This window comes from Nocardioides marmorisolisilvae (genome assembly GCF_031656915.1).
GTDB lineage: Bacteria > Actinomycetota > Actinomycetes > Propionibacteriales > Nocardioidaceae > Marmoricola > Marmoricola terrisoli.
On record NZ_CP134227.1, the window covers coordinates 736,874 to 849,702 of the forward strand.

Below are 112,829 nucleotides of genomic sequence, written 5' to 3' on the forward strand. Positions count from 1 at the left end.
GCCCGGAGCTCAGCGACCCGCGCCATGATCCAGTCGTGGTCGTTCATCGGGGCACCTTGGGCAGGCCCAGACCGAACATCGCGATGAGCTCGCGCTGCACCTCGTTGACCCCGCCCCCGAAGGTGAGCACGAGGTTGCGCTTGGCGGTGCGGTCCAGGTAGTCGAGCAGCTCGGCAGTGGCCGGCTCCGCCGGGTCACCGTACGACGCGACGACGTCCTGCAGCGCCAGTCCGAGTCCCTGCACCTCGTCGGAGGCGAACACCTTGGAGGCCGAGGCGTCGGCGATCGCGGCAGTGCCCGTGGCGGTCGACGCGGCGACCTGCCAGTTCAGCAGCTCGTTGATCCGGAAGGAGGCGGTGACACGGCTGAGCACCTGACGCACCGACGGCACCTCGAGCAGCGGCGTCCCGTCGGGCGCCGTGCGGTCCCTCGCCCAGTCGATGACCAGGTCACGCAGGCCCTCGAGCCGTCCGGCCGGGCCGAGCATGACCCGCTCGTGGTTGAGCTGCGTGGTGATCAGTCGCCAGCCCTCGTTCTCCTCACCGACCAGCATGTCGGCCGGGACCCGCACGTCGTTGTAGTAGGTGGCGTTCACGTGGTGCGAGCCGTCGCAGGTGATGATCGGCGTCCACGAGTAGCCGGGGTCACGAGTGTCCACGATCAGCACCGAGATGCCCTTGTGCTTGGGGGCGTCGGGGTCGGTGCGCACCGCCAGCCAGATGTAGTCCGCAGCATGCCCGCCGGTGGTCCACATCTTCTGCCCGTTGACGATCCAGTCGCCGGTGCCGGGATCCTTCCGCGCGGCGCATCGCAGTGAGGCGAGGTCGGTGCCGGCATCGGCCTCGGAGTAGCCGATTGCGAAGTGCACGTCGCCGGCCAGGATCCGCTCGAGGAACATGTCCTTCTGCTTCTCGGTGCCGAACGCCTGCAGGGTCGGTCCGACCGTCTGCAGGGTCACCGCCGGCAGGTGCACGTCCCCGCGGGCGGCCTCGTTGGCGAAGATCTGCTGCTCGATGCCGCCCAGACCCTTGCCGCCGTACTCGGTGGGCCACCCGACGCCCATCCAGCCGTCGCTGCCCATCTGCTTGATGATCCGGTGGTACGCCGGACCGTGTCGGTCGGTGAGCATCTCGAGCCGGTCCTCGCGGGTGACCAGACCGGCGAAGTAGTCACGCACCTGGCTCTTGAACGCGCGCTGGGCCTCGGTGAGCTCGGCGTTCTTCGCCTCGCGCTCCTCGATCGGGGCCGCGGTGAGGGTCGCGGCGGCCCCGCCGAGCAGCCGACTGATGTCCTCGATGCGTGCGAAGTAGCGGGCCAGCGGGTAGGTCTCATCGACACCCATGCCCCCATGCAGGTGGTGGCAGGTCTGCAGCGCCCGAGGCGCGCGGTCGCACACGACGTACGCCGCCACCGCCAGATCGTCCTCGACCTGCTGACCGGCGTCGATCCGGCGGACCACCTCGGCGGCCGCGAGCGAGATCGTCCGCGAGGCGATGTAGACGTCCGCGACCTGCAGGGCGACGGCCTGGAACTCGGCCAGCCGGCGCCCGAACTGCACCCGCTCGCGGATGTAGCCCGCGGTGAGGTCCCGGGCCCCGGCGAGCAGGCCGTCTGCGTGCAGCAGCAGGCCGGCGATCGCATGGGCGCGCAGCACCCCACCTGACCCCGCACCCAGGACGTGCACCGCCGGTGCGGCGTCGAAGCGGTACGTCGCCTCGGGGCGACCCGCCGAGCCGGGCGTCTCCGTGCGGGACACACCCGGGCCCGCGGGGTCGACCAGGACCGCCCCGCCATCGGTGGACACGATCAACAAGCCGGAGGGAAGCATCGGCACCCGGATCTTGGTCCCGGTCACCGAGCCCGCCGCCAGCCGGGTGTCCGGCTCGACCGGCATCGCCCGACCGGGCTCGTCGAGTGCGGGGGCGATCAGCAGGCTCCCGGCGGCGATGTCCGGCACGAGGGTGTCCTGCTGGGTGGGGCTCCCGCAGCGCACGACCGGCAGCAGGCCGCACGCCAGCGTCTCCCACAGGGGCAGGTCGACGGCTCGGCGGCCGGTCTCGTGCATCAGCACACCGAGAGCGTCGAGGCCGAGTCCCTCGCCGTCGTACCGCTCCGGCGCGGCCAACGACAGCAGCCCGGCCGCCGCCAGGTCGGACCAGATCCCGGGGCCCTTGTCGAGCACGTCCGTCACGACTGTTCGGATGTCGGCCCGGATCTCCGACCCGATGTCGGAGCCGAGGTCTGACGCGTCGGTCACCGGCATGCCTCCTCATTTCTGGAACCTGTTCTAGTCTAGCCACATGAGCTTACGGACGGGCCCACCCCAGCTGCTGGAGCGTCTGCGCGAGCTCGCGCGGGTGCCCCAGGTGCAGATCCCCGAGGGGCGCTGGCTGGACCTCCCCCGCCGCGGCCGGGTCTGGCTCACCGACGTGCCAGGGCCGGCTGCGGACGCTCCGTCCGTGGTGCTGCTGCACGCGGTCGGATGCACCGGCATGCTCACCTGGTTCCCCGTGGTCGAGGAGCTCTCCCAGCGCTACCGGGTGATCACCTTCGACCAGCGCTGGCACGGCCGCGGGATGGTGTCGGAGCAGTTCTCCCTGCACGACTGCGCCGACGACGTGGCCGCCGTCATCGACGCGCTCGGGCTCCTCGACCCGATCGTCGCCGGCTACTCGATGGGCGGGGTGATCGCCCAGCGGGTCTGGCGCCAGCACCCCGCCTCGGTCGGCGGCCTCGTGCTCGCCGCCACCACCGACCGCTTCCGTACGACGGGCAGCGAGCGCGCCTTCCACCAGGGCATGGAGTGGAGCATGGCGGCGCTGCGGACCCTGTCCCGCTCCAAGGTCGTCAGCGCCACCACCCGACGCACCGCGGAGGCACTGCAGGTGCCGCCGACCGACACCGGCCAGTGGGCGCTGCAGGAATGGCGGAGCACCAGCCCCTGGGCGGTGGCGCAGGCGGTCGCGGCCCTCGGTCGACATCACTCGACACCCTGGCTGTCCCGGATCGACGTCCCCACCGCCGTGGTGGCCACCACCCGCGACCGCGTGATGCCGGTGGAGCGGCAACGCGCGATCGCGGCGCGGATCCCGGGCGCGACCGTGCACGAGGCACCGTGTGGTCATGCCGGCTGCGTGCTGCAGCCGGAGGCGTTCGTCCCCGCCTTCCTGCAGGCCGTGCACACCACGCAGGCCCGGATCCGCGACCGGGTCAGCCCACCGTGAGGGCGTACAGCGCGTCGAGCTCCTCGGTGAAGTCCGCGGCCAGATCCCAGACCAGCGGGATCGACTCCCGGCAGCCGATGATCCCGACGTGCATCCGGCCGTTGCTGCTCATCACGGTGATGTTCAGGCCGGCGCCGTGGAAGATCGGGCCCAGCGGGTAGAGCGCGTCGATCCGGGCGCCGAGCAGGTAGAGGGGCACCGGCGGCCCGGGCACGTTCGAGATCACCAGGTTGTGGATCACCGGGCCGCGGTCGGCCAGGCGCAGACCTGCAACCATCCGGACGGCGAGGCCGAAGGTCCGCGGTGCGGCGAACTCGGCCCAGTCCTGCAGGGTGTCGGCCGGGATCGCCTTGTGGTGGGCCTTGGCCCGCGCATTGCTCACCGCAAGCTGGTGCAATCGCTCGAGCGGGTCGGCGACGTCTGTGCCCAACCGGGTGAACAGCGACGAGACCTTGTTGCTGCCGCCGGTACGGCGGGACTCGGCGCGCACAGACACCGGCACGCTGGCGAGAAGCGAGGACTCCGGCAGCTCGCCCCGGTGCTCGAGGTAGCGACGCAGCGCTCCCCCGCTCACGGTGAGAACCACATCATTGACAGTGGCACCGTCGACGGCGTTCTTGATCTCCCGGACGCGCTCCAGGGACATGTCGACGTAGGCCACCGACCGGTGCCCGGTGATGGTGCCGTTGAACGACGTACGGGGCGCGGTCAGCGGAGCGGCCATCGCCGTACCCGAACGGGCGAGGCCGACAGTCTTGGTGATCAGGTCGGTGGTGGGTGCCATCAGCCTCGCGAGGTGCAGGGGCTTGCCGAGGTTGCTCACCAACCCCCTGGCGACCAGAGCGAGATCGCTCGGCGGCGCGCTCGACGTGCCGGCCTCGGGATCCGCGGGCTCCGGTGCGGCTGCGGGGTCGAGGGTGCACAGGTGCGAGAGCATGTTCGCACCGCTGACCCCGTCAACGCTGGCGTGGTGCATCTTGAGCACCACCGCGACCTGACCGCTCGCCATGCCCTCGATCACCCACATGTCCCACAGCGGACGGGAGCGATCCAGGCCGATCCCGGCAAGGTGGCCGGCGATCTCGGCCACCTCCTTGTCGCCTCCGGGAGCAGGCACAGCCAGCCGGTGGACGTGCCGATCGATGTCGAAGTTCGGGTCCTTCACCCACAGCGGGTGGTCGAGGCCCAGCGGGACCTGGCGCAGCATCCGCACGAACATCGGGATCCGGGCGACCCGGCGCTCGATCTCGTCCTTGAACCCCTCGAAGGAGTAGCCGCCCGGCACGGTCGCCGGGTCCAGGAGCATCAGCCCGCACACGTGCATCAGCTGCTGCGGGGTCTCGAGGTAGAGGAAGCTCGCATCGAGCCCGCTGAGCCGTTCCATGGGGCGAAGTCTAGGGCGGTTCGTGGAACGTGTTCTAGTTGGGTAATCTCGAAGCCATGCCAACCGCCTTCACCGTGCGGCAGGCCGTCCTCGCCGCGCTCGCTGCCAACGCCGTCAAGCCGCTGAACACCGCGGCCACCGCCGTGCCTGCCTTCGCGGCAGGCTGGCTGACCAGCGAGCTCGCGCCACAGCTGCTCGTCGCAGCCACCGTCGACACCCTGGTGTCGTCCCGGCGGCACCGCGCATCCCGCACCGGCGTCGCGTTCGCGGCGGCGACGGCGGCGGGCCTGGCCTGGGTGATCACCCGCGCGCAGGGCACCGGCGCGATCGTCGAGACCAGCCTGCGCGAGGGCGCAGGCGTCGACTACCTGGATCTCCTCGACACCCGGCCCACCGCCGAGGACCTCAAGACCCCGCTGCGGACTCTCGCGCGGCCGTTCAAGATGGCCGACCCGGGCGTCGAGGTGCTCCGCGACATCGCCTACACCGCGGGCGGACGGAAGGCCAAGCTGGACATCTACCGACCCAAGGACGTGGACCTGCACGGCGCACCGGTCCTCATCCAGGTGCATGGCGGCGGCTGGACGATCGGCAAGAAGGAGGAGCAGGGCCTGCTGCTGATGAACCGGATGGCCGCGCGCGGCTGGGTCTGCGTCGCGATCAACTACCGGCTGGCGCCGAAGTACCCCTTCCCCACCCAGATCGTGGACGTGAAGCGCGCGATCGCGTGGGTCCGCGACCACATCGCGTCGTACGGCGGGAGCCCTGACTACCTGGTGCTGACCGGCGGCTCGGCGGGGGGTCACCTGTCCGCCCTCGCCGCGCTGACCCCCGGGGACTTCCAGCCCGGTTTCGAGGATGCGGACACCAGCGTCGCCGGCTGTGTCCCGTTCTACGGCGTCTACGACTGGGTCGGCGACGACGGCGACCGGTTCACCGTCGGTCTTCGCGACAAGTTCCTCGCCGGACGGGTCTATCTGCCGGATCCGAAGGCGCACCTGGACGAGTACCGCGCGGCCTCTCCCCTGCACCGGATCACGCCCGACGCGCCCGACTTCTTCGTCATCCACGGCGCCAACGACACCCTGGTCTCGGTGCGGCAGGCGCGGGCCTTCGTCGCCCGGCTGCGCGAGGTCTCGAAGGCCACCGTCACCTATGCCGAGCTGCCCGGCACCCAGCACGCGTTCGAGGTGTTCGGCTCGATCCGCAGCCACACCACCATCAAGGCCGTCCAGCGCTGGCTGGAGTGGCACCGCGCCACCTGGCTGCGCGAGATGGAACTGCGCTCACCTCTGACGGGTGGATGACCCATTCGGTCTATTGCTCCGCGAACCTGACCGCGGCGATCGTGGAGGGGTGAGGACGCGCACGGGTGCGGCCGGTTTGGCCCTGGCACTGGGGGTCGCGCTCGTGCCGGGGCTGGCGCAGGCGCAGCCGAGCGGCGGATCGACCGCGGGCGTCGTCGTGCGCCCGAGTGCGTCCGGCAGGACGATCGGGCATCACCGGCCGCGCGTGCGCACGGTCTCCGACCCTCCGACCGAGGCTCCCAGGAGGCTGTTGCTCACCGTGCGGGGGACCGCCTCCAAGGTCGCGGTCTACCTGAACTCACGACCCGGCCCGAGGGGTCGCGACGCCCTCCTGGTCACGCGCGCCGTACGGGTGCGACGACACAAGGTGCGGGTCAAGGTGCCGACGGCACTCCGACCGGGCGGGTGGTACGTGGTCGTGTGTCCCGCGCGGACCCGGCACCGCTGTGCGGCATCTCGAACCACCATGGCCAAGCTGCCCGGTGGCGGACACCTGAGTCCACCGGTGCGGGTGACCACTCGACCTGAGGCGGCGCAGGCAGTCACGAAGGCCATCGGCCATCGCGGCGGCACACTGACCACGACAGGTGCGGACGGCACGAAGTTCACCCTGGCGATCGCGGCCGGCTCCGTCCCGGACGGAACGGCGATCACGATGACACCGTTGGCATCGCTCACCGGATCGGGCTGGGCCGGCAAGCTGATCGGTGCGGTCCAACTCGAGCCCTCCGGACTCACCCTCGTGCACGGTGGGACTCTCACCATCACGCCGGTCCATGCGGTCCCGGTGGCCCACCAGGTGGCGTTCGGCTACGAGGCCGGCGGATCGGATCTGGGCCGCGTGCCCTTCGGGCCGACGCGCGCGATGAGGATTCCGATAGCCCACTTCAGCGGGGCCGGCGCGGCAGACGACGGCGGCACGGCACCGCCGAGCACAGGCAGCAGCATCGTCGACTTCTACGAGATCCTGATCGCCGACGTGATCCAGGACATCCGATCGGGACACCTCAGCGAGTCGTCCGGCTTCGACCAGGTCCAGTCGCTGCTCCTCGATGCGCTGGCCGACATCAAACGGGACGAGGTGCCGCCCGGGCTGTCGGGGGACGCCGCCGCCGACCAGGCGATCAAGGACCTGCTCGTGCTGGCCCGTCAGAGCCAGCTCGTGGGCGGCGGCGAGAGCATGTTCGAGAACGTCCGCCCGATCATCCTCAAGCTGCTCGAGGGCAAGTGGAAGCGCGCACAGCAGCGCTGCGCGGACAACAAGGACCTCGCAGAGATCGCCAACGTCGTCGGCGCCGACCGGTCCGAGCAGCTCCTCGGGTACGTCGGGCACGACCTGGCCGACGACTACCAGTGCGCGCGCTTCACCGTGCACTTCGACTCGCGTGCGACGATGACCGGGACCGGTGGCGTGAGCGGCACCATCCAGCTGGAGTACGCCGCCGACCCGATCGTGAGGTTCGACAGCTCGCTGACCCACCTGACCGGTGCCGCCGTGGGTGGCAGCTACAAGACGTGCTCGGGAAGCGTCTCGAACGCTGACGGAAGCTATGGTCCCAGCAGCTGTACGCCGGCCTCCTTCTCGGTGCAGAGTCTGGTCATCGACAATCTGTTGGGCGAGGGCGGCGCGAGCGGGGGCACGATCTCGGTGGACGTCGGCAAGCCGTCGGAGACCTACACCGCGGCGACGGCGCTGGGGTCGCGCGACTACCAGGCGTCGTACTGGCTGGGCTGCTTCCAGAACACCTTCGTCCAGCCGTTCCAGCTCACCGCCGGTAGTGGATCCACCGTGGTCACCGGAACGTCCACGGGTGACTACGCGAAGGGCGACTTGAGCTGCTCGATGGTCACCTCGATCGACGTCGAGCTGACCCCGCCGGCACCGCCCCGGTAGTCCCCATGGCCCGGGCAGCACGCTGCCGGGCCCGGACCGGACGGTCAGCGGGGCATGCCCAGGATGCGCTCGGCGGCGACGTTGCGGAGGATCTGGGTGGTGCCGCCGGCGATCGACAGGCACCGGGTGTTGAGCAGCTCCCACACGTCGTCGCGTACCTCCTCGTCGCCCACGACCGCGCGCTCGCCGTGCATCCTGACCACCAGCTCGGCACCGTCCTGGCGGTTCCGCACGCCGAGGAGCTTCGCGACGCTCGACTCCGCGCCCGGCCCTTGGCCGGCCAGCGACCGCAGCACCGTGCGCACGGCGAGCAGCGAGCACACCGTCGACAGCGCCACCGAGTGGCCGACCTGCACGCGCTGTGCCGCCGGCGTCGCGTCGTCCACCAGCGCCACGGCACGCTCGGTGGACTTGCTCAGCTTGTTGCCGGCCATCGCCACCCGTTCGTTGACCAGGGTGGTCCGGGCCAGTCGCCAGCCGTCGTCGACCTTCCCGACCACGCAGTCGTCGGGCACGAACACGTCGTCGAGGAACACCTCGTTGAACAGTGACTCCCCGGTGATCTCGCGCAGGGGCCGCACCTCCAGGCCGGGGCTGTTGCGCATGTCGACGAGGAAGTAGGTGATCCCCCGGTGCTGCGGGACGTCCGGGTTCGTGCGGGCCAGACAGATTCCCCAGTCGGCGCGCTCGGCGACCGAGGTCCACACCTTCTGGCCGGTCAGTCGCCAGCCGGCGCGCTGTCCTGAGCTCGGCGAGGGCTCGACCCGCACGGCGCGGGTGCGCAGCGAGGCCAGGTCGGAGCCGGAGCCCGGCTCGGAGAAGAGCTGGCACCAGACCAGCTCGCCGAGCAGCGAGGGCCGGACGAACCGATCCCGCTGCGCGTCGGTGCCGTGCTCGAGGATCGTCGGCAGCGCCCAGCCCGCGATCACGATGTCGGGCCGCACGACGCCCGCCCGGTCGAGCTCCTGATCGATGACGATCTGGGTCACGGGATCGGCGCCCACGCCGTACGGCGGCGACCAGTGCGGCGTCAGGTATCCCGCGTCCACCAGCGCCCGCCGCTGCTCGTGGTCGGGCGCGGCTGCGATCGCCTCGCAGCGGGCCCGCACCTCGGAGCGCACCGCCTCGTCGCGCCCCTCGAGGTCGAGGTCGATCCGCCGGCGTACGCCGGCCGCCGCCCGGCCGGCGAGCCGCTCCGCCGCCGCGTCAGCGTCCCCCACCAGCGCCCGGAGCGAGACGGCCCGGCGCAGGTAGAGGTGCGCGTCGTGCTCGAAGGTGAAGCCGATGCCGCCCAGCACCTGGATGCATGCCCTGGCGTTCTCGACGGCTCCGTCGAAGGCCACCGCCAGGGCCACGTCGGCGGCGAAGTCCCACTGCTCCTCGTCACCGACGGCGGCGGCGTTCGCGACATCCCAGCCCGCGGCGGTCACCGACTCGGCCGTCTCGAGCATCTCGGCGCACAGGTGCTTGATCGCCTGGAAGCTGCCGATCTTCTTGCCGAACTGCTCCCGGACCCCGGCGTACTCGACGGCAGTGGCCAGGCACCAGCGCGCCACCCCGGCGGCCTCGGCGGCGGCGAGGGTGACCGTCATCCGTCGTACGGCGGCATTGGCGAGTCCGTCGACCCGCACCGATCCGGCGACCGAGCCCGGCTCGATGACCTCATGGGCACCGAACCGCCTGGTGAGGTCAAGGCCGACGCGTGGCTCGAGGTCCACCGCGGCAGCCGGCACCAGCCACCAGCGGTCTGCCGGATCCGGCAAGAGGAGGTGGGTGGCGCTCGGCGCGTCCCACACCCGTCCGCGGGTCAGCCCGAGGCCGACCACGCTGTCCGGCGCCAGTCCCGCGCCTGCTGACGTACCGGAGAGCAGCAGCCTGGCCACGGTGCTGCCGAGCAGCGCACCGGGCACGAGCGCGTGCGCACAGGCCTCGAGCGCGACGGCGACGTCGAGGACGGAGCCATCGCCGCCACTGTCGGACTCAGGCAGCCCGATGGTCGCGACCCCCATCTCGGCGACGGCGCGCCACACCCCGCCGAATCCGGCAGCGGTCTCCGCCTCGGCAGCCCGGGCGCTCGCGATCCCGTTGATACCGTCGGCCCACTTGCGCAGGCTGGCCGCCAGCTCGACGTGCTCGTCGGAGATCCCGATCGACATGCGTGCCCTTCCGGTCGCGCCCAAAACTAGAACCTGTTCCAATGCTACTAGGCTGGCGCCGTGTCCGACATCCCCGCCGACCTGCACGCCCGTGCGCGCGCCGCCAAGGGGTTCATGCCCGAGGACGAGGGCGTCTTCTTGCACCGAACCGCCCTTGCCCACCTCGCCGACGGCCCAGCCCTGGAGATCGGGACCTACTGCGGGAAGTCGGCGATCTATCTCGGCGCCGCGGCCCGGCAGACCGACAGCACCGTCTTCACGCTCGACCACCACCGTGGCTCGGAGGAGAACCAGGCTGGCTGGGAGCACCATGACCCGACCCTGGTCGACGACGAGACCGGGCTGATGGACACCTTGCCGATCTTCCGCAGGACGATCGCCGCCGCCGGGCTGGAAGACCGGGTCGTCGCGGTCGTCGGGCGATCCACCACGGTCGCCCTGCACTGGCGCACCCCGCTCGCCCTTCTCTTCATCGACGGCGGCCACGCCGAGGTGCACGCCCAGAACGACTACTCCGGCTTCGCCCCCTGGGTCCAGCCGGGGGGCGCACTGGTCATCCACGACGTCTTCGAGAGCCCTGAGGACGGCGGCCAGGCGCCGTACCACGTGTGGCAGCGAGCAGTCTCGGGCGGCTCCTTCGAGCCGCGCGAGACCGTCGGGTCGATGCGGGTGCTCGAGCGGATCTCAGGAGCGGCCGGCGAGGACGTCGGCTGAGTCCTCCGCGTCGACGCACCCGCACTCGAGGGCGATCTCGCTGAAGTGGTTGGCCAACGTGTGCCCGCGCATGATCCCCGCGCCCGGCGTGGTTCCGGAGAGCTCGTCCGCGGCGAGAATCACCGCGGCCGCGGTGTAGGTGGTGTGCTCGACGGGCCAGTTGACATCGTCGGGGTAGACATAGCCGGTCCAGTAGCGACCGCCCTCGTCGCGCAGGTGCTGCATGTCGGCGAAGAGCTGCATCGCCCGCTCCCGCTCGTCGAGCGCGTCCAGCGCCATCACCAGCTCACAGGTCTCGGCACCGGTCACCCAGTTGTTGGTCTCCACGCATTTGATGCCCAGGCCGGGGACCACGAACTGCTCCCAGCGCTCCGCGACGAGCTCCAGCCCGGCCCGGCCGCGGACGGCGCCGCCGAGAATCGGGTAGTACCAGTCCATCGAGAACGTCGACTTGTCCAAGAACTGGTCGCGGTGCTCGCGCAGAGCGTGCCCGAGCCGGCCGCCGGTCAGCTCCCAGTCGGGCTGCGACTCTCCCACCAGGTCGGCGAGCGCCACCCCGGCACGCAATGACTGGTAGATGCTCGAGGACCCCGCGAGCAGGGCCTGCTCGTTGACCCGCGCCGGACGCCCGTCGTGCCATTCCTGGGACCATGCGATGCCGCCGAAGGGCAGCTGCATGCCCGCGACGAAGTCGAGGCCACGGCGTACGACGGGCCAGAGCCGCTCTACGACGGCGAAGTCGCGGCGGACCAGCCAGTGGTGCCACAGTCCGACGGCGAGGTAGGCCGACATGTTCGTCTCGCCGCTGGCGTCCTCGATCTGCCCGGCCACGACCTTCATCGCCCACGATCCGTCGGGGCGCTGGGTGCGCGCGCACCACTCTAGGGCACGCTCGGCGGCCTCGACCTGGCCCCCGACGAGAAGCGCCATCGCCGCCTCGACGTGGTTCCAGACGTCGGTGTGCTCGCCGGGCGTCCACGGCACCGCACCGCTCGGCTCTTGCATCGCAGCGATGGAGGCAGCGGTCTCGGCGACCTCCGCAGCGGTGAGGATGCCGTCGACGGATGGGATCGACTGCAGCATCGCGCGCTACTCCGGCTTGTGGAAGTACAGCACCATGCTCTTGCCGACCAGCGGGTTCAGCAGCTTCTCGGCGCCGCGGGTCAGGGTGCTCCAGCCGCGAGCGCGCATGATGTCCCACACCAGCACCTGGTGATAGGCCTTCACCAGCGGGTTCTGGTCGTTGGACACACCGACGGCGCACTTGAGCCACCAGTACGGCGAGTGCAGGCCGTGGGCGTAGTCGATTCCGTCGTACTCCAGGCCGGCGTTGACGGCCTTGCCGATCAGCTCCTTGTCGGAGTAGATCCGGATGTGCCCACCGGGAGTGTTGTGGTAGTCGTCGGACAGCTTCCAGCAGACCACCTCGGGCAGCCAGCGCGGCACGGTCAGCGCCATGGTGCCGCCCGGACGCAGCACGCGGACGAGCTCGTCGATCGCCCGGATGTCGTTCGGGATGTGCTCGAGCACCTCGGAGGCGACCACCCGGTCGAACTCACCGTCGGCGAACGGCAGCTCGAGCGCGTCGCCCTCCTTGATGTCGGCCTCGGCGCCGGCCGGCACCTCGCCGGCCTCCTTCATCGCGCCGAACAGGTCCAGCACCTCGGCAAGCGCATCTGCGTCCTGGTCGAAGGCGACCACGTCGGCCCCACGGCGGTACATCTCGAAGGCGTGCCTGCCGGCACCGCAGCCCATGTCGATGACCCGGTCACCCGGTCGTAGGCCGAGCCGGTCGAAGTCAACGGTCAGCATTACTGGCTCCTGATGGTTGGGGGGCTCCTGATGGTTGAGGGCTCCTGGTGGTCGAGCGCTCGAAGTCCTCGATGACACGTTCGTAGGCCGCGGCGGTCGCGACCGCGACGGCGCGCCAGCTGAACCGCTCCTGGGCCCGGGCCCGGGCGGCCCGGCCCATCCGGTCGCGACGCTCCGGGTCGTCCAGCAGGGCCGCGATGGTCGCGGTCAACTGGCCGACGTCGCCGGGGGCGACCATGTCCGCACACTCACCGTCCGGTCCGACCACTTCGGGTATCGCACCAGTCCGGCTGACCACAAGGGGGGTCGCACAGGCCATCAGCTCGGCGGTCGGCAGCGAGAATCCCTCGTAGAGCGACGGCACGCAGCCGATCTCGGCGGACCCCATCACCCGGACCAGCTCCTCGTCGCTGATCCCGTTGACGAAGCTCACGTCATCGCCGATGCCGAGCTGCTCGATGAGCTGCTCCGTGCGGCCGCCGGGCGTGGGCCGGGTGACCAGCAGCAGCTCCACCTCGCGTTCGGTGCGCAGCTTCGCGAAGGCCTCGAGCAGGGTCGCGATGCCCTTCATCGGCGCATCCGCGCTGGCCATCGCCACGATCCGGCCGGGCACCCGAGGCTCGAGCGGAGGCACGAAGCACTCGTCGACACCGAGCGGGATCACCTGCATCCGCTCCGGGTCGACGCCGAAGTCCTTGGCGACGTCGCGCTTCGAGGACTCCGACGGCAGCAGGATCCAGCGGGCTCGGCGGGCCACCGCGCCCTGCATCCGCAAGAAGCCGTACCAGCGACGCAGGGTCAGCCGCTTGCGCCAGGAGGTCGCCGCGGCGAGGTCCACCCGGCGGTCGAACGTGATCGGGTGATGCAGGGTGGTGAGCACCGGGAGCCCCAGCTCGCCCTCGATCCGGGCGATGCCGTGGGCCAGCACCTGGTTGTCGTGGACGACGTCGAAGTCGCCCGCCCGGGAGCGCAGGACCCGCAGCACCCGCCTGCCGAAGGTGCGCGGCTCGGGGAATCCTGCGGTGCACATGATGGCGAACTCCTGCGCATCGACCAGGTCGCGGAACTCCCAGGGCCAGACCATCCGGAACGGGTCGGGCTCGCGGTACAGGTCCAGGCTCGGCACCGGGGTGAGCGCGACGCCGGGGTCCAGCTCTGGGTACGGCTGGCCCGAGAAGACCTCGACCGTGTGTCCGAGAGCGGTGAGCTCGCGACTGAGGTGGCGTACGTAGACGCCCTGACCGCCGCAGTGGGGCTTGCTGCGATACGACAGGAGTGCGATGCGCAAAGGGAGCCCCTCCGGGAGGAAAACAGCCGCGGAGCGACTGGAACGTGTTTCTATTCTACCGAATCCGGCTGTTAGCCTAACCGTCGTGAGCACGGTGAACTCGTTGACGGCCGACGATCTCGGGTCGGCGGCCCAACGCGACCGTCGTCGCAGGATCCTGGATGCCACGACGGAGATCGCGTCGCGGGGCGGCTTCGACGCCGTACAGATGCGCGCTGTCGCCCAGCAGGCCGACGTCGCACTGGGCACGCTCTACCGCTACTTCCCGTCCAAGATCCACCTCCTGGTCTCGGCCCTCGCGGTGCGCTTCGAGACCAACCAGGCGGCGCTCGGCAGCCGGCCGATCCCCGGCGACACCGCGGCCGAGCGGGTGATCCAGGTGCTCAAGCGGGCCACCCGCGGCATGCAGGGCGACCCGCACCTGACCGAGGCACTGACCCGGGCGTTCATGTTCGCGGACAAGTCCGTGGCCGGCGAGATCCATGTGGTCGGGATGCAGCTGACCTCGATGCTGACCCGGGCGATGCAGGGATCTGACTACGTCGAGGGCGCCGAGCCCACCGAGGACGACATCGCGATCGCCCGGGTGATCAGCGACGTCTGGCTCTCGGCGCTGGTCTCGTGGGTGACCGGACGGGCCACGGCCGAGGAGGTCGCCGACCACATCGAGACCGCCGTCCGGCTGCTGCTGCGCGACTGACCGGCTAGCCACCGAACGCGTGCGTGGCGGTGGCTCCGCCGTCGATGGCGATCTCGGCGCCGGTGACGAAGCTCGACTCGTCGCTGGCCAGGTAGACGTAGAGCGGGGCGATGTCCGCAGGCGTCCCGACCCGCTTGAGGGCCACCTTCGACGCACCGAACTCCATCGCGGCGTCGCCGCCGTGCGGCCGGGTCATCGGAGTGTCGATCATCCCAGGGTGGATCGAGTTGACCCGGATGCCCTTCGGACCGAGCTCGAGGGCTGCCGCCTTGGTCATCCCACGGATGGCGAACTTGGTGCCGGCGTACGCCGTGCACATCGGCATCCCGGCCAGGCCCTCGATCGAGGAGGCGTTGATGATCGAGCCGCCGCCGTTCTTGCGCATCGTCCGCGCCACCGACTTCATGCCCAGGAAGCAGCCCATCGCATTGACCCGGAAGAGCAACTCGAACTCGGCCTGCTCCATCCGCTCCACTTCGGCGAAGCGCAGGATCCCGGCGTTGTTGGCGAGCACGTTGACCGGGCCGAAGCGCTCGTTGACGTCGGCGACGAGCGCGATCCAGGAGCTCTCGTCGCTGACGTCGTGGTGCCGGAAGTACGCCGCTCCCGGTGCCTTCTGCTCCAGGTCCTTGGCCAACAGCTCGCCCAGCTCGTCGGCGACGTCCGCGATCACCACCTTCGCGCCCTCGCCGACGAAGGCGCGGCAGATCTCCGCGCCCTGTCCCTGCGCACCGCCGGTGACGATCGCCACCTTGCCGTCGAGTCGTCCCATGGTCGTCTTCCTGCCTGTCGTGGTGTGACCTGTCGTGATGTTGATCGTGTCTCGCGCCGATGCGCGGTCAGTCGCGCGCGCGGAGCCTGCCGACCTCGTCGGCCGCGAAGCCCACCGCTGGGTCGCGGTCGGCGAAGTAGCTGCCGATCTGCTTGTCGAGGCCGTCGAGATCCCAGGTGTCCGCGCCGGTCAGGTCGAACCGCTCGGCCACGGTGGGAGCCGCCAGCAGCGCCACCATGCCGCCGTACACGACGAACACCTGACCGGTGATCCGTGACGCCGCCGGCGAGGCCAAGTAGGCGACCAGCGGAGCGACGTGCTCGGGGCTGTAGGGGTCGATGCCGTCGCCCGGCTCCGCAGCGCCGAACACGTCGGCAGTCATCGCTGTGCGCGCTCGCGGGCAGATCGCGTTGGCGCGGACGCCGGAGCGACCGAGCGCCCGCGAGGTGGAGAGGGTGAGCGCCACGATGCCCGCCTTGGCAGCGGCATAGTTCGGCTGGCCCGGCGGTCCGAAGAGGAACGCCTCCGAGGCGGTGTTGACCACGCTGGCGTTCACCGGCTCCCCGGTCTGCTTGGCGCGGTCACGCCAGTACGCCGCTGCGTTGCGGGACAGCAGGAAGTGGCCGCGCAGGTGGATGCGGACGACGAGGTCGAACTCCTCGTCGGTCATGTTGAACAGCATCTTGTCGCGGGTGACGCCGGCGTTGTTGACGACGACATCGAGGCTGCCGAACCCATCGACGGCCGCCGCCACCATCGCGTCAGCGGTACTGCGCTCCCCCACATCGCCCTCCACCACCCGTACGTCGCCGCCACCGGCCCGGATCTCGTCCGCGGCCTCGTCGGCCGCTCCGGGCAGGTCGTTGAGCACGACCCGGGCACCCGCGCGACTCAGCGCCAGGGCCTCGGCGCGCCCGAGTCCCGCGCCGGCTCCGGTCACGACGGCGACGCGGCCGTCCAGGTCGTGGGCTGGGGGCACGCTCACTCGTCCTCGACGATGCTCAGGGCGGACTTCGGGCATGCCGCGACCGCTTGCTCGATGCGAGCACGGTTCTCGTCGGTCACCGTCGGGTCGTCGACCTGTAGGTAGTCGTCGTCGTCGATCCGGAACACGTCGGGTGCCACCGCCTCACACAGGGCGTTGGACTCGCACAGGTCGTAGTCGACCTTCACCTTGGCCATCGATTCGCTCCTTGTCGTCATGCCCCGTTGTCATGCCTGGGCAGGGCCCCGTTCATCTTGCGGTGGTCCCAGCTGGCGACCTTGACGGGCTCGACGACGACGCCGACCCGCTTGCGCGCCTGGCCGTCGACGATCTGGTCGCCCAACTCGCCGAGGTCGGCGCCGCCGGCCATCGCCGAGACGACCCTCGTTCCGAGGGCGCGCACCTCGTCGAGCTCCTCGACGAGTCGCGCGGTCCCCTGGATGCTGACGCCGCGCAGCTCGGCGTACTCGGTGCCGTCCTCCACCAGGCAGCTGATCCGCGCGTCGCGGCGCAGGTTGGCGATCTTCTGGGAGCTGCGGTAGGTCCAGAACGCGATCCGGCCGTCGACGAGCGTGTAGAACAGCGTGGTCAGGTGGGGGGCGCCGTCCGGGCCCACGGTCGCCACCTGCACCTTCAGGTTGGCGGCGAGGAAGTCGTCGAGCTCCCGCTCGGTGAGCCGGACCGCGCTGCGTCCGCTGGCCATCGCTAGCTCCCCTCGCTGGAGTGACCGGGGAAGACGTGCGCCTCGGGGTCGATCACCACGGCGGCATTGTTGACCGCAGTGGCAACCTCACCGAAGCCGGTGGCGATCAGCCGCACCTTGCCCGGGTACTCGTTGATGTCTCCGGCGGCGAAGACCCGCGGAAGGTTGGTGCGCATCGCCGAGTCGACCACGATGTGCCGCTTGTCCAGCTCGAGGCCCCAGTCCTTCATCGCCGAGAGGTCCGCGACGAAGCCCAGCGCGGCGACGACCGACTGTGCGGGTCGGGTGAGCACCTCGCCGTCCTTGCGGCTGATCTCGACACCCTCGACCCGGCCGTCGCCCAGAATCCGGGTCACCTCGGCGTTGACCACCACCTCGGTGGGCCCCGCGAGGACCGCGTCGACGGTCGCCTGGTGGGCTCGGAACGCGTCACGTCGATGCACCAGGGTGACCGACTTCGCGATCGGCTGCAGGCTGTGGGCCCAGTCGAAGGCGCTGTCCCCTCCACCGACGATCACGACCTCGCGGCCGGCGTACTCGGCGAAGGACGGCACGAAGAACACCAGTCCGCGACCCTCCCAGCCGTCGCCGGCCGGCAGAGCCCGCGGCGTGAACTTGCCGATGCCGGCGGTGATGATGACGGCCTTGGCGGTGACGGTGGCGCCGTCGTCGAGGGTCATGGTCACCCCGGTAGCCGCGTCGGTCTCCAGGCCGACGGCCGTGCGCTCGAGGAGGTACGTCGGGTTCGCGCTGGCGGCCTGCTGCACCAGCTGCTCGACCAGCTCGCGGCCCTTGATCATCGGGAAGCCGCCGACGTCGAGGATCTCCTTCTCCGGGTAGAGGGCGGAGACCTGACCACCGAGCTCGGGCAGCGAGTCGACCAGGGTGACGCGGAAGCCGCGGAAACCTGCGTAGTACGCACCGAACAGGCCGGCAGGGCCCGCGCCGACGATCAGCAGATCGGTGTCGACCATCTCGCTCCTCATAGTAGAACAGGTTCTAATTTATCAGAATGCATCCAGCTTCGACATCAGCCACTGGCCATTGTCGCGGGTGAGGGTGACCACGACCCGGTTCTCGTTCAGCTGCTGGGTCTTGACCCCCTTCGCCGTCGTCGTCTGGTTGACGAACTCGAGGACCCGCGCCTCGTCGCTCGTCGCGCTGATGAGGGCGCTGGAGCGCACCGTCGCGTCGAGCACCAGCCCGCGCTTGATCACCTGGCTGCGCACCTTGGACAGGGTGCTGGCGTACTCCTTCTGCATCGACGCCGTCATCGACTTCTCTGCGGCCGCGGTGTCCTTGTCGAAGGTCTTCGCGTGGTAGGACAGCGCCGCCTTGGTCATCCGCGCCGCCTGGTCCATCAGCACCGCGCGAGTGGCCGGCGAGGTGATCTCGCCACCGGGCGCGGTGTCACGATGGTTGTGCCGGTAGGTGAGCACCAGGGCCACCGCGGCCACGACGATCGCCACCGACAGCACGACGGTCACCAGCGGATGAGAGGCGCGGGAGGCGGCGCTGGGTGCGTGCTCGGAGGGTGCCGGCTCGAGAGGTGCCAACTCGGGCGCTCGCTCGGGTGCCGGTTCGGGTGCCGGCTCGGGTGCCGGTGCCGCCTCGGAGGGTGCCGGTTCGGGTGCCGGTGCCGCGGCGAGGTCCGATCCGCAGTAACGGCACCGGATCGCGGCGGCCTTGATGACCTCCGCGCAGTACGGGCAGAGCTTCTCGTCCGGGGCCAGGTCGGGGGTGGTCATGAGACGAAGTCCAGTCCGCTCATCTTCCAGCCCTGGGCGGTGTGCGTCATCTCGATCTTCAGACGGTAGTAGCGGCACACCGCTCCGGCGTGCGGGCACTGCTTGGTTGCCCTCTGCTTGCCCGTGGAGCTGTTCTTGACCACCGCGTCCGCCGCGACGAACACCGTCGCTGTGCTCGCGCCGACGTCCGTGAGCCCGACCTGCCGGACCTTCCCGGTGGAGACCGACTTGGCCGCCTCGGCGGCAGCCTTGAGGTTCACCTTGGTGTGGGAGTACTGCGCGCGGAACTTCCCGGTCGCGCCGGCCAGCACCTTGGCGATGAGCGGGTCCATGTCTCGGTAGTCGACGTCGAGGAACGCCGCCACCTCCTTGCTGGTCGCGGCCTTGACCGCGGCGTACCGCTGCGATGCCCCGCGCGTCGCCTCTGCCTGCGGCGAGGGCCCCTGGACCAGCACGATGACCAGGGCTGCAACCACGCCCAGGAGGACAGCGCCCAGCACCAGGTTCACCGGGCCGAGGGTGCGCCCGGTGTCACGATCTCCAGTCACCGGGCCGCGCCCGACCTTCCCGCGCCCGACGCCACCGGACCGATCAAGAGCTGCTGCCACGCGTTGCTGCCGAACACCGAGTCCAGACCTCCCTGTGAGCTCACCCTGACCCGACGGCCGTTGCCGGCGTAGGCCACTCCCGTACGGGCATCGTACGGGGCGACCCGGTACGCCGAAGACGTCGACGCGTCGAGCCCCGGTGCCATGTTCACGCCTCGTTGCTCGATGGGGTCGGACCCGGTGTAACCCGGCTGCGCCCGCGGGTCGGTGCACTTGGCCGGGAAGAGCGGCAGGTCGCGCAGGTCGTTCCCGTTCGGCCAGTCCTTAGCCGGCATGTAGCCCTGGGTGCACGGCGGTGTGGTGTAGGAGTACTGCATGTTGAGGTGCCCGTAGCCGTCGCCCGGGGTGCCGGTGAAGCCGTTGGAGACCACAGCGGGGAAGGTCACCAGGGTCTGCTCCAGGGCAGGCAACCGGGCGGTGACCACCTGGTTCACCGTCACCAGGTTGCTGATGAAGACCGGCAGCACCGGCTCCAGGCCGGTGAGCAGGGAGTTGACCTCCCGCACCGCCGGGCCGCCGCCCTGCAGGATCGTGCGCAGCTGTGGGTCGGAGACCTTCAGCGTCTGGCTCAGCCGGGCCAGGCCGCGGGCGAACGACACGATGTCACCCTTGTGGGCCTGCTGGGTGCGGAGCACGTCCTTGCCGGAGTCGAGCAGCCTGATCGTGGCGTCCTGGTGCGCCCGCGCCTGTTGCACGAAGGTGCTCCCCGAGTCGACGATCCGGCCCAGGGCATCGGCGTTGCCCTGGAAGACCTGCCCGAGCTCCTTGACGACCGAGCGCAGGTCGTTTCCGTTGACCGAGCTGACGAACCTGGACAGCTTCGTGAGCAGGTCGTTCGTCGACTCCGGGAGGCTCGCACGGGTGCCGACGAAGGTGTGGCCGGCGCCGGCGTACGGGCCCTGCGACGAAGGCGGCTCGAAGTCGAGGTACTGCTCGCCTACCGCAGTCAGGTTGTGCACCGAGAACGGCGAGTCCACTGGAATGTGGGTGCCCTGCGCTAGCGACAGGGTCGCCCGCACGCCGTCACGGGTGACCTGCATGCCGGACACCTTGCCCACCTTCACGCCCCGGTAGTCGACCTCGCTGCCGACGTAGAGACCGCCGGAGCCGGGCAGGGTGGCATGCACGGTCAGCCCACGGCCGAGCACGCGGTCGACGATGCCGAGATAGCTGGCCGCGACGTAGACGATGCCCACGGCCGCGAGCAGCACGAAGGTGATCAGCCGGACCTTCACTCCCCGGGTCATCGGCCACCTCCCAGCAGCCCGAGCAGGCCGCCGGACGGAGCCGACGACCCGAGACCGAGTCCGCCGAGCAGACCGCCTGACGACGACCCGCTGCCCAGGCCGAGCCCGCCGAGGTCGATCCCCTTCAAGGGGTTGGACCGAGCCTTCGCGTGGGTCCTGATGCGCCGTGGCGTGCCCGATGTCGTGGTTGAGGCGCTGGACGCGGGCACCGGGGCGCAGAACAGGTTCACCTTGAGTGCGCTGCACAACGCCGACATCAGTTGGCCGCACGACTCCTGACCGGCGTAGACCGCACACAGCTGGCTGACGTTCGGCAGCCCCGTGTCACCGCCCTTGAGCGCTGCACTAAGGACCTTGTTGAGGTCGAAGTCCATCGCGAACAGTGCGTTCGAGTAGTCACCCTTGGCGAGTGACGCGGCCTCCTTGGGGAACGGGAAGCTCGCCATCATCATCACACCGCGGGGCAGGGAGTTGCCGGCATCGGCCAGCCGACGAAGCGTCGGCGCGAGATGGCGCAGTGTCCCCACGATGTTGGCCTTGCTGCGGTGGATCACCCGGGTGCCGACCCTCCCGAGCTCGTCGAGTGAGCGCAGCATCTTCATCAGAGCACCGTGCTGCTGGTTGAGCACCTTCAGCGCCGGCCCGAAGGAGTCGATGGCGGCGCCGACCGTCTTCTTCTCCCTGTTCAGGGTCGCTGTCAGCCGGTTGATCGACTCCATCGCGCTGATGATGTCGTCCTTCTGGCCGTCCAGCGAGGTAGCCAGCGCGTCGACCTGGCTGAGCAGGTCGCGGATGTCGGACTGTCGTCCGTCCATCATCTTGTTCAGCTCCGCGCTGATCGTCTTGAGCTGCCCGACGCCTCCGCCGGAGAGCAGGAACGACAGCGCGCCCAGCACCTCCTCCACCTCGGGGTTGCGAGTGGTGCGGGAGAGCGGGATGAAGGCACCGTCGGTCAACCGGCCGTCCTTCGCGACGCTCGCACCGGGCGGCTTCAGCAGCGCGATGTACTTCTCCCCCAGCAGGCTGGTCTGGCGTACGTCGGCCTCTGCGTTGCTCGGCAGCACGATGTCCTTGCGGACGGTCATCGTCACGCGGGCGTGCCAGCCGACCCGACGGACCGAGTCGACCTGCCCGACCGGGACGTCGTTGGCCATCACCAGCGTGCGCGGCACCACGTTGACCACGTCGTTGAAGTCGGCGGTGACCTGGTAGCCGTCGGAGCTGCTCACCACCTTGCCGGGCAGAGGCAGGTCGTAGGCGCCGTGGAAGCCGCAGCCGCTCAGGGCCAGCGCACCCACGGCGGCGAGGATCACGAGGGTCCAGTGCGCCCGCGGTCGCGAGGCGACGGCTCGGCGAGGGGTCCTTCGTGTCATCACAGACCTCCCCCGAGCAGCCCGCCGAGCCCGTTCGCCGGGGCGGCCGCCCCCATCCCACTGGTGCCCGGGGTCGGCGCCGACAGCAGCCCGGCACCGAGATCGGCGGCGTTGGGCAGCAGCGCCTTGAGCAGGGTGCAGGCCTGGTCTGCGTTGGGCATGTGGTTGACCTGGACCACGTTGCAGATCATGTTGCCGAAGTCGAGCGCGGTCGGACCGAGCTGCAGTCGGATCCCGACGGTCCCGGTCTTCGGGTCGAACGCCTCGGCCAGGTTGCCCAGACCGAGCGGTGCCAGCGTGAGCACCTTCGCCAGGGTCTGCTTCTTGCGGGCCAGCACACCGACGGTGGTGGTGAGCTGCTTGATGTCGCCCACGAGCATGCCCTTGTTGTCGTGCACGAAGTTGCGCACCGTCGAGAGCGCGTTCGCGATCGCCACCAGTGCCTTGCGCAGGTCGCCTCGCTCACCGGCGAGCTGGGTCGAGGCCTGGGACAGGTGGTCCATGAACCGGCCGACCACCTTGTCGTTGGCCTGCAGGGTCTGGGTGACGGACGCCAGGCTGTCGACGGTGTCGAACAGCTGGCCGGAGTTGTCGCCGAGCGTCTGCACCGCGCCCGCCAGGTTGGCCAGCATCTGGTGTCCGAGCCTGCCGTTTCCCTTCAACGCGTGCGCACCCGACCGCAGCAGCTGGTTGAGTGCGCCGGACTTGTTCGCCCCGTTGGGGCCGAGCGCGTTGGTCAGGTCCGCGAGGCTGGAGTAGATCTGGTCGAGCTCGACCGGGACCGCGGTACGCGAGATCGGGATGTCGCCACCGTCGGGCAGCGTCGCGCCGCCGCCGTACGCCGGGGCCAGTTGCACGAACCGGTCCGCGACGAGCGTCGGGGTGACCACCGCTGCCTTCACGTCGGCCGGCAGCCGGTACTTCGCGTCGTACTCGATGTCGACCCTGACGCTGTCGCCCTCGGGCACGACGGCGGTGACGCGTCCCACCGGCACTCCCATGATGTCGACGTCGGTGCCCTTGTAGACGCTGACCGCCTGCGGGAAGTGGGCGGTGACGGTCCGGGTGCCGGAGCCGCCGGAGAACGCGAGGAAGCCGGCAACCACTGCGAGGGCGAGTACGACGGCGGCGAGGACACGACCGTTGATCCGGGAGAGCATCACTTGTACGTCCTCTTCCCCGGCGCGAACTCACCGGTCGCGAGGTTCACCAGGTTCGGCACGTAGGCGTCGAACCAGGGGCCGGTCCCGATGATGTTGATCAGGATCGACGCGTAGGGACCGTAGTTCTTGATCGTGTCGCTCAGCTCCTGCTTGCGCTGGTTCAAGAACGTGAGGGCGCGGTGCAGCTCGTCGAGTGCCGGCCCGATCTGCTTCTGGTTGTCCGCGGCCAGTCCGCGCAGCTGTACGGCGAGCGTGCGGGCGTTGACCAAGAGCGAGTGGATGGCTGCGCGCCTGCGGATCAGCTCGCGGAACACCAGGTCGCCCTGCTTCATCAACGTGACCAGGTCGCCCTTGCGCTGGTCGATGAGGTGGGTGACGTGCTGGGCGTGGGTGAGGAGCGCGCTGATGTCACCGTCACGCGACGCGATCGTCCGGGACAGCCGCGAGAGACCGGTGAAGCTCGACCGCACCTGCGGCGCCGCCGCGTCGATGGTCGTGGCAAGCGTGCTCAGCGCCTTCGAGAGCTGAGGCTTGTTGATCTTCTCGGTGGTGTGGGTCAGCTCGCCGAGCGTGCCCACGATGTCGTAGCCGGCACTGGTCCGGTCCAGCGGGATCGTCGAGCCGCCCGATAGCGTCCCCGACCCCTTCGGCACGAGTTGGAGGTACTTCTCACCGAGGAGGTTGAGCACCTGCACCGAGGCCGTCGTACGGTCCCCGAGCTCGGCGTGATGGACGTCGAAGTCGACCACCACCTTGGTCCCCTCGACATGCAGCGCGTTCACGCGCCCCACGCGGATCCCGGCGATCTCGACGATGTTGCCGACGTGCAGCCCACTGGCGTCGGTGAGCTCGGCGTGGAAGCCGGTCCCCCGGAAGCCCGGGAACTTCTGCAGGTTGAACGAGGCGGCCATCGCCAGCGCCAGCACCAGCAGCGCGATGGCGCCCATCCTCATCAGGTGGCGGTCGGTACGGCGGGCCATCAGTCGCACCTCTTGGCCGTGCTGTAGACCGACATGTTCTCGTTGATCTGCTGCTGGAGCTTGACCATCATCTGGTCCAGCGGGGCTCCGGCGGCGCCGAGTCCGAGCAGCTGCCCGAGCTTGGGCAGGATCACCTTCCCGGTGAAGTCGCAGAGGTAGTAGTTGTACCAGGAGCCGAAGGTGCCGATCCTGGCCTGGCGACGAAGCGTCGTCGGCAGCCGCTTGAGGGTGTCCGACATCAGCTTCTGGTTGGCCGGTCGGTTCAGGATGCTCATCACCCGGCGCAGCTGGGCGATGTCCTGCTTGGCGTAGGGGCGCGCGCCGGTGACGAGGCCGGCGACCTCATGGGTCAGGCTCGAGACGTTCTGCAGCGACGCCCCGATCGCCTTCCTGTCGGTGGAGAGGTGGCCGAGCCAGTCCCGCAGCTGGACGACGAGCCGGGTGAGCTGTTGATGCCGGTCGTCGACGGTCTTCAGGGTCCCGGAGAGGTTGGAGATCACCTCGCCGACGAGCTGGTCACGGTCCGCCAGTGCGTTGGTCAGCGATGCGGTCCGGGCCAGCAGTCCCTGGATCGTGCCGCCCTCGCCCTGCAGGACCCGCACGAGGTTCATCGACAGCTTGTTGACGTCGGCGGGGGTGAGTGCCTGGAACAGCGGCTGGAAGCCGTTGAAGAGCGCGGTGAGGTCCAGCGCCGGGGTGGTCTGCGACATCGGGATCGTCGCCCCCGGTCGGAGCCTCGGTGCTCCGGGCTTGCCCTGGGTGAGTGCCAGGTAGCGATCGCCGACCAGGTTGAGGAACCGCACCTGGGCGCCGGAGGCGGTGGTCATCGGCACTCCGGACTGGACCTTGAACGTCACGATCGCGTGGTCACGGCCCTCGAGTGAGACGTCCTTGACCTCTCCGACCGAGACACCGGCGACGCGTACGTCATCGCCCTTCTTCAGCTCGCTCGCGCTCGAGAACAGCGCGTGGTACTGGCTCTGGCTGCCGAAGCCGAAGTGGCCCATGATCACCGCCAGCAGCCCCGTGACCAGGATCGACACCAGCGTGAAGATGCCCAGCTTGACCGCCGCGATCGCGGTCTTCGTGTTCCGCCCGCTCATGGCGCGGTCCCCGGCGGGTTGTCCTGCGGCGTACCGTCCTTGAGGGGTACGTACGGCAGAGGTGGACCCTGCTTGGGATGCGGCAGCCCGAGGCACCACGGCCCGTGCCCGACCTCGCCGTAGACCGGTCGGTCGGCGCGGCCGTACGCCGGGCGCTGGTCGCCGCTGAGGATCATGGTCTGGCTCACCCGGCTGTGCCGGAAGATCTGGTTGAGCCGGCCGGTGTAGCGGTCCAAGCCCTTGAGCAGGCAGGGGAACTCGGGAGAGTAGGTGTCCAGCAGCCCGGTCAACGGCACGGCCAGAGCGGCCTCCTCCTCGATCCCGGGGCCATTGCGGGACAGCACGCGGGTGGCGGTGTCGGACATCGTGGTCAGGTCGGTGAGGAAGCCGCCGAGCCTGGTCTGCTGGGTGGTGACGGTGTGCGCGGTGGTAGTCGCGTTGCGCAGCAGCCGGACCAGGTCGGGCGCAGCCAGCGAGTAGGTGTTCGCCACGTCGGCCAGCTCGCGCATGTCGGTGCGCAGCGTCGGCAGGTGGACGTTCATCGTGCGCAGGTAGGCGTCCAGCTCCTGCATCGTGCGGCCGATCTGGTTGCCGCGCCCGGTGAGCGCGGTGGCCAGCGCGTGCAGCGTCGTGTCCAGATCGGCCGGACGCACCGAACGCAGCAGCGGGAACAGCCTCGCCAGGATCGACTCGAGCTCGACACTGGTCTGCACCCGCGACGCCGGGATCACGGTGCCGTCGGTCAGCGGCTGGGCCGCAGGCACCTTGGGGTCGACGAACTCGACGTACTTCTGGCCGAACAGCGTGGTGGGCAGGATCTTCACCGACACGTTGTCCGGGATCTCCCTGGCCTGCGAGGGCTGCAGCCCGAGCTTGATCACCGCCTGATGGCCGTCCTGGGTGATCGACCGGATCTGGCCGACCAGCACCCCGTGCATTCGCACGTCGCCGAACCGCGCGAGCTGCAGACCGGCGCGATCGGCCTTGACCGTGACCATGGTGACGGGCGTGAAGACCTTCTGGTAGATCGCGATGGACAACCCGATCAGCAGCGCGACGACCGTGAGGTAGGCGACTCCGGCCACGAACAGTCGGGTGTGCTCGCGTCCCGTGTCGTGGGTGATGTTCACCAGCATCGGCTCAGCCCCGCCCGCTCATCCGGTGATCCGCACGGTGGTCGTCGAGCCCCAGATGGCGAAGCTGAGGAAGAAGTCGGCCACAACCACAGTGACGATCGAGGTCCGGATCGCCCTGCCGACGGCCATCCCGACGCCAGCCGGGCCACCCGACGCGGTGTAGCCGTAGTAGCAGTGGATCAAGATGATGGCCACCGCGAGCACGATCAGCTTGCCGAACGACCACAGCACGTCGCCGGGTGGCAGGAACTGGATGAAGTAGTGATCGTAGGTGCCTGGCGACTGGTGGTAGATCAGTGTGGTGATCAGCCGCGGCGAGAGGTACGACGCGCACAGCGCCACGATGTAGAGCGGGATCACCGCGAGGAACGCCGCGATCATCCGCGTGGTGACCAGGAACGGCAGCGACGGGATGCCCATCACCTCGAGGGCGTCGATCTCCTCGCTGATCCGCATCGCACCCAGGCGCGCGGTGTAGCCGCAGCCGACGGTCGCGGCCAGCGCGATCGAGGACACCAGCGGGGCCACCTCACGGGTGTTGAAGTAGGCGGAGATGAACGCGGTGAACTTCGCGACGCCGATCTGGCTCAGTGATGCGTAGCCCTGGATGCCGACCTCGGTCCCGGCGAAGAACGCCAGGAACGCGATCACGCCGACGGTGCCGGCGATCACGGACAGGCCACCCACCCCGAACGCGACCTCGGCCAGGGTGGCCCAGATCTCGCGGCGGTACCGGCGCACCGCTCGCGGGGTCCAGGCCAGTGCCTTGGCGTAGAAGAGCAGTTGGTCGCCGTACTGCTCGATGCGGTAGCGCTGCTCCTTGACGAGGGCGGCGCCGACCTCGGTCACCTGTGCCATCTCACAGCCCGTTCTGCGGGACGACCTGGAAGTAGATCGCCGTCAGGATCGAGTTGAGCAGGAACAGCAGCATGAACGCGACGATCACGGACTCGTTCACGGCGCGCCCCACACCACTGGGCCCGCCGCCGGCGTTGAGGCCCTTGTAGGCACCGACGACCGCAGCCAGGAAGCCGAAGATCCCGGCCTTGATCATCGAGATGTAGAGGTCCGGGAGCGTGGCAAGCGCGGTGAACGACGATAGGAACGCGCCGGCGGAGCCGCCCTGGACGATGACGGTGAAGAAGTAGCCGCCACCGATGCCGGCGGCGATCACGATTCCGTTGATCATCAGCGCGACGAAGAGGGTGGCCAGCACGCGTGGCACGACCAGGCGGGCGATCGGGTCGACGCCGAGCACCTCCATCGCGTCGATCTCCTCACGGATCTTCCGAGCCCCCAGGTCCGAGCAGATCGCCGAGCCGGCGGCACCGGCGATGATCAGTGCCGCTGCGATCGGCGCCGCCTCGCGCACCACGGCGAGGACCGCGGTCGCGCCGGCGAACGACTGGGCTCCGAGCTGACCGGTCAGGTTGCCCACCTGCAGCGAGATGACGGCACCGAACGGGATCGACACCAAGATGGTGGGCATCAGCGTCACGCTGGTGATGAACCAGGCCTGCTCGATGAACTCCCGGGCCTGGAACTTCGTAGTGAAGGCCGCCTTGGTGACGTCGACCACCATTGCGGCAATCTCCCCCGGCCCACGAACGACAGAAGCAGCGGAGACTGCCACTCCTACCCCCTTCGATGGCAGGGCCAACGCCGGACCGGCGCACGCTGACGGATCAATCTAGAACGTGTTCTCGTTTTCCACAAGCGGACACGCTCGCCCCGCCCAGCAAAACGACCCGCGCCGCGCGGAGGTCACGCGAGACCCCCTGCCATTCCTAGACTCGGTGCGTGTCCCGAACCCAGAACCCCCTCACCCAGCGCCTCGAGCGGCACCCCTCGGCGGCACTCCTGCTGGCCCAGCTGCTGGCCGTGGTCCTCAGTCCGTTCTTCGGCGACCACGGCGCGGGCAAGGCCGTCCTGGGAGTCGTGTCGACCCTGGTCGTCGGGACCGCACTCTACGCGGTACGGCGGACCCCGGCGCTCACCGTGGTCGCCCTCTGCCTCGGCGTGCCCGCGATCCTCTTCGTCGTCCTCGAGGCGATTCACCCGCACTCGGACTGGATCGTGTTGACCAACGCGCTTCTCCACGCGCCGTTCTACTTCTTCGTCTCCTACGGCCTGATCCGGTACCTCTATGACGACGACCGGGTCAGCACCGACGAGCTCTACGCGGTCGGCGCGGCCTTCACGGTGGTCGCCTGGGGCTTCGCCTACCTCTATGTCGCCGTGCAGGTGGTGTGGCCCGGTTCGTTCTCAGGTCCGGGTCCGGGTCCCTACTCGTGGTTCGTGCTGCTCTTCTTGTCGTTCTCGAACCTGACCAGCTGCGGGCTCTCCGACGTCCTGCCGGCGTTGGGCCAGGCGCGCGCGGTGATGATCATCGAGCAGGTGACCGGCGTCCTGTACATCGGAATGGTGATCTCCCGGTTGGTCGGCCTCGCCGTGCGGCGCAGCCAGGTGCCGTGACCCCTAGCGGGTCGCCTCGATCATCTGGCGGAGCTCCTTCTTCAGCTCGGAGATCTCGTCGCGCAACCGGGCCGCCACCTCGAACTGCAGCTCCGCGGCGGCCGCGTGCATCTGCTCGGTGAGCTGCTGCACCAGCTCGGCGAGATCGCTGGACGGCAGTCCGGCCAGGTCCGGAGCGGTGCGGCGGGCGTCCAGCTTCGACAGGCCGGGAACCGGCGCCTTCTTCGATCGGTCGCCGCGCGCACCGGTGCCCTGCCAGGTGGCGAGCAGCTCCTCAGTGGTCTCGTCCTCACGAGCCAGCATCTCGGTGATGTCGGCGATCTTCTTGCGCAGTGGCTGCGGGTCGACCCCGTGAGCCTGGTTGTAGGCGACCTGCTTGACGCGCCGCCGGTTGGTCTCGTCGATAGCCGAGGCCATGCTCGGCGTGATCCGGTCGGCGTACATCACCACCTGGCCGGACACGTTGCGCGCGGCCCGGCCGATCGTCTGGATCAGCGACTTGTCCGACCGCAGGAAGCCCTCCTTGTCGGCGTCGAGGATCGCCACCAGAGAGACCTCGGGCAGGTCCAGGCCCTCCCGGAGCAGGTTGATGCCGACCAGCACGTCGTACTCCCCGAGCCGGAGGTCGCGCAGCAGCTCGATCCGCTTCAGGGTGTCCACCTCGGAGTGCAGGTAGCGACACCGGACGCCGTTCTCGAGGAGATAGTCGGTGAGGTCCTCCGACATCTTCTTGGTCAGTGTGGTCACCAGCACCCGCTCGTTGCGCTCGACCCGGGTGTTGATCTCGTCGATGAGGTCGTCGATCTGCCCCTTGGTCGGCTTCACGATCACCTCCGGGTCGACCAGTCCGGTCGGTCGGATGATCTGCTCGACGGCGTGGTCGAACCCACCGGTCTTGGCCAGCTCGTAGTCCCCCGGTGTCGCGGACAGGTAGATGGTCTGGCCGATCCGGTCGAGGAACTCCTCCCACTTCAACGGGCGGTTGTCCATCGCACTGGGCAGCCGGAACCCGAAGTCGACCAGGTTGCGCTTGCGCGACATGTCGCCCTCGTACATCCCGCCGATCTGCGGGACGGCGACGTGCGACTCGTCGACGACCAGGAGGAAGTCCTCGGGGAAGTAGTCGAGCAGGCAGTTGGGTGCACTCCCCCGGCTGCGCCCGTCGATGTGCATCGAGTAGTTCTCGATCCCGGAGCAGGAGCCGACCTGGCGCATCATCTCCACGTCGTACGTCGTGCGCATCCGCAGCCGCTGCGCCTCCAGCAGCTTGCCCTGGCGCTCGAACGCAGCGACCTGCTCCTCGAGCTCGGCCTCGATGCCCCGGATGGCGCGCTCCATCCGCTCGGGGCCGGCGACGTAGTGGGTGGCCGGGAAGACGTAGAGCTCCTCGTCGTCGGTGATCACCTCGCCGGTGATCGGGTGCAGCGTCATCAACCGCTCGACCTCGTCGCCGAAGAACTCGACCCGGACCGCGTGCTCCTCGTAGACCGGGAAGATCTCGAGGGTGTCGCCGCGGACCCGGAAGGTGCCGCGGGTGAACGCGAGGTCGTTGCGGGTGTACTGGATCTCCACGAGCCGGCGCAGCACGGAGTCACGGTCGTGCTCCTGGCCCACCCGCAGGCGGAGCATCCGGTCGACGTACTCCTGGGGGGTGCCGAGACCGTAGATGCAGGACACGGTCGAGACCACGATGACGTCGCGACGGGTCAACAGCGAGTTGGTCGCGGAGTGCCGGAGCCGCTCGACCTCGTCGTTGATCGAGGAGTCCTTCTCGATGTAGGTGTCGGTCTGCGGGACGTAGGCCTCGGGCTGGTAGTAGTCGTAGTAGGAGACGAAGTACTCCACCGCGTTGTTCGGCATCAGCTGGCGCAGCTCGTTGGCGAACTGGGCGGCAAGCGTCTTGTTGGGCTGCATCACGAGCATCGGGCGCTGGAGCTGCTCGGCCACCCAGGCGACGGTCGCGGTCTTGCCGGTACCGGTGGCGCCGAGCAGCACAATGTCCTGGACGCCGCCCTCGACGCGCTGGGTGATCTCGGCGATGGCGGCCGGCTGGTCGCCCGAAGGCACGTAGTCGGAGATGACCTCGAACGGCGCCACCCGGCGCTCGAGGTCGGTCACGGGACGCATATGACGAGACTACGGGGCGCCACCGACACCTTTCCCGGTCGCGGACCTACCATCGGCGCCATGGCCCTGAACCCCGTCGCCGACGTGCTGAAGAAGGCCGGTCGCACGCTCGCGAACGCCGATGAGACGCTCACCACCGTCGAGAAGACGCTGACCACGGTCGACGGCACCCTGGTCGCCGTCGATACCAAGCTCGGCACGGTCGATACCACCCTCGCCGAGACCCGGGCGGTGCTCGAGCAGGTCAAGGGTCTGTTGTCCGATCTGGAGGCCGAGCTCGGGCTGCTCAAGCAACTCCCTGCGATGCAGCGCCAGCTCGCCGAGATCCACGCTGCGGTCACCGACCGCTGACCACCCAGACCGGTAGGTTTGCCGCGTGAAGCTGCTGAGGATCGTACGGCGGACGCTGCTCGCCGTCCTGGGCCTCCAGCTCGCGTTCGCCATCGGGCTCACCCTCGTCGACTCCTACCGACGGCGGGGCAAGAAGCCGAAGCCGTTCCCCACCCGACCCGCGAAGACGGTGCCGGTCGGAACGGGCACGGTCACGACGTATACGTTCGGCCAGGATCTCTACGAGGACATGCTCGCCGCCATCGAGGGAGCCAGCAAGCAGGTCCTGCTCGAGACGTACATCTGGAAGGGCGACGAGATCGGCGAGCGGTTCAAGCGGGCGGTCTCCGATGCAGCAGCCCGCGGCGTGGATGTGCACGTCATCTACGACTCGTTCGCCAACCTGGTCGTCTCGCCGCGGTTCAAGCGCTTCCCGGCCGGGGTGAAGGTGCTCGCCTATCCGGTCTATGCCGCCGGCTGGCGGTTCTTCGACCTGCGCCGCTACGGCCGGGACCACCGCAAGATCCTGGTGGTCGACGACGAGGTCGCGTTCGCCGGCGGCTACAACATCGGGTCCCCCTACGCGACCGAATGGCGTGACACCCACTGCCGGATCACCGGCCCGGCCGTCCTCGACGTCAAGCGCGCGTTCGCCGACTTCTGGAACCTCAACCGGACCAAGCGGTTCCAGATGCCTCGCCGCAGGGTGCAGCCGCTGCTCACCCAGACGACCACCACCTGGGAGCCGCAGATCCGGGTGCACCGCAACGTGCCGCGACTGTGGATGTTCCCGATCCGGACGATGTACATCGAGGCGATCAACAAGGCCGAGCGGAACGTGTGGCTCACGCACGCCTACTTCATCCCCGACGAGAACTTCATCGAGGCGCTGACCTCCGCGGCGGCGCGAGGGGTCGACGTACGCATCGTGCTGCCGGCGAAGTCCAACCACATCGTCGCGGACTGGATCTCGCGTGGCTACTTCACCGTCATGCTCGAGGCGGGGATCCGGATCTTCCGGTTCCACGACGCGATGGTGCACGCCAAGACCGCGACCATCGACGGCTCCTGGTCGACGATCGGCACCGCCAACGTCGACCGGCTGAGCATGACGGGCAACTACGAGATCAACATCGAGGTCATCGACAACGGGCTCGCGGCCGAGATGGAGAAGATCTTCGAGACCGACCAGTCCAACTGCAGCGAGCTGCATATGGACGAGTGGCGGATGCGCGACATCTACCGTCGCTTCACCGAGATGTTCCTCAATCCGCTGCGCCACGTGCTCTGAGCCTCACCCAGTCCCCACGCAGTCCGCAGGGGCAGGAATCAGGGCGCCGGCTCGGTGATCCGCTCCGTCTCGGGGCTCAGGCCGAAGCGGGTCACGTAGCGGTGCATGGCCGGGAGCGCCCAGACCGCCTCCGCGGTGTAGCCGTAGGAGCCGTACGTCGGGGGCGGTGTCGCGCGACCGCCCTGGCGCTGGCGTCGTACGAATCCTCGGATCTCCTCTCCCGTCTCGGGCGACACCGCAATGTCGAGCTGTTCGTAGGCGCGGACGACGGCGGCGACCGGGTCGGCCATCAGGTCGGGATAGCGCACGTTGACCACCCGGTCGGGGAAGGCGTCGGCAACGTCGACCATGGCGTCTGCGCAGACGAGCGGAATCCTGATCGCCTGGCCACGATCGTCACGTCCGGGGTCGCGGGGATCGACCAGCCAGGGGTTCTGGACGACGTCCTTGATGTGGCAGCTCGAGGTCACGATGCGATGGGGGTCGCGGTGGCAGAGGACCAGGCTGGCCTCGGGGAACGCCTCGAGGAAGGTCGCGGCCTGGTCGACGTCGGTGGGGCACTTGAGGACGAGTACGCCGTCGGCGGGCAGTGGGTTGTGCCAGAGCAGGAGCTGCACGAGCGCGCGGTACTCCTCGTAGGCCTGCCGGCGCGGTCGGCCCGGGAACACGGTGGCGGTCCAGGTGCTCATCAGGTCGGTGGGGCTGCGGCCCATGAGGCCGCTCAGGTCGAAGAACCCCCAGGCGCATTCCTCGGGGTCGGTCGCCTCGACCCAGTGCATGTGCTCCAGCTCGCTGCCGCGCAACGCATCCACCCCGCGCTGGACCTTGCCGATGCGCGGATCTGTGGCATAGGTGTCCGCCTCGGGCGGCGGGACCGGTGCGACGAGCTCCCAGCGGAGCAGGGAACGGGAGCCGGGCCGTCGTGCCATCAGGTTGTGCAGGAGCGTCGTCCCGGAGCGCGGGAACCCCATGATCCGGACCACTCGGGGCAGCTGCACGTCGTGGATCTCGGGGTGGCGCTCGAGCGTGTCGATGACTCCCAGGCGGACCTGCAGGTTCCGCTCCGCCTGCCGGGCCAGCTGCGAACGACCCGAGTCGGACAGCAACGGGGAGGTGAGGTCGTCGCACCATGCCTGAAGCACAGGCTCGAAGTGCGGGTCACCGAGGTCTCGGAGCTCGGTGGCTGCCATTGCGCGGTCGACCAGCCAGGTCGGGGTGACAACGGCATCCATCGCGATGACCTCCGCAAGGATCTTCCCGCCGCCGGCACGGCCTGGCAACAGATCTGCGCCCTAGCGCCTCACGACGCCGACTGGCCGACCGCTCCCGACTCGGATCCGGGCCGGACCACCTGGACCTCACCCTCGGCGTACCACTTCCGGATGACCTTCTTGTCGAACTTCCCGACCGAGGTCCGTGGGACCTGCTTGATGAAGGCGAACGCGTCGGGCAGCTGCCACTTGGCGAAGTCCTCGGCCAGGAAGTCGCGAAGCTCCGCGACGGTGGTGGTCGCGCCCTCCCGCAGGACGACGGAGGCCAGGGGCCGTTCCTGCCACTTCTCGTCGGGGATGCCGATCACCGCGGCCTCGACCACGTCAGGATGCGCCATCAACGCGTTCTCCAGGTCGACCGAGGAGATCCACTCGCCGCCGGACTTGATCACGTCCTTGGCCCGGTCGGTGAGGGTGATGTAGCCGAGCTCGTCGAGGGTCCCGACATCCCCCGTGCGCAGCCAGCCGTCGTGGAACTTCGCCGCGGCCTCGTCCGCGTCGGCCGCCTCCGGCCGGTAGTAGGCCGCGGTCACCCAGGGTCCGCGCACCTCGACCTCACCGACCGCCTCGCCGTCCTCGGGCAGCGCTGTCAGGTCGTCGCCGACGATGCGAGCCTCGACCCCGCACACCAGTCGGCCCTGGCCGCCGCGATAGCGCCACACCTCATCCCCCTCGACGCCCAGCGGTACGCCGGCCGCGGTGGCGACCGGCGAGGTCTCCGTCATCCCCCACGCCTGCCGCACCTCGATGCCGTGGCGTTCCGCGAGCGCCTTCTGCAGGCTGACCGGCACCGCGGATCCCCCGCAGAGGATCAGGTGCAGGCTGTCCAGCGCCACCTCGGGGTGCTGGTCGAGGTAGCCGAGCACGTCGTTCCACACCGTCGGCACCGCCCCGGAGATGGTGGGCCCGGTCTCGTTGATGAACCGAACCAGCGGCTCGGCCTGGAGCCAGCGGTCCGGCATGCACAGCGATGCCCCGCTCATCAGTCCGGCGTAGGCGAGGCCCCAGGCATTGGCGTGGAACATCGGCACGATCGGCAGGATCCGGTCATGGTAGGAGAGCCCCGCGACGGCGCCGGTGCATGCCATCTGGGAGTGCAGCCAGGCCGAGCGGTGGCTGTAGACGACGCCCTTCGGGTTGCCCGTCGTACCGCTGGTGTAGCACATCGCCGCAGCGTCCCGCTCGTCCACCTCCGGCCAGTCGAAGTCCTCGGGCTGGTCGGCGAGCAGGTCCTCGTAGAGCAGGACCTCCTTGCCGCTGGACCGGAGCGAGTCGAGGTCGGCGGCTGCCGCGTCGGGACCGGCCACCAGTACCTGCCGGACGGTGCTCATCGACGGCAGGTGCGGCGCGAGGAGCGGCACCAGCGAGTCGTCCACGATGACCAGCTGGTCCTCGGCATGGTTCGCGATGTAGACCAGCTGATCGGGAAACAGCCGGATGTTGAGCGTGTGCAGCACCGCGCCCATCGAGGGCACCGCGAGGTAGGCCTCGAGGTGCTCGACGTTGTTCCACTGGAACGTGCCGACGCGCTGGTCGCCGGAGATGCCGAGGCTGCGCAGCGCGTTCGCGAGCCGGGCGACACGGGCGCCCAGCTCGCCGTACGACGTCCGGCGCGAGCCGTCCGGTGTGGCGGTCACCACCTCGGAGTCACGGTGCACGGTCGTGCCGTGCCGCATGATCGAGCCGATGGTGAGCTGGGCGTCCTGCATCGTGCTGCGCATGGACCGATCTTGGCCCTAGGAGCAGTAGCCGGTCCAGAGGTCATCTCGCAGGGCACACAGATGTGACCGCGCCATCGCACGCACTACCGTGTCGCCATGTCCCGACGTCTGCGTCCTGCCCCCGACCGCGAGGTCTTCCTGACCGGCGCCGCCAGCGGCATCGGCAGGGCCACCGCCGAGCTGGTGGCGAGCCACGGCTCCCGGGTGCACCTGACCGACCGCAACGGCCCCCAGCTGGACGAGGTCGCCGCCGGCATCCGCCGTTCGGGGGGTCGGGTCGGCCTGGTCGAGACGGCCGACATCGCCGACCACGACGCGATGCACGCACTCGCGACGCGGCTCACCGCCGAGTACGGCGCCATGGACGTCGTGATGAACATCGCCGGCATCGCCGCCTGGGGGACGGTCAGCGCGATGCCCCACGAGACCTGGCGACGTCTGGTGGAGATCAACCTGATGGGCCCGATCCACGTGATCGAGGAGCTCGTCCCACCCATGATCGACGCGCGGCGCGGCGGACACCTGGTCAACGTCTCCTCAGCCGCGGGAATCATCGGGATGCCCTGGCACGCCGGCTACAGCGCCAGCAAGTTCGGCCTCCGTGGCGTCTCGGAGGTGCTTCGGTTCGACCTCGCCCGAGACCACATCGGGGTCAGCCTGGTCTGCCCGGGCGGCGTGGACACCGGCCTGACCGAGACGGTGGAGATCGCCGGCGTCGACAACGCCAGCCCGCGGTTCCGCAAGGCCCGGGAGCGCTTCCGCAGCCACGCCGTCAGCCCTGAGCAGGCGGCCGCGTCGATCGTGCGCGGACTCGAGCGCAACCGCTACTGGGTCTACACCTCGCCCGACATCCGGATGGCTCACCTGGCGCAGCGCTACTTCCCACCGGGCTACAGCGCGGCGATGCATGTGCTGAACCGCGCGGCGAACCGTGCGCTCCCCGACGTGCAACGGGCCCGCAGGCCGGAGGTCCAGGGGTGACCGGCCCCCGCATCACGCCCGGAGGTCTCCGCGAGAACGGCCCGCTGATCTGGGGCTTCGCCCAGATCGCCGGCAGGGTCACCGGCACCACTCCGCCGAACGTGTTCAGCACGCTCGGCCGGGGCCGTGGGCTGTTCTGGGGCTGGCTGCACTTCTCCGGCAAGCTGATGCCCGGCGGCAAGCTCCCCCGCCGACTCACCGAGCTCGCGATCATCAGGGTGGCCCATCTGCGCGGGTGCCAGTACGAGCTGGACCATCACGTCCGCCTCGGCCGACGGGCCGGGGTGACTGCAGAGGACCTCGAACGGGTGTACGCCGGCCCGGACACCGACGGTTGGACACCTGCCGAGCAGGCCCTGCTCCGAGCCGTCGACGAGCTGGTGCACGAGAAGGACATCTCCGACCCGACGTGGACGGCGCTCCGCTCGGCGTACGACGACCGCCGGGTGCTCGAGCTGGTGATGCTGGTGGGCCACTACGACGCCCTGGCCACCACTCTTCTCACGCTGCGCGTGCAGCCCGACCGCCGTCGCTGAGCGGCTATCCGCTGGAGTCCTCCAGCTGGACCGTGTCGACCAGCCAGCGTCCGCCGTCGTGGACCATCTGCATGCTGATCCGGGGCTCCTCGGTGTGCGAGCCCTTGGTGTCCCGCGCTGAGACCACCTGGTCCACGAAGAGCAGCACGCGGACATGTGAGGTGTCCCGCACCAGGGGCGCCGCCGCGATCACGCGGCCCCTGGCCGTCACGTGCAGGCTGCGGACCACGGCTGCCGACTTCGCTCCCACCGAGGCGAAGTAGCTGCGGAAGCGCGGCGTGCCCAGCGCTGCCACCCGGGCGTGGTCGGCCTTGACCGTCCGATAGTCGTAGGTGGTCAGGTCGACCGCGACCGTCCGAGCAGCCGCGGTGGCAGACGTGCCGGCGGACCGGAGAGCAGACTGGTGCCGTTCCGCGCGCCAGGCCAAGGCGAGCGCCACCAGGGCGGCGATCAGCACCACGGTCAGCACGACCACGACCGCCCGATGCCGGCGTACGGCGTCCCCCAAGTCAGCGCACCGGTCCAGGCGCGTGCATCGCGCCGCGCTGGAGGTACTTGCCGGGGTCGGCGCACCGACCGTTCGGGTTCATCGGCCGTCGCACGACGCTCTTCGGGTCCCGCTCGCTGGTGCCGTAGGAGCAGTAGTGGTCGCGCTGGCCGATGATGTTGAGCTGGAGCGACCTGCCCCGGATGGCCTTCGCGAGCACGCCCAGGCCCGGCGAGAAGTTCGCCAGCAGCGCCCGCAGATGCGGGTCGTAGGAGGCCAGCAACCCGGTCAGCTCGGCCCCCACGGAGAGGAACCTCGGCAGCACCGCGTCGGCGTCACGGACGATCCTGCGGATCTGAGCGATCTGGTCCGGAGCAGCCTTGAGGGTCCTGGTCAGCTCCGGGTTGTAGCCCTTGAGGAATGCTGCGAACGTCTTGAAGTCCCGCGAGAGCCGACGAATCCGTGCGGCGTTGTCGGTGCCGATGTCGAGCACCGTTCGCCCGTTGGTGATCAGACGGTCGGCCTGCGGCCAGTAGCGGTTCAGGTCGTTGACGAGCAGCCTGCCCTGGTCGGTGAGCTGCGCCAGGTCGCCGCTGGTGCCCGAGAACGCCTTGCTCGCCTCGTCGAGGACGGTGTGCAGCTTCTTCGGGTCGATCTGGCCGAGCAGCTTGTTGACCGCGATGACGGTGGTCGCCAGGGTCTTCGGGATGTCGGTCGACGTCGCCGCGATGGTGCTGCCGTCCTGAAGCCACGGGCCGTGGTCGTCCGGCGGCTGGAGGTCCAGGTACTGCTCGCCCACCGGGGACAACGAGCGGACGACGGCACGGGTGTCGCTCGGGATCTTCGTCGAGCTGGTCAGCTCGGCCGTCGCCTGGACGCCGGTCGGGGTGAAGTCGATGTGGGTCACCCGCCCGACGTGCACGCCCCGGTAGGTCACCGCCGAGCCCTCGAAGAGGCCGCCCGTCGCGGTCAGCTCGACCTTGACGTTGCGGGGCCGCGACGTCAGCGGAGTGCCCAGCACACCGCTGACGATGTACGCGACGCACAGGACGAACACCACGAACACGCCGACTGCGCTCACGAGCAGTTTGTTGGGAGCGAATCTCATTGGCCACCTCCGAGGAGCCCACCGAGCAGGCCACCGACCACGTCGGAGCCGCCTGACGTGGCACCGGACTTCGAGCCGGTCCCGCTGCCGGCCTTGCGCTGACCGCCGGTGAGCCCGGAGAGCAGCTCCTGGGCAACTCCGGTGCTGAGGTTGTTGGCCAGGTTCGTGCTGACCTTGGTGCCGAGGCTGCCCAGCAGGCCGCCGAGGAGTCCGCCGCCCGTGCCGGTGCCGCCCAGCAGCGTGCCGACGCCGATCGTCTTGCCTCCGAGGATGAACTGGTCCACGCGCAGGTGCGTGCCCAGGTTGAGGTAGTCGCCGGGTGCGACCCGGTCGATCAGCTTGCTCAGCGCGACGATGGCCTGCAGCGTCGCCGGGAACACGCTGCGGACCGAGACCAGCTCCTGAAGGATCGGACCCGCCTTGCGGATCATCGACAGCAACTGGGTCCGGGTCTGCCGGACCACGGAGTTCGCCGTCCCCCCGAACTTCTCCAGGCTGGACAGCAGGTTCGTGATGTTCGCCAGGTTCGCCCGCAGCACCCGGGAGGCAGGGCGTACGTCGACCAGGGCCCGATGGATGATCTGCCGACGCTGGTGCAGCATCAGCGACACACTGTTCAGGGCATTCAACGTGCGGTCGATGTCGCCCGAGGCGGCGTTGACCTGGGTCAGCATCCGACCAGACCGCTCCAGCAGGTCGCGGATGTTGTTCTCGTGTCCCCCCAGGGCCTTGTTTGCCTCGGTGGTGATCGTCTGCAGCTGGGACAGTCCGCCACCGTTGATCAGCAACGACGCCGAGGCCAGCGCGTCCTCGACGGTCGGTGCCGTGCTGGTGCTGTGCTCGCCGAGCACGGCGCCGTTCGTGAGCAACGCGCCCGTCGTGGGGTTGCGCAGGTCGACGAAGAGCTCGCCGAGCGGCGTGGTGTAGCGCAGTCGGGCCGTGGCGCCGGACCGCACCTTCGCGTCCGTGCGGATGTCCATGGTCACCCGCGCCTTGAAATCGTGGGCGGTGACCTTCGTGACGCGCCCGGCGTCGACGCCGTTGACGCGGACCGCGGCGCCGTTCGCGAGGTTGAGCGCCTCGCCGAAGTCGGCGGTCACGGCGATGGTCTTCCCGGACTGCCCGGAGCCCGGGAGCGGCAGCGAGGAGAACGTCGGGCCGGCGCAGCCGCTGAGCACCAGGGCCAGCACGCTCGACACGACGATCAGGATCGGAGCTCGGCGCATCACTTCGCACCACCTAGCAGGTTGCCGAGCACGTCGCTGAGCGCATTCGGATCCAGCCCGATCGCGTTGCACAGGTCACCGGGCATTGTCGTGCAGATCTGGCTCAGCAGCGGCCCGATCACCGGAAGCAGCTTGGTGATGTCCAGCCGCACCACCAACCGGTTCCCCGGTCCCAGCATCCGCTCGAGGTTCTGCACCGCGAGCGGCATCACCCGGAGTACTTCACCCACCGACCGTCTCTTGTCCAGCACGGTGCGCATCACGTCGTTGGTACGCCGCACCGTGGTGTTGATCTCGCCCCGGTTCTCCTTCGCGAACTGAGCCACCACCCGGATCATCCGAGTCACGGAGCGCAACGACGTGCGGAAGTTCTGCCGCTCGGAGGCCAGCAGCGAGCTCGCCGAGGCGACCTGCTTGATGAACTGGCGGACGGTGCCCTGGTTGGTCGCGAGGGTCTGGGTGAGCTTGTCCAACGCGACCAGCGAGGACGTCGCATTCTGGCGCTGCGCGGAGATTCCGTTGGCAGCCGCGGCCAGCGACCTTATCGACCGGTTGATCAGGTCACCCTTGCCCCTGAGAGCCGTGGACTGGGTGTCGAGCAGCCTCTTGATGGCGTTGCGGGTCGACGCCTTGCCGCTCAGCCCGTTCGCGAGCTTGCTCAGCGAGGCCAGCACCTCATCGAACTCGACCGGCGTCCTGGTGCGATCCACAGGGATCACCGCGCCGCTCTGCATCCGCGGACCGGATCGGTAGACGGGGGTCAGCTCGATGTAGCGGTCCGTGGCCACCGACCGTGGGACCACGACGGCGGCGGCCCCTGCCGGGATCGGCTGGTCACCGTCGACCTCCATGGTCACCTTGACCCGGGGGCCCTCCGGCACGATCGAGGTGATCTTGCCGATCGGCACGCCGAGCACTCCGACGTCGTTGCCGACGAAGACGCCCGCGGTGTCGGTGAAGTACGCCGTCACCTCCGTCTTCTTGCTGCCCACCGAGAACGTCCCGACCGAGCACGCAGAGGCGCACACCAGCATCACCAGGACCAGCACGGCGGCCCCGGCGGTTCGCGCACGGCTCATCGTCGCGGTCGCCATCAGCAGTTCCCCGCAAGCTTGCAGCCGATGCCGTCGTTGGGCGGGATTATCCCGGCGTTGTTGTAGGTGTGCAGGTCGCCGTACGGCGCGTTGCCGGAGGCGTTGGCGATGTATCGCACCGCCGGAGCCATCGTGTCCAGCACATGGCGCAACGTGCCGTCCTGACGGTGCAGCTCGGCGAGGGCCCCGTTGAGTGCCCGGAGTGCGGGGTGCACGTCGGCCTTGGTCTGGCCGATGACCGCGTTGACGTTGTGCGCCAGCCGACGTGCCTCCACGAGCAGCCGGTGGATCGCAGCGCGGCGGGCGGTGACCTCGGAGACCACGAGATCGGTCTGTTTCATCAGGCCGATCAGGTCCCCGCTGCTCGCCGACAGCTGTCCGGTCACGCTGCGCGCCGCCTTCAGCAGTGCGCCGAACTGGTCGCTGCGCCTGGCCACGTCGTCGGACAGCCTGACCACCCCCTGCAAGGCGGGGCCGAACTGCTGCGTCGACGGCGCGAGCTCCCGTGCCATGGTGGAGAACAGCTTCGCGAGCTTGGCGGAGTCGAGCTGCTCGACCCGATGGGTGCCCTGGTCGAGCACGTCCTGCAGATTGAACGGCACCGACGTCCGCGAGATCGGGATGGTGTCGTGGGGGAGGTTGCCGCTCCCCTCCGGCGTCACCGCGAGCAGGTGGGTCCCGAGCAGGGTGGCGACCTTCACCGCGGCCGTCGTGCGCGACCCGAGATGGATGCCCTTGTCGACGGTGAAGGTGACGTGGACGGCCGAGCCGACCAGCTTCACCGAGCGCACCTCCCCGACGCGCACGCCGCTGACCTGGACGTCCTCCTTCGCCCGCAGACCCGCCGACTGCTCGAGCACCGCGGTGTAGGTGCTCTTGCCGAAGGGGATCACCGAGATCAGGAGTACCCCGAGGCCGAGGACGACTCCGACGGCGATCGTGACCAGTCCCAGTCGGAACGGATCGCGGTTGGCGAGCGCCTTCATCGGCACGCCTCCGTCCAGGGCCCACCGGACTGGTGTCCGCTCAGGTTCACCTCGGGGCCCCCCAGCTTCAGCCACAACGTGCACAGGTAGACGTTGACCGCGTTGCCGTAGGACGACACCCGGCCCAGGTCGCCGAAGGCCACCCCGAAGCTCTTGAGCGCGGCCGTGAGCTGGGTCTTCTGATCGTCCAGGGTCTGTGCGACCTGACGGAACATGTGTGTGTTGGTAACCAGGGGGCGGCGCGACTGGGCGAGCAGGTCCGACGTCGAGCTGATCAACCGGCTCAGGCCGCTGATGGAGGTGCCGATGCTGGTGCGGTCCTTGGCCAGCCCGGTCATCAGCAGCCGCAGCTCGTGCACGGTGGACTTCAGCTCGCTCCCCTGTCCGCTCAGGTCGTTCAGCACGGGCGTGAGGTTGGTCAGCACCTTGCCGAAGATCGTGTCGCGGTCTGCGAGGAAGTTCGTCAGCCTGGTCGTCTGGGCGAGCAGCTGCTCGATCGAGCCGCCCTCGCCCTGCAGCACCTGGATGATCGAGGTCGCGAGCTTGTTCACGTCGGCTGGCTGAAGCACGTCCAGCAGTGGACGGAAGCCGTTCAGCAGCTCGGTCAGATCGAAGCCGGGGCTGGTGCGGGAGCGGGGTACGTCGGCGCCCGCCGCCAGGGGCGCACCGTGCCGAGCGCCCTGGACCAGCGACAGGTACCGCTGACCCAGAAGGTTCTGGTAGCGCATCACGATGTGCGTGTTGTCCAGCAGCGGCTGGTCGTCCTGCAGCTCGAAGGTCACCTTCGCCCCTCCGGGCACGATCCCGATGTCTGTCACCTTCCCGACCCGGACGCCGGCCACCCGGACGTCGTCGCCGGTGGCCAGTCCGCTGACGTTGGTGAACTCGGCGGTGAAGTTCCGGGTGTGCCCGGGGACGCCGTTGACCATCGTGTTGTAGAGCAGCGCGAGCAGCGCCAGCGAGATCGCGGCGAACAGCAGGAACTTCCAGAGGATCTGCCTGAACCCGGTGATCATCGGCCACCCCCGAGCATGCTGCCGACCCCGGCGCGTCCCAGTCCTGGGCAGTTGTCACCGCGCGCACTGCCGTAGCGGGGGCAGTCCGAGGCCGTGTAGTACGGCGGCGCCTGCCCCTGGATCACCAAGGTGTTGTCCGCCCACCCGTGATGCACGATCTGGGCGAGCTTGCGACGGACCTCGCGCAGGGTGGCGAAGCTCTGCGTGATGGCCTGGTGCCGCAGGTCGTAGTAGATGTCCTCCACGACGCTGGCGTTCTTCAGGAAGGTGACCAGGTCGGGACGGACCTTGGTGAGGAACGCGTTCGCCTCGTCGGTCACGCTCCGCCCACCGGTGAGAAGGGTGGCGATCGCTGCCTTCTGGGCGGCGATCGTGTGCAGCGTGCCCAGGCTGTCCCGGACCCCGTCGAGCAGGTCAGGCGCGGCGCTCCGCACCAGCTCGAGGTTCGAGGCGAGCTTGGCCAGGTCTGTCCGGATGGCGGGGATCCGGGGCTCGACCTTCCTGAGGAGCCGGTCGAGGTCGTCGATGATGCCGCCGATCTCCGCACCGCGGCCGTCGAGCGCCATCGCGATCGAGCTGAGCGTGGAGTTGAGCTGCGCCGGTCGCAACGCCTTGACCAGGCCGTCGATGTCGTCGAGGGCCTGCTGGAGCTCCAGGGTGCCCTGGGTGCGGTCGGGCGGGATGATGGCGCCGGCGTGCAGCATCTGGCTGGCGGACCGCCCGTGGGTGGTCAGGTCGAGGAACGACGTACCGAAGACCGTCGCCGGCAGGATCCGCGCGACGACGTTGTCCGGGATGTGGCCGAGCTCGCCGGAGTTCATCGACACCTTGATCCGCACCCCGCCGTGCGGTCCGGTGGCCAGACCCGCCACCCTGCCGATGATCACGCCGCGCATCTTGACGTCAGCGCCCTTGGCCAGCGAGCCGCCGGCGTCGGCGACCTGCGCGGAGACCGTCTCGGGTCCCCCGATGATGCCCTTGGACTTCGCACCCAGCAGCAGGAGGATCAGCGCGACCGCCAGCAGGGTCACCAGGCCCCGCTTGGCGAGCGCGTTGCGGGTCAGCTCGACCCGGACCTTCTTCGTCGACATCGCGCGCCTACCCCGAGACCCTGAAGCCGGAGTTGCCGCCCCACATCACCAACGTCATCACCATGTCGAGCACGACGATGCTGACGATGCTGGCCCGGATCGCACGACCGGTCGCCTCACCGACCGCCTGGGGGCCGCCGCCGGCGCTCATCCCGTACCAGCAGTGGATCAGCGAGATGGCAACCGCGAAGACGATGATCTTGATGACGGAGAACCAGATGTCGCGACCCTGGATGAAGGTGGAGAAGTAGTGGTCGTACTGCCCCGGCGACTGGTGGAAGATCAGCACCACCGACAGGTACGACGAGACGTAGGACCCGATCAGGCCGATCAGATAGAGGGGCAGGATCGCGAACGCCGTCGCCAGCACCCTGGTGGAGACCAGGTAGTGCATCGGATTGACGCCCATGACCGCGAGAGCATCGACCTCCTCGCTGATCTTCATCGAGCCGAGCTGGGCGGTGAACCGGCAGCCGACCTGAGCGCCGAGCGCCAGCGCGGCGATCAGCGGCGCCAGCTCACGGGTGTTCGCGCTCGCCGAGATGAAGCCGGTCAGCGGCGACAACCCGACGAGCTGCAGCCCGGTGAAGCCCTGGATGCCCAGCGAGGTGCCGGCCGCGAGGGACAGCAGCACCATGATGCCGACGGTGCCGCCTCCGACGATGAGGGCCCCGCTCCCCCAGGCGATGTCCATCAGCTGGCGCAGCGTCTCGTCGCGATAGCGCTTGAAGCTGTAGAGCACCGAGCCCAGGGCCTTGACCGAGAAGGTCCCGAAGTCGCCGATCTGGGCGAGCACCTCCATCACCTTGTCCAGCGACTTGACGCCGGCGTCGGCGATCGCGGACATCAGCTGATCCTCTGCGGGACGAGCATCACGTAGCCCTGGGTGATCAGCACGTTCGCCACCGCCAGCAGGATCACGCTCAGCACGACTGCCTGGTTGACCGCGTCCGCGACCCCCTTCGGGCCACCCTTGGCGGTCAGCCCCTTGTGGCAGCAGACGACCACGGCGAGAAAGCCGAAGACGAGCGCCTTCCCCTCCGCGACGATCAGATCGGTCGGGTGGCTGAAGGACACGAAGGATCCGATGTAGGCGCCAGAGGAGACCGTGCCGCCGCCGACGTTCATGACGTAGGCGGTGATCATCGCGGTCATCGCAACGATGACCGTGAGCAGGAACGCCACCACAAGGGCGGCGAGCATCCGGGGAGCGACCAGCCGCTGGATCGGCGAGATGCCCATCACCTTGAGCGCGTCGATCTCCTCACGCACCGTGCGCGCCCCGAGGTCGGAGGTGATCGCGGAGCCCACGGCGCCCGCGATCAGCAGCGACGTGACCAGCGGTGCACCTTGCTGCAGCACGCCCGCGCCGTTGACGGCACCGGTGAACGACGTCGCCCCGATCTGCGCGGCAACGGCGCCGATCTGCACAGAGATGATCACCCCGAAGGGGATCGACACCAAGATGGTCGGGAGCAGCGATACCCGCGTCATGAAGGAGCACTGGAGGATGAACTCCTCCCAGGAGAACCGTCGCGCGAGGATGTCGGTGAACAGGAAGCGGATGGTCTCGAGCGCGAGGACGGTGAGCCGGCCACTGGTCTCGACGCCCTGCCGGAGGCGCCCGACGAACTCGAGCGTTCCGGCACGTCCGAGTTGCGCGATCGAACTCATCCCCGATCCTCCCTACCGCCCGTCAGACCGAGAACGAAGCGGGCTCGCGAAGGTTACCGTTACCGGCGTTACAAGGTAAGTCTCATTTCGGAAGATGGACGCGCGGAGCCATCCGGGGGCCGCGCCGCGGGCGTCCGAGGCCTGCTGCGACCACCAGGCGCTGCACCCGGTGCCGGTGCGGCCGGTACTCCTCCAGCAGCTCCTCCAGTCCGTCATCGTCGACCTCGGCACCGGTCAGCGCCCAGCCGACGTCCCGAGCCACGTGATAGTCGCCGAAGCTGACCGCGTCCGCGTCCCCCTGCGACCGGACCCGCACCTCGGCGCTCGTCCAGCGGCCGATGCCGGGGACGCTGCACAGGGCGCGGTCGAGCTCGGTCGCGCCGCGTGCCCCGGCCCGCTCGAGCCCGTCCGCCACGCGAGCCGCCCGGAGGACCGCCGTCGACCGGGCCCGATCGACCGGCAGCCGGATCCAGTCCCAGCTCGCGATGCTGCGCAGGGTCGTCGGCGACGGCTGGACGAGCAGGCCGAGGTCCGCTCCGGGTCCCGGTGCAGGCTCGCCGAAGCGACGGACCAGGCCCCGATAGGCACCGAACGCCTCCTGACCCGTCACCTTCTGTTCGATGACAGCGGGCACCAGGGACTCCATCACCAGTCCGCTGGCACCGATTCGAAGGTGGCCGTGCCGCCGCCACGCGCGCTCGATCACGTCATGTCGCGGGCGGAACCCGCTGGGGTCGTCCTCCGCGCCGAGGAGGCGAGGCATCGTGTCCAGCGCCCACTCTGCGCCTGCACCCCAGGCCGCTCCGGACACCGTCCCGCCACCCTCGTCTGCCGAGAGGCGCAGCGTCGCCGTACCCACCGGTGTGCGGATGCCCCGCCAGTGCGCCCCGTCCGGTGCCACCCGGTAGGTGGGATCGCCCGCGCCGTGGCGGTACGGCGCCAGCGCCGCAGCCAGGGAGCACGGCCACCCGGGCTGCCAGCGGCGCTCGGTCGGAGATGTCACCGCACGAGCCTAGGCTGTCCGCGTGCTGTTGGAGGAGCTGGTCAGCAGGTCCGCGGAGGTCGCTGCGAGCCGGTCGAGGCTGGCCAAGCGCGACCTGCTCGCAGAGCTCCTCCGACGGGTTCCCGAGCCGGAGATCGAGATCGCCGCCGCGTACCTGTCCGGCAGCCTGGTGCAGCGTCGCACCGGCGTCGGGTGGCGCAGTCTCGGTGCCCTTCCCGAGCCGGCCGCCACCTCGACGGTCCATGTGGCTGACCTCGACGCGACCCTGGACCGACTGAGCCGGCTCGTCGGGCCCGGCTCCGCGACCGCCCGTCGCCAGGAGCTGGCCGACCTGTTCGGCCGGTTGACCCGGAGCGAACAGGAGCACGTCCGTGCGCTCCTCACCGGGAACCTTCGTCAGGGTGCGCAGGACGCTGTCGTCCTCGAGGCCGTCGCGCACGCGTCCGGGCTCCCGGTGTCGCTGGTCAGGCGTGCTGCGATGTTCAGCGGACCGACCGGTCCGGTTGCCCGTTCGGCGCTGTTCGGCGGGGCGCAGGCTTTGGCCCGCTTCACGTTGGTCGTCGGCCGACCGGTCCGACCCATGCTCGCCGGCTCGGCTCCCGACCCGGCCGGCGCCGTCGGCAAGGTCGACGGGCCGTTCACGGTCGACACCAAGCTCGACGGGATCCGGATCCAGGTCCACAAGGGCGGCGACAACGTGCGCGTGTTCAGCCGCAGCCTCGACGACCTCACCGATCGGCTGCCGGCCGTCGTCTCCGCCGCGCGTGCCCTGCCTGCGCAGACCCTCATCCTCGACGGCGAGGCGATGCTGGTCGATCGGTCGGGCCGGCCGCGTCCGTTCCAGGAGACTGCTTCGTCGTCCGCGAGCCTCGACGGCACGAGCGAGGTGCAGCCCTTCTTCTTCGACCTGCTGCTCCGCGATGGCCGCGCGCTCCTCGAACAGCCATTGTCGGAGCGACTCGAGCAGCTCGACGCCGTCGTCCCGGCGGCTGCCTCGGTGACGCGCGCCACCGGCACCACTGTCGAGCAAGCCGCGACCTTCTTAGACGCCGCCGTCGCCTCCGGCCAGGAGGGAGTCGTCGTCAAGCGGCTCGACTCGCCGTACGCCGCCGGCCGACGCGGGTCGGCTTGGGTGAAGGTGAAGCCGAGGCACACCCTCGACCTGGTCGTCCTTGCTGTCGAGTGGGGCTCGGGGCGCCGCCGGGGGCTGCTCTCCAACATCCATCTCGGCGCGCGGTCGGAGGACGGCTGGGTGATGCTGGGCAAGACGTTCAAGGGGATGTCCGACGAGATGCTGGCGTGGCAGACCGAACGCTTCCTAGCCCTCGAGACCCACCGCGACGGTCACGTCGTGCATCTGCATCCGGAGCAGGTCGTCGAGATCGCCTTCGACGGCGTGCAGCGCTCCACGCGATACCCGGGCGGCGTCGCGCTGCGCTTCGCCCGGGTCCTGCGCTACCGCGACGACAAGACCGCCGACGAGGCGGACACCATCGAGAGCGTTCGCGGCCTGCTGGTGCGTGGCTGATCCGCTCCCGGCGGGTCAGCGGACGGCGAGGGCCCGAGCCGTGGCGACCAGGAAGGAGCGCACCTGGTCGGGCGAGAGCGGGACGACCTCCGGGACGCCGGGTGCGGCCTCGCGCACGAGCATCCCGACACGCGCCAGCTGCAGGGCCCCGAGGCCGGAGGCATACATGTGGTTGGCGAGCAACGCGCTGTCGATCTCTCGGAACTCTCCGCGCCGCTGACCCTCGTCGAGGAGGGTGGTCAGCTCCTTGAGGCAGCCGGCGATCGCGCGGCCGAGCCGGAACATCGCGCCCTCCGAGATCTCGTCGAGCAGCTCGGGGCCCGTCCGCCGCATCAGCGCCTGTGCGCAGTCGACGAAGGCGGGATGGGCGACCCCGAAGTCGACGAACACACCGATCAGGTCGGCGAGCCGCGCGGCGGCGGCTCCGTCCTCGACCGAACCGTCCACTGGAGCGACGGCGTTCAATTGGGCGGCCAGCTCGTCCAAGTAGCCGACCAGGGTCAGCGCGAAGAGCTCCTCCTTGCCGGTGAAGTGCCGGTAGATGATCGCTCGGTTGACGCCGACGGCCCTGGCGATGTCCTCGATCTGGGCATCCCGCACGCCGTTGGCGTCGAAGAGCTCACGGGTCGCAGCGAGGATGTCGTGCTCCCGCTGGCGCCGTCGTGCGGCTGCCTGTGCCCGTGCACCGGTCATGGTGGGAGCCTAGTGCAACTCGTGTTTGCACGAGCCGTACAGATCAGCCACCCGCCGTCAGCGCTCGAGGATGGCGACGACACCCTGCCCGCCGGCCGCGCAGATCGAGATCAGTGCGCGGCCCGAGCCCTTAGTGGCGAGCAGCTTCGCGGCGTTGGCCACGATGCGGCCGCCGGTGGCGGCGAACGGGTGACCCGCGGCGAGGGAGGACCCCTTGACGTTCAGCTTCGCCCGGTCGATCGAGCCCAGCGGCGCGTCGAGGCCGAGGCGCTCCTTGCAGAACACCGGGTCCTCCCAGGCCTTCAGGGTCGAGAGCACCTGCGAGGCGAACGCCTCGTGGATCTCGTAGAAGTCGAAGTCCTGCAGCGACAGCTCATTGCGGGCGAGGATCCTCGCCACGGCGTACGCCGGAGCCATCAGCAGGCCCTCGCCGCCATGCACGAAATCGACCGCAGCGGTCTCGCAGTCGACGAAGAACGCCTGCGGCTCGAGTCCGTGCTCCTTCGCCCAGTCCTCCGAGCCGAGCAGGACGGCCGAGGCGCCGTCGGTCAGCGGGGTGGAGTTGGCCGCGGTCATCGTGGCCGCCTCGCCCTTGCCGAACACCGGCTTGAGGGTGGCGAGCTTCTCCAGCGAGGAATCGGCGCGCAGGTTGTTGTCGCGCTCGACACCGTGGAACGGGGTCACGAGGTCGTCCTGCCAGCCCTCGTCGTACGCGCGCGCCATGTTGTGGTGCGAGGCGACCGCAAGCTCGTCCTGCGCCTCGCGGGTGATCTGCCACTCGAGGGCGGTGAGGGCCTGGTGGGCACCCATCGACAGACCTGTGCGGGGCTCACCGTTCTGCGGAATCTCCAGGCCGATGTCTCCCGGACGGATGTCGGCCAGTGCCAGCAGCTTGCTCTTGGTGTCGCGCTTGGCGTTGACCTTCATCAGCTTCTTGCGCAGCCGGTCGGAGATGGCGACCGGCGCGTCCGAGGTGGTGTCCGACCCTCCGCCGACACCCGCGTCGATCTGTCCGAGAGCGATCTTGTTCGCGATGTAGTTGATCGCCTGGAGGCCGGTTCCGCAGGCCTGCTGGAGGTCCACGCCAGGGGTCTCCGGGGCGAGCTTCGAGCCCAGCACCGACTCGCGGATCAGGTTGAAGTCGCGGGCGTGCTTGAGCACCGCGCCTCCCGCGACCTCGCCGAGGCGCTCACCTTGCAGGTTGAAGCGGGTCACCAGGCCGTCGAGGGCGGCGGTGAACATCTCCTGGTTCGACGCCGTCGCGTAGACGGTGTTGGAGCGGGCGAACGGGATCCTGTTGCCACCGAGAACGGCGACGCGACGAGTGGTGGAGTGCATGCTCACATCCTTGCGCCCAAGGGGCGGGAAAGGAACGCTGTGAGGGGCACATCACGAAAATGGACGCTGAGTTACACCCGCAGTTACATTGGATAGCCCTAGCCTCGTCACCGACCCCCCTGTCATTCGAAGGAAGTTCCCATGAGTGATCGCTACCAGACCTTCACCTCCACCCCGGTCGGCAAGCTGCTGGTGAAGAACCTAGGCCTGCCCAACCCGGTCAAGCTGGAGCGCTGGACCGAGGGCGCCCCCGTCGTCGACGGAACGGTCGTCGTCGGCGGCGAGGGTCGGCTGCGCAGCTCCATCGCCACCGCGCTGGACAACCTGGGCGTGGCCACCACCGTCGTCCCCACCGAGGGCGAGAAGTACAAGGCGCTGGTCTTCGACGCGAGCGGGATCGCCAGCTCGCCGGATCTGGTCGCGCTCCAGGAGTTCTTCACCCCGCTGCTGCGCAGCCTGACGAGCTGCGCCCGCGTCGTGGTGCTGGGCACCGTCCCCGAGCTGACCGGCTCCGCTGAGGAGCGGGTCGCCCAGCGTGCCCTGGAGGGCTTCACGCGCTCGCTGAGCAAGGAGATCGGCAGGGGCTCGACCGTGAACCTCGTGTACGTCGCACCCGATGCAGCGAGCACTGTCGAGTCGACGCTGAGCTTCTTCCTCTCCCCCAAGTCCGCCTACGTGTCCGGCCAGGTCACCCGGATCGGCGCCACCGGCACCAAGAAGGCCCAGCCGGTGACCGACCCGGCCAAGCCGCTGACCGGCACCGTCGCGATCGTGACCGGCGCCTCGCGCGGCATCGGCGAGCAGATCGCCCGCGTGCTGCACCGCGACGGCGCGACAGTGCTCGGCATCGACGTACCGCAGGCCGCCAGCGACCTGCAGGCGCTGATGCGCGAACTGGACGGTGACCACCTCGCCCTGGACATCACCGGCAAGGACGCGCCGCAGCGGATTGCCCAGCATGTGAAGACGAAGTTCGGCCAGGTCGACGCCGTCGTCCACAACGCCGGCATCACCCGTGACAAGAAGCTCGCCAACATGGCCGAGGACCGGTGGTCCTCGGTGATCGCGGTCAACCTCACCGCCCCCGAGCGGATCACCCGCGAGCTGCTCGACCAGGGCCTGATCAAGAAGAACGGCCGGATCGTCGGGGTCTCGTCGATCGCCGGGATCGCCGGCAACCTGGGCCAGACCAACTATGCGGCCTCCAAGGCGGGAGTGATCGGGTTCGTCGACGCGCTGGCTCCGGAGCTCAAGGACGGCATCACCGTGAACGCGGTGGCCCCGGGCTTCATCATCACCCAGATGACCGCGGCAGTGCCGTTCGCGACCCGCGAGGTCGGGCAGCGCCTGAACGCGATGGCGCAGGGCGGCCTGCCGGTCGACGTGGCCGAGACGATCGCGTGGTACCTCAACCCGGGCTCCACCGCCGTCAACGGCAACGTGGTCCGGGTCTGCGGCCAGATGATGCTGGGCGCCTGATGACCGACGAGCGCACTCTCGAGACCGTCCCCGGCGGTCTGCCCACCATGCTCAAGGCAGCGCTCCCGGTGCTGCCCGGGGTCAACCTGATCCCCGGCGTGGCCAAGAAGGGCGGCCCGCTTCCCGATCTGGTCCTCCACCGCCGTGCGGTGTCCGTCGACGCCTCGCACGTCACGGCGTACGCCGGCGTCTGCGGGTTCGGACCGAGCGAGCACCTGCCGCTCCCCTATCTGCACATGCTGTCGTTCCCGCTGCAGATGGCGATCATGACCGACGCATCGTTTCCGTTCCCCGCGATCGGCACTGTGCACCTGGCCAACGTGATCCACCAGGTGCGGCCGGTCTCCGCGCGCGAACGCTTCGACGTCACGGTCCGGGCGGCCGACCTGCGTCCGCACCCGAAGGGCAAGGTCTTCGACCTGCTCACCTCCGTCGCCAGCGACGGCGACACCGTGTGGGAGTCCACCTCGACCTACTTGCGGCTCGGCAAGGGCGATGCTGCGGCCGAGACCGAGCGGGAGCCCTTCGACGTGGTCCCGGGCAACGGCGTCGAGTGGCGGCTGCCGGCCAACCTGGGTCGGCGCTACGCGGCCGTCTCGGGCGACCACAACCCGATCCACCTCTATCCGCTCACCGCGAAGGCGCTCGGGTTCAAGCAGCAGATCGCGCACGGCATGTGGAGCCTGGCTCGATGTGTCGCCGCGGTCGACAGTCGGCTGCCCGACGAGGCCACCGTCGAGGTCGAGTTCAAGAAGCCGATCTTCCTGCCGGGGAAGGTCGCGTTCGGCTCCCACCTCGTCGAGGGCGGCATCGACTTCTCGCTGACCAGCCCGAAGAACGGCGCGCCCCACCTGGTGGGCCGGAGCCGCTGACCGGTCACCGGGTCCGGGTGGGATCCACCTGCCGGATGAGGCCCTCCTGCGCGACGCTGGCCACCAGACGGCCGTCCTCGGTGAATACCCGTGCCATGGAGAGTCCCCGAGCCCCCGAGGCTGAGGGCGACACCTGGTCGTAGAGCCACCACTCGTCGGCGCGGAACGGCCGGTGGAACCAGATCGAGTGGTCCAGGGATGCGGCCTGCACCAGCGGCGAGGAGATGAAGACGCCGTGCGGGACCAGACTCGCGCCCAGCAGAGTCATGTCGCTGGCGTAGGTGAAGGCGGCCTGGTGCAGCAGCGGCTCGTCCGCCAGTCGACCGTTGACTCTGATCCACAGCCGCTGCCGCGCGGGCCGCTCGAGGTCCTCGAGCCCCCCGCCGGGTCGGGAGTCGCCCGCGAACCTCACCTCCAGCGCTGCCCACTCGCGCTCCCACTCCTCGTGGTCGCGGCCTGACTCAGGCGTCGCATCGACCAGGCTGCGGCACTGGTCCGGTGGGGGGACATCGGGCATCGCGTCCTGGTGGTCGAAGCCGCCCTCGTGCTTCTGGAAGCTCGCCGTGAGGCCGAAGATCGGACGCCCGTGCTGACGTGCCCGGACCAGTCGGGTGGCGAAGCTGCGGCCGTCCCGCACGTCGTCTACGTCGTAGACGATCGGCACCGAGGTGTCTCCCGGGTGCAGGAAGTAGGCGTGCAGCGAGTGCGCGGTGAAGCCTTGGCCGACGGTCCGCGCACCAGCCACCAGCGCGTGCGCGGCGACCTGTCCCCCGAAGACACGCTGCATCATCGTGTCGGGCTGGCGCCCGCGGAAGAGGTTGTCCTCGATCGGCTCGAGGTCCAGCAGCTCGACGAGCTCCCCGACGTCGTGGGGCATGCCTACTCCTTCTCGGGTCGGTACACGGGATCGCCGGGGCGTCGACCTCTGCGGTCAGTCGTCATCGCCGTGCTCGAGGCCGGCGAGGAACTGCTCGAACTGCGCGCCGATCTCGTCCCCGGACGGTAGCGGCTGCTCGTCGGCGAGCAGGCTGGACCCGTGTCCGGCATTGAACGCGTCGTACTGCTGCTCGAGCCCCGCGACGACGTCGCGCACCTCGGGAGACTCCGCGATCTGGGTGGCGATCTCGACCTGACGAGCCTCCCCCGCGGCGACCAGGGGCTGGAGGTCCCACTCGAGTCCGGTCACCTCCTCGACCCCCTCGAGCAGCGCGACGGCCGCCTGGGGATAGTCGAATTGGGCGAGGTAGTGCGGGATGTGCGCGACGAACCCCATCGCGTCGTATCCCCACTCACCCAGCCGCAGCTCGAGCAGGGCCTGCGCACTGCCGGGCACGCGGATCTCGCCGGACCAGATGTTCTCCCTGACCAGCAGCCGCTCGGCGGTAGCGTGGTTGGTGAGCTGGACCGGGCGGGTGTGTGGCACTGCCATCGGTACCGAGCCCATCGAGACGACCAGCCGCACACCGAAGGCGTCGACGACGTCGCGGACCGCACGGGCGAACGCCTCCCACCGCACGTCGGGCTCCGGGCCGGCCAGGAGCAGATAGGCCTCGCCGCGCACGTCCGTCATCAGGCGTACGGCGAGTCGCGGCGCATCGTAGGAGTGGTACCTGTTCTCGTGGAACGACAGCGGCGGGCGACGGGCCCGATAGTCGTGCAGCTCGTCGACCTCGAAGCTGGCCACCACCCGGCCAGGATCCGAGTCACCGAGATGGGCGACCGCGAGGGCAGCCGCGTTGCCCGCGTCGAGGAAGCCGTCGAGCTGGACCACGAGCACCGGCCCGCCTGCGCGATCCTCGAGCTCGGGCACCTCGTCGACGATGTGCACCAGACGCTGCTGACTCACGGGGTTCCTCCTGTTGCCTCGCCTCCAGCCTAGACGAGCACGTCAGCCGTAGATGCGTCGGATACGCGCCGCAGCGCGCTCGGCGAGCTGGTGGCTGTTCAGGCCGAGCACACGCTGGAGGACGGCGTCCTGTTGGTTGTCGCGGGTGCCGATCCCGCCGTTGTGGAACGCGTCCATCAGGGCCCACAGCGTCGACTCCCCGCGGGTCGCCGCGATGTAGTCGCACGCCATCCAGCTCAAGGCGTAGTGCCAGTCCTGGTCCGGGCCGTTGAAGCTCGACGACGCCGGCATCCCACCGATCGGCTCCCGTGCCCGGGTGAGCGCGACCGAAGCGATCCGTCGCTGGTCGCGCGGCAGTGGACGAGCGCCCATGTACTCGGCGATCCCCTCGGCGAACCAGACCGGCGCACCGTCGTCACGCGGGCCCAGCGCGACGTGGGTGAGCTCGTGGCGCACGATCCGCCCGAGGAACGGCTGCCCGGCGCCGAGCGAGCTCGGCAGCAGGGTGAACCGCATGCCGACGGTCCGTTCCCGCGACCCGTTCTCCGAGCGCACCGGGAAGGTGAGGGCACCGAGGTGTCCGATGTTGCCGCCCGGTACGCCGGCGAAGGAGTTCAGCACCACCCTGTTCTCGAAGCAGTACACGACGACCCGGCCGGGCCAGCTGAACGGCAGTCCGGCCTGCACATCGTGCACCCCCGCCGCGACGACGGGCAGGATCCGGTCGGCGTCGGCGGCGGTGCTCCGACCGAACACGCCGAGGACCCCGTGGCTGCGACGTACGACAACCCGGACGAGGTCCCAGGGAGCCGGATCGTAGCCAGGGAACAGCGCACCGGTCCGGGTCCGGTCCGCGACGATCATCAGCTGGCCGTGCCGTTGCGCGAAGACGAAGCCGGTGGTGCGACGTACCGGCCCGGTGTCGAACCCGCGCAGCTCGGTGACCTGCTGCACTCGTGGGATCCGTGCGCGTGCACCGAGCCCGGGCTCCGCCAGCCGGCCGGGCCAGGTTCGGTCGGTCACGACGTAGCGGAACCGTGCGAGGGGCAGCTGGACCATGTTGGCGAAGTAGCGCCGCTGGCGGGCGACGAACGCCTTGTCACCCCGCGCAACGCCCTGCATGAAGAGCGCCTCGTCATGGGTGCGGATGCCCTTGGCGCGTACGTCGAGGAGGTGCTGCTCCTGGGCCCGCAGCCAGCCCGGGTCGTTCGCCGGGTAGGGGCTATCCGACGCGCACGCACCCAGTGCCATCAGCCCGGGCAGTACCAACAGCAGCAGGAGCAGACGGCGCGACAGCTGCCCCCGCGCGGGACTGGGCACGTCGTTAGTCCAGATCGAGGAGCGCCGGGATGGTGCCCACCTCGTCGAGGGCGGTGACGTCCTCGACGATGCTGCGGGCGATGGCCTGGGCGGTCAGGCCGATCCGCTCCAGGATGGCGTCACGCTTCGCGTGGTCCAGGAACTCCTGCGGGATCCCGTGCAACCGGAACGGCGTGCGCACCCCGTCGTCGGTGAGCAGCTGAAGCAGGTTCGCCCCGAAACCGCCGACCCGGCCGTTGTCCTCGACGCTGACCACGAGGCGGTGCCGCCCGGCCAGGTCGACCAGCGCGTGGTCGATCGGCTTGATCCAGCGCGGGTCCACCACGGTGACGCCGATTCCCTGGTCGACGAGCCGGCCGGCGACCTCGACGGCCATCGCCACCATCGAGCCGGCCGCGACCAACAGCACGTCTTGGGCGCCCGTTCGGACCATCACGTCGCAGCCCCCGGCACGGTCCACCCGCTCGAGGTCCGGGTTCGGCGGGCCCTTGGGGAGCCGGAGCACCGTGGGGGCGTCGTCGACGCCGACCGCCTCCCGGAGCAGCTCGCGGACCCGAGCGCCGTCCCGAGGTGCGGCCAGGCGGATGCCCGGCACCACCTGCAGGATCGACATATCCCACATGCCGTTGTGGCTCGGGCCGTCGTCGCCGGTGACCCCCGCACGGTCCAGGACGAAGGTGACGCCGCAGCGATGCAGCGCGACGTCCATCAGCACCTGGTCGAAGGCGCGGTTGAGGAAGGTCGCGTAGATCGCGACCACGGGGTGCATACCGCCCATGGCCAGGCCTGCAGCGCTGGTCACCGCGTGCTGCTCGGCGATGCCCACGTCGAAGGTGCGGTCCGGGTACGCCGCGGCGAACCGGTCCAGGCCGACCGGGTAGAGCATCGCGGCGGTGATCGCGACGATGTCCTTGCGCTCGGCACCGAGCGCGACCATCTCCTCGGCGAAGAAGTCGGTCCAGGTGCGCCCCTTCGGCCGGGCCTCTCCGGTCTCGACGTCGAACGCGCCGACCTGGTGGAGCTGGTCGACCTCGTTGCGCTGAGCAGGGTCGTAGCCGAAGCCCTTCTGGGTGATCACGTGGACGATCACCGGGCCACCGAACCGCTTGGCCTGGGTGAGCGCCTGCTCCACGGCCACTCGGTCGTGGCCGTCCACGGGACCGACGTACTTCAGGCCGAGGTCCTCGAAGAGGCCCTGGGGGGCCAGCGCGTCCTTCATGCCCTTCTTCATGGCGTGCAGCGCGTCGTACACGGCCGGCCCGACGCCGCGGACGCCATTGAGCTTGGTCTTGACGAGATCGAGGACCTGCTCGTAGCGCGGGTTGGTGCGCAGCGTGGTCAGGTGGTTGGCCAGTCCCCCGACGGTCGGCATGTAGGAGCGGCCGTTGTCGTTGACGACCATCACCAGCTTGCGGTCCGGGGCGGCCGCGATGTTGTTCAGCGCCTCCCAGGCCATCCCGCCGGTGAGCGCGCCGTCACCGATGACCGCGACCACGTGCCGGCTCTCGCCGCGGATCGCGTAGGCCTTGGCCAAACCGTCGGCGTAGGACAGCGACGTCGATGCGTGCGAGTTCTCCACCAGGTCGTGCTCGGACTCGGCCCGGTTCGGGTAGCCGGAGAGGCCCCCCTCGGTGCGCAGCGTGTCGAAGTCCGCGGCACGTCCGGTGAGCATCTTGTGGACATAGGCCTGGTGACCGGTGTCGAAGACGACCTTGTCCCGCGGTGAGTCGAAGACGCGATGGATCGCGATCGTCAGCTCCACGACGCCGAGGTTCGGACCGAGGTGCCCGCCGCGGGGCGCGCACGTCCGGATCAGCTCGTCGCGGATCTCGGTCGCCAGCTCCTCGAGCGCGCGGTCATCGAGCCCGCGCAGGTCAGCGGGGCCCGAGATCTTCGCGAGATGCGCCATGGCACCACAGTTTAGTGGCCGGACCGTGCGCTCAGCGCAACTCGGTCACCGCGATGGCCGGCTCGACCAGGCTCCCGAGCCAGATCCGGCCCTGATGCTCCCTGACTCCGGTGACCATGTGGTAGCCCGACGGGTCGCAGTCGACGTCGTGCACCAGGCCCCCGTCGGCGTCGTAGGCCTGTACCCGCGCGGTCCGCTTCGGCTTGGGCTGCAACGGCTCCGGGATCCGGGTGACCATCCGGCGGACGCCGGCCGGAGCGCGGTGCTGGAGCACCTCCACCACGGGGTCGCGGGGGGAGGCGATCGTGACCCAGACCAGACCGTCGCTGCCCAGCGCGATGTTGTCCGGGTAGCCCGGCAGGTCCCGGGCCAGGAAGTCTCGCTCGCCGCTGCGCGGACCGCTCAGCCACAGGCGTACGACGGTCCGCGCGCCGGTCTCGGCGACCGCGACCCAGGACTCGTCCGGAGCCAGCGCGACCCCGTTGGCGAAGGCGAGCCCGTCGAGGTGGACCTCGACCTCCCCGCCGACCCGCCGGCACAGCAACCGGCCGGTGCGGGTGTTCTGGACGAAGTCGTCCTTCCACCGGTCGATGGAGTACTTCGTGCTGCTGTCGGAGAACCAGATGTCGCCGTTGCGTGCCACCGCGGCGTTGTTGCAGAACACCATCGGTCGCCCGGCAACCGTCTCGACGAGGCGTTCGACGCCGCCGCTTCGGTCCATCGCGAGGAGGCCGAGCCGGGCATCGGCGACCAGGATGCGGTCGTCGTACAGCTCGAGACCGAGAGGGCGGCCGCCGGTGTTGCCGATGCGGTCGATGCGACCGCCGTCGGCGCGCACCCGGAAGACATTGCCGTCCTCGGTGCCGGTCCATACGTCGCCGCGTGCGTCGACGACGACGTCCTCCGCGCCCGTGCCCGGCAGTGCTGTCACGGTGAGTTGGTGCATCCCGCCACGCTACTGCGTCGGGTGGGCGCCGTCGGCGTCCCGCAGTGCCCGGTAGAAGTCGGAGGCGAGGAACTGGGGCAGGAACTCGCGGGTGGAGTCGGCCAGGTCGAGGCCGGGGATGTCCTCGGGCGGGACGAACACGATCTGGCGGCCCTCGCCCACCACGATGTCGTCGTCGGTCAGCCGCGTGTGCGCGCCGTAGACGTGGTAGCTGCCGTGGTAGCCGTCGGGATAGGTGAACTCGGCCTCGATGCAGAGGGTCAGCTCGCCCGGTTGCAGCCGCAGGCCCGTCTCCTCCTCGAGCTCGCGGTAGGCCGCCGCCTCGAACTCCTCGCCGTCCTCGACGTGGCCACCGACCATTCCCCACTGGTCGGGGGCGCGGGGGGCGCCCTCGTCCCGCTCCTGCAGCAGGACGCTGCCGTGCTCGTCCACGAGCAGGATCACCGCGAGACGCTCCATCGCGCGTCTACTCGGCCGACGCTGTCGGGCCGGTGGCACGCAGGTGCTCCTCCACCCGCTCGACCTTCGCGGTGAGCTGCCCGGTGTCGTGGCCACGGCGCAGGTCGGCCTTCAGGACCAGCCCGACCCGGGGCGAGGTCTCGGCGACCTTGAAGACCGCCTGCTTGACGACCGCCATCACCTCGTCCCACTCCCCCTCGATGTTGGTGAACATCGCGTTGGTCTCATGCGGAAGCCCGGAGGCGCGGATCACGCCGACGGCCTCGGCCACGGACTCGCTGACGCCACCGGTCTCGTCGGCGCCGGAGGGACTGATGCTGATTGCCACGATCATGGTGCCACTGTGCCATCCCGCCACGGCACCGTCGGCTCACCCCTGGAGGAAGGACAGCCGGATCTCGCGCTCGGTGTTGTCGACGTTGAGGTCGACCAGGCAGATGCTCTGCCAGGTGCCGAGCTGGAGGCGACCCGCGAGCACCGGCACGGTCGCGTACGGCGGCAGCAGCGCTGGCATCACGTGCGACCGGCCGTGACCGCGTGAACCGTGCCGGTGCCGCCACCGGTCGTCAGCGGGGAGCAGCTCGCCGAGGGCGGCCAGCAGGTCGTCGTCGGACCCGGCGCCGGTCTCGATGATCGCCAGGCCTGCGGTGGCGTGCGGCACGAAAACGTGGAGCAGCCCGTCGGCACCCTCGGCCTCCTCAGCCAGGAAGCGCCGACAGCGGTCGGTCAGATCGATGACGACGTCGTCGCCTCCCGTGTGGGTGCGGTGGGTCTGCGACCTCATGGTCCCTCCTCACGCTCCCGGGCGACGGTCCGGCGGGAGCAGCTTGTGGGTGCCGTCGCACCACGGAAGGGTCCCACTCCGACTGCAGCGGCACACCGCACTGACCGGTCGCTCGGTCTCGTGGCGGCTGCCGTCTGCCGCCACGACGACGTGTTTCCCCCGCAGCAGCAACGGACCACCAGGGCAGACCTCGACCGTCGGCGCGACCGGCTGCTCCTCCCCGCCCGGCATCACGCGGACTCGCCCCACTGGGTGAGCATCCGGCGGGCGTAGCGGTCCTCCAGGTCCAGGCAGGTCTGCGCGCCGTGCAGGACCTGCCCCACGAGTGCGGGGGTCCGACCCAGGAGCGGCCCGCAGATCGACCGCAGCACCAGCTGCTCGTGCACGGCGTCCGCGACCACGTGCTCGTCGTAGTACTCGGCGGTCTCCTCCGGGAAGCCCAGCCGTCTCAGGCCCTGCGCCATCCAACGCGAGGGCAGCGAGCTGGTCATCTCGAAGGCGGCGAGGTGTCCGAGGGCGGCCCCACGCAGCCGCCGGTGCAGCCCGAAGAGCGACATGGCGTTGTTCATCTCGAGGATCTCGACCGGCGCCTCGTTGACGAACCAGCCGTACTCCGAGGGGATGCCCGCGGCCTGGAGTGCGCGGGCGAACAGGCCAGCGTGCAGGCGGGACGGGTCGCCGCCGCCGTACTCGTCGTACTGCAGCTCGACGAGCGCAGCGCGGCCCGCCACATCCAGGCGCGGGACCACCCAGGTCTGCGGGTCCGACTCCTTGAGGTGGTAGACCGACCGGTGGGCGAGCAGCTCGCGCACCTGCTCGACGGTGGCACTGCGCTGCACGTGGCGCGCGAGCGATGGACCCTCGTGCCCCTCGACGAGCTCGGTGAGCGTGGCGATGGGCTCGTCGCCCGGCTCGACCACCGCAAGCCGCTGCGCCAGTCGGCCCTCGAAGTCCTGCTCGAGCCGGCGGCGGACCCCGATCAGCCCCGGGTCCCACTCCCAGTGGTCGGCGACGTCCTCGAACCCCTGGTAGTGCAGCTCGTAGGCCGCCCAGAGCACGATCTGCTCGTCGTCGACGCCGTCGGGGCGCAGATCCTGCAGCCCGTCGAGGGAGGTGTCGGAGTGAATGCGGGCGAACACCTCGGCGCTCAGCGTGCCTCGCGGCTTCGGGGTCAGCACGGCGGCCCCGCAGCGTCGGCCGGCCGTTCGCGCTCCAGCCGGGCGACCACGCCGTTCGGGTCGAAGCGGCGTGTCTCCGTCACCCGGAGGACGCCGGACGACGAGCTCAGCCAACGCTGCAGCTCGGCCACCTGAGCCTCGTCCCCGAGCTGGAGCAGACAGCTGCCGCCCTCCAACAGGTGTCTGCCGGCCAGTGCGACGCACTGCCGGGCCACCTCCAGGCCGTCGTCACCACCGTCGATCGCCCCGACCGGGTCGAGCGGGAAGCGAGAGACCTGTGCGCGCGGTACCCAGGGTGGGTCGGCGACCACCAGCGCGAACCGCTCGTCGGGTGCCAGCACCGAGTCCAAGAGCCCGTGACGGACCTCGACCCGCGACCCGATGCCCGCTCGAACCGCGTTCCTCAGGGCGTACTCACAGGCCACGGGGTCGCGGTCGACGGCGACCAGCCGTCGGCCCCGCCGATGGAGCACCGACAGCAGGCCGATGTGCCCGGCGCCGGCGCACAGCTCCAACACCGGTCCCTCGGATGCGTCGTCGAGGAGCTCTGCAGCCCAGGCTGCCTGCGCAGCCGTCCACGGTCGGGGCTCCAGCAGCCCCTTCGCCCACTCGATCTCGAGCTCGCCTACCTGGACGCTCGGCATCGTCGTGGTGACCATGCTCGGCGGTTACCCGAGCCGCGAGCCGACAAACCGTCCGGCATCCTCTCCTCGGCGAGCGGGTACCTTCCGTTGCATGGCCATCACCACGACAGACCCGCGCACCGGAGAGGTGCTCAAGACCTTCACCGAGCTCACCGACGCCGAGATCGAGGACCGTCTCGCTCGGGCTGCGTCGGCTGCGGCGTCGTACCGGCTGACGACGTTCGAGCAGCGGGCCGGCTGGCTGCGCGCCGCAGCCGATGTCCTGGACCGCCGCACCGAGGAGGTCGCCACGCTGATGACCCTGGAGATGGGCAAGACGAAGAGGGCCTCGGCCGCCGAGATCGACAAGTGCGCCAGCGTGCTCCGCTTCTACGCCGATCATGCCGCGGGCTTCCTGGCGGACGAGCCGGTCGACGCCGACCAGGTCAATGCGTCCACCGCGTATGCCCGCTACCTGCCGCTCGGTGTCGTGCTCGCGGTGATGCCGTGGAACTTCCCGCTCTGGCAGGCCATGCGGTTCGCCGCGCCCGCGCTCGCCGCCGGCAACGTCGGCCTGCTCAAGCACGCCAGCAACGTCCCACAGACCGCGCTCTTCATGGAGGAGCTCTTCGGCGAGGCCGGCTTTCCCGACGACGTTTTCCAGACACTGCTGATCGGAAGCGCGAAGGTCGACGCCGTGCTGCGCGACGACCGGGTCGCCGCCGCGACCCTCACCGGGAGCGAGCCCGCAGGCGCCGCCGTCGCGCGTACGGCGGGCGAGGTGATCAAGAAGGTGGTCCTGGAGCTCGGCGGATCCGACCCGTTCGTGGTGATGCCCTCCGCCGATCTCGCGCAGGCGGCGAAGGTCGCGACCACGTCGCGCTGCCAGAACAACGGCCAGTCGTGCATCTCCGCCAAGCGGTTCATCGTGCACACCGACTGCTATGACGAGTTCGTCGACCTCTTCGTCAAGGAGATGGCCGCCCTCGTGGTCGGCGACCCCTTCGACGACGGCACCGACGTCGGACCGCTCGCCACCGAGGGCGGACGTCAGGACGTCGAGGATCTCGTCGCGGACGCGGTCGACAAGGGCGCCCAGGTCCTGCTCGGCGCGGACCGTCCCGACCAGCCGGGCTGGTGGTACCCGCCGACGGTGCTGGCGGGGATCACCGAGGAGATGCAGCTGTACCGCGACGAGGTCTTCGGCCCGGTGGCCCAGGTCCATCGGGTGGCCGACATCGACGAGGCGATCCGGGTCGCCAACGACACTCGCTTCGGCCTGGGCTCGAACGCCTGGACCAGCGAGCCCGAGGAGCAGGAGCGCTTCATTCGCGACCTCGACGCGGGACAGACCTTCATCAACGGCATGACCGCGTCGTTCCCGGCGCTGCCGTTCGGCGGCGTCAAGGCATCGGGGCACGGTCGTGAACTCGCGGCGCATGGCATCCGGGAGTTCACGAACATCAAGACCGTGTGGATCGGCTGACCCGGGGCCGACCACGCAGGTCGACCCCGAGGAGGCCGATCAGGCCTTGCGCAGGTTGCGCAGCACGTACTGCATGATCCCGCCGTGCCGGAAGTAGTTCGCCTCGCCCGGGGTGTCGATCCGGACCACGGCGTCGAACTCGACGTCGCCGGCCTTCACCTTCACCGTGCGCGGCGTGGGCCCCTCGCGAAGCGCGGTCACGCCCGTGACGGAGAACTCCTCCTCGCCGGTCAGGCCGAGCGAGTCGGCGCTCTGCCCCTCGGGGAACTGCAGCGGCAGCACGCCCATCATCAGCAGGTTGGAGCGGTGGATCCGCTCGTACGACTCCGCGATCACGGCCTTCACCCCGAGCAGCAGGGTGCCCTTCGCCGCCCAGTCGCGCGACGACCCGGAGCCGTACTCCTTGCCGGCGAGCACGACCAGCGGCGTACCGGCCGCAAGGTAGTTCTCGGAAGCCTCGAACACGGTCGTGACCGGCGCCTGGTCACCCTCGCCGATGGTGAAGTCGCGGGTGAAGCCACCCTCCGTGCCGGGCGCCAGCTGGTTGCGCAGCCGGATGTTCGCGAAGGTGCCGCGCACCATCACCTCGTGGTTGCCGCGGCGTGAGCCATAGGAGTTGAAGTCACGCTGCTGCACGCCATGCTCGGCGAGGTACCTGCCTGCCGGGCTGTCCTTCTTGATCGCACCCGCCGGGGAGATGTGGTCGGTGGTGACCGAGTCACCCAGCTTGAGCAGCACCCGCGCGCCCTCGATGTCGGTGACCGGCGTCGGCTCGTCCGGCATGCCGTCGAAGTACGGCGCCTTCCGCACGTAGGTCGAGTCCTCCTCCCAGGCGAAGGTGTTGCCCTCCGGGGTGGGGAGCGCCTTCCAGCGCTCGTCACCGGCGAAGACGTCGGAGTAGTCCGAGGCGAACATCTCGGCGGTGATCGCCTGGCCGATGACCTGCTCGACCTCGGTCGGCGACGGCCAGATGTCCTTGAGGAAGACATCGTTGCCCTCGGTGTCCTGGCCCAGCGGGTCGTTGAACAGGTCGACGTCCATCGACCCGGCGATCGCGTAGGCAACCACCAGCGGCGGGGACGCGAGGTAGTTCATCTTGATGTCGGGGTTGATCCGACCCTCGAAGTTCCGGTTGCCGGAGAGCACCGACACCACAGCGAGGTCATTGTCGTTGACGGCCTTGCTCACCTCGGGGATGAGCGGACCGGAGTTGCCGATGCATGTCGTGCAGCCGTAGCCGACCAGGTTGAAGCCGAGCTTGTCGAGGTACGGCGTGAGGCCGGCCCGCTCGTAGTAGTCCGAGACGACCTTCGAGCCCGGCGCGAGGGTGGTCTTCACCCACGGCTTGCTCTGCAGGCCCTTCTCTACGGCCTTCTTGGCGAGCAGTGCCGCCCCGATCATCACCGAGGGGTTGGAGGTGTTGGTGCACGACGTGATCGCCGCGATCGTGACGGCGCCGTGGTCCAGCTCGAACTCGGTGCCGTCGGAGTAGCGCACGTGTGCCGGGTTGCTCGCCCGACCGCCGTCGGACGGAGCACACGAGAGGTAGTCACGTCGCGGAGTCTGTCCATGCACGCTCTCGTGGGCCGCCGGGACGTCGGACGCGGGGAAGGACTCCTCGAGCGCCTCGTCGTACGCGCCTACCTTCGGAGCCGCCTCGTGGGTCACGTAGGTCTCGAGAGCACCGCGGAAGGACTGCTTGGCCTCGGTGACCTGGATCCGGTCCTGGGGACGCTTCGGGCCGGCGATCGACGGCACGACCGTCGACAGGTCCAGCTCGAGGCTCTCGGAGTAGCGCGCCTCGGGGCTGTCGGCGTCGTGCCACATTCCCTGCTCCTTGGCGTAGGCCTCGACGAGCGCGAGCTGCTCGTCGCTGCGACCCGTCATCCGCAGGTAGTTGATCGTCTCGCCGTCGACCGGGAACACCGCGATGGTGGAGCCGTACTCGGGGCTCATGTTGCCGATCGTGGCGCGGTTGGCCAGCGGTACGGCGGCAACTCCCTCGCCGTGGAACTCGACGAACTTGCCGACCACACCGTGCTGACGCAGCATCTCGGTGATCGTCAGCACCAGGTCCGTGGCCGTCGAGCCCTCGGGCAGCTCACCGGTCAGCTTGAAGCCGACCACCCGCGGGATCAGCATCGACACCGGCTGGCCGAGCATGGCTGCCTCGGCCTCGATGCCACCGACGCCCCAGCCCACCACACCCAGGCCGTTGACCATCGTGGTGTGGGAGTCCGTGCCGACCAGGGTGTCGGGATAGGCCTGGGTCACGCCCGACCCGTCCGCCGCCTCACGGGTGAAGACCACCCGAGCCAGATGCTCGATGTTGACCTGGTGCACGATGCCAGTGCCCGGGGGCACCACCTTGAAGTCGGTGAAGGCACCCTGTCCCCAGCGCAGGAACTGGTAGCGCTCGCGGTTGCGCTCGTACTCGATCTCGACGTTGCGCTCGAAGGCGTCGGGGCTGCCGAAGACGTCGGCGATCACGGAGTGGTCGATGACCATCTCGGCGGGCGCCAGCGGGTTGATCCTGGACGGGTCACCACCCAGGTCGCTCATCGCCTCGCGCATCGTCGCAAGGTCGACGACGCAGGGAACACCGGTGAAGTCCTGCATGATCACGCGGGCGGGCGTGAACTGGATCTCCTTGTCCGGCTGGGCGTTCTCGTCCCAGCTCGCGAGCGCCCGGATGTCGTCCGCGGTGATGTCGGCGCCGTCCTCGGTGCGCAGCAGGTTCTCGAGGAGAACCTTCAGCGAGTACGGCAGGGTCTCGACGGCGCCCTCCGGGACACCCTCACCACCGACCGCACCCAGCCGGAAGATCTCGTAGGCCCTGCCGCCCACGTCCAGCGTGCCCTTGGCTCCGAAGCTGTCGACACTCGCCATCTGCGCGTCTCCTCATCCATCTGTCTCTGTCGCGCCCATCTTGCCCATCCCGACGGGTCCGCGGGAAGACAGGCTGATCTAAGGGGTCTCGTCCAACTATCTTGATATCAAGATACATGAGATCGAGTAAAACCGCGAGCAGGCGCCCGCGGGGCTTCTCGACCCCCCGGAACTAGTCCTCCCGTGCCATGTCGGGCCGCGCGGTAGCGGCCTAGGCTCTGCGCCACCCCGCATCAGGAGGCGTCACGATGACGGCCGACTCGAACACCCCCCTCTCCCGGCCGCGTGGTCCGCGCTGGGCACTCCTCGCCCTGCTCGTCACCCTGGCGCTGACCGTCGCGACGTTCGCGCCGGGTGCCGGTGCAGCCCCCGCGCAGCCGAGCCCGAGCCGCCCCGCGACGAGCCGGATCCAGTACACGTCCAAGACCGTGCTGGTCCCGAAGAAGACAGCGCGACAGCAGCTGAAGTCGGTGTCGAAGGACGGCGCGACGTACACCTTCAAGAAGCGGACCGGCGCGCTGCGCAAGCTCAAGCCCGGCAGGGTCATGCTCCTGCCCCATCTGGCCGTGCGCGACGTGACCAAGGTGAAGAGGCATCACGGCCGGCTCGTGGTCCGCACCCGACCGGCCGCGATCACCGACCTGGTGAAGTCCGGCTCGATCTCCCTGAGCAGCCCGATCGACTTCAAGAAGGGCTTCGTCATCGGTCGGTCTGCTGTCCCACCAGAGGCACGCGAACGTGCCGGGTCGGTTGCCTCGAAGCTGGGCATGGTCCCGCTGTCCACCCCCGGAGGCGTGAAGGTCTCCGGGTCCGTGGAGGGCTATGACTTCGAGGCGACGTTCACCCAGGAGAAGAGCGCTGTCGCGGTCAGCATCACGGTCAGTCGCAAGACCCCGGTCAAGCTCGACGTCACCCTCACCGGCACCCTGGACAACCTTCGGACCGCAGGCAACGTCTCGGTCAGCAAGGGTCGGCTCACCCGGGCGAGGATGCTCGCCAACCACCTCCGGGGCTCGTTCAAGCTCGAGTACGCAGCTCAGCCGATCTCATCGTTCGGGCTCGGTCAGGCCGGAGGCATCAGGGTGGAGCTGCCGGCCGAGATCGTGGTTCCCTTCTTCGTCGGGCCGGTCCCCTTCTTCCTCGGCGTGCGGGTGGCGATCTTCGTCGGCGCCGGGTTCTCCAGCTTCGACCAGAAGCTCAGCGGCCAGTGGTCGATGACGTACGACGGCGAGGGGGGCATCACCGCATCCAGCTCCGGCGCCACCTCGCCGGCAGGGGTCCTCGACGGCCTGGGCAAGATCATCCTGAATGCGATCAACGCCGTGAAGACCGGTCCGATCACCTTCGTCTTCGGGGCTCAGATGCCCCAGCTCCAACTGGGACTCGGGGTCAAGGGCTTCAACGTGGCCGGCAACGTCACGCTGATCGGGAACACCGAGATCGCGACGTATGGATCGGGCTGCGACACCCGCAAGATGGAAGTCCTCGGCACCGCGGGAGCCAATGCCAGCTTCTTCGGGCTGTCCGCCGACTTCGGCACCGCGACGCTCTTCGACAAGACCGTCCGGGCGGCCTATCCCGCCGGGTGTGGAACCGCACCATGAGTCGCAGTGCGCGTCACAGAGACGTCAGCAGCGCGACGCATTCGACGTGATGCGTCATCGGGAAGAGGTCGAGGCAGCGCAGCGCAGCGAGCCCGTAGCCGGACGCGGCAAAGTAGGCCAGATCCCGGGCCAGTGCGGCCGGGTCACAGGCGACGTAGGCGACCGCGCGCGGCGCCAGGCCCGCGATGTCCTCGACGATCCGACGCTTCGCACCGGCGCGCGGGGGGTCGAGGACCACCAGGTCGACCGGCTCCTGGCCGCGGTGCAGCCACCGGTCCACCCGGTCAGTCACCACGGACGCCTGGGGTAGGTCGGCGAGGTTGCCCGCGGCGTACGCCGACGCCCGCCGGTCGCTCTCCACCGCGACCACCGAGCCGGCGGCCCCCACGGCGCCGGCGAGGAAGGCGCTGAAGAGCCCGACGCCGGCGTACAGGTCGAGCACCCGCTCCCCCGGGCGGGGCGCCAGCTGCTCGAGCACCGTCTCGACGAGCGCCCGCGGTGCACCGGGATGCACCTGCCAGAACCCGTCTGCGGCGACCCGGAACCGGCGGCCCAGGACCGTCTCGACCGCGTCGTCGGGATCTTCCGGCCTGCCGCCGACCGTCACCCTGCCATCGGGATGCTCGATCGGGCAGTCAACGACCTCCACTACGTCGTGCGAGCGGTGCTTGCGCAGCCCGCGCCGTCCGCCCGGGAGCGCGACGTACTGCATCCGGGTCCGCCAGCGCAGACCGTGGTCGTCGCCCGGCACCGCCTCGCACTCGACGTCGGCCTCGATTCCGGCGAGCCGCTGGAGCTGCTCGCGGACCACCGCTGTCTTCAGCCGACGCTGCTCGGCCACCTCCACGTGCTGGAAGTCGCAGCCGCCGCATCCGTCGGGTCGAGCCAGGGCGCACGGCGCCGACACCCGGTGCGGGGACGGCTCGAAAACCTCGATCGCGTCGGCGCGCAGGAACCGGCCGCCGCCTCCCGCCGGCTCCTCTGTGACACGTGCCCGGACCCGCTCACCGGTGAGTGCGTGCCGGACGAAGACCACCCGGCCCTCGTGCCGCGCCACGAAGTGACCGCCGTGCGCGACCGGACCGATCGTCAGATCGAGCTCGTCGCCCACCGCGGGCCCCGCCATCGGCTCGGAACCGCCGGTCACCGATTCGTCCGGTTGACCCGGCCGCGACGCACGTCGCCGGGACGGTAGCGGTAGAGCTCGCGGTCCTCGCGCAGCTTGCCCACCTCGCTGCCACGCAGCTGATAGGGCACCGACGTCACCATCACGCCCGCGGCGAACAGCAGCCGACCCTTGAGCCGGAGCGCGGTCTGGTTGTGCAGCAGCTGTTCCCACCAGCGGCCGACGACGTACTCCGGGATGTAGACGGCGACCACGCCGCGCGGGTTGGCGTTCCGGATCTCGAGGGCGTACTCGACGATCGGCCGGATGATCTCCCGGTACGGCGAGTGCAGCACCTTCAGCGGGATGTCGATGTGCTGGGCGTCCCACTCGGTGAGCAAGGCGTCGGTCACGACAGGGTCGGCGCCGACGTAGACCGCCTCGAGGACGTTCGGACGGGTCGCCTTGGCGTAGGCGAGCGCACGCATCGTCGGCTTGTGCAGCTTGGAGACCAGCACGATCGCGTGCACCCGGGTGGGCATCACCTGGTCCTCGTCACCGATGACGAGCTCCTCCTCGACGCGGTCGTAGTGCCGCCGGATCGCCTTCATCAGCGCGAAGAAGACCACCATGGCCAGGATCGCGATCCAAGCGCCCGCGAGGAACTTCGTGACCAGGATGACCACGAAGACGACGGCGGTCATGGCCAGGCCGATCGTGTTGATCACCCGCGACCGGATCATCCGCCGCCGCTCGCCCGGGTCACGCTCCGTCTTGAGGTGCCGGGTCCAGTGCCGGATCATCCCGAGCTGGCTGAGGTTGAAGGACACGAAGACGCCGACGATGTAGAGCTGGATCAACCGGGTCGGCTGCGCATCGAACGCGATGATGAGGACGATTGCGAAGCCGGCGAGGATCAGGATGCCGTTGCTGTAGGCGAGCCGGTCGCCCCGAGAGCCCAGCTGGCGTGGCATGAACCCGTCGCGGGCGAGGATCGAACCGAGCACCGGGAAGCCGTTGAAGGAGGTGTTCGCGGCGAGCACGAGGATGATCCCGGTGACCGCCACCACGAAGTAGAAGCCGGGCGAGAAGTTGCTGAACACCGCCCTGGCGATCTGCGCGACGACCGTGTGCTCGTCGAACGACGCGGGGAACGGCCGGTAGTGCGCGTCCCGCAGCCGGCTCATCGCGTCCGGATCGGTGGGGTCGACGTACTTGATGCCCATCTGGTGCGCCAGCACGATGATGCTCATCAGCATCGTCACGGCGATGGCGCCCAGCAGGAACAGTGTCGACGCGGCGTTGCGGCTCTTCGGCTTGCGGAAGGCAGGCACGCCGTTGGAGATGGCCTCGACACCGGTGAGCGCCGCACAGCCGGAGGCGAAGGCACGCGCGAGCAGAAAGATCAGTGCGCCCGTCGAGATCGCGTGGTCGTAGCCCGGCGCGGGCGTGATGTGGTAGTTCGCGCTCTCCACCTGCGGCAGGGTGCCGGTGATCGAGCGGATCGCGGCGTACACCGCCATGCCGATGATCCCGACCATGAACCCGTAGACGGGGATGGCGAAGGTCTTCCCCGACTCCCGGACACCGCGCAGGTTCATCGCAGCGAGGACGACGACGAGGACCACCGCACACGGCGCGGAGTGCTTGGCCATGAACGGGATCGCGGAGCCGGCGTTCTGCACGCCCGACGAGATCGACACGGCGACGGTGAGCACGTAGTCGACGAGGAGCGCGCTCGCCACGGTGACGCCGGCCGTCGGCCCGAGGTTGACCGTGGCGACCTCGTAGTCACCACCACCGCTGGGGTAGGCGTGCACGTTCTGCCGGTACGACGCCACGACGGTCAGCATCACCAGTGCGACGGCTATGCCGATCTTCCAGCTGAAGGTGTACGCCGAGGCGCCCGCCAGCGAGAGCATGATGAAGACCTCGTCGGGCGCATAGGCAACCGACGAGAGCGCATCGCTGGCGAACACCGGGAGCGCGATCCGCTTCGGCAGCAGCGTCTCCCCCAGCTGGGAACTGCGGAGCTTCTGCCCGAGCAGGATCCGCTTGGAGACGTTTCCCACACCCACAACGGATCAGGCTAGAGCAACAGCGACCGAATCGTGGCACGCGCCCGTCCGTCCCACCGGCGGATCTCTAGTAGCGTCTGGACCGTGCACGTCGTGATCATGGGCTGCGGCCGGGTCGGCTCGGCCCTCGCGCGCTCGCTGGAGGACCGCAACCACACCGTCAGCGTGATCGACACCGAGCCGGACGCGTTCAGGCGCCTCGGCCCGTCGTACAACGGGCTCAAGGTCACCGGCTACGGCTTCGACCGGGCGGTGCTGACCGAGGCGGGGATCGAGCGCGCCGACGCTTTCGCGGCGGTCAGCAGTGGCGACAACTCCAACATCATCGCCGCTCGCGTCGCCCGCGAGACCTTCGGGATCGAGCAGGTCGTGGCCCGGATCTACGACCCCGGCCGGGCCGCGGTCTACGAGCGCCTCGGCATCACCACCGTGGCGACTGTGCGCTGGACCGCCGATCAGGTGCTCCGTCGGCTGCTGCCCGCGGGAGCGGAGCCGAACTACCGCGACCCCTCGGGGACGATCAGGTTGGACCAGGTGCCGATCAACGAGGCGTGGATCGGCCAGCGCAGCGTCATCTTCCAGGAACAGTCCGGAAGCAGGATCGCCTGGATCGATCGCCTCGGGGAGGGCATGCTGCCCACCCGGGAGACGGTGCTGCAGGAGGGCGATCTGCTCCACCTGGTGATGCGCGAGGAGAGCGCCAGCCACGTGTACGACGTGTTCGGCGGCGGTCCGGAGGACGACTCATGAATCGCGCGACCCGTCCGATCCACGCACCATCCATGAGAGGTGAGCGATGAGGGTCGCCATCGCCGGCGCCGGCGCCGTGGGCCGCTCGATCGCCCAGGAGCTGATCGCCAACACCCACCAGGTCCTGCTGATCGACAAGGACCCCGGCTCGATCAAGCCCGATCGGGTGCCCGATGCCGAGTGGCTGCTCGCCGATGCCTGCGAGATGTCCTCGCTGGAGGAGGCCCGGCTTCAACAATGCGATGTGGTGATCGCCGCGACCGGGGACGACAAGGTCAACCTGGTCGCCTCGCTGCTGGCCAAGACCGAGTTCGGCGTTCCCCGGACGGTCGCCCGGGTCAACCACCCCAACAACGAGTGGCTCTTCACCGAGGCGTGGGGCGTCGACGTCAGCGTCTCCACCCCGCGGATCATGTCGGCCCTCGTCGAGGAGGCCGTCACGGTCGGCGACCTGGTGCGACTCTTCGAGTTCCGCCAGGGCAACGCGAACCTGGTCGAGATGACCCTGCCCGCCGACTCTCCGTACGTCGGCAAGCCCGCGGGACTGATCCCCTTTCCGGAGAACTGCGCGCTGGTGACCATCCTGCGCGACCGGCAGGTCTACACGCCGTCGGCAGAGCAGCCGGTCGAGGCCGGCGACGAGCTCCTGTTCGTCATCCCGGCAGAGGCCGAGGAGGAGCTGGAGTCGCTGCTCGCTCCCACCGAGCACCACTGAGACGCGCGTCGATTCGCTCGACGAGCCCTCAGCGCCGTAGACTGTGAGCAACAGCCCGCTCGGTCTTGCCGCGGGCCTGCCGCGCGGATCTTCGGTCCGCGCCCTCGCACCAGCGATGCGAGCACAACGCTTCCTCGTCCCGCCGCCGGCGGGCCAGCACGGTGAGACACACCACCGAAAGCGACATCCCGTTGCCCAGTTCCAGCTTCCATGACCTTGCCGTGCCCGCACGCCTGGTCTCCGTGCTCGCCGAGCGCGGCATCGACACCCCCACCCCCATCCAGTCCGCCACGCTGCCCGACTCGCTCAGCGGCCGCGACGTGCTCGGCCGAGGCCGCACCGGCTCCGGCAAGACCTACGCGTTCCTGCTGCCCGTGGTGGCGCGGCTCAGCGGCGGACCGTCCGCCCGCCCCAAGGCGCCTCGCGCCCTCATCCTGGCGCCGACCCGTGAGCTCGTCGGCCAGATCGAGGAGGCGCTGCGTCCGCTTGCCGACACCGCGGGCCTGACCACCCGCACCGTGTTCGGTGGAGTCGGTCAGAACCCCCAGGTCCAGGCGCTGCGCCGCGGGGTCGACATCGTGCTCGCCTGCCCGGGCCGGCTCGAAGACCTCATCGGGCAAGGCCACTGCACCCTGGCCGACGTGCAGGTCACCGTCCTCGACGAGGCCGACCACATGGCCGACCTCGGCTTCCTGCCCGCCGTACGACGGCTGCTGGGGCAGACCCCACAGGGTGGTCAGCGGCTGCTGTTCTCGGCCACGCTCGACCACGCCGTCGACGGGCTGGCCAAGCGGTTCCTGTCCAGCCCGGTGACCCACCAGGCCGACTCCCCGGGCTCGCCAGGTCTCGACATGGAGCACCACGTGCTGCACGTTCGCCACGACGACCGGATCTCGATCCTGGTCGACCTGGCCAGCGCGCCCGGCCGGACCGTCGTCTTCACCCGGACCAAGCGCGGCGCCCGCAACCTCGCCCGCCAGCTGAACAGCCGCGGGGTCACCGCGGTGGACCTGCACGGCAATCTGAGCCAGAACGCCCGGCAGCGCAACATGGCAGCATTCCACGCCGGCGAGGCCACCGCCCTGGTGGCCACCGACATCGCGGCCCGCGGGATCCACGTCGACGACGTCGCGCTGGTCGTGCACGCCGACCCGCCCGCCGAGCACAAGGCCTACCTGCACCGCAGTGGCCGGACCGCGCGCGCCGGGAACGCCGGAACCGTGGTCACCCTGGCCACCGACGACCAGCTGCGCGACGTACGGGTGCTGACGAAGGCGGCCGGGATCAAGCCCACGACGACCCGCATCGACAGTGCACGACACCCGCTGCTCGCCGAGCTCGCGCCCGGTGAGCGGGTGATCGTGCCCGGCGGCCTCGCGCTCGCCGAGCCCACCGCGCCCTCCCGCCCTTCGGGCTCGGGCAGCGCCCGCCGTCGCAGCTCCGGCGCGGGCAGTTCGCGCGGCAGGTCGGGGACGGCCGCACGATCGGGCGCCACGTCCAGCACGGACGGCAAGCCCGGCGGCAGGCAGACGAGCGGCAGGAAGACGAGCAGCGGCCGCTCGGGTGGCGGCGGCAAGGGCCGCCGCGGTGGCGCCGGAGGCTCGAGCGTCGCCTACTCGACATCCTCGTCCTCGCACAGCGCCGCCTCGTTCAGCTCCGGGCGGCGCTGAGCCGCGGTCAGTCAGCTCGGCAGCGCGGCCAGCGCCGCCGTGATCAGCGGCAGGTCGACCCCGCGCGCCACGTCGAGCCCGGTCAGCGCGGAGACGCGCCGCAGCCTGTTGTCCACCGTGTTCGGGTGCACGCCGAGCTGGTCCGCCGTACGGCGCCGGCTGAGCGCCTCGGCGAGGTAGGTGCGCAGCGTCACCAGCAGGTCGGGGTCGTCTGCCAGTGGCGCCAGGGCGGCCGCCAGCTTCGGCCGCGCGGGCGTGTGCCGGGTGAGCTGGTACTCAAGGGCCATGTCGTCGAGGCGGTGCACGCCGGGCCCGCGGCCGAGCAGGCCGACCAGCTCCAGCAACTCCTCGGCCAGGTGCGCCGCGTCGCCGACAGCATCGATGCCGGCAGGAACCGCTGCCACGGTCAGCCGGGCGCGAGCGACTCGCCCAGCGGTCCCCACCAGGCGCTGGAGCCGATCCCACTCCTCCTCGGCGGGGTCGAGGCGGTCGAGCGGCACCAGCACGACACCGCCGGTCTCGGAGAGCCGGCTCAGCACCGATCCGGGCAGGTGCCGGCCCAGCTCCTGGCGGATCTGGCGCGCCGTACGCCGGGCGAGCACCGCGATGTCGATCTCGGGGTCGGTCTCCAGCCGGAACCCGATGGCGAGAACGAAGTAGCCGACCGGAAGCCGCGCACCTGCACGGGTCGCGGCAGCGTCGACGTCATCGCCGGAGAGCAACGCGTCGAGCAGCGCGTGCCGACGCGCCATCTCGTCGTCGCGCAGGAGCTCGTGCGTCTCCGCGTAGCCCTCGGCGAGGGCCGCGGAGACCTCGCGCAGGAACCGCAGGCTGAGTCGCTGCAGGTCTAGCACGGTGGCGAGGTCCTCGGGCCTGGCAAGCTGCATCAGCCGGTCGTGGCAGATCTCGACACCGAGGCAGTACGCCGCCACCAGCTGGCCGAGCGGAACACTGTCCTCGGCTCGTCGTGCGGCGCCCCGACGGGCATGCTGCAGCGCGCGGTCGTCGAGCTCCCCACAGCGAAGGGCACTCGCGAACAGCCGGATCCCCCGCGTGCAGGCCCGTCGTACCTCTGCCTCGACGTGGGAGCGCGGCAGGGTGGCGTAGACCGGCAGGACGGCGGCCAGCCGGTCCAGGATCTCGGCGATCAGGTCGTCACGAAGCCGGTCGATCAACTCGTCGACCGGACGTCCCGACAGACGCGGGACGTTGTGATCCGTCACAGCATGCCCTCCCGAAATCACGCATCCCTCCCAGCGCCGGACCGCCTGCGCCGGACCAGAATCACACACGGGCACCGACTCGGGAACCGTTCACCAGAGGGAGAACCAGATGCGCATCAGAGTCCGAGGAGCCGCGATCGCGGCCACTACCGCCGCACTCCTGGCCGTCGGAGGGCTGGGCAGCACCGCCACGGCAGCCAGCAGCTATCCGATCCAGCCCTACCTCTCCTCGGCGGCGATGGCCGCCGCAGGCGCACCCGATGCGCCTGCGCCCGGGATGAACCTGCCCTGCACGCTGACCGCCGCGCACCCCTATCCGGTAGTGCTGGTGAACGGCACCTTCTCGGTGATGGGGGACGACTGGGCGGCCGTCGGTCCGATCCTCGCCAACGACGGCTACTGCGTCGAGGGCACGAACTTCGGCGGCACCCCGGGCAACCTCATCCAGGCGCTCGGGCCGATCGCCGAATCCGCCCAGCAGATCGCCACGCTGATCGACCAGACCCGGGCGAAGTACCACGTCGACAAGGTCGACCTCGTCGGCCACTCGCAGGGAGGCATGCTCGCCGAGTACGTCGCCAAGGTGCTCGGCTATGGACCGAAGATCCACTCGATCGTGGCCTTCTCGCCGACCACGCATGGGACCACTCTGTCCGGGATCACCAACCTGGCCGCGGCGTTCCCCGGCGCGAACCAGCTCGTCGCCAGCGCGTGCCCGGCCTGCTACGACCAGGAGGTCGGCTCGGACGCGCTGAAGCCGCTGGACTCGGGACCGATCGCGGTCCGCGGGGTGACCTACACCGTGATCGAGACCCGGAACGAGACCGTGGTGACCCCGGTCGGGTCCTCCTTCATCAACGAGCCCGGGGTCCGCAACCTGTACGTCCAGAACTACTGCTGGAACGACAGCATCGACCACGCCGGACTTCCCTACGACAACACGGCGATCCGGCTGATGCTCAACGCGCTGTCGCCGTCGACCGCCAGGTCGCCGAACTGCTGGATCTCCTACGGCTACCCGGCGGTCCAGCAGTAGTCAGCTCAGCTCCTCGGCGATCCGGGTCGCCTCGACGTCGCTGACGGGGGTCTGGTTGCGTCCCAGCAACCAGACCATCCCGGCGAAGGCTGCGACCTGCAGCGGCCAGCCCATCACCAGCTTGCTGGTGCCGAGGGCGGCCACTGCGGTGTCGGTGCTCCACCAGCCGTGGTGCCCGGCGAGGTACATCGGCCCCTGGACGACCACCCGCAGGACGCACGGAAGCACCAGCAGCCAGGTCAGCCGGCTGCACAGGCGCACGACGGCGCCGTCCTTGTGCCATGCCGTCGGGTCGCCGGTGACGCTGCCGACCATGAAGCCGACGATGGGCCAGCCGATGAGAACGGTCAGCCCGATGCCGACGGCATAGGCGGCGTTGTAGAGCACACCGGGCAGGAAGTAGGCGAGCGCCTGGTCGCCCGCGTCGCCGCCACCCCGCGCGGCACGCCACGCGAAGAAGGTGCCGATCCCGATGCCGACCAGGGCGTTGAGCACGAACTGCGGCGTCGACCGCTGCACCAGACGTACGACGAGCAGCACCGCGGCGCAGACGACGCTGACCACGATCGCGAGCTCGAGCCGGTGGCTGGTCAGGAAGAGCACGGTGAACACGGCGGTGGGGACGGCTGCCTCGAGCATCCCCCGGACACCACCGAGCGCCTTGGACAGCTGGTGCCGAACCACCTGCTCGACGGTCTGGTTCGCGGCGTCCATCTCAGTACTTCAGGTCGTAGCGCGGGTTGTACATGATCCGGGCACTGTCGTGCTCGCCGATCCGGCCGGTGACCTGCACGGCGCGGCCGGGGAAGACGCCGGCGATGCGGCGCCGGCCGAGCCAGAGCACGGTGATGGTGTCGGTGCCGTCGTACAGCTCGGCCTCGAGGGCCGGCACCCCGCCGCGGGGCCGCAAGGTCACCGTGCGCAGCGTCCCCTGCACGGTGACGAGCTCGCGGTTGGGCGCGTCCTTGAGCGTGACCAGGCCGGACTTCTCGGCGTCTCGACGCAGCTCGCGGGCCTCCTCGTGTCCCGGACTGGCCCAGCGGCTGATCGACTGCCGCAGCCGGCTCTTCTCGGCCATCGGCTCAGTCCACCTGCTGGGCGTCGGGGGGCAGCCGCAGGGCCAGCGCCTGGCCGGGCGGCAGCGGCTCGGTGCCGCGTCGCACGACCATCCGGCGGATCGTGTCCTCCCAGTCGGCGGCCTGGGCGGGCTCCATCGCGGGTCGGCCCATCAGGACCGCGCGCACGAACCAGCGGGGCCCGTTCCAGCCGATCACCCGCGACGGCTGGAGGCCGGCGGTCCCGTCGTCGAGCTGGACCGGCAGCTGGCAGTAGAGCTCGGGGCCGAAGGGGCCATCCTGCTCGGTCGCGGTCCCACCACGCTGCGCGGCGTCGGCGGCGATCTCCTTGCGAGCGTCGGACCAGAGGTCCTCGCCACGCGCGGCGGCGAAGGCGCGCACCTCGAGCATGCCGTCCTCGCCGACCAGCATCGCGGCCAGCACCTCGCCGGACGCCTCGTCGACCTGGAGCCGCAACTCGCTCTCGACGTGCGGACGCAACAGCAGGCTGCCGAGGTCGAGGTACTCACCCTCGACGGGGTCGACCTCGGAGACGTCGCGCGGTCCGGCAGGCAGGGCCTGCTCGGTCGCGTCGTCGCCCTCGGCGGCGTCGTCGAACTCGTCGACCGGACCGGCCTGGTCGTCCTTCTTGCGTCCGAATCTCATCGTGTGAATCCTCCCGTGGAACCGTACCCTCCGGTACCTCGCACACTCTCGGGCAGCGCGTCCACCTCGACGAAGCTCGCTGTCTCGAACCGCTGGACGACCAGCTGCGCGATCCGGTCGCCGCGGGCAAGTGTCACCGGCGTGGTCGGGTCGAGGTTCACCAGGCAGACCCGGATCTCGCCGCGGTAGCCGGCGTCGATCGTGCCCGGGGCGTTCACGATCGAGATCCCGTGCCGATGGGCGAGCCCGGATCGCGGGTGCACCAGGGCGACGTACCCGTCGGGGAGCGCCAGCGCGATCCCGGTCGGCACCAGTCGGCGCTCCCCCGGCGCCAGGGTGACGTCGACTGCCGAGCACAGGTCCGCGCCGGCGTCGCCGGGGTGCGCGTACGCCGGAAGCGGCAGCTCACGGTCCAACCGCTTGATCTGGATATCCACCACGAGGAGGGACCCTATCTGCGCGAGGATGGTGTCGGGATGGGAGGCTTTGCACCATGTCGGAAGCGGGAGTGACGTACGCCGAGCGGCTGCGTGTCCCGCTGCGCTGGTGGGTGCAGGCCACCATGTTCCTGGCCACTCTCTGGCTGGCCTTCATCGTCGCCACACCTGCCTGGATCGCATGGTCCGCGACGGCCGTGCTGGTGGCGATCACCTATGGCATGTTCCTGCTCGTCGGCTCGGCCGCGATCGAGGTCCGGGACGGCGAGCTGTGCGCCGGTGCCGCCCACATCCCGCTGGGCCTGCTCGGCGACCCGGAGCCCCTCGACCGAGACGGCACCCGCCGAGTGGCCGGCGTCGAGGCCGACGCCCGCGCCTTCCTGCTGCTGCGTCCCTATCTCAAGCGGTCGGTGCGGGTGCCCGTCATCGATCCCGCCGATCCAACGCCGTACTGGCTGCTGTCCACACGGCGGCCCCAGCTCCTCGTGGACGCGATCACCAAGTCACGGTGACCGGTCCCCCCTCGGCCCCACTAGAGTGAGCGACATGGCCAAGAAGTCGAAGGACCCGAAGCCGCAGAAGCCACAGAACTCCAAGGCGTGGGCGGTGTTCTCGTTGGCGGCCACCCTCGGCGGCGCCACCGCCGCCAAGAAGGTGCTCAACACGTCGTGGAAGGCCGCCACCGGCAAGGAGCCGCCGGCGAATCCGGCCGACCCGGACGTGGCGATGGCCGAGGCGGTCGCCTGGGCAGCCGCCAGCGGCACGTTCGTGGCGCTCGCGCGAATGCTGGCGAGCCGTCGGGCCGCGAACTACTACGTGAAGTCGACGGGTCACCTGCCGCCGCAACTCGCGGCGGACAAGCCGATCGCGGAGGCCGCCGGCCAGGCCGAGGCCTGACCAGCGGTCAGGCGCAGTCGCGGCAGATCATCTTCTTCTCGTCGGCGAGCTGGCTGCGGTGGTGCACCAGGAAGCAGCTCATGCAGGTGAACTCGTCCTCCTGACGCGGCTTCACCTCGACGGCGAGCTCCTCGTGTGAGAGGTCTGCACCCGGCAGCTCGAAGGACTCTGCGGCCTCGGCCTCGTCCTCGTCGACCTTGCCGGAGTTCTTGTCGTGCCGACGCGCCTTGAGCTCTTCGAGGCTGTCCTCGCTCTGCTCTTCCTCGGTCTTGCGCGGTGCGTCGTAATCGGTTGCCATCGTGTCCTCTCCCGAAGCGGTGCCCCCATGTGCGGTGCCGCGCAGATTGTGCACCACGTTTCCAAAATCCGCACGCCCATTCCGTTCCTGCCCGCGGTTGTGTCGCTCAACGCCGGGAGTGCCCGGGATGTTCCCGCCCGCCGAGACGGCATCCGGACGGTGGTCCGCGGTCAGAACCCGCAGTCCCGCACCAGCCCGTGGAAGCGTTCCCAGGAGTGCTCCGGCGCACAGACCACGAGGCGCTTCCCACTGGCGCCGGTAGCCACCTCGACCCGCGCTCCTGCCTCGACCGCGACCAGCCCGCCGGCCGCGTCGTCCCACACTTCGGGCCCCTCCTCGACGTAGCCGTCGAGCAGTCCGCACGCCACCATGCAGAGGTCAAGCGCACAGGAGCCTTGGCGGCGGATGTCGCGTATCCGCGGGAGCATCCGCGCGACCGCGCCGGCCTGCGCGGCCCGCACGGACTGCTCGTAGTTGAACCCGGTCCCGATCAGCGACTGCGACAGCGGGACCGGCCCGCGCACCCGTACGGGCTCGCCGTTGCGCCGAGCTCCCCCGCCCCGGTGGGCGGTGAACTCATCGCCGTTGGCGGGGTTGCGCACCGCGCCCGCGACGATCTCGCCGTCGACCTCTGCGGCGATCGAGACGGCGTACCATCCCCAGCCGTAGAGATAGTTCACGGTGCCGTCGATCGGGTCCACGATCCAGCGCACACCGGTGCTGCCCGGCCGCTCGGCGCCCTCCTCGCCAAGCACGCCGTCGTCGGGACGCAGCTCGCGCAGCCTCCGCCGCACCAGGTCCTCGGTGGCCCGGTCGGCCGCGGTGACGATGTCGATCTCGCTCGACTTGGTGCCGGCGACCTCGACGCCGGCGCGGCGCATCCCGGCGGCGTTGGCCGCGCCCTCGCGGGCCACCGCCACCGCGAGGTCGAGGAGCTCCGTCGCGGAGGGAGTCACGCCAGCTGGCCGATGCTCGGCAGCTCGGCCCTCGGGTTCGGGCAGCAGGTGCGCTCGCACAAGTCCCACGGAGCCGGCAGGCTCCCCACCGCCGCCCTGGCCAGCTGCTCGCCGCGCTCGGTGGCGGCGCGCTCGAGCAGCAGCTCACGCAGCACCCCCACGAATCGCGGATCCACCCCGCAGGTGGCGGCACGGACGAAGCCGAGGCCCAGCTCGGCAGCCGTCGCCGCTGCCTCGGTGTCGAGGTCGTAGACGACCTCCATGTGGTCGGAGACGAACCCGATCGGCACCACGGCGACGGCACGCACGCCCTTGTCCGCGAGTGCCCGCAGATGGTCGTTGACGTCCGGCTCGAGCCACGGGACCCGCGGGGACCCGGAGCGCGAGCAATAGACCAGCTCGTGCGGGTAGCGGTGCCCGGTGTGGTCGCGGACCTGCTCCACCACCTCGTCGACGACGCTGCGGTGCTGGTTCACGTAGGCATCGCCGATCGGCCCGCTCGACTCGGCCATCATGGTCGGCACGGAGTGGGTGACGAAGACGAGGTGCGCCTGGTGGCGGTCCTCGTCGGCCAGCTCGGCGAGGGCTGCCAGCGTATTGTCGACCATCGGCTCGACGAACCCGGGGTGGTTGAAGTAGCCGCGCAGCCGGTCCAGGCGGGGTGCACCCTCGACGGCCGCCTCGGCACCGGCGAGGTCCTCGCGGTACTGCCGGCAGCCCGAGTAGGACGAGTAGGCCGACGTGACGAAGCAGGCCGCGCGGGTGACGCCATCGTCCCGCATCTGCGCAAGGGTCTCGGCGAGCAGCGGATGCCAGTTCCGGTTCCCCCAGTAGACCGGGATGCGAACGTCGTGCGACGCGAGGTCCTCCTCGACGGCCGCGAGCAGTGCCCGGTTCTGGTCGTTGATCGGGCTCCGCCCTCCGAAGCCGAGGTAGTGCCGGCCGACCTCGATCAGCCGTTCCTCGGGGATGTCGCGGCCGCGGGTCACGTTGCGCAGGAACGGGACCACGTCGTCCGGCCCCTCGGGCCCCCCGAAGGAGACCAGGAGCACGGCGTCGTACGGAGCCACGGAGGGCGCCGAGCCCGGGGACGCCCCCGGCGACGCCTCTGGGACGGAGGGAACGGGGAGCGAGCCGGCAGCCACGTCGCCATCCTAGGGAGCCGGCACCCGCGGCGGACCTAGGGTGTGCCGGTGCTCAACTCCTACCGCCGGGTGCTCACCGCCCGTACGACGCTGATGTCGGGCACCGGGATCCTGGCCAGGCTGCCGATCTCGATGATGACCCTGGGGATCGTGGTGGTGGTCAGCGCGGGCTACGGGTCCTATGGCCTGGCCGGCCAGGTCTCTGCGGCGTACATCGTGGGCAACGCGGTCCTCGCCGTGGTCCAGGGGCGCCTCGCGGACCGTTTCGGCCAGCGGCCGGTGCTGGCGGTCGATGCGGTCTTCTTCGGCGCCTCGACGGGCATGTTGGTGCGCGCCGTCACCGAGCATGCCGCGACCCCGTGGCCGCAGGCATGGGCGGCGCTGTGCGGGGCGACCATCCCGCCAGTGGGCTCGCTGGTGCGCGCCCGCTGGGCACATCTGATGGATGACGAGGTCGACCGGCACACCGCGTTCGCGCTGGAGTCGGTGGGTGACGAGGTCGTCTACGTCGCCGGCCCCACCCTGGTGACCCTGCTCTCGACGGTCTACGCACCTCAGACCGGTCTGCTGGTGGCCCTCGTGGTGGGTACGGCGGGGCCGCTGGCGCTCGCCGTACAGCGACGTACCGAGCCGCCGACGAGTCGCAGGGACGAGCAGAGGACCCGCGGCTCGATCCCGTGGGCAGTCATGACGCCGCTGACCCTGGCTGCGGCCGCCCTGGGCGCCCTGTTCGGAGCGATGGAGGTCGCCACGGTCGCGTTCGCGGCCGACGAGGGGCACCGCGCGGTGTCGGGCCTGCTGCTCGCGGCGCTGTCCCTGGCCAGCATGATCGCCGGGCTCCTCACCGGGGCGCGGCGCTCGGTACTGCCCCTGGCGAGCCGGATGCGGATGGGCATGACCGTCCTGACCCTCGGGTTCCTGGTCCTGCCGTTCGTCGGGTCGCTGTGGCTGCTCGGCACGTTGATGTTCCTCGCCGGCTTCGCGATCGCTCCGACACTGATCGCGATGATCTCGCTCGTCGAGGTGGTGACGCCCCGGAGCCGGCTCACCGAGGCGATGGCCTGGGTGCAGACCGGGCTCGCCGCAGGCATCGCCCCCGGTGCCTGGCTGGCCGGGGTGGTGGCCGACGACGCCGGCGGCTCGGACGCGTTCTGGGTGTGCGTCGCGGCCGGTCTGGTGGCGGTGGCCGGCACCTGGGCGACCCGACCGCCCGCCCTATCCTCTCCAGCATGAGCAGCTGGCAGAACTGGTCCGGCCTGGCCATCGCGCACCCCGCTCAGGAGCTCGCCCCGGCGACGGCTGCGGAGGTCGTGGACGCCGTCGTCGCGGCCCGCCACCAACGGCTCACCGTGAAGATGCCCGGCACCGGCCACTCGTTCACGGACATCGCGGTGACCGACGGCCTGCTCCTCCGACCGGACCGGCTGCGCGGCGTGACGGCGGTCGACCGCGATGCGATGACGGTGACCGCGCTGGCCGGCACGACTCTCCACGAGCTCAACGCGACGCTGGAGCGCCTGGGGCTCACCCTGCACAACATGGGAGACATCGCCGACCAGACGATCGCCGGAGCAACGTCGACCGGGACCCACGGAACCGGCGGAGTCAAGGCCTCGCTCTCCGCCCAGGTCGCGGCGCTGGAGCTGGTGGCCGGCGACGGCTCGGTGGTCCGGGCCTCCGCGACGGAGAACCCCGACGTGTTCGCCGTGGCCCGGCTGGGGCTCGGCGCCCTCGGGGTGCTCACCTCGCTCACCTTCGAGGTCGAGCCGGTCTTCACCCTGGAGGCGCAGGAGTCACCGCGCACGTGGGACCAGGTGCTCGGGACGCTGGACCGGCTCGAGGCCGACAACCACCACTTCGAGTTCTACTGGTTCCCCCACACCGACCGGTGCCTGGTCAAGGAGGACAACCGGGTCCTCGACCCGACCGCTCCGCTGGGCCGGGTGCGTCGCTACGTCGACGACGAGTTGCTCTCGAACACCGTCTTCGGGCTGGTCAACCGGCTGGGCAACCTCCGCCCCGCGCTGATCCCCCGGCTCAACGAGCTCTCGGGCCGTGCACTGTCCGCGCGCCGGTACTCCGACGTCCCGCACCGGGTGTTCACCTCTCCCCGGCGGGTGCGCTTCCGCGAGATGGAGTACGCCGTGCCCCGCGAGGTCGGTCCGCAGGCCCTCCGCGACGTGCGCCGTCTCATCGACAGGTCGGGGTGGCACATCAGCTTCCCGGTGGAGGTGCGAGTCTGTCCCGCCGACGACGTGGCGCTGTCCACCGCCTCGGGCCGCGACTCGATGTATCTCGCCTTCCACGTCAACCGACAGACCGACCACGCCGCCTACTTCTCCGGCGTCGAGGACGTGCTCCGCGGCTACGACGGGCGCCCGCACTGGGGCAAGCTGCACACCCGCACGGCCACCGACCTGGAGCCGGCGTACCCCCGCTGGGCGGAGTTCCAGGCCGTGCGGGACCGACTCGACCCGGACCGGGTGTTCGCCAACGCCTACCTGCGCCGGGTCCTCGGGGACTGACCGAACCGCCCCGCGGGGCTCCCGCACACGGCCCGAGGTTTCGCGTAGGCTCACCACAGAGTGGAAGCTCGCGGGTCGAAGGAGTCGGCAACGGATGACGGAGCTCACGCCGGTCGGGCTGAGCAAGGACGGCAAGCGGCTGATCCTGGTCAGCGCCAAGGGCGTGCAGTTCTCGGTCACCGTCGACCAGCGGTTGCGAGCCGCACTGCAAGGCGACGCTGCACTGCAAGGACAAGTTGGCCGGCTGGGTCAGTTGGAGATGACGATGGAGAGCACCCTGCGTCCCCGGGACATCCAGGCTCGCATCCGGGCCGGTGAGTCCGCCGAGGAGGTCGCCGCCGCGGCCCAGACCTCGGTCGATCGGATCATGGTGTACGCCGGTCCCGTGCTCGCCGAGCGCGCCCACATCGCGCAGAGCGCCCAGTCGTCCTCGATCCGGCGACGCGTCAGCGAGGCGCCTGCAGGGGCCCGCACCCTCGACGAGGCGGCGCTCGCCCACCTTCGCCAGGTGGGACTGCGCGAGGACGACGTGAGCTGGGACGCCTGGCGTCGCGACGACGGTCGCTGGACGCTGGTCGCCGACTTCGTCGCCACCGGTGAGCCTCGGCGGGCCGAGTTCACCTACGACGTGCCGGGGCGCTACGTCACGGCGGAGAACGACGACGCCCGGGTGCTGACCGGCGAGCTGGCCCACGAGTCCACCGCAGACACAGCCGCCGGATCGGGAATGGCCGCCGGCAGGGCCCGCGGACGCAGGCTGAGCGCCGTACCCGCCCAGGACGAGCTCCCCCTCGGCGACGACGCGATCGAGCTGGTCCGCGACCGCGACACCGATCCCGACGCCGATCTCATCGCCGACCATGCGGACGCCGACTGGATCGCCGAGCGTGCCGACCCGGCCGCCGGCTCCGATGACGAGCCCGTCGACGGCGCCGCCCCTGTCGACGAGCCGGTCGACGAGGCAGGCGTCTCCGCCGATGCGCAGGCCACCGCCGAGGGCGCCGAGGACACCGTCGAGGTGCCGACGCCGCCCCCCTCCAAGCGCAAGGGCCGCTCGTCGGTGCCCAGCTGGGACGAGATCATGTTCGGCGGCGGCAACAGCGAGTAGTCGAGTGACCCCAGCGGCGCAGCGCCGTTGAATGCTCTCGTGACCCGTCGCGACCGGACCCTCGTCCCCCTCCTCACCGCACTGCTCGCCGGCGTTCTCGCCCTCGCGCCCGGGGCCACGGCCACTGCGTCACCGACGCCGGGTGCGCAGCTGGCGCTCGCCCGCTCGCCGTACGCACCGCTGGATCGGCCCGGCCCGGAGCTGCACGTCCCGCACCGGGCCCTCGTCCGGGCGCTGAGCTGCCACGGGCGGCCGCACCACGGGCCCGAGCCCGTCCTCCTCAACCCCGCCACCGGGGTGACGCCGAAGCAGAACTACTCCTGGAACTACGAGCGCGCGTTCACCGCCCAGCACCGCTACTGGTGCGCGGTCACGATGCCGCAACACACCCTCGAGGACATCCAGCGCTCCGGCGAGTTCCTGGTCTTCGCGATCCGCTGGATGCACCACCACACCGCCCGACGGATCGCGGTGCTGGGGCACAGCCAGGGCGGCATGTCGATGCGCTGGGCGTTGCGGTTCTGGCCCGACACCAGGCGCATGGTCACCGACGTGATCGGGATGGCGGGATCCAACCACGGCACCACCGCGCTGCTGTGCGGCGAGCCCGTCCAACCGGCCTGCCCGCCGGCCGACTGGCAGCAGAGAGCCGGAGCCCACTTCATCCAGGCGCTGAACAGCCGCGCCGAGACGTTCCGTGGCATCTCCTACACCGAGATCTACACCCACACCGACGAGGTGGTCCGGCCCAACAGCAGCCCGGCGAACTCGTCGTCGTCGCTGCACACGGGGCGGGGCAGGATCACCAACGTCGCCACGCAGCAGGTGTGCCCGACCGACGTCTACGAGCACCTCACGGTCGGGACCGTCGACCCGGTGACCTACGCACTCGTCATGGACGCGCTCACCCACCGCGGGCCGGCGAAGCCGGCGCGGGTGCCCCGCACGGTGTGCGCCCGCCTCTACCAGCCTGGGGTCGACCCGACGAACGCACAGACCTACCTGCAGAGCCTGGCCGCCGTGCCGGGGCTGCTCACGGTGAGCACACCGCTCGATCTGGTCGGCGCGCCCGAGGTGCGCGCCGAGCCGAGGCTGCGCTGCTACGTCTTCCGGCACGGCTGCTGAGCCGGAGGTCACAGCCGCTCGACAGACGTGGTTACCGCTCAGTAATATTTCCGGCGCGGATAGCCGAACCCGGTCCGACCGAGTTGAATGGCTGTCTGGACTCCCTCCCCACACCCCGACCTCCCGAGAGTGGTTGATCGACCATGGCCTACTTCGTCACCGGAGCGACCGGATTCATCGGCAGGCACCTCGTCAAGGAGCTCGTGGACAACCGTGATGGCGAGATCTACGTGCTCTGCCGGGAGAGCTCGCTACCACGGCTCGCCGCGATGGCCCAGCAATGGGGCAACGACGCGCGGGTGATCCCGGTGGTCGGCGACCTGTCCAGCGACCACCTTGGCGTGGACCCCGATTGGATTGCGGCCAAGGCGGGGACCATCAGCCACTTCTTCCACCTGGCCGCGATCTACGACATGACCGCTTCCGCGGAGATGAACGAGCGCCTCAACGTCGGCGGCACCCGCGCCGCGCTCGCGCTGGCCGGGGAGCTGCAGGCGGGTTGCTTCCACCAGGTCTCCTCGGTCGCGGCGTCCGGTGACCACCGCGGCGTGTTCGACGAGTCGATGTTCGACGAGGGCCAGCGGCTGCCGTCCCCCTACCACCGAACCAAGTTCGAGTCGGAGAAGATCGTCCGCGACGAGTCCCCGGTGCCGTGGCGGGTCTACCGGCCGGCGATCGTGGTCGGCCACTCCGAGACCGGGGCGATGGACAAGATCGACGGCCCGTACTACTTCTTCCCGCTGTTCAAGCGGATGCGTGACCTGCTGCCGGGCTGGCTGCCCCTGGTGGGCGTGGACCTCGGCGACACCAACATGGTGCCGGTCGACTACGTCGCCAAGGCGATGGACCACCTCGCCCACGTGCCCGGCCACGACGGCGAGGCCTTCCACCTGGTCGACCCCGAGCCGCAGAGCACCGTCGAGGTGATGAACCTGTTCGCGGCGGCTGCGGGGGCGCCACAGTTCGCTGTGCCGGTGGACCGCTCGGTGACGTCACGGCTCCCCACCGCGCTGCTGCCCGAGTCGCTGCGGCCCGGTGCCCTGATCGGCGCCGCGCTGCGTACCCCGGTTGCCCACCTTGCGCTGAACCAGACCCTGGGGCGGCTCGGCATCCCGGCCGAGGTGCTCGAGCACGTCTCCTTCCCGAGCGTCTACGCCACCCGGCACACCGAGAAGGCGCTGGCCGGCAGCGGCATCGCCGTACCCGCCCTCGAGTCGTACGCCGGCACGCTGTGGTCCTACTGGGAGGAGTTCCTCGACGACTCCATCAAGGACGACAAGGCTGCCGTCGCGGCACTGAAGGGGAAGACGGTGGTCATCACCGGCGCCTCCTCCGGCATCGGACTGGTCACCGCCGTCCAGGTGGCCAAGGCCGGAGGCGAGCCGATCCTGATCGCACGGGGCAAGGACAAGCTCGAGGCGACCAAGGCGTTGATCGAGACCCAGGGCGGCACCGCACACGCCTATCCCTGCGACCTGTCCGACCTCGATGCGATCGACCAGCTCACCAAGACCCTTTCGGAGGACTTCGAGCACATCGACTTCGTCGTCAACAACGCCGGACGCTCGATCCGGCGCTCGCTGAAGCTCAGCGAGGACCGCTTCCACGACTTCGAGCGGACCATGCAGCTCAACTACTTCGGCGCGATCCGGCTGGTGATGGGCCTGCTGCCCACGATGCGCGCGCAGAAGTCCGGCCACATCGTGAACATCTCCTCGATCGGTGTGCTGACCAACCCCCCGCGCTTCTCGGCGTACGTCGCCTCGAAGGCCGCCCTCGACGCCTGGAGCAACGTGGTCAGCTCCGAGGTGGTCGGCGACGGCATCTCGTTCACCAGCATCCACATGCCGTTGGTTCGCACCCCGATGATCGCCCCCACCAAGCTCTACGACCGCTTCCCGACCATCAGTCCTGGACAGGCGGCCCGCAAGGTGATCACCGCGCTGGTCGACCGGCCGCACGAGATCAACACGCTCACCGGCAACCTCGGAGCCCTTGCGCACACGCTCGCACCCAAGGTCGCCTTCCGGGTCCTGCACCTCGCCTACCAGGTCTTCCCCGACTCGGCGGCCGCCCGGGGCGATGCCGAAAGCAGCAGCCGCAAGGAGAGCGAGCAGGTGATGCTGGCCCGGCTGCTCAAGGGCGTGCACTGGTGATCGGCCGCCCGCGGCCGCAGCCGTGGGCATCGGTCGAGATCAACGCACCGATCGACCTGGTCTGGTCGGTGATGCTCGACACCGACCGCTACGCGGAGTGGAACCCGTTCGTGGTCCGGGCCGATACCCGTACGCCGCCGCGCGTCGGACAGCCGATCCGGCTGCACGTGCGCTGGGCGAACGGGCGGGGCACGGTCTCACCGGAGCGGATCAGCGCCGTCGAGCCACCCACGGATGCGAGCGCCACCGCAGCCCGCATTGCCGCATTGGCCTACGTCTACGAGGGGCTGCCCGCCCGGCTGAGGCTGGTCCGGGGAACCCGCTGGCAGCGACTGACCCAACACGCGGACGGGCCCACCACCTACCACACCGTCGAGGAGTTCTCCGGCCCGCTGGTCCGGCTCGCCGGACCCGGCCGGGTCGCCGAGGGCTTCCGCCGGCACGCGGAAGCACTGAAGGTCCGGGCGGAGTCGATGGCAGGCGAACGGGCGTGCTGACCGGAGAGGTCAGACTGTCCGCGTGAGGATCTTCCACATCGCACAGGTCGACGACTGGGCCGCGGCCAGGGCTGCGGGCCACTACGACGTCTCGACGAACGGGCTCAGCCTCTCCGAGGTCGGCTTCATCCATGCGGCGCGGGCCGAGCAGGTGGCGGGGGTCTTCGCTCGCTTCTATCGCGGCCACGGGCAGGAACTGGTGCTGCTCGCCATCGAGACCGAGCGACTGGACGTGCCGTGGTCGGAGGATCCGGCGCCGGACCGGCCCGGCGAGACCTTCCCGCACATCCACGGCCCCCTCCCGACCCGGGCCGTGGTCCAGGTGACCCCGCTCGATGGGAAGGGCCGCCCGACAACGCTCGGGGCGTTGTTCTTCCGTGCCATGGTCCTGCGGATGCTGGCGTTGCTGCTGGTCCTCGTCGGAGCCGCCGTCGGCGCGGGTCTCGGCTCCGGTCACGGCCCGGGCACAGCCGTCCTGGGAGCTGTGCTGGGCGCGGCCGTCGGAGGCGGTCTCGGCTATGCGGTGATCCGGCTATCGGGGCGAGGCTGACACCGGACAGCGCTGGTCGGCAACGCCGCTACCGCGGCCAGCCCTTCGGCCCGTCGCTGCCTGCGGGGTAGGTGTCCATCGGCACCTTGTCCTCGCGCCAAGCACGCTGCACCGGCTCGAGGATCCGCCAGCACTGCTCCGCGGTGTCGCCGCGCACGGACAGGGTCGGGTCGGCGTCCAGCACGCCGGCCAGGACCTGCCCGTAGGACTCCATGTCGCCGGGCCCGAGGTCGGCCGCCAGTTCCACCCAGTCGAGGTCGAACGGGTCGCCGGGGCCGTTGACGTCCATTCCCAGCACCAGGCGGGTCGGGGTCATCCCGATGTGCAGCCGGGTGGGCAGGTCGGAGCCGCGGAAGCCGGTCGGCAGGTGCGTGGGCGGCTTGAAGGTCACCACGATCTCCTTGCGCGCCTTGCCCAGGGACTTCCCCGACCGCAGCGTCACCGGAACCCCGGCCCAGCGCCAGTTGCGCACCTCGACGACGAGCTCGGCCAAGGTCTCGGTCCGCCGCTTCGGGTCGACCCCGGGCTCGCGGGTGTACGCCGGGACCTTGCGCCGACCGATCGTGCCCGCGGTGTAGCGGGCCCGCCTCGACGACGCGACCGGGTCGTCGCCATACACGTGCGTTGCCCGGATGACGCTCGCCTTGCCGTCACGCAGGTCGGCCTCGTCCAGGCTGGCTGGCGGCTCCATCATCAGCAGGCCGAGCACCTGGAGCAGGTGGCTCTGCACCATGTCGACCAGGGCGCCGGCATGGTCGTAGTACCCGGCACGATTCTCCAGCGTGAGGTCCTCGTCGAAGACGATCTCGATCTTCTCGACGTGCTGGCTGTTCCACACCGGCTCGAAGATGCGGTTGGCGAACCGGGTGCCGAGGATGTTGAGGACGTCGGAGTGGCCCAGGAAGTGGTCGACGCGATGGATCTGCGCCTCTGGGACGAGCGTGAGCAGCAACTCGTTGAGCTTGCGTGCACCGGCCTCGTCGACACCGAAGGGCTTCTCGAGCACCAGGTTGGTGCCCTTGGGATAGTCCACCTTCGACAGGGCCGCGCACACCTTGGCGGTCACCGCGGGCGGCAGCGCGAAGTAGATCGCCGGGGTGCCCTTGCAGGCCTTGAGCACGTCGGCCAGCTCCACCGGATTGGTGACGTCGGCCTGGAAGTACCTGCTCTTCGACTCGGTGCCCGATAGCAGCCGGCCCTTCGCGCCCGACTCCTTGAAGGAGCTCTTCACCCGCTCGTGCCACTGGGCTTGGCTCAGCTCCTCCATGCCGGCGCCGATCAGCTGCAGCGGGCGACCCCGCTTGCTGGCCAGCAGCGTGGCGAGTCCGGGGAGCAGCAACCGCTTGGTGAGGTCTCCGCTCGCCCCGAGGATCAACAGCGTGTCGATTGCATCGCGGGAGTCCGTCATGGCGCCACGTTAGCGCTCCGGTCCGGGCTCCCCCGTGGCCACCGGACGGTCGGGGTCGCTCACCCAGTCGCTCCAGCTGCCCGGATACAGCACGCCCTCGATGCCTGCGGCAGCCAGGGCGAGGAGGTCGTGGGTGGCCGTGACGCCGGAGCCGCAGTACGTCGCGACGCGGCCGCCCGGGTCCTGCCCCGCCCGCGCGACCGCCTCGGCATAGAGCCCGCGCAGCTCCTCGGCGGGTCGGAAGGTGCCGTCGTCGCGGAGGTTGGCGCCGGTGGGCACGTTGACGGCACCGGGGATGTGCCCGGCGACCGGGTCGACCGGCTCGGTGTCACCGCGGTAGCGGGCCGGGTCACGAGCGTCCACCACCGTCCCGGAGAAGTCCGCAACGGCGCCCGCGTCCAGGGTCGGGAGGTGACCGGGCGCACCCGCGAAGTCGCCCTCCTCGGCCACCCGGGTCTCCGTCTCGACCGGTCCCCCGTCCTGCTGCCAGGCCGTCCAGCCGCCGTCGAGCACCCGCACATCGGGGTGACCGTAGTGCCGCAGCAGCCACCACGCCCGCCCCGCGGCGCGGCCCTGCCAGTCGTCGTACACCACGACCGGCCGGGCGTTGCTCACGCCGGCGGCGCGCATCGCGTTGACGAACCGGAACGGCTCGGGCAACGGGTGCCGGCCGCCACCGGCGCCCTCGGCCGCTGGTGGACCGGCGAGGTCGAGGTCCAGGTCGACGTACGTCGCACCGGGGACGTGTCCCTGCGTGAAGACCTCGAGGCCGCCGGGACCGCCCATCCGGTAGCGGATGTCGAGCACCGTGACCTCCTCGAGCCGACCACGCAGCTCGACGACCGTGATCAGCGGGCCGCTTCCGCTGATGGTCATGGCATGATCCTCCCCGATGGCTGAACTCCAATTCTTCACCGGGACGATGGATTCGGGGAAGAGCACGCTGGCCCTGCAGACCAACCACAACCATGCTGCCCGCGGGCGCAGCGGCCGGATCTTCACCACCCGGGACCGGGCTGGCGAGGCCACCTTGTCCTCGCGGCTGGGCCTGCAGCACGTCGCCATCGAGGTGGACGAGGGATTCGACTTCTGGCGCTACGTGGTCGACTCGCTCACCCACGGCGCCCGCATCGACTACCTGATCTGCGACGAGGCCCAGTTCTACACCCGCGCGCAGGTCGAGCAGCTCGCCAAGGTCGTCGACGAGTTGCAGATCGACGTGTTCGCCTTCGGCATCCTCACCGACTTCCGCAGCGAGCTGTTCGCGGGGTCGCAGCGGCTGGTCGAACTGGCCGACCGCATGAACGTGCTGCAGGTCGAGGCGCTGTGCTGGTGCGGCAAGCGCGCCACCCACAACGCGCGCACCGAGAACGGCCAGATGGTCACCGAGGGCGAGGTGATCGTGGTCGGTGACGTCGAGGAGACGGGCGCTCCCTCGCCGGTGGTCGGCTACGAGGTGCTCTGCCGCCAGCACCACCGGCGCCGGATGACCGCCGAGCGCGCCCGCGCCATCTCGATGGTGAGCGAGCCACTGCCGTTCAGCTGAGCGGAGTCAGCTGACCAGGATGGGGATGTACATCTCGTCCGGCGTGAGTGAACCGTGCAGCCCGACCAGCCGGGCCTCGTAGGGGAAGTCCGTCGTGCTGACCACGCCGTGCCGTCCACGCATCGCGACGGTCACGTCCCCCAGCCGCGGCCGCACCTGTGCCTCGACGTGACCGAACCAGCCGCGGTCGATCGCCTCGTCCCGAGTGAGCACGACCGCGCGGTCACCGAGGAAGCCGCGCCAGGTGGCGACCACGTCGTCGACCGCCCCTGCGGCGCAGTAGAGGTGCCGGAAGCGGGCCTCCCCGCCGAGCAGGCGCACCCCCGCCCGGAGCTCGAGGTGCTCGTCGACGTCAGTGCGTGCCTCGGGAGGGGAGTCGACCATCCCGTGGTCAGCGACCACGACCAGTCGGGCGGCCGGGTCGAGCGCCTCCCGGAGCTGCTCCAGCGCGTCGTCGACCGCCGAGAGCTGGGCCCGCCACTGGGGCGAGTCGACGCCGTAGCGGTGACCGGTCCAGTCGAGGTCGCCGTCGTAGACGTAGCTGAGCGAGGGTCGCTCGGTGGCAGCGGAAACGACTCCGGCGAGCCGCTCGCCCACCCGGTCCACGCCGACGTACTCGGCGCCGCGCTGGCTGGCCCGGGTGAGGCCGGAGTCGCGGAACTCCCGCTTGCTGAGCACCGAGACGTGTACGCCGGCCCCGGCCAGCCTGGCGAAGGCGGTCGGGTGCGGCTGCCACTCGAGCGGGTCGACCTGTTTGTCCCAGGCAAGCGCGTTCAGCAACCGGTCGGTGCCGGGCACCCGCGAGGTGAAGCCCACCAGCCCGTGCGCGCCCGGCGTCAGTGCGGTGCCCAGCGAGGTCAAGGAGGTGGCCGTCGTCGACGGGACCCCGCACGTGACCGGTGCCTGGTCGTTGCCGTCGAGGAGGGAGGTCAGGAACGGAGCATCGGCTCGGTGTCGGCGGACCAGCTCGTGGCCGAGGCCGTCGACGAGGAAGACGACGTACGCCGGGGCCTCGGGGAGCCGCAGCGCGGTCTGGTGGAAGCCGACGTCGACGCCCAGTGCGGTGGCCACCGCGGGCAGCACGTCGCCGAGGGTGCGTCCGGGCACCATCTCGCCGTAGTCGGGCGCAACGAACCCATCGATCGGCTCGGGACCCGGCTCAGCCATGGGTGCGGGCGGAGAGGCTCTCGGCGAAGCCGAGCAACGCGTCCACCGCATCCTGGCCGTCCGCGGCGGCACTGACTCGCAGCGAGAAGTCGTCACTGGCCAGGACGCCGGTGTAGCCGTGGTCGGCCTCGCACTCGGGGTCGGCACACCCGGCGGGCTCCAGGTCGATCCGGTTGACCCCGCCCCAGCCGATCGTGACGACCGCCTCGGCCGGGTCGGGTACGCCGCCGCCTTCGTACGACGCCGGATCGCCCACCATCCGGTTGACCACCACCGACTTCACCGAGCTCAGCGCGATCGCCTCCGTGGAGGTCGACGTGTAGGGCTGCGGGAGCAGATCGTCGGCGTCGTGCTCGTCAGTGTGCGCGAGGATCAACCGGCTCGGCGTGAGCACCACGACGGTCATGTGCCGGCGGACCTCGTCACGGTCGATGGTCGGCTCGTGGTGCACCAGGTAGTCCACGACCTCCTCACCGGCCACCGCTGCACGGACGCCGGCCGCCACGACGGCCGGGTAGTAGCCGGTGCGTTCGATCGCGGCGGTCAGGTCCGCCGCCCGGTCGCCGGAGGTGCCGATGCGCATGTCGTTCAGTCTGTCACGCCGGCTCCGTCGGGCACCGCCAGTCCGTCCTGGCGGTCGGTGACGTGGTGTCGCAGCCGGGCGAACAGCACCGCGGCCACCATCATGCCGACGACGAGGGTCGCGATCCACTCGTGGGCCAGCCCACCGCCGATCATCAGGCCGGCGAAGGCCGGCCCGACGATCGAAGCCACCGTCCAGGTCATCCCCTGCAGCGCGTTGTAGCGACCGCGCATCTCCTCCGGCGCGAGGTCGTTGACGATCGCCGGCGCCATCGGGGCCCAGATCGTCTCGCCGACCCCGAACACTCCGAGGCCGATGACCACCAGCACGACCGACACCGCCCCGGAGGTCGCGTCCGACGAGGCGATCACCGCCCATGAGACCGCCCAGATGGCGGCACAGGTGGCCAGCATCGCCGACCGCCGACGACCCTTGACCAGGCGCAGGGTGAGCAGCTGCCCGATCACGATCGTCGCGGTGTTGGCGCCGTACGCGAGACCGAGGAAGCGCGGAGCGACGCCGGCCACGTCGACGGTGTAGGCAGCGAACCCGGTCTCGAACTGGCTGTACCCGAAGGTCACGGCCAGGATCGAGAGCCCGACGACCCGCAGCAACGTGCGGTCGCGCAGCACGGTGCCCCACCCGGGCTGGACCGCGGCGGGCCCCACGGGCGCGTCACCGGCGATGGGCGGCGGGCTGGCCAGCCCGGTCCCGCGTGGCAGGCTCGCCAGGACGACCAGGTAGACGACGTAGGAGGCTGCGTCGATCAGGTAGAGCCGCTGGAACGAGGCCACCGAGCCGATGTCGACGATCGCGGCCGAGACCAGTCCCCCGACCCCGAGGCCCGCATTGAGCAGCATGAACTGCAGGCCGTAGACCCGCTCGCGCTCTTCCACCGGGACGAGCCGGGTGAGCATCGCAGTCGACGCCGGCCACAGGCCGACCGAGCCCAGCGTCATCACCGTGGCTACCAGCAATGCCTGCGGCACGGTCGCGACCCGGCCGATCGCCGCGGTGGACAGGCACTCGGTGACCAACCCGACCAGCATCACCGGACGCGGACCGAACCGATCGATCACACTGCCGCCGATCGGTGCCGCGACGAACCCCAGCGCGCCCATGTAGGCGAAGACCAGGCCGACGGTCACGGTCGAGATGCCGCGCACCTCGGAGAGGTAGACGAAGAGGAAGGGCATCGTCAGACCGCTGCCGAGCGCGGAGAACCCGAAGCCGACGAAGATCCGACGGACCCGGGCGTCCAGCCTCGTCCGGGTCAGCTCGACGGTCGTCACAAGGGCTCAGGTTCCCACGGTGACGGGTCGCGGCTCGACCGATTTTCCGTGGGCTCAGCTCGGGCCGGTGGCCTGGGCAGTCAGCCGACGTACGAACAGGTCCGAGCGCGGGTCGCTGACCGGCTCGATGCGGATCCGGGCGCTCAGCACGTCCACGCCCTCGTCGTTGGCGTGCACCAGGTCGAGGTCGATGTCGCAGACCTGGGGCAGGTCGTTCTTCATCTGGGCCACCCGGCGGAGCAGGTCCTCGACGGCTCCGACGTCCACCGGGTCACTGCCGCGGTGGCCGAACAGCAACGGAGCTGCCCGAATCGACCGGACCATCTCGGCGGCGTCGAGCTGGGAGAGCGGCGGGATCCGGTAAGCACGGTCTCCGACCAGCTCGGTCAAGGACCCGGCGACGCTGAACGACACCGCGGGCCCGAACAGCGGATCCTCCAGACCACCGACCGCCACCGGCACGCCGGTGCCGGCCGTGCGCTGGACGACGAAGTCGGGGTGTCCGGCTGACCCGACATGGCTGACCAGGTTGGCCCAGGCGTCCTGCATCCCTTCGACGTCGTCGATGTTGCGCCATACGTGCGGCAGACCGGGGTGCTGGCGCAGCCGCTCCGCGGTGGCCTTCAAAACGACGTCCCAGCCGAGCTCCTCGGCAGCCGCGATCGCCTCCTCGAGGGTGCTGACGGCGATCCGGCGCCACAGGTCGATGCCGTAGTGCGCGAGAAGCTCCCTTGCCTCGTCGTGTGACAGCGCGTGGCCGTCCGGGTGGTCGATCAACAGCTGCGTGACCTGTCGGTTCGCGGCCGCAGGGTCGATCCCCTCGACCGCCTCGCCGCCGTCGTCGCGTCGCGCCAGCCACCCGGTGTAGCCGACCACCCGGGCGAGGGCGCGCACGGCCGCCTCGACGGCGGGGTACGACGGCACCGAGCCACGACCGGCCGTGCTCCCCGAGAGGTCGGGGATCCGGAGCAGCTCGGGAATGCCCTCCCGACCGAGGAAGGTGGAGACGAGTGGCTTCTCGGACTGCTCCCCGACCGCGGCGAGCACATCGGCCACCTCGTTGCCACCCGAGTCCAGCGGCGGGATGTACACCGCGACCACGGCGTCCACGTCGGCGTCGTCGATCGCATCGTCGAGCGCGCGCTCGAAGTCGTCCGCAGTCGCCTCGGCACCCAGGGCGACGGCGCGCGTGACGGTGAGCCCGTTGCCGACAGCCGCGTCGGTGGCCAGGAGGCCGAGCGCGTCGGAGTTGCCGACCACCCCCACCCGGGAGCCCGCGGGCAGCGGCTGGTGGGCCAACAGCTGGGCCACGTCGAACATCTCGTCGAGGGTGTCGACCTGGATCACGCCGGCCTGGCGGAACATCTCGTCCACTGCCGCGGGCGGCGCCGCAATGGAACGCACCGCGTGCCCCATCGGCACGCCCTGGGTGGCCCGTCCGGACCGGACCGCCACGATCGGCTTGCGGCGGGACACCCGCCGCGCGATCCGCGAGAACTTGCGTGGGTTCCCGATGGACTCCAGGTAGAGCAGGATCACCTCGGTCGCGTCGTCCTCCTCCCAGTACTGCAGGAGGTCGTTGCCCGACACATCGGCGCGGTTGCCGGCGCTGATGAAGGTGGACAGGCCCAGGCCGCGCCCCTGCACCTTCTCCAGGATCGCGGATCCGAGTGCGCCGGACTGGCAGAAGAACCCGGCTCGGCCGCGCGGCGGCATCACCGACGACAGTGAGGCGTTCAGGCTCACCCCCGCGGCCGTGTTGATCACGCCGAGGCAGTTGGGGCCGATCAGCCGCAACCCGTACGACCGCGCCAGCCCGACCAGCTTGCGCTGCCGCTGGCGTCCCTCGTCGCCGGTCTCGGCGAAGCCGGACGAGATCACGATCAGTCCGTGCACGCCCTTGTTGGCGCAGTCGAGGACCACGTCGGTGACCGCATCGGCCGGCACCGCCACGATGGCGACGTCGACGTCGCCGGCAATGTCACCGACGCTCGCATACGCCTGCAGCCCCGAGACCGAGACCGCGGCCGGGTTGACTGCGTAGACCGTGCCCGCGAAGTCGCCCAACACCAGGTTGCGCACCAGCACGGACCCGATCGTGTCGGTGCGCCGGGACGCGCCGATCACCGCGATGCTCCGGGCGTTGAAGAACGCCTCGATCGAGGCCGCCTCGGCGCGGTGCTCGCGGGCCGCCATCACCCCGATCGCCGTGTCGGTCGGGTCGATCCAGAACTCCAGGTGGACCGCCCCCTCCTCGTAGGCGCCCTTGACCTCGTACCCCTGCTCGCGGAAGACCTGGAGCATCCGGGAGTTGTCGGCCAGCACCTCCGCCTCGAAGCGGTCGACGCCGCACTCGCGGGCTGCCTGCGCGAGATGCTCGAGGAGCAACTGGCCGATGCCGCGGCCCTGGTGCTTGTCCTGCACCAGGAACGCGACTTCCGCCATCCCCGGCTCGACCACGTCGTAGCGGCCCACGCCGATGATCTGCTCGGCCACGGTGAGCACGAAGGCGACCCGGTCGTGGTGGTCGACGTGGGTGAACCGGTGCACGTCCTTGTCGGACAGCCGCGGCATCGGCGCGAAGAACCTGTAGTACTTCGAGCGGTCGGACACCTGCTCGTAGAACGTCACCAGGGCGGGTCCGTCGTCGCCCGAGATCGGCCGCAGGTGCGCCGTACGCCCGTCACGCAGGAGCACGTCGGCCTCCCAGTGCGCTGGGTAGGCAGGGGCCGAGTTGGTCACGTCCGGAATCTACCCGGCCGCCGGGAGACCTGCCCGTGCAGCGTCGGCGCGCCCCCGGGCGCAACCGGGGGTGCCGCTTGGGACAATGCGCCCATGGCTCGCAAGACTGCTCCCCCACCGGAGGAATACGAGGAGAACATCGTCGACATCGACGTCGGCGACGAGATGCGCGCCAGCTACCTCGAGTACGCCTACTCGGTCATCTACTCCCGTGCGATCCCCGACGCCCGCGACGGCCTGAAGCCTGTCCAGCGACGCATCCTGTACGCGATGTACGACATGGGCCTGCGACCCGATCGCGGCCACGTGAAGTCGTCCCGTGTCGTCGGCGAGGTGATGGGCCGATTCCACCCCCACGGCGACACCGCGATCTACGACGCCCTGGTCCGGATGGCGCAGCCGTGGTCGATGCGGCTGCCCACCGTCGACGGTCACGGCAACTTCGGTTCTCCGGACGACCCGCCCGCGGCGATGCGCTACACCGAGTGCCGGATGGCGCCGTCGGCGGTGGCGATGACCGGGGACATCGACGAGGACACGGTCGACTTCCGGCCCAACTACGACGGTCGCGAACGCGAGCCCGGGGTGCTGCCCGCCGCGATCCCCCACCTGGTCGTCAACGGCGCCACCGGCATCGCGGTCGGGATGGCCACCAACATCGCTCCGCACAACCTTGTCGAGGTCGTGCAGGCGCTCCGGCACCTGATCAAGCACCCGAAGGCCGACCTCGACGCCCTGATGCGCTTCATTCCCGGACCCGACCTGCCCACGGGCGGCAAGATCATCGGTCTCGACGGGATCCGGGACGCCTACGAGTCCGGCCGCGGCACCTTCCGGATGCGGGCCACCGCCAGGATCGAGTCGGTGACGCCCCGCAAGAAGGGCATCGTCGTCACCGAGCTGCCGTACGGCGTCGGCACCGAGCGGGTCGTCGAGGCGATCAAGAAGCTGGTGCAGGCCAAGAAGCTGCAAGGCATCTCCGACGTGGTCGACCTCACCGACGGCAAGCACGGCCTCAGGCTCGTCATCGAGGTCAAGAACGGCTTCCACCCCGAGGCCGTGCTCGAGCAGCTCTACAAGCTGACTCCGATGGAGGACAGCTTCGGCATCAACGCAGTGGCCCTGGTCGACGGCCAGCCGCGCACGCTCGGGCTCAAGGAGATGCTGGAGGTCTTCCTCGCGCACCGCTTCGACGTCGTACGCCGCCGCTCGTCGTACCGTCGCGGGAAGGCGGCCGACCGGCTGCACCTCGTCGATGGCCTGCTGCTCGCGATCCTCGACATCGACGAGGTGATCCAGCTGATCCGCGGCTCCGACAACGCCGAGCAGGCGCGCGAGCGGCTGATGACCGTCTTCGACCTCACCGAGATACAGGCCAACTACATCCTCGACATGCCGCTCCGCCGGCTGACCAGGTTCTCCAAGATCGAGCTCGACAAGGAGCGCGAGGAGCTGCTGCGCACGATCGAGGGGCTCGACGCGATCCTCGCCGACGAGGACCTGCTGCACCGAGTCGTCGCCGACGAGCTCGCCGAGGTCTCGCGGACGTTCGGCACCCCGCGGCGGACCGTGCTGCTGGAGTCGTCCGGGACCGCGGCCGTCGCCGCCACGTCGACGCCGCTCGAGGTCACCGACGACCCGTGCTTCGTCTACCTGTCGTCCAGCGGCCTGCTCGCCCGCACGACCACGACCGACCCGCCGGGCGACGAGGGCGCACGTGGGCGTCACGACGTGGTCGTCTCGGCAGTCCGAGCGACGGCGCGCGGCCAGGTCGGCGTGCTCACCTCTGCGGGTCGGCTGCGCAAGCTGGGCGTCCTGGAGCTGCCGACGCTGCCCACGACCGCCCATCACCCGACGCTGCAGGGCGGCGCGCCCGTCGGCGAGTTCCTGCTGCTCGAGCCCGGCGAGCGCGTTCTGGGCTTGACCGGGCTCGACGCCGACTCCCCCGGTCTCGCGCTGGGCACCCGACAGGGCGTGGTGAAACGGGTCAATCCCGAAGTGCTCAGCAATCGCGACGAATGGGACGTCATCCACCTCAAGGAGGGCGACGAGGTCGTCGGCGCCACCGAGCTGCGCACCGGCGAGGAGACCCTGTGCTTCCTCACCTCCGACGCCCAGCTGCTGCACTTCCCCGCGGCGTCGGTGCGTCCACAGGGCCGCACCGGCGGCGGGATGGCCGGCATCCGGTTGGCGGCCGGTGCTCACGTGGTGAGCTTCTGCGCCTTCGACCAGGCCGGCGCCGAGGTGGTCACCGTGGCCGGTTCGTCGTCGGCGCTTCCGGGCACCGAGGCGGGCTCGGCCAAGGTGACCCCGTTCACGGAGTACCCCGCCAAGGGGCGCGGCACCGGCGGCGTCCGGTGCATGCGGCTGCTCAAGGGCGAGGACGAGCTGGTCTTCGCATGGGCCGGCCCCGGCCCCGCCATGGCTGCATCGGCCAGCGGCACCGCCGTCGAGCTGCCCGAGCCGGTGGCGCGCCGCGACGGCTCCGGCACCCCGCTGAGCCAGCCGGTCGTCGCGTGCGCAGGCCCGGTGCATGGCAGGCTGACCCCGTGACCAGCAGACGTGTGCTCTCCTTGCTCGGCGCGGCCCTCGCCGCGCTGCTCGGCACCACCCTGCTCACCGGCTGCGGCGGAACCTCCTCGCCGGACAAGCCGGCAGCGAGCCCGCATCAGGCCCTGGCCGCAGCGAAGGCACGGTTCGACCGGGCGACCAGCGTGCACCTGACCCTGTCGACGAAGTCCACCCCCAAGGGCGGCAACGGCGTGCTGAGCGCCGACGGAGTTCTCACGCACGCGCCCGCCTTCAAGGGGGAGGTCGAGGTCTACCTCAACGGGATCCAGGCCAAGGTGCCGGTGGTCTCGGTGGGCGGCAAACTTTACGCCAAGCTCCCGCTGACCACCCACTACGCCGTGATCGATCCGACGGAGTACGGCGCACCCGACCCCGCCACGTTCATGGACCCGCACACCGGGGTCTCGACCCTTCTGACCGAGCTCCAGCACGTCAAGGCGGCGGGCCAGGAGCGCTCCGGGCGCGACATCCTGACCACCTACACCGGCACGCTCCCCGGCAGCAGGGTCAAGCCGATCATCCCCAGTGCCGACCCGTCGAGCAGCTACGCGACCCGGGTGGGCATCGATCAGCAGGGCCGGATCGCCACCGTCCAGGTCACCGGCAGGTTCTTCGCCGGGCGGGGCGCCGTCACCTACGACCTCACCCTGGACGGGTACGGCGCCCACGTCACCATCGCGGCACCGTGAACCGGCCGTGACCTCACCGGCCACGGCCACCACCTCCCGCACCGGGCACGTCCTGCTCGCGCTGGCGGCCGTCGCGGTGGCCTTCGCAGCGGCGGACACCTACGTGGTCGTGCTCTCGCTTCCCGAGATGATGGCCTCGGCGGGGCTGAGCATCGACCAGCTCCAGCGCGCCGCCCCGATCATCTCCGGCTTCCTGCTCGGCTACGTCGCGATGCTGCCGCTCATCGGTCGGATCGCCGACGTCCGCGGGCGGCTCCCCGTGCTGGTCGGCTCGCTCCTCGTGTTCGCCTTCGGATCGTTGGTGACCGCCGCGTCCTACGATCTCGCCAGCCTGGTCGTCGGGCGCTTCCTGCAGGGTCTGGGTGGCGGCGGCCTGGTCCCGGTCACCCTCGCGCTGGTGGCCGACCTCTACCCCGTGGAGCGGCGCGGCGTGCCCCTCGGCGTCGTCGGCGCGGTCCAGGAGCTGGGCAGTGTGCTCGGGCCGCTCTACGGCGCGGCGGTGCTGGCCGTCGGTGGCTGGCGGGACATCTTCTGGATCAACCTCACCGTGGGCCTGGTGCTGGCCGCGGCGGTGGCCGCCACCCGCTCCGTCGGCCCGCCCGGCACCCCGGCATCCCCCGCCGGGCGACGTGGTCGCGTCGACATCGTCGGGCTCGTCCTGGGGGCGCTGGCGCTGGCCGGGATGCTGTTGGTGATGCGCCAGCCGACCGCCCTGGTCACCTCCGTGCGCTGGGGTGGCCCGTTCGTCCCCTTCACCGACGGCGGCTCCATCTGGATGTCCCCGATCGGCGTGGCCACGATCGCGCTGGCCGTCGTACTGCTCGGATGGCTCCTGGCCTCGCCGTGGTCGGCCGTCGACCGGCCCGCCTGGCGGCGGAGCCTGGCCGAGACCGATCTCGTCGGCGCCATGCTGCTGGCGGTGGCCCTCGCCGGCGTCATCCTGGCGTTCGCGACCGCGGACCCGCAGGTCCAGGTGTTCTCCGCGGCAGGTCCGTGGTACCTCGCCCTGGCCGCACTCTCCGCACTGGCTTTCTGGTGGCACAACCGTCGGGCCCGGCATGCCCTGGTGCCACGGGGCTCGTTGGCGCAGCGGCCCGCCTGGGGCGCGATCGTAGTCAGCTTCTTCATCGGGGCGGCACTGATCGCCGCACTCGTCGACATCCCGATCTTCGCCCGCGTGAGCGTGTACGGTGACTCCCAGGTGCGCGCCGCCCTGGTGTTGGTGGAGTTCCTGCTGGCACTTCCCGTGGGCGCTGTCCTTGGCGGGTTCCTGATCCGCCGGCTGCCCACAGGTGCGGTGACCGCAGTAGGCCTGCTGCTCTCGGCGGTCGGCTTCGAGCTGATGTCCCGCTGGGACGAGGACGCCCTGCACCATCCCAGCTCGAGCGTCGTGCTCGCGCTGACCGGCCTCGGCTTCGGGCTGGCACTCGCTCCGGTGAACGCCGCGCTGTTGGCCAGCACCGCCGCACGGGTGCACGGGGTGACGAGCGCGCTGCTGGTGGTGGCCCGAATGGTGGGAATGCTGGTCGGGATCTCGGCGCTGACCACGACCGGGCTGCACCGCTACTACGTCGTGCAGTCCGGCTTCCCCTCACCGGGTCGGGTCTGCGGTGACGGTCGGACCCGCTGCGACGCCTACACGGCCCTGCTGCAGCACGCCGGCATCGAGCAGCTGCAGACGGTCTTCGTGGGCGCCGGAGTGTGCGCAGCGGCCGCCGCCGTGCTCGCCTTGGCCACCTTCCGGGGCTCCGGGACCGGCGGCGCGACCCGCGCCGAGCTGCTACGGACGGTGAGTTGATGATCGAACCCGTCTGCAGCGACTCCTCGCTGGCCGCCGACGAGCCGCTGATCGGATCCGCTCCGCTCGCCCGGACCTGGCTCTGCCTGGAGCAGGGAGGCCCGTGGGGCGCGAAGGCGCTCACCGACTCGCACCTCGACCGCGTCCTCGGGGCTCGCATCGAGCAGGCGACCGCGACGCATGGGATCCGTCCGGCCCTCATCCGACGGCCGGGCCGGCACGCCGATGACCACCGCCGGCACAACCCGATGGTGCTGGTGGCCCATACCGACCCGGCGAATCCGTGGCTCCACGGCGGCCGGCTGGGCTCCCCCGAGCAAGTGCTCGAGCTCGACCTGGCCGCGATCGCTGCCGGTCAGCGCCCTGAGCAGCTCCCGGCGCTCACCGACGAGGTCCTGCTGGTCTGCACGAACGGCAGCCGCGACACGTGCTGTGCCCGGCTCGGCCGTCCGGTAGCGCTGGCCGCCGCCCACGCCCATCCCGGTCGGGTCTGGGAGGTGACGCACTCGTCGGGGCACCGGTTCGCGCCGACGACGGTGCTGCTGCCCTCCGGACACCTGCATGGGCGGCTGCTCGGCGCCGCCGACGTTCTGGCCGCCGCCGACCGGGGCACGCTCGTGCTGGACGGCTGGCGCGGACGGTCCACCTGGCCGGCCCAGGCGCAGGTGGCCGAGGAGCTGGTGCGTCGTGCCTCCGGGCTCACCGGCCTGCACGACCTCTCGGTGGCGGCGGACGACGACACGTGGCTGGTCACCGCGGCCGACGGACGACGCTGGCGCGTCCGCACGGAGACGGCGGTCTCCGGCGAACGCGCCGAGTCGTGCGGAAAGGAGCCGAAGCCGGTCAGGCGGGTGTCCGGCCAACTGGTCAGCTGACCCTCGCGCTTCGCCAAGGAGCTCAGTTGAGAGGCCCGCGTTCGAGTGAGCGCCGGCGCCCACTATCTTCGAAGTCGTGAACACCGACTTCGACGACGTGATGGCGGCCAACAGGAAGTTCGCCGAGACCTTCAGCCTCAGCGGCTTCGACGGGGTTGCCCATGCCGGGATCGCCCTGGTGACCTGCATGGACTCCCGCATCGACCCTCTCGGCATGCTCGGCCTGAAGCCGGGGGACGCCAAGATCTTTCGAAACCCCGGCGGCCGGGTGACCGACCAGGCACTCGAGGCCCTCGTCCTCGGCGTGCACCTGCTCAACGTCAAGCGGATCCTGGTGGTGCCGCACACCCGGTGCGCGATGTCCTCGTCCACTCTGGACGAGGTGCGCCAGAAGGTCGGCGCCTCAGCCGGCCAGGACGTCTCCTGGCAGACCTTCAGCATGGTCACCGACCAGGCCGCCGCACTGCGCGACGACGTGCACAAGGTCAAGGCCCATCCGCTCATCCCGGAGAGCGTCGCCGTGGGCGGCTTCCTCTACGACGTGGACTCCGGACTGCTCGAGCAGCTGGTCTGACCCTCTGTTCCGGAGCGCCGGGTCCCTGCCGCATCAGCCCAGGAGCGGACCCACCAGCGGAACGTAGCCGGAGGCCTGACCGGTGCGGTTCGGGTGGTACGACTCGCTGACCGGGTTCGACAGGCCGTTGAGCCATTCCGGATCGCCGCAGACCGCGTGACCGATGAACCGGCTGGTCGGGTTCGCGAAGGTGAACCCCCTGGCCGTCGCGGCCGCGGAGGTCTTGGAGTTCAGCAGGTCCGCGGTCTGGTTGAGCCGGCTCTCCTCGGTCGGGGAGAACCACGTGCCTGCGTTGCAGTCCTCGCCGTTGAACAGCCGCGGATAGCCGACCACGACGACCTTCGCGTTCGCTGCCTTGGCGCGGATCGCGGCGTAGAGCGTCGAGAGCCGGCCCGGCAGGGTGTTGGTGATGAAGGACTGTGCCTTGTCGATGGCTCCGTTGCAGTCGCTCATCCAGCCTGGCTCCGCACAGGTGGTGATGACGTTCGAGAATCCGGCGTCGTTACCGCCGACGGAGATGGTGACGTAGCGGGTGGTGCTGCTCAAGGTGCCGAGCTGGCCGCTGCTGACGGTGCTGGTGGTCGCGCCCGAGCAGGCCTGGAAGCTGAGCTGGTAGCCCTTGGCCTGCGCGACCAGGTAGGGGTAGGCGTAGGTGGACCGGTCGCACGACGTTCCGTCGTCGATGTAGGTCCGGGTGCCGACTCCCGAGGAGTACGAGTCACCCAGGGCGACGTACGACGGCCCGGTAGCGTGCGCCGGCACGGTCAGGAACGGCGAGAAGAGGATCGCGGCCGTCAGGGCGAGCGCTCCGGCCAGGGTCGTACGACGGTGCACCATGGGACTGGACCTCCGGGTTCGTCCCTCCCCGGGCCGCTGTGACCCGTGTCACACAGTGGTGGGTTCGGAGACTGTTGTCCAGCACCGGGCCGCTCAGCGTGTCAGCCGCCGGCCGAGGAACCGCAACTGCGCCGGGGCCATCCGACGCCAGAAGGACGCGTCGTGCGCGCCGGCCGGGAAGCCTCCTGCCGGGCGCGGACGCACCCGGGCGACGAAGTCATGGGTGGCTGCGTAGAACGGGTCCGAGGTGCCGCAGTCGACCCTCAGCGGCAGACCGCGCAGCCAGCCCGGGTGCGCGAAGACATCGTTGCGGTCGAAGTCGGCCGGGCCGTCGAACGCGCCCGGCGCGGTCGCTCCGGCCGAGGTGAACAGCGCCGGGCTGGACACCGCGACCGCCCCAGGGTGCAACAGGCGACGCCCGGCGATCAGCAGCGCGCCGTACCCGCCCATCGACCAGCCGTGGAGACCGAGCCGTCCGGTGTCCAGGCCGTGCCTGCGCAGCAACGGGAGGAACTCCTCAGCGACCATCGCGCCGGCGTCGGTGCCATCCGCGCGGCGGTGCCAGTAGCCGTGGTCCCCACCGTCGACCGAGGCGACGGCGAACGGTGGGGTGCCCGCGGTGACTACGCGGTCCAGCACCCCGGCGAGGCCGAGCTCGGTGAAGGCTGTGGTGTGGCTGCCGCCGCGTCCGTGCAGGCTGACCACCACCGGCAGCCGATCCCCCGGGCCGTGGCCGGGCGGATAGGCGACCGTCCAGCCCGTCATCGCACCCGCCATCAGGGCGGAGTGGAAGGAGCCGCTGACCGTGTGCGCACCGAGGTTGCCCGGGTCCGACCCGCACCCTGCGAGCAGCACGCCAGCGCCGGCGAGCAGGACCGCCCGCCGGCCCGGCGGATCAGGCATCGATGGCTTCGGCGTCGACCTCGTAGGCACCGGCGACGATGAACTCGCGTCGGGGCGCGACGTCGGAGCCCATCAGGAGCTCGAAGACGATCGCAGCGTCGGCGGCGTCGGCCGCGGTGATCCGGCGCAGTGTCCGGTGTCGCGGGTCCATCGTGGTCTCCGCGAGCTGGTGGGCGTCCATCTCACCGAGTCCCTTGTAGCGCTGGACCGGGTCCTTCCAACGCACGCCCTTCTTGGTCAGCTCGGCGAGCTTTCGCTGCAACTCGGGGTCGGAGTAGGTGTAGACGTACTTGTCCATCCCCTTCTTGGGGTTGGTCAGCTCGATCCGGTGCAGCGGCGGCACGGCGGTGAACACCCGCCCTGCCTCGACCAGGCCAGGCATGTACTTGAAGAACAGCGTCGCGAGCAGGCAGCGGATGTGCGCCCCGTCGGAGTCGGCGTCGGCCATGAAGATGATCCGCCCGTAGCGGGCCGCCTCGAGGTCGAAGGTCCGCCCGGACCCAGCCCCGACCACCTGGATGATCGAGGCACACTCTGCGTTCTTGAGCACGTCGGATACCGACGCCTTCTGCACGTTGAGGATCTTGCCGCGGATCGGCAACAGTGCCTGGAACTCGGAGTTGCGGGCCAGCTTCGCCGTGCCGAGCGCCGAATCGCCCTCGACGATGAACAGCTCGGACCGGTCGACGTCGTTGGACCGGCAGTCGGCGAGCTTCGCAGGTAGCGCCGAGGACTCGAGCGCGTTCTTTCGGCGTTGGTTGTCGCGTTGCTGACGGGCGACCTGACGGGTCTTGGCCGCGCCTGCGACCTTCTCCATCACCAGCTTCGCCTGCGCCTTCTCGCCGCGCTTCGTCGAGGTCAGGAAGCGCTTCAGCTCCGTGGTGACGACCTTGCGCACCGCGCCGCGCACCGCAGGCGTGCCCAGCACCTCCTTGGTCTGCCCCTCGAACTGCGGCTCCGCGAGCCGGACCGTGACGACCGCGGTCATCCCCTCCATCACGTCGTCCTTGGTGACGTCGGCGTCGTTGACCTTCAGGGCACGGCTGGCCCGCATCGCGTCGTTGAAGGTCTTGGTCAGCGCGGCTTCGAAGCCGGCCACGTGGGTCCCGCCTTTGGGAGTGGCGATCACGTTGACGAACGAGCGGACCTCCGTGTCGTAGCCGGTGCCCCACCGCACGGCCACGTCGACCCCCAGCTCGCGCTCGACGTCCTGCGGAGTCATGTGCCCCTTGTCATCGAGCAGCGGCACCGTCTCGGTGAAGGTGTCCGCGCCTTGCAGCCGGAGGACGTCGGTCACCGGCTCGTCTCCGGCGAGGAACTCGGCGAACTCCGCGATCCCGCCGTCGTGCTTGAAGCTCTCGGTCACCGGCTCGGACCCACGCAGATCGGTGATCGCCAGCTCGAGGCCGGGGACGATGAACGAGGTCTGCCGCGCCCTGTTGACCAGGCTGTCGAAGTCGAAGTCGGCGTCCTTGGTGAAGACCTGACGGTCGGGCCAGAACCGGACTCGGGTCCCGGTCGTGTTCTTGGCGACGCGCTTGCCCTTGCGCAGTCCGGACTGCGGGGTGAAGCCGGCCTCCGGCCCGTCGCCGTCGAAGACACCGGGGACGCCTCGCTGGAACGACATGTGGTGCACCGCCGACGAGCGGTCCACCTCGACGTCGAGGCGCCGCGAGAGCGCGTTGACGACCGAGGCGCCGACGCCGTGGAGCCCGCCGGTGGCGGTGTACGAGCCGCCGCCGAACTTCCCGCCCGCGTGCAGCTTGGTGTAGACCACCTCGACGCCGGAGAGCCCCGTCCGGGGCTCCTTGTCCACCGGGATCCCGCGAGCACGGTCGTGCACCTCGGCGGACCCGTCGGGGTGCAGCATGACGTCGATCCGGTCTCCGAACCCACCGAGCGCCTCGTCGACGGAGTTGTCGATGATCTCCCACAGGCAGTGCATCAGTCCGCGGGTGTCGGTGGAGCCGATGTACATCCCGGGCCGCTTGCGGACCGCCTCGAGCCCCTCCAGGACGAGGAGGTGCTGGGCGTTGTAGGTGTTGTCGATGGGTGGTCCCTCCCGGGTCGTACGGCGTGCAACGTGATGCTCGGCAAATCTACCGATCGGCACCCCCACCGCCGGCACCGACACCGCCCCGACCCGCCGCGACTCGCCGTACGGCGCTGGCGGGGGCCTCCACCCCCGGTGACCACCGATGTGGTCAACTGTCACGAACTGGGCACAACTGCCTGAGAAGGTTCGGGATTGGCCACCGTCCGGGCTGTGGAAAGGCAGACTCGTGGTCCGATCTGGATGATGGGATGACAGGTGTGGCCGGGCCCACGTGGACCGGAGGCAGACAGGGGAATCCTTTTGCCACCACAATCGTTGTGCCTGACACGAGAAAGGTGAGGAGGCACCCAGTGAGCACTGCAACCGCCCCGAGTGCCACGCCGCTGACGGCAGTGGACCGTTGTGACCGATGCGGAGCGCAGGCCTACCTGCGCGTACAGCTGCAGGCCGGCGGTGAGCTGCTGTTCTGCGCTCACCACGCCCGCGAGCACGGTGAGAAGCTGCGCGAGATCGCGGCGTACTTCCACGACGAGACCGACAAGCTCTCCGACAAGCCGACGATCGCCCCCGACGACGTGCACTGAGACGCTGGCGCGATCCTGACGGCCCCGGTCCTGTGACCGGGGCCGTCGGCTTTGCCGAGGCACCGGCCGGCATCCGCGTGGTATCGCGATCGGCCACAGAGATGAGGGGTGAGGTGTGAGCGGGCTCGAGATCGTGCTGGCCGTCGTCATCGCCCTCGGCGTCGTCGGCGTGGTCGTCCCCCTGGTTCCAGGCGACTGGCTCGTGCTCCTGGCGATCCTCGTCTGGGCCGTCGATCGCGGCAGCGTGCTGGCATGGGTGGTGCTCGCGGTCGCCGCGGCGCTTGTCGTGACCGGTGCGATCGTGAAGTACGCCGTACCGGGACGCCGACTCAAGCTCGCCGGTGTGCCTGGCTCGACCCTGGTGGTCGGTGGTGCGGCGGCCGTGGTCGGGTTCTTCGTGGTGCCGGTGGTCGGTCTCGTCCTTGGTTTCCTCGTCGGCATCTACCTCGCCGAGTGGCGAAGGCTCCGCGACCGTCGCGCGGCCTGGCCGGCGACCGTGCACGCGGTCAAGGCCGTCGGTCTGGGCATCCTGATCGAGCTGACCTTCGCGCTGCTGGCCGCACTGACGTGGGTGATCGGCGTGGTGCTGACGTGATCGCCGTCCTGCTCGCCCTGGCGGCCGCCCTCAGCTACGGCTTCTCCGACTTCTTCGGCGGGATCGTCGGCAAGCGGGTCTCCCCGTGGAGCGTGGCCGTCACCGCCGGACTCGGCGGCGGTGCGTTGCTCGCCGTCCTCGCCCCGACCGGTCCCGGTGACCCCGGCGACGCCGACCTCGTGTGGGGGGCGGTGGCAGGCGTCGGCAACGGATTCGGTACGGCGTTCCTCTACCGCGGTCTGGCCTCGGGTCGGATGGGCGTGGTGGCCCCGGTCAGCGGGGTGACCGCGGCCGTGCTGCCGGTCATCGTGGGGGTGCTCTCCGGCGAGCGGCCGGCGTCGCTGGTGTGGGCCGGGATCCTGGTCGCGCTCCCTGCGATCTGGCTGGTGGCTCGCGAGCCCACGGCCGGGAAGGTCAGCGGGACGGGCAGCGGACCGGGCAGCGGAGCGGCCGACGGCGTGCTCGCGGGCGTCGGGTTCGGTGGGTTGTTCTCCGCGCTGGCGCAGGTGCCCGACTCGGCCGGCTACTGGCCGCTGGCGATCAACCAACTGGTCGGAGTGGCGGTCATCGTCCTGATCGCCACCGCGCTGCGCACGCAGTGGGTCCCGCGTGTGCCGATCGCCTGGGCCGGTGCCGGCTCCGGAGCCCTGGGGGGCCTGGCCACCCTGGCGTTCCTGGTGTCCACCCACCACGGCCTGTTGACCGTGACCGCGGTGCTCACCTCCCTCTATCCCGGCGCCACGGTGGTGCTCGCCGCCGCCGTCCTCAAGGAGCACGTGCACCGCACCCAGCTCGCCGGCCTGGCGATGTGCGCGGTCACCGTGGTGTGCGTGGCTCTCGGATGAGACCGACGTTTCACCGTTCTGCACCGAGACGCAGGTCGCGGACCCTACGATCCGGACCATGCGCTCTCGGATTCCCCACCTGCTTCTGGTTGCCGTCCTCGCCACCCTCGCCGCCGTTCTGACGGTCGCGCCCGCCGATGCCGCAGCACGGGTGCAGCACGACACCCGAGGCGACGCCCCGGCGAAGTACGACGTCGTCCGGGTCGGCTACCACAACGGTGCGCGTCGGTTCCGCGGCACCATCGACCTCCGTCACCTGACGCAACAGCGGACCGCGCTGGTGCTCAGCCTCAAGGACGGCGCGGGCAACCGCTACTTCACCACGGCGGTGCGCAAGCCCGGCGGCATCGAGCACCGGCACTTCCTCATGTTTCCGCACCACTTCGACGCGGACACCGTGCCGGCCCTCGGCTGCAAGGGCCTGTCGGTGCGCTGGCGGACCGCCCGCAGCACCGTCACGGTGACCATCCCCCGTGCCTGCCTGCGTGACGCGAAGGGACTCACAGCCGTGCTGCGCACTGGAGACCCCCGCGCGGAGCGGGCCGCCGACCGGACCGCGAGGGCCTTCGTCCGGTACCGCTGAGCAGTCGCCCACCCAGCGCGGGGCCGGAGTGGCCGGGGTGCGTCACTCCCAGAAGATGCGGTCCACGACCGCTCGGGCGCGACGCGCCGTACGCAGATAGTCGTTGAGCATCGTGTCGGTCTCCCCCGGCTCGTACTGCAGCACCGCGGCCACCGCGGCGCGCTCGCGCGTGTCGCGCGGCAGTTGATCGGTGGACCGGCCGCGCACCTGAACGGTCGCGTTGCGCGCCCGGCTGGCCAGCAGCCAGGCGTCGCGGAGCGCGTCCGCGTCCTCGGGGTCGAGCAGCTCGTGCTCCACCGCAACATCGAGGGCAGCCAGGGTCTTGGTGGTGCGCAGCGCGAGGATCCGGCCGGCATGCCGCATCTGCAGCAGTTGCACAGTCCACTCGATGTCGCTCAACCCGCCCGGGCCGAGCTTGAAGTGGGTCGCGGGATCGGCTCCCCGCGGCAGCCGCTCGGAGTCGACCCGCGCCTTGATCCGGCGGACCTCGCGGACGTCGTCTTCGGCCAGCCCCGTCTCGGGGAACCGGAGCGGGTCGATCAGCGCAGCGAACCGGTCCCGAAGACCCTGGTCGCCCACCACGGGGGCTGCCCGGAGCAGGGCCTGCGCCTCCCACACCGCCGACCACTTGGCGTAGTAGCCGGCATAGGAGTCCAGGCTGCGCACCAGCGGACCCTGGCGGCCCTCCGGCCGGAGACCGGCATCGACCTCGAGTGCGGGGTCGGTGGCGGGCCGGGCCAGAAGCGTCCGCAGGTCATTGGCAGCGGTCTGCGCCATGGATGCAGCCACCTGCGGGTCGGCGCCCGGCAGCGGATCGTGCACGAACATCACGTCGGCGTCGCTGCCGTAGCCGAGCTCGAAGCCGCCGTACCGGCCCATCGCGACGATCGCCATCCGGGTGGGCATCGGGGTGTCGCGCTCGGTCTCCACCCTGCGGATCACCGCGGCGAGAGCCGCTTCGAGGGTGGCGCTGGTCAGGTCGGTCAGCGCATAGCCCACCTCGGCGACCCCGAAAGGGACGCACAGGTCCGCGACGCTGATCCGGAGCAGCTCCCGGCGCCGGATCGCCCGGATCGCCAGGACCGCCTCGGTCACCTCGGTACGACGCTCTGCGCCGGCCAGCATCTCCGCCTGTACCGCAACGCGACCCAACGGCTCGAGTCGCTCGTCCTGGCCGAGGATCGCGACCCCCTCGGGCTCGCGTTGCAGCAGGTCGGTGGCGTAGCGGGAGGTGGCCAGCACCTGTGCCATCCGTTGGGCTGCCTGGCCCTCGTCGCGCAGCAACCGGAGGTACCAGGGCGTCGCCCCCAGCGCCTCGGAGATCCTGCGGAAGCCCAGCAGACCGGCATCCGGGTCGGGCGCATCCGCGAACCACTCGAGCATCGCCGGGAGCAGGGTCCGCTGGATCGACGAGGTCCGGCTGACCCCGGCGGTCAGGGCCTCCAGGTGACGCAGTGCCGCGTCGGGGTCGGCGTACCCCAGCGCGGCGAGCCGTGCCTTCGCCGCCGCCGGGGTGAGCCG

The 112,829-nt window shown here is 70.1% G+C and carries 107 protein-coding genes (2 of these 107 running past the window's edge); 38 read left to right on the forward strand and 69 right to left on the reverse strand.

Annotation, left to right across the window (positions count from 1 at the left end; translation table 11 throughout):
• Both Q9R13_RS03560 and Q9R13_RS03565 read right to left on the reverse strand, forming a co-directional pair.
• A protein-coding gene (locus tag Q9R13_RS03560; RefSeq protein WP_310963695.1) for a bifunctional MaoC family dehydratase N-terminal/OB-fold nucleic acid binding domain-containing protein crosses the window boundary here: on the reverse strand, positions 1-47 show its 5' end (the start). The gene continues 850 nt to the left of window position 1, outside the view; 47 of the gene's 897 nt are visible here — the first part of the coding sequence; it begins with the start codon at positions 45-47; its stop codon lies off the left edge, out of view.
• A complete protein-coding gene (locus Q9R13_RS03565) occupies positions 44-2,257 on the reverse strand; it encodes an acyl-CoA dehydrogenase (protein ID WP_310963697.1) in 2,214 nt (737 codons plus the stop codon). The genes Q9R13_RS03560 and Q9R13_RS03565 overlap by 4 nt, the downstream gene beginning before the upstream one ends.
• A 43-nt stretch (positions 2,258-2,300) precedes the next feature.
• Here Q9R13_RS03565 and Q9R13_RS03570 point away from each other — a divergent pair, with 43 nt between their 5' ends.
• Positions 2,301-3,224: an alpha/beta fold hydrolase gene (locus Q9R13_RS03570; RefSeq protein ID WP_310963698.1), complete on the forward strand. Its 924-nt coding sequence runs from the start codon at positions 2,301-2,303 to the stop codon at positions 3,222-3,224.
• Here the strand turns inward: Q9R13_RS03570 and Q9R13_RS03575 are convergent.
• On the reverse strand, positions 3,211-4,608 hold the full coding sequence (locus tag Q9R13_RS03575; protein WP_310963700.1) for a WS/DGAT/MGAT family O-acyltransferase: 1,398 nt from the start codon (positions 4,606-4,608) through the stop codon (positions 3,211-3,213). The genes Q9R13_RS03570 and Q9R13_RS03575 overlap by 14 nt on opposite strands.
• A gap of 56 nt (positions 4,609-4,664) precedes the next feature.
• On the opposite strand from Q9R13_RS03575, the gene Q9R13_RS03580 reads away from it, so the two are divergent.
• Both Q9R13_RS03580 and Q9R13_RS03585 read left to right on the forward strand, forming a co-directional pair.
• The gene (locus tag Q9R13_RS03580; RefSeq protein ID WP_310963701.1) at positions 4,665-5,915 is read left to right on the forward strand and encodes an alpha/beta hydrolase; all 1,251 of its coding nucleotides are present in this window, start codon (positions 4,665-4,667) and stop codon (positions 5,913-5,915) included.
• A gap of 49 nt (positions 5,916-5,964) precedes the next feature.
• A complete protein-coding gene (locus Q9R13_RS03585) occupies positions 5,965-7,809 on the forward strand; it encodes a hypothetical protein (RefSeq protein ID WP_310963702.1) in 1,845 nt (614 codons plus the stop codon).
• A 44-nt stretch (positions 7,810-7,853) separates the two neighbouring features.
• Here Q9R13_RS03585 and Q9R13_RS03590 read toward each other — a convergent pair whose 3' ends face one another.
• Entirely contained in the window at positions 7,854-9,965 is a 2,112-nt protein-coding gene (locus Q9R13_RS03590; protein WP_310963703.1) for an acyl-CoA dehydrogenase, read from the reverse strand.
• Between the two features lie 60 nt (positions 9,966-10,025).
• Here Q9R13_RS03590 and Q9R13_RS03595 point away from each other — a divergent pair, with 60 nt between their 5' ends.
• Positions 10,026-10,679: a class I SAM-dependent methyltransferase gene (locus Q9R13_RS03595; RefSeq protein ID WP_310963704.1), complete on the forward strand. Its 654-nt coding sequence runs from the start codon at positions 10,026-10,028 to the stop codon at positions 10,677-10,679.
• On the opposite strand, the gene Q9R13_RS03600 is transcribed toward Q9R13_RS03595, so the two are convergent.
• The 3 genes from Q9R13_RS03600 to Q9R13_RS03610 are packed head-to-tail and all read right to left on the reverse strand — an operon-like array spanning position 10,650 to position 13,779.
• Positions 10,650-11,762, reverse strand: coding sequence for a prenyltransferase (locus Q9R13_RS03600; RefSeq protein ID WP_310963705.1), 1,113 nt, complete (start codon positions 11,760-11,762; stop codon positions 10,650-10,652). The genes Q9R13_RS03595 and Q9R13_RS03600 overlap by 30 nt on opposite strands.
• Positions 11,763-11,768: 6 nt before the next feature.
• Entirely contained in the window at positions 11,769-12,491 is a 723-nt protein-coding gene (locus tag Q9R13_RS03605) for a class I SAM-dependent methyltransferase (RefSeq protein WP_310963706.1), read from the reverse strand.
• The gene (locus Q9R13_RS03610) at positions 12,478-13,779 is read right to left on the reverse strand and encodes a glycosyltransferase family 4 protein (protein WP_310963707.1); all 1,302 of its coding nucleotides are present in this window, start codon (positions 13,777-13,779) and stop codon (positions 12,478-12,480) included. The genes Q9R13_RS03605 and Q9R13_RS03610 overlap by 14 nt, the downstream gene beginning before the upstream one ends.
• Before the next feature lie 85 nt (positions 13,780-13,864).
• Between Q9R13_RS03610 and Q9R13_RS03615 the strand changes: the two genes are divergently transcribed.
• Entirely contained in the window at positions 13,865-14,479 is a 615-nt protein-coding gene (locus Q9R13_RS03615; protein ID WP_310963708.1) for a TetR family transcriptional regulator, read from the forward strand.
• Positions 14,480-14,483: 4 nt separating this feature from the next.
• On the opposite strand, the gene Q9R13_RS03620 is transcribed toward Q9R13_RS03615, so the two are convergent.
• From Q9R13_RS03620 to Q9R13_RS03690, 15 genes are all read right to left on the reverse strand, one after another.
• Positions 14,484-15,251 carry an SDR family NAD(P)-dependent oxidoreductase gene (locus tag Q9R13_RS03620; RefSeq protein WP_310963709.1) on the reverse strand — a complete coding sequence of 256 codons (768 nt, stop codon included), beginning with the start codon at positions 15,249-15,251 and terminating at the stop codon, positions 14,484-14,486.
• Positions 15,252-15,318: 67 nt separating this feature from the next.
• On the reverse strand, positions 15,319-16,236 hold the full coding sequence (locus Q9R13_RS03625; RefSeq protein WP_310963710.1) for a 3-oxoacyl-ACP reductase: 918 nt from the start codon (positions 16,234-16,236) through the stop codon (positions 15,319-15,321).
• Positions 16,233-16,433 (reverse strand): ferredoxin, encoded by a 201-nt coding sequence (locus Q9R13_RS03630; RefSeq protein ID WP_310963711.1) that lies wholly within the window; start codon positions 16,431-16,433, stop codon positions 16,233-16,235. The genes Q9R13_RS03625 and Q9R13_RS03630 overlap by 4 nt, the downstream gene beginning before the upstream one ends.
• A 17-nt stretch (positions 16,434-16,450) precedes the next feature.
• Positions 16,451-16,939: a pyridoxamine 5'-phosphate oxidase family protein gene (locus tag Q9R13_RS03635; RefSeq protein ID WP_310963712.1), complete on the reverse strand. Its 489-nt coding sequence runs from the start codon at positions 16,937-16,939 to the stop codon at positions 16,451-16,453.
• A 2-nt stretch (positions 16,940-16,941) separates the two neighbouring features.
• On the reverse strand, positions 16,942-17,913 hold the full coding sequence (locus Q9R13_RS03640) for an NAD(P)/FAD-dependent oxidoreductase (protein WP_310963713.1): 972 nt from the start codon (positions 17,911-17,913) through the stop codon (positions 16,942-16,944).
• 33 nt (positions 17,914-17,946) lie between these two features.
• On the reverse strand, positions 17,947-18,687 hold the full coding sequence (locus tag Q9R13_RS03645; protein WP_310963714.1) for a zinc ribbon domain-containing protein: 741 nt from the start codon (positions 18,685-18,687) through the stop codon (positions 17,947-17,949).
• Complete coding sequence (locus tag Q9R13_RS03650; protein ID WP_310963715.1) at positions 18,684-19,235, reverse strand: hypothetical protein; 552 nt, start codon at positions 19,233-19,235, stop codon at positions 18,684-18,686. Before Q9R13_RS03650 ends, Q9R13_RS03645 begins: the two co-directional genes overlap by 4 nt.
• Positions 19,232-20,542: an MlaD family protein gene (locus tag Q9R13_RS03655; RefSeq protein ID WP_310963716.1), complete on the reverse strand. Its 1,311-nt coding sequence runs from the start codon at positions 20,540-20,542 to the stop codon at positions 19,232-19,234. Before Q9R13_RS03655 ends, Q9R13_RS03650 begins: the two co-directional genes overlap by 4 nt.
• Positions 20,539-21,915: an MCE family protein gene (locus Q9R13_RS03660; RefSeq protein ID WP_310963717.1), complete on the reverse strand. Its 1,377-nt coding sequence runs from the start codon at positions 21,913-21,915 to the stop codon at positions 20,539-20,541. Before Q9R13_RS03660 ends, Q9R13_RS03655 begins: the two co-directional genes overlap by 4 nt.
• A complete protein-coding gene (locus Q9R13_RS03665) occupies positions 21,915-23,075 on the reverse strand; it encodes an MCE family protein (RefSeq protein WP_310965030.1) in 1,161 nt (386 codons plus the stop codon). The genes Q9R13_RS03660 and Q9R13_RS03665 overlap by 1 nt, the downstream gene beginning before the upstream one ends.
• Complete coding sequence (locus Q9R13_RS03670) at positions 23,075-24,058, reverse strand: MCE family protein (protein WP_310963718.1); 984 nt, start codon at positions 24,056-24,058, stop codon at positions 23,075-23,077. The genes Q9R13_RS03665 and Q9R13_RS03670 overlap by 1 nt, the downstream gene beginning before the upstream one ends.
• Positions 24,058-25,161, reverse strand: coding sequence for an MlaD family protein (locus Q9R13_RS03675; protein ID WP_310963719.1), 1,104 nt, complete (start codon positions 25,159-25,161; stop codon positions 24,058-24,060). The genes Q9R13_RS03670 and Q9R13_RS03675 overlap by 1 nt, the downstream gene beginning before the upstream one ends.
• A complete protein-coding gene (locus Q9R13_RS03680; protein ID WP_310963720.1) occupies positions 25,158-26,297 on the reverse strand; it encodes an MCE family protein in 1,140 nt (379 codons plus the stop codon). Before Q9R13_RS03680 ends, Q9R13_RS03675 begins: the two co-directional genes overlap by 4 nt.
• Positions 26,298-26,315: 18 nt before the next feature.
• Positions 26,316-27,155 (reverse strand): MlaE family ABC transporter permease, encoded by an 840-nt coding sequence (locus Q9R13_RS03685; protein WP_310963721.1) that lies wholly within the window; start codon positions 27,153-27,155, stop codon positions 26,316-26,318.
• A 1-nt stretch (position 27,156) separates the two neighbouring features.
• A complete protein-coding gene (locus Q9R13_RS03690) occupies positions 27,157-27,930 on the reverse strand; it encodes an MlaE family ABC transporter permease (protein ID WP_458295162.1) in 774 nt (257 codons plus the stop codon).
• Positions 27,931-28,097: 167 nt separating this feature from the next.
• Here Q9R13_RS03690 and Q9R13_RS03695 point away from each other — a divergent pair, with 167 nt between their 5' ends.
• Positions 28,098-28,772, forward strand: a complete 675-nt coding sequence (locus tag Q9R13_RS03695) for an ion channel (RefSeq protein ID WP_310963723.1) — start codon at positions 28,098-28,100, stop codon at positions 28,770-28,772.
• A gap of 3 nt (positions 28,773-28,775) precedes the next feature.
• On the opposite strand, the gene uvrB is transcribed toward Q9R13_RS03695, so the two are convergent.
• On the reverse strand, positions 28,776-30,899 hold the full coding sequence (uvrB, locus tag Q9R13_RS03700) for an excinuclease ABC subunit UvrB (RefSeq protein ID WP_310963724.1): 2,124 nt from the start codon (positions 30,897-30,899) through the stop codon (positions 28,776-28,778).
• 60 nt (positions 30,900-30,959) lie between these two features.
• Between uvrB and Q9R13_RS03705 the strand changes: the two genes are divergently transcribed.
• On the forward strand, positions 30,960-31,250 hold the full coding sequence (locus Q9R13_RS03705; RefSeq protein ID WP_310963725.1) for a hypothetical protein: 291 nt from the start codon (positions 30,960-30,962) through the stop codon (positions 31,248-31,250).
• Positions 31,251-31,275: 25 nt separating this feature from the next.
• Positions 31,276-32,520, forward strand: a complete 1,245-nt coding sequence (locus Q9R13_RS03710) for a phospholipase D-like domain-containing protein (protein ID WP_310963726.1) — start codon at positions 31,276-31,278, stop codon at positions 32,518-32,520.
• Between the two features lie 38 nt (positions 32,521-32,558).
• Here Q9R13_RS03710 and Q9R13_RS03715 read toward each other — a convergent pair whose 3' ends face one another.
• Both Q9R13_RS03715 and Q9R13_RS03720 read right to left on the reverse strand, forming a co-directional pair.
• Positions 32,559-33,752, reverse strand: a complete 1,194-nt coding sequence (locus Q9R13_RS03715) for a sulfotransferase family protein (protein ID WP_310963727.1) — start codon at positions 33,750-33,752, stop codon at positions 32,559-32,561.
• 68 nt (positions 33,753-33,820) lie between these two features.
• Complete coding sequence (locus tag Q9R13_RS03720; protein WP_310963728.1) at positions 33,821-35,512, reverse strand: long-chain fatty acid--CoA ligase; 1,692 nt, start codon at positions 35,510-35,512, stop codon at positions 33,821-33,823.
• Between the two features lie 96 nt (positions 35,513-35,608).
• On the opposite strand from Q9R13_RS03720, the gene Q9R13_RS03725 reads away from it, so the two are divergent.
• Entirely contained in the window at positions 35,609-36,493 is an 885-nt protein-coding gene (locus Q9R13_RS03725; RefSeq protein ID WP_310963729.1) for an SDR family oxidoreductase, read from the forward strand.
• The gene (locus tag Q9R13_RS03730) at positions 36,490-37,029 is read left to right on the forward strand and encodes a carboxymuconolactone decarboxylase family protein (protein ID WP_310963730.1); all 540 of its coding nucleotides are present in this window, start codon (positions 36,490-36,492) and stop codon (positions 37,027-37,029) included. The genes Q9R13_RS03725 and Q9R13_RS03730 overlap by 4 nt, the downstream gene beginning before the upstream one ends.
• 4 nt (positions 37,030-37,033) lie before the next feature.
• On the opposite strand, the gene Q9R13_RS03735 is transcribed toward Q9R13_RS03730, so the two are convergent.
• The 10 genes from Q9R13_RS03735 to Q9R13_RS03780 all read right to left on the reverse strand — a co-directional run bounded on the left by Q9R13_RS03735 (position 37,034) and on the right by Q9R13_RS03780 (position 46,714).
• On the reverse strand, positions 37,034-37,504 hold the full coding sequence (locus Q9R13_RS03735) for a hypothetical protein (RefSeq protein WP_310963731.1): 471 nt from the start codon (positions 37,502-37,504) through the stop codon (positions 37,034-37,036).
• A 34-nt stretch (positions 37,505-37,538) separates the two neighbouring features.
• On the reverse strand, positions 37,539-38,597 hold the full coding sequence (locus Q9R13_RS03740) for an MlaD family protein (protein WP_310963732.1): 1,059 nt from the start codon (positions 38,595-38,597) through the stop codon (positions 37,539-37,541).
• Positions 38,598-38,620: 23 nt separating this feature from the next.
• Positions 38,621-39,850 (reverse strand): MCE family protein, encoded by a 1,230-nt coding sequence (locus tag Q9R13_RS03745; RefSeq protein ID WP_310963733.1) that lies wholly within the window; start codon positions 39,848-39,850, stop codon positions 38,621-38,623.
• Positions 39,850-40,944 (reverse strand): MCE family protein, encoded by a 1,095-nt coding sequence (locus Q9R13_RS03750; protein WP_310963734.1) that lies wholly within the window; start codon positions 40,942-40,944, stop codon positions 39,850-39,852. Before Q9R13_RS03750 ends, Q9R13_RS03745 begins: the two co-directional genes overlap by 1 nt.
• Positions 40,944-41,930: an MlaD family protein gene (locus Q9R13_RS03755; RefSeq protein WP_310963735.1), complete on the reverse strand. Its 987-nt coding sequence runs from the start codon at positions 41,928-41,930 to the stop codon at positions 40,944-40,946. Before Q9R13_RS03755 ends, Q9R13_RS03750 begins: the two co-directional genes overlap by 1 nt.
• Entirely contained in the window at positions 41,927-42,946 is a 1,020-nt protein-coding gene (locus Q9R13_RS03760) for an MlaD family protein (protein ID WP_310963736.1), read from the reverse strand. The genes Q9R13_RS03755 and Q9R13_RS03760 overlap by 4 nt, the downstream gene beginning before the upstream one ends.
• Positions 42,943-44,037 carry an MCE family protein gene (locus Q9R13_RS03765; RefSeq protein WP_310963737.1) on the reverse strand — a complete coding sequence of 365 codons (1,095 nt, stop codon included), beginning with the start codon at positions 44,035-44,037 and terminating at the stop codon, positions 42,943-42,945. The genes Q9R13_RS03760 and Q9R13_RS03765 overlap by 4 nt, the downstream gene beginning before the upstream one ends.
• A 7-nt stretch (positions 44,038-44,044) precedes the next feature.
• A complete protein-coding gene (locus tag Q9R13_RS03770) occupies positions 44,045-44,884 on the reverse strand; it encodes an MlaE family ABC transporter permease (protein WP_310963738.1) in 840 nt (279 codons plus the stop codon).
• Positions 44,884-45,711 carry an MlaE family ABC transporter permease gene (locus Q9R13_RS03775; RefSeq protein ID WP_310963739.1) on the reverse strand — a complete coding sequence of 276 codons (828 nt, stop codon included), beginning with the start codon at positions 45,709-45,711 and terminating at the stop codon, positions 44,884-44,886. Before Q9R13_RS03775 ends, Q9R13_RS03770 begins: the two co-directional genes overlap by 1 nt.
• A gap of 82 nt (positions 45,712-45,793) precedes the next feature.
• Complete coding sequence (locus Q9R13_RS03780; protein WP_310963740.1) at positions 45,794-46,714, reverse strand: DNA-3-methyladenine glycosylase family protein; 921 nt, start codon at positions 46,712-46,714, stop codon at positions 45,794-45,796.
• 22 nt (positions 46,715-46,736) lie between these two features.
• Between Q9R13_RS03780 and Q9R13_RS03785 the strand changes: the two genes are divergently transcribed.
• Positions 46,737-48,242, forward strand: a complete 1,506-nt coding sequence (locus Q9R13_RS03785; protein ID WP_310963741.1) for an ATP-dependent DNA ligase — start codon at positions 46,737-46,739, stop codon at positions 48,240-48,242.
• 15 nt (positions 48,243-48,257) lie between these two features.
• On the opposite strand, the gene Q9R13_RS03790 is transcribed toward Q9R13_RS03785, so the two are convergent.
• Together Q9R13_RS03790 and Q9R13_RS03795 are read right to left on the reverse strand one after the other, a co-directional pair.
• On the reverse strand, positions 48,258-48,935 hold the full coding sequence (locus Q9R13_RS03790) for a TetR/AcrR family transcriptional regulator (protein WP_310963742.1): 678 nt from the start codon (positions 48,933-48,935) through the stop codon (positions 48,258-48,260).
• 57 nt (positions 48,936-48,992) lie between these two features.
• The gene (locus tag Q9R13_RS03795) at positions 48,993-50,273 is read right to left on the reverse strand and encodes an acetyl-CoA C-acetyltransferase (RefSeq protein ID WP_310963743.1); all 1,281 of its coding nucleotides are present in this window, start codon (positions 50,271-50,273) and stop codon (positions 48,993-48,995) included.
• Positions 50,274-50,414: 141 nt separating this feature from the next.
• Between Q9R13_RS03795 and Q9R13_RS03800 the strand changes: the two genes are divergently transcribed.
• Together Q9R13_RS03800 and Q9R13_RS03805 are read left to right on the forward strand one after the other, a co-directional pair.
• On the forward strand, positions 50,415-51,752 hold the full coding sequence (locus tag Q9R13_RS03800) for a 3-oxoacyl-ACP reductase (RefSeq protein WP_310963744.1): 1,338 nt from the start codon (positions 50,415-50,417) through the stop codon (positions 51,750-51,752).
• Entirely contained in the window at positions 51,752-52,624 is an 873-nt protein-coding gene (locus tag Q9R13_RS03805) for a MaoC family dehydratase (protein WP_310963745.1), read from the forward strand. The genes Q9R13_RS03800 and Q9R13_RS03805 overlap by 1 nt, the downstream gene beginning before the upstream one ends.
• Before the next feature lie 4 nt (positions 52,625-52,628).
• Here Q9R13_RS03805 and Q9R13_RS03810 read toward each other — a convergent pair whose 3' ends face one another.
• The 11 genes from Q9R13_RS03810 to Q9R13_RS03860 are packed head-to-tail and all read right to left on the reverse strand — an operon-like array spanning position 52,629 to position 61,725.
• The gene (locus Q9R13_RS03810; protein ID WP_310963747.1) at positions 52,629-53,501 is read right to left on the reverse strand and encodes an acyl-CoA thioesterase; all 873 of its coding nucleotides are present in this window, start codon (positions 53,499-53,501) and stop codon (positions 52,629-52,631) included.
• Between the two features lie 54 nt (positions 53,502-53,555).
• Positions 53,556-54,470, reverse strand: coding sequence for a proteasome assembly chaperone family protein (locus Q9R13_RS03815; RefSeq protein ID WP_310963748.1), 915 nt, complete (start codon positions 54,468-54,470; stop codon positions 53,556-53,558).
• A gap of 42 nt (positions 54,471-54,512) precedes the next feature.
• Positions 54,513-55,790: a hypothetical protein gene (locus Q9R13_RS03820; protein WP_310963749.1), complete on the reverse strand. Its 1,278-nt coding sequence runs from the start codon at positions 55,788-55,790 to the stop codon at positions 54,513-54,515.
• Positions 55,791-55,794: 4 nt separating this feature from the next.
• A complete protein-coding gene (gene dxs / locus Q9R13_RS03825; RefSeq protein ID WP_310963750.1) occupies positions 55,795-57,699 on the reverse strand; it encodes a 1-deoxy-D-xylulose-5-phosphate synthase in 1,905 nt (634 codons plus the stop codon).
• Positions 57,700-57,730: 31 nt separating this feature from the next.
• Positions 57,731-58,645: an SMP-30/gluconolactonase/LRE family protein gene (locus Q9R13_RS03830; protein ID WP_310963751.1), complete on the reverse strand. Its 915-nt coding sequence runs from the start codon at positions 58,643-58,645 to the stop codon at positions 57,731-57,733.
• 9 nt (positions 58,646-58,654) lie between these two features.
• Positions 58,655-59,104, reverse strand: a complete 450-nt coding sequence (locus tag Q9R13_RS03835; RefSeq protein WP_310963752.1) for an NUDIX hydrolase — start codon at positions 59,102-59,104, stop codon at positions 58,655-58,657.
• A 7-nt stretch (positions 59,105-59,111) separates the two neighbouring features.
• Positions 59,112-59,438: a thiamine-binding protein gene (locus tag Q9R13_RS03840; RefSeq protein ID WP_310963753.1), complete on the reverse strand. Its 327-nt coding sequence runs from the start codon at positions 59,436-59,438 to the stop codon at positions 59,112-59,114.
• A 36-nt stretch (positions 59,439-59,474) separates the two neighbouring features.
• Positions 59,475-59,888, reverse strand: a complete 414-nt coding sequence (locus Q9R13_RS03845; RefSeq protein WP_310963754.1) for a secondary thiamine-phosphate synthase enzyme YjbQ — start codon at positions 59,886-59,888, stop codon at positions 59,475-59,477.
• A 9-nt stretch (positions 59,889-59,897) separates the two neighbouring features.
• Positions 59,898-60,119 carry a CDGSH iron-sulfur domain-containing protein gene (locus tag Q9R13_RS03850; RefSeq protein ID WP_310965031.1) on the reverse strand — a complete coding sequence of 74 codons (222 nt, stop codon included), beginning with the start codon at positions 60,117-60,119 and terminating at the stop codon, positions 59,898-59,900.
• The gene (locus tag Q9R13_RS03855; protein ID WP_310963755.1) at positions 60,119-61,066 is read right to left on the reverse strand and encodes an iron-containing redox enzyme family protein; all 948 of its coding nucleotides are present in this window, start codon (positions 61,064-61,066) and stop codon (positions 60,119-60,121) included. The genes Q9R13_RS03850 and Q9R13_RS03855 overlap by 1 nt, the downstream gene beginning before the upstream one ends.
• Positions 61,060-61,725, reverse strand: a complete 666-nt coding sequence (locus Q9R13_RS03860; RefSeq protein WP_310963756.1) for a class I SAM-dependent methyltransferase — start codon at positions 61,723-61,725, stop codon at positions 61,060-61,062. Before Q9R13_RS03860 ends, Q9R13_RS03855 begins: the two co-directional genes overlap by 7 nt.
• A gap of 76 nt (positions 61,726-61,801) precedes the next feature.
• Here Q9R13_RS03860 and Q9R13_RS03865 point away from each other — a divergent pair, with 76 nt between their 5' ends.
• Positions 61,802-63,175 carry an NADP-dependent succinic semialdehyde dehydrogenase gene (locus Q9R13_RS03865; RefSeq protein ID WP_310963757.1) on the forward strand — a complete coding sequence of 458 codons (1,374 nt, stop codon included), beginning with the start codon at positions 61,802-61,804 and terminating at the stop codon, positions 63,173-63,175.
• A 39-nt stretch (positions 63,176-63,214) separates the two neighbouring features.
• Here the strand turns inward: Q9R13_RS03865 and Q9R13_RS03870 are convergent, their stop codons facing one another.
• On the reverse strand, positions 63,215-66,064 hold the full coding sequence (locus tag Q9R13_RS03870) for an aconitate hydratase (protein ID WP_310963758.1): 2,850 nt from the start codon (positions 66,062-66,064) through the stop codon (positions 63,215-63,217).
• 248 nt (positions 66,065-66,312) lie between these two features.
• Here Q9R13_RS03870 and Q9R13_RS03875 point away from each other — a divergent pair, with 248 nt between their 5' ends.
• Positions 66,313-67,668: a hypothetical protein gene (locus Q9R13_RS03875; RefSeq protein WP_310963759.1), complete on the forward strand. Its 1,356-nt coding sequence runs from the start codon at positions 66,313-66,315 to the stop codon at positions 67,666-67,668.
• Between the two features lie 13 nt (positions 67,669-67,681).
• Here the strand turns inward: Q9R13_RS03875 and Q9R13_RS03880 are convergent, their stop codons facing one another.
• Both Q9R13_RS03880 and Q9R13_RS03885 read right to left on the reverse strand, forming a co-directional pair.
• Positions 67,682-68,815 (reverse strand): class I SAM-dependent RNA methyltransferase, encoded by a 1,134-nt coding sequence (locus tag Q9R13_RS03880; RefSeq protein ID WP_397218950.1) that lies wholly within the window; start codon positions 68,813-68,815, stop codon positions 67,682-67,684.
• Entirely contained in the window at positions 68,812-70,851 is a 2,040-nt protein-coding gene (locus Q9R13_RS03885) for an APC family permease (RefSeq protein ID WP_310963760.1), read from the reverse strand. Before Q9R13_RS03885 ends, Q9R13_RS03880 begins: the two co-directional genes overlap by 4 nt.
• Positions 70,852-70,935: 84 nt before the next feature.
• Between Q9R13_RS03885 and Q9R13_RS03890 the strand changes: the two genes are divergently transcribed.
• The 3 genes from Q9R13_RS03890 to Q9R13_RS03900 all read left to right on the forward strand — a co-directional run bounded on the left by Q9R13_RS03890 (position 70,936) and on the right by Q9R13_RS03900 (position 73,986).
• The gene (locus Q9R13_RS03890) at positions 70,936-71,601 is read left to right on the forward strand and encodes a potassium channel family protein (RefSeq protein ID WP_310963761.1); all 666 of its coding nucleotides are present in this window, start codon (positions 70,936-70,938) and stop codon (positions 71,599-71,601) included.
• A gap of 46 nt (positions 71,602-71,647) precedes the next feature.
• Positions 71,648-72,316 (forward strand): potassium channel family protein, encoded by a 669-nt coding sequence (locus tag Q9R13_RS03895; RefSeq protein WP_310963762.1) that lies wholly within the window; start codon positions 71,648-71,650, stop codon positions 72,314-72,316.
• A 221-nt stretch (positions 72,317-72,537) separates the two neighbouring features.
• Positions 72,538-73,986 (forward strand): DEAD/DEAH box helicase, encoded by a 1,449-nt coding sequence (locus Q9R13_RS03900; RefSeq protein ID WP_310963763.1) that lies wholly within the window; start codon positions 72,538-72,540, stop codon positions 73,984-73,986.
• 11 nt (positions 73,987-73,997) lie between these two features.
• Here Q9R13_RS03900 and Q9R13_RS03905 read toward each other — a convergent pair whose 3' ends face one another.
• Positions 73,998-75,209, reverse strand: a complete 1,212-nt coding sequence (locus Q9R13_RS03905; RefSeq protein ID WP_310963765.1) for a PucR family transcriptional regulator — start codon at positions 75,207-75,209, stop codon at positions 73,998-74,000.
• Positions 75,210-75,318: 109 nt separating this feature from the next.
• Here Q9R13_RS03905 and Q9R13_RS03910 point away from each other — a divergent pair, with 109 nt between their 5' ends.
• Positions 75,319-76,245: an esterase/lipase family protein gene (locus Q9R13_RS03910; RefSeq protein ID WP_310963767.1), complete on the forward strand. Its 927-nt coding sequence runs from the start codon at positions 75,319-75,321 to the stop codon at positions 76,243-76,245.
• Here the strand turns inward: Q9R13_RS03910 and Q9R13_RS03915 are convergent, their stop codons facing one another.
• From Q9R13_RS03915 to dut, 4 genes are read right to left on the reverse strand one after another with little or no spacing between them, the layout of a single operon-like run.
• Positions 76,246-76,959 (reverse strand): DUF3159 domain-containing protein, encoded by a 714-nt coding sequence (locus Q9R13_RS03915; protein ID WP_310963769.1) that lies wholly within the window; start codon positions 76,957-76,959, stop codon positions 76,246-76,248. It lies immediately after the preceding gene.
• A gap of 1 nt (position 76,960) precedes the next feature.
• Positions 76,961-77,323, reverse strand: coding sequence for an OB-fold nucleic acid binding domain-containing protein (locus tag Q9R13_RS03920; protein WP_310963771.1), 363 nt, complete (start codon positions 77,321-77,323; stop codon positions 76,961-76,963).
• 4 nt (positions 77,324-77,327) lie between these two features.
• Positions 77,328-77,966 carry a DUF3710 domain-containing protein gene (locus Q9R13_RS03925; protein WP_310963772.1) on the reverse strand — a complete coding sequence of 213 codons (639 nt, stop codon included), beginning with the start codon at positions 77,964-77,966 and terminating at the stop codon, positions 77,328-77,330.
• A complete protein-coding gene (gene dut / locus Q9R13_RS03930; RefSeq protein ID WP_310963773.1) occupies positions 77,963-78,406 on the reverse strand; it encodes a dUTP diphosphatase in 444 nt (147 codons plus the stop codon). Before dut ends, Q9R13_RS03925 begins: the two co-directional genes overlap by 4 nt.
• Before the next feature lie 53 nt (positions 78,407-78,459).
• Here dut and Q9R13_RS03935 point away from each other — a divergent pair, with 53 nt between their 5' ends.
• Together Q9R13_RS03935 and Q9R13_RS03940 are read left to right on the forward strand one after the other, a co-directional pair.
• On the forward strand, positions 78,460-78,915 hold the full coding sequence (locus Q9R13_RS03935; protein WP_310963774.1) for a DUF3093 domain-containing protein: 456 nt from the start codon (positions 78,460-78,462) through the stop codon (positions 78,913-78,915).
• 34 nt (positions 78,916-78,949) lie between these two features.
• On the forward strand, positions 78,950-79,300 hold the full coding sequence (locus Q9R13_RS03940; RefSeq protein WP_310963775.1) for a DUF4235 domain-containing protein: 351 nt from the start codon (positions 78,950-78,952) through the stop codon (positions 79,298-79,300).
• Positions 79,301-79,307: 7 nt separating this feature from the next.
• On the opposite strand, the gene Q9R13_RS03945 is transcribed toward Q9R13_RS03940, so the two are convergent.
• The 3 genes from Q9R13_RS03945 to Q9R13_RS03955 form a co-directional block, all read right to left on the reverse strand.
• Positions 79,308-79,598 carry a DUF4193 domain-containing protein gene (locus Q9R13_RS03945; protein WP_310963776.1) on the reverse strand — a complete coding sequence of 97 codons (291 nt, stop codon included), beginning with the start codon at positions 79,596-79,598 and terminating at the stop codon, positions 79,308-79,310.
• Positions 79,599-79,768: 170 nt separating this feature from the next.
• Positions 79,769-80,554, reverse strand: a complete 786-nt coding sequence (locus Q9R13_RS03950; protein WP_310963777.1) for an inositol monophosphatase family protein — start codon at positions 80,552-80,554, stop codon at positions 79,769-79,771.
• Positions 80,551-81,699 carry a ferrochelatase gene (locus Q9R13_RS03955; RefSeq protein WP_310963778.1) on the reverse strand — a complete coding sequence of 383 codons (1,149 nt, stop codon included), beginning with the start codon at positions 81,697-81,699 and terminating at the stop codon, positions 80,551-80,553. Before Q9R13_RS03955 ends, Q9R13_RS03950 begins: the two co-directional genes overlap by 4 nt.
• Positions 81,700-81,747: 48 nt before the next feature.
• On the opposite strand from Q9R13_RS03955, the gene Q9R13_RS03960 reads away from it, so the two are divergent.
• From Q9R13_RS03960 to Q9R13_RS03990, 7 genes are all read left to right on the forward strand, one after another.
• Positions 81,748-82,932 (forward strand): MFS transporter, encoded by a 1,185-nt coding sequence (locus Q9R13_RS03960; protein ID WP_310963779.1) that lies wholly within the window; start codon positions 81,748-81,750, stop codon positions 82,930-82,932.
• Complete coding sequence (locus tag Q9R13_RS03965; RefSeq protein ID WP_310963780.1) at positions 82,929-84,224, forward strand: D-arabinono-1,4-lactone oxidase; 1,296 nt, start codon at positions 82,929-82,931, stop codon at positions 84,222-84,224. The genes Q9R13_RS03960 and Q9R13_RS03965 overlap by 4 nt, the downstream gene beginning before the upstream one ends.
• Before the next feature lie 94 nt (positions 84,225-84,318).
• On the forward strand, positions 84,319-85,332 hold the full coding sequence (gene sepH / locus Q9R13_RS03970; protein ID WP_310963781.1) for a septation protein SepH: 1,014 nt from the start codon (positions 84,319-84,321) through the stop codon (positions 85,330-85,332).
• Positions 85,333-85,371: 39 nt separating this feature from the next.
• Entirely contained in the window at positions 85,372-86,457 is a 1,086-nt protein-coding gene (locus tag Q9R13_RS03975; RefSeq protein WP_310963782.1) for an esterase/lipase family protein, read from the forward strand.
• A gap of 143 nt (positions 86,458-86,600) precedes the next feature.
• On the forward strand, positions 86,601-88,613 hold the full coding sequence (locus Q9R13_RS03980; protein ID WP_310963783.1) for an SDR family oxidoreductase: 2,013 nt from the start codon (positions 86,601-86,603) through the stop codon (positions 88,611-88,613).
• Positions 88,610-89,110, forward strand: a complete 501-nt coding sequence (locus Q9R13_RS03985) for an SRPBCC domain-containing protein (protein ID WP_310963784.1) — start codon at positions 88,610-88,612, stop codon at positions 89,108-89,110. Before Q9R13_RS03980 ends, Q9R13_RS03985 begins: the two co-directional genes overlap by 4 nt.
• A gap of 22 nt (positions 89,111-89,132) precedes the next feature.
• Positions 89,133-89,660, forward strand: a complete 528-nt coding sequence (locus Q9R13_RS03990) for a DUF952 domain-containing protein (protein WP_310963785.1) — start codon at positions 89,133-89,135, stop codon at positions 89,658-89,660.
• A 28-nt stretch (positions 89,661-89,688) separates the two neighbouring features.
• Here the strand turns inward: Q9R13_RS03990 and Q9R13_RS03995 are convergent, their stop codons facing one another.
• Positions 89,689-91,068 (reverse strand): glucose-6-phosphate dehydrogenase, encoded by a 1,380-nt coding sequence (locus tag Q9R13_RS03995; RefSeq protein ID WP_310963786.1) that lies wholly within the window; start codon positions 91,066-91,068, stop codon positions 89,689-89,691.
• 9 nt (positions 91,069-91,077) lie between these two features.
• Positions 91,078-91,944 carry a sulfurtransferase gene (locus Q9R13_RS04000; RefSeq protein ID WP_310963787.1) on the reverse strand — a complete coding sequence of 289 codons (867 nt, stop codon included), beginning with the start codon at positions 91,942-91,944 and terminating at the stop codon, positions 91,078-91,080.
• Positions 91,945-91,960: 16 nt separating this feature from the next.
• On the opposite strand from Q9R13_RS04000, the gene Q9R13_RS04005 reads away from it, so the two are divergent.
• Positions 91,961-92,614, forward strand: coding sequence for a thymidine kinase (locus Q9R13_RS04005; RefSeq protein ID WP_310963788.1), 654 nt, complete (start codon positions 91,961-91,963; stop codon positions 92,612-92,614).
• A gap of 6 nt (positions 92,615-92,620) precedes the next feature.
• Here Q9R13_RS04005 and Q9R13_RS04010 read toward each other — a convergent pair whose 3' ends face one another.
• From Q9R13_RS04010 to Q9R13_RS04025, 4 genes are read right to left on the reverse strand one after another with little or no spacing between them, the layout of a single operon-like run.
• Positions 92,621-93,781, reverse strand: coding sequence for an alkaline phosphatase family protein (locus Q9R13_RS04010; protein WP_310963789.1), 1,161 nt, complete (start codon positions 93,779-93,781; stop codon positions 92,621-92,623).
• A complete protein-coding gene (locus Q9R13_RS04015; RefSeq protein ID WP_310963790.1) occupies positions 93,774-94,364 on the reverse strand; it encodes a DUF5998 family protein in 591 nt (196 codons plus the stop codon). The genes Q9R13_RS04010 and Q9R13_RS04015 overlap by 8 nt, the downstream gene beginning before the upstream one ends.
• Positions 94,365-94,369: 5 nt before the next feature.
• Positions 94,370-95,656, reverse strand: coding sequence for an MFS transporter (locus Q9R13_RS04020; RefSeq protein WP_310963791.1), 1,287 nt, complete (start codon positions 95,654-95,656; stop codon positions 94,370-94,372).
• Positions 95,657-95,710: 54 nt separating this feature from the next.
• Positions 95,711-98,398: a bifunctional acetate--CoA ligase family protein/GNAT family N-acetyltransferase gene (locus Q9R13_RS04025; RefSeq protein WP_310963792.1), complete on the reverse strand. Its 2,688-nt coding sequence runs from the start codon at positions 98,396-98,398 to the stop codon at positions 95,711-95,713.
• 93 nt (positions 98,399-98,491) lie between these two features.
• Here Q9R13_RS04025 and Q9R13_RS04030 point away from each other — a divergent pair, with 93 nt between their 5' ends.
• From Q9R13_RS04030 to Q9R13_RS04050, 5 genes are all read left to right on the forward strand, one after another.
• On the forward strand, positions 98,492-100,951 hold the full coding sequence (locus tag Q9R13_RS04030; protein WP_310963793.1) for a DNA gyrase/topoisomerase IV subunit A: 2,460 nt from the start codon (positions 98,492-98,494) through the stop codon (positions 100,949-100,951).
• Positions 100,948-101,658, forward strand: coding sequence for an LppX_LprAFG lipoprotein (locus tag Q9R13_RS04035; RefSeq protein ID WP_310963794.1), 711 nt, complete (start codon positions 100,948-100,950; stop codon positions 101,656-101,658). The genes Q9R13_RS04030 and Q9R13_RS04035 overlap by 4 nt, the downstream gene beginning before the upstream one ends.
• A 7-nt stretch (positions 101,659-101,665) precedes the next feature.
• On the forward strand, positions 101,666-103,456 hold the full coding sequence (locus Q9R13_RS04040; protein ID WP_310963795.1) for an MFS transporter: 1,791 nt from the start codon (positions 101,666-101,668) through the stop codon (positions 103,454-103,456).
• Complete coding sequence (locus Q9R13_RS04045) at positions 103,456-104,331, forward strand: sucrase ferredoxin (RefSeq protein WP_310963796.1); 876 nt, start codon at positions 103,456-103,458, stop codon at positions 104,329-104,331. Before Q9R13_RS04040 ends, Q9R13_RS04045 begins: the two co-directional genes overlap by 1 nt.
• Before the next feature lie 76 nt (positions 104,332-104,407).
• The gene (locus Q9R13_RS04050) at positions 104,408-104,905 is read left to right on the forward strand and encodes a beta-class carbonic anhydrase (RefSeq protein ID WP_310963798.1); all 498 of its coding nucleotides are present in this window, start codon (positions 104,408-104,410) and stop codon (positions 104,903-104,905) included.
• Positions 104,906-104,938: 33 nt separating this feature from the next.
• Here the strand turns inward: Q9R13_RS04050 and Q9R13_RS04055 are convergent, their stop codons facing one another.
• The 3 genes from Q9R13_RS04055 to Q9R13_RS04065 all read right to left on the reverse strand — a co-directional run bounded on the left by Q9R13_RS04055 (position 104,939) and on the right by Q9R13_RS04065 (position 108,779).
• A complete protein-coding gene (locus Q9R13_RS04055; RefSeq protein ID WP_310963799.1) occupies positions 104,939-105,742 on the reverse strand; it encodes an SGNH/GDSL hydrolase family protein in 804 nt (267 codons plus the stop codon).
• A gap of 93 nt (positions 105,743-105,835) precedes the next feature.
• The gene (locus Q9R13_RS04060) at positions 105,836-106,645 is read right to left on the reverse strand and encodes an alpha/beta hydrolase (protein WP_310963800.1); all 810 of its coding nucleotides are present in this window, start codon (positions 106,643-106,645) and stop codon (positions 105,836-105,838) included.
• Positions 106,638-108,779, reverse strand: a complete 2,142-nt coding sequence (locus Q9R13_RS04065) for a DNA gyrase/topoisomerase IV subunit B (RefSeq protein ID WP_397218963.1) — start codon at positions 108,777-108,779, stop codon at positions 106,638-106,640. The genes Q9R13_RS04060 and Q9R13_RS04065 overlap by 8 nt, the downstream gene beginning before the upstream one ends.
• A gap of 272 nt (positions 108,780-109,051) precedes the next feature.
• Here Q9R13_RS04065 and Q9R13_RS04070 point away from each other — a divergent pair, with 272 nt between their 5' ends.
• The 4 genes from Q9R13_RS04070 to Q9R13_RS04085 all read left to right on the forward strand — a co-directional run bounded on the left by Q9R13_RS04070 (position 109,052) and on the right by Q9R13_RS04085 (position 111,308).
• Complete coding sequence (locus Q9R13_RS04070; RefSeq protein ID WP_310963802.1) at positions 109,052-109,285, forward strand: DUF7455 domain-containing protein; 234 nt, start codon at positions 109,052-109,054, stop codon at positions 109,283-109,285.
• A 115-nt stretch (positions 109,286-109,400) separates the two neighbouring features.
• Positions 109,401-109,880: a DUF456 domain-containing protein gene (locus Q9R13_RS04075; protein ID WP_310963803.1), complete on the forward strand. Its 480-nt coding sequence runs from the start codon at positions 109,401-109,403 to the stop codon at positions 109,878-109,880.
• A complete protein-coding gene (locus tag Q9R13_RS04080) occupies positions 109,853-110,725 on the forward strand; it encodes an EamA family transporter (RefSeq protein WP_310963805.1) in 873 nt (290 codons plus the stop codon). Before Q9R13_RS04075 ends, Q9R13_RS04080 begins: the two co-directional genes overlap by 28 nt.
• Before the next feature lie 58 nt (positions 110,726-110,783).
• Entirely contained in the window at positions 110,784-111,308 is a 525-nt protein-coding gene (locus tag Q9R13_RS04085; RefSeq protein WP_310963806.1) for a hypothetical protein, read from the forward strand.
• Positions 111,309-111,350: 42 nt separating this feature from the next.
• On the opposite strand, the gene Q9R13_RS04090 is transcribed toward Q9R13_RS04085, so the two are convergent.
• Positions 111,351-112,829, reverse strand: partial view of a bifunctional [glutamine synthetase] adenylyltransferase/[glutamine synthetase]-adenylyl-L-tyrosine phosphorylase gene (locus tag Q9R13_RS04090; RefSeq protein ID WP_310963807.1) — the end only. 1,506 nt of this gene lie beyond the right edge of the window; 1,479 of the gene's 2,985 nt are visible here — the last part of the coding sequence; the start codon falls outside the window, past its right edge; the stop codon is at positions 111,351-111,353.

Bases quoted from the DNA above. Each gene is read 5' to 3' on its own strand.
- Q9R13_RS03570 (WP_310963698.1), top strand. From the start codon at position 2,301: ATGAGCTTACGGACGGGCCCACCCCAGCTGCTGGAGCGTCTGCGCGAG.
- Q9R13_RS03575 (WP_310963700.1), bottom strand. From the start codon at position 4,608: ATGGAACGGCTCAGCGGGCTCGATGCGAGCTTCCTCTACCTCGAGACC.
- Q9R13_RS03580 (WP_310963701.1), top strand. From the start codon at position 4,665: ATGCCAACCGCCTTCACCGTGCGGCAGGCCGTCCTCGCCGCGCTCGCT.
- Q9R13_RS03590 (WP_310963703.1), bottom strand. From the start codon at position 9,965: ATGTCGATCGGGATCTCCGACGAGCACGTCGAGCTGGCGGCCAGCCTG.
- Q9R13_RS03600 (WP_310963705.1), bottom strand. From the start codon at position 11,762: ATGCTGCAGTCGATCCCATCCGTCGACGGCATCCTCACCGCTGCGGAG.
- Q9R13_RS03605 (WP_310963706.1), bottom strand. From the start codon at position 12,491: ATGCTGACCGTTGACTTCGACCGGCTCGGCCTACGACCGGGTGACCGG.
- Q9R13_RS03620 (WP_310963709.1), bottom strand. From the start codon at position 15,251: ATGGGACGACTCGACGGCAAGGTGGCGATCGTCACCGGCGGTGCGCAG.
- Q9R13_RS03630 (WP_310963711.1), bottom strand. From the start codon at position 16,433: ATGGCCAAGGTGAAGGTCGACTACGACCTGTGCGAGTCCAACGCCCTG.
- Q9R13_RS03635 (WP_310963712.1), bottom strand. From the start codon at position 16,939: ATGGCCAGCGGACGCAGCGCGGTCCGGCTCACCGAGCGGGAGCTCGAC.
- Q9R13_RS03640 (WP_310963713.1), bottom strand. From the start codon at position 17,913: ATGGTCGACACCGATCTGCTGATCGTCGGCGCGGGCCCTGCCGGCCTG.
- Q9R13_RS03645 (WP_310963714.1), bottom strand. From the start codon at position 18,687: ATGACCACCCCCGACCTGGCCCCGGACGAGAAGCTCTGCCCGTACTGC.
- Q9R13_RS03655 (WP_310963716.1), bottom strand. From the start codon at position 20,542: ATGACCCGGGGAGTGAAGGTCCGGCTGATCACCTTCGTGCTGCTCGCG.
- Q9R13_RS03660 (WP_310963717.1), bottom strand. From the start codon at position 21,915: ATGACACGAAGGACCCCTCGCCGAGCCGTCGCCTCGCGACCGCGGGCG.
- Q9R13_RS03665 (WP_310965030.1), bottom strand. From the start codon at position 23,075: ATGCTCTCCCGGATCAACGGTCGTGTCCTCGCCGCCGTCGTACTCGCC.
- Q9R13_RS03670 (WP_310963718.1), bottom strand. From the start codon at position 24,058: ATGGCCCGCCGTACCGACCGCCACCTGATGAGGATGGGCGCCATCGCG.
- Q9R13_RS03675 (WP_310963719.1), bottom strand. From the start codon at position 25,161: ATGAGCGGGCGGAACACGAAGACCGCGATCGCGGCGGTCAAGCTGGGC.
- Q9R13_RS03680 (WP_310963720.1), bottom strand. From the start codon at position 26,297: ATGCTGGTGAACATCACCCACGACACGGGACGCGAGCACACCCGACTG.
- Q9R13_RS03685 (WP_310963721.1), bottom strand. From the start codon at position 27,155: ATGGCACAGGTGACCGAGGTCGGCGCCGCCCTCGTCAAGGAGCAGCGC.
- uvrB (WP_310963724.1), bottom strand. From the start codon at position 30,899: ATGCGTCCCGTGACCGACCTCGAGCGCCGGGTGGCGCCGTTCGAGGTC.
- Q9R13_RS03705 (WP_310963725.1), top strand. From the start codon at position 30,960: ATGGCCCTGAACCCCGTCGCCGACGTGCTGAAGAAGGCCGGTCGCACG.
- Q9R13_RS03715 (WP_310963727.1), bottom strand. From the start codon at position 33,752: ATGGATGCCGTTGTCACCCCGACCTGGCTGGTCGACCGCGCAATGGCA.
- Q9R13_RS03720 (WP_310963728.1), bottom strand. From the start codon at position 35,512: ATGCGCAGCACGATGCAGGACGCCCAGCTCACCATCGGCTCGATCATG.
- Q9R13_RS03725 (WP_310963729.1), top strand. From the start codon at position 35,609: ATGTCCCGACGTCTGCGTCCTGCCCCCGACCGCGAGGTCTTCCTGACC.
- Q9R13_RS03745 (WP_310963733.1), bottom strand. From the start codon at position 39,850: ATGCGCCGAGCTCCGATCCTGATCGTCGTGTCGAGCGTGCTGGCCCTG.
- Q9R13_RS03750 (WP_310963734.1), bottom strand. From the start codon at position 40,944: ATGGCGACCGCGACGATGAGCCGTGCGCGAACCGCCGGGGCCGCCGTG.
- Q9R13_RS03755 (WP_310963735.1), bottom strand. From the start codon at position 41,930: ATGAAGGCGCTCGCCAACCGCGATCCGTTCCGACTGGGACTGGTCACG.
- Q9R13_RS03760 (WP_310963736.1), bottom strand. From the start codon at position 42,946: ATGATCACCGGGTTCAGGCAGATCCTCTGGAAGTTCCTGCTGTTCGCC.
- Q9R13_RS03765 (WP_310963737.1), bottom strand. From the start codon at position 44,037: ATGTCGACGAAGAAGGTCCGGGTCGAGCTGACCCGCAACGCGCTCGCC.
- Q9R13_RS03770 (WP_310963738.1), bottom strand. From the start codon at position 44,884: ATGTCCGCGATCGCCGACGCCGGCGTCAAGTCGCTGGACAAGGTGATG.
- Q9R13_RS03775 (WP_310963739.1), bottom strand. From the start codon at position 45,711: ATGAGTTCGATCGCGCAACTCGGACGTGCCGGAACGCTCGAGTTCGTC.
- Q9R13_RS03790 (WP_310963742.1), bottom strand. From the start codon at position 48,935: ATGACCGGTGCACGGGCACAGGCAGCCGCACGACGGCGCCAGCGGGAG.
- Q9R13_RS03795 (WP_310963743.1), bottom strand. From the start codon at position 50,273: ATGCACTCCACCACTCGTCGCGTCGCCGTTCTCGGTGGCAACAGGATC.
- Q9R13_RS03800 (WP_310963744.1), top strand. From the start codon at position 50,415: ATGAGTGATCGCTACCAGACCTTCACCTCCACCCCGGTCGGCAAGCTG.
- Q9R13_RS03805 (WP_310963745.1), top strand. From the start codon at position 51,752: ATGACCGACGAGCGCACTCTCGAGACCGTCCCCGGCGGTCTGCCCACC.
- Q9R13_RS03810 (WP_310963747.1), bottom strand. From the start codon at position 53,501: ATGCCCCACGACGTCGGGGAGCTCGTCGAGCTGCTGGACCTCGAGCCG.
- dxs (WP_310963750.1), bottom strand. From the start codon at position 57,699: ATGGCGCATCTCGCGAAGATCTCGGGCCCCGCTGACCTGCGCGGGCTC.
- Q9R13_RS03830 (WP_310963751.1), bottom strand. From the start codon at position 58,645: ATGCACCAACTCACCGTGACAGCACTGCCGGGCACGGGCGCGGAGGAC.
- Q9R13_RS03835 (WP_310963752.1), bottom strand. From the start codon at position 59,104: ATGGAGCGTCTCGCGGTGATCCTGCTCGTGGACGAGCACGGCAGCGTC.
- Q9R13_RS03840 (WP_310963753.1), bottom strand. From the start codon at position 59,438: ATGATCGTGGCAATCAGCATCAGTCCCTCCGGCGCCGACGAGACCGGT.
- Q9R13_RS03845 (WP_310963754.1), bottom strand. From the start codon at position 59,888: ATGAGGTCGCAGACCCACCGCACCCACACGGGAGGCGACGACGTCGTC.
- Q9R13_RS03850 (WP_310965031.1), bottom strand. From the start codon at position 60,119: ATGCCGGGCGGGGAGGAGCAGCCGGTCGCGCCGACGGTCGAGGTCTGC.
- Q9R13_RS03860 (WP_310963756.1), bottom strand. From the start codon at position 61,725: ATGGTCACCACGACGATGCCGAGCGTCCAGGTAGGCGAGCTCGAGATC.
- Q9R13_RS03865 (WP_310963757.1), top strand. From the start codon at position 61,802: ATGGCCATCACCACGACAGACCCGCGCACCGGAGAGGTGCTCAAGACC.
- Q9R13_RS03870 (WP_310963758.1), bottom strand. From the start codon at position 66,064: ATGGCGAGTGTCGACAGCTTCGGAGCCAAGGGCACGCTGGACGTGGGC.
- Q9R13_RS03875 (WP_310963759.1), top strand. From the start codon at position 66,313: ATGACGGCCGACTCGAACACCCCCCTCTCCCGGCCGCGTGGTCCGCGC.
- Q9R13_RS03895 (WP_310963762.1), top strand. From the start codon at position 71,648: ATGAGGGTCGCCATCGCCGGCGCCGGCGCCGTGGGCCGCTCGATCGCC.
- Q9R13_RS03910 (WP_310963767.1), top strand. From the start codon at position 75,319: ATGCGCATCAGAGTCCGAGGAGCCGCGATCGCGGCCACTACCGCCGCA.
- Q9R13_RS03915 (WP_310963769.1), bottom strand. From the start codon at position 76,959: ATGGACGCCGCGAACCAGACCGTCGAGCAGGTGGTTCGGCACCAGCTG.
- Q9R13_RS03920 (WP_310963771.1), bottom strand. From the start codon at position 77,323: ATGGCCGAGAAGAGCCGGCTGCGGCAGTCGATCAGCCGCTGGGCCAGT.
- Q9R13_RS03925 (WP_310963772.1), bottom strand. From the start codon at position 77,966: ATGAGATTCGGACGCAAGAAGGACGACCAGGCCGGTCCGGTCGACGAG.
- Q9R13_RS03935 (WP_310963774.1), top strand. From the start codon at position 78,460: ATGTCGGAAGCGGGAGTGACGTACGCCGAGCGGCTGCGTGTCCCGCTG.
- Q9R13_RS03940 (WP_310963775.1), top strand. From the start codon at position 78,950: ATGGCCAAGAAGTCGAAGGACCCGAAGCCGCAGAAGCCACAGAACTCC.
- Q9R13_RS03945 (WP_310963776.1), bottom strand. From the start codon at position 79,598: ATGGCAACCGATTACGACGCACCGCGCAAGACCGAGGAAGAGCAGAGC.
- Q9R13_RS03965 (WP_310963780.1), top strand. From the start codon at position 82,929: ATGAGCAGCTGGCAGAACTGGTCCGGCCTGGCCATCGCGCACCCCGCT.
- sepH (WP_310963781.1), top strand. From the start codon at position 84,319: ATGACGGAGCTCACGCCGGTCGGGCTGAGCAAGGACGGCAAGCGGCTG.
- Q9R13_RS03980 (WP_310963783.1), top strand. From the start codon at position 86,601: ATGGCCTACTTCGTCACCGGAGCGACCGGATTCATCGGCAGGCACCTC.
- Q9R13_RS03995 (WP_310963786.1), bottom strand. From the start codon at position 91,068: ATGACGGACTCCCGCGATGCAATCGACACGCTGTTGATCCTCGGGGCG.
- Q9R13_RS04000 (WP_310963787.1), bottom strand. From the start codon at position 91,944: ATGACCATCAGCGGAAGCGGCCCGCTGATCACGGTCGTCGAGCTGCGT.
- Q9R13_RS04005 (WP_310963788.1), top strand. From the start codon at position 91,961: ATGGCTGAACTCCAATTCTTCACCGGGACGATGGATTCGGGGAAGAGC.
- Q9R13_RS04010 (WP_310963789.1), bottom strand. From the start codon at position 93,781: ATGGCTGAGCCGGGTCCCGAGCCGATCGATGGGTTCGTTGCGCCCGAC.
- Q9R13_RS04015 (WP_310963790.1), bottom strand. From the start codon at position 94,364: ATGCGCATCGGCACCTCCGGCGACCGGGCGGCGGACCTGACCGCCGCG.
- Q9R13_RS04030 (WP_310963793.1), top strand. From the start codon at position 98,492: ATGGCTCGCAAGACTGCTCCCCCACCGGAGGAATACGAGGAGAACATC.
- Q9R13_RS04045 (WP_310963796.1), top strand. From the start codon at position 103,456: ATGATCGAACCCGTCTGCAGCGACTCCTCGCTGGCCGCCGACGAGCCG.
- Q9R13_RS04055 (WP_310963799.1), bottom strand. From the start codon at position 105,742: ATGGTGCACCGTCGTACGACCCTGGCCGGAGCGCTCGCCCTGACGGCC.
- Q9R13_RS04060 (WP_310963800.1), bottom strand. From the start codon at position 106,645: ATGCCTGATCCGCCGGGCCGGCGGGCGGTCCTGCTCGCCGGCGCTGGC.
- Q9R13_RS04085 (WP_310963806.1), top strand. From the start codon at position 110,784: ATGCGCTCTCGGATTCCCCACCTGCTTCTGGTTGCCGTCCTCGCCACC.